Below are 115,343 nucleotides of genomic sequence, written 5' to 3' on the forward strand. Positions count from 1 at the left end.
TAAAGTGCCTCTTACCGGTTCTACCGGCACATCATATAAACCGTTTATATCAAGAATCCGTCTTGCCGTTTCCGCCCCGGTCCGCTGACTGGAAGCTTCCACGTCTGAGTATTTCTGAAAATTACTTTTCACTTTAAATTGTGCCCAAAACGACAATCCCAATGCAGCAATTGTTAAAAAGACAAACAGCATATTATCCTCTTCCTTTTTCTCTTATATCGTACGATCTGCTTATATATTATTTTAATGATTGCCCGCTTTCCTGTACAGAAATCCGCTTCTTTTTTCTGACAGGAATCAATCCTCCGAGCAAAATCAGAACACATCCGGCCATTGCGGTATAAAACGGAAACGTGCCGACAGTCCCTTTTGCGAAAGCGAGCCATGAAAAGCTGCCGGACATATGATCATATCCATTTAAATCGAAAATAAGCAATACGGCCGCTGAAGCGAGCAGCTGCGCTCCGGCCAGCGCCGCCAGCAGTTTTTGAATGACTGTCATCTGACTCACCCTTTTTCGGTCCGCTTTCTTTATCATATGAAAAAATGAAGGTGAATATGTTTTCGCTGATTTTTGAAAGACATCAAACGAACTGGGACATACTGTATAAAAAAGATACAGGTGTGATCCATCATGAAAGTGACAAATGGCGAAAAAGAAAAGCTGAGCAATGCGATAGACAGAATGAATGAGGGGCTTGACGCCTTCATCCAGCTCTATAATGAATCGGAAAACGACGAACCTCTCATTCAGTTTGAGGATGAGACGGCCGATTTAATCAGACAGGCGCGTGACTCATACGGGCAGGAACAGCTGAATGAAAAATTAAACACCATTATTAAGCAGATTTTGTCCATCTCTTTGTCGAAAGAGGAGCAGGCCGAATGAAATCAAACCGTATCTTTATTTCCTGGCTGAGATGGCCGTTATATATCCGGATCGGACTGATCATTATCGCCTTGATCTTATTGTTCGGCCAATTGATTTACATGCTTGAACCGAAGCAATTCACGTCTGTGTTTGAAGGGGTTTGGTGGGCGGTAATTACGGTAGCCACGGTCGGTTACGGCGATTATGTTCCGCAGACGCCGCTCGGGCAGATTGCCGCCATGGTGCTTGTATTAAGCGGAGCGAGTTTTGTGACCGCCTATTTCGCCACGCTTTCTTCAGCCGTGTTCAGCAAACAGCACCGTTATATCGAAGGGAAGGTCGCCTTTAAAGGCAAAGGGCACGTCATTCTTATCGGATGGAATGAGAAGTCGCATATGCTGCTGAAAGAACTGCAGCACATCGCACCGTCAAAAACTGTCGTCCTGATTGATGATTCATTAAGAGAAGGCCCGCTTATTGAAAATGTCCATTTCATCCGCGGACATGCCGCTGATGACAGCACGCTCAATAAAGCGAATATTACGGAAGCTGATACCGTCATTCTGACAGCAGACCAGCAGAAAAATGAATCCGAAGCTGATATGCTGTCGGTATTAACGCTTCTCGCCATCAAAGGGCTGCATCCGTCCGTTTATTGTATCGTGGAAATTTTAACGGAACGGTATGTCAAAAACGCCGAACGTGCAGGAGCCAATAAGATTCTGTGCACATCACGCCTGTCGAGCCGGGTGATGTTTGAGCATTACCGGGTCAAGATGCAGCTTGCCAAGCCGCAGACGCTGTCCGACCTGACGCTGGAGAAAAAGGTTCGCATCATTCCCGTCCCCGAGGAATTAAAGGGCTCCTCTTATCATGATTGTGCGCGCTATTATCTCAAACGGAATACAACGATTATCGGCATACAAAAAGAAGAGGGGCCGATGCTGACCCCTCCCCTGTCATACCAGGTGCTCAGTACTGATCTTTTTTTGGCGCTTTAATGCAGCAGGACATCTTCCAGCTCTTTCACGAGCGAGATGCCGATATCTATATATGAGCGGTCAATTGCCGCATCCCGGCGTTTCGGCTCGGAGAATTGGTTGAATAATGATTCAAAAACTCCGCCGCCTGCTGCATCATCCGTTTCCTGCTGATAGACGTGCCTCAGCAAAAAGGGTGTGCCGATTGTAACGGCCGTTCCCCGTTCATCAAGGCGTCCTTTATTTGCTTCAACAGGGATACGGAGAAACAAATAGCCGTCCTGATCGGAAATTTTGTAATCAAAGAATCCCCGGTCATATTCCCAGCCGCCTCCGATGGTATAACCGATCGGTTTCAGCACCTGTTCCAATTCGCGGAGTAAAAAAGACTGTCCTTCAAGTGAAGATGGTATGCTGATCATGTAAATACGCTCCTTTTAGTCTTTAGCGTCCCCGGTCTGCGATATCTTCATACGGCTTCCGCAAAGAATCAGGAGCAGCAGACAGACGCTGAAAAGAGGTAACGGCGCATTCAATCAGAACATACGTCACAATTGCGGAGAGAGCGGCATCCGGCGAAATGAGGAAAACGGCGGCATACAGACAGCACTTCGTAATGAGCGAATGCATCCGGCCCATCTTCAGTTTCAGCCGGACCATATCCGTAAACAAGCCGAGGGGAAGAGCGAAAAAAAAGATCGTTTGTAAGAGGGAAGCAGAGGACGGGTTCAGCGCAAAAAAGACAATAGCGGCGGAACAGAAGGAAATGACGGTATGCTTACATAAGAGCCGTGTCAATTCATCATCACACCTTTCACGGTTTAAAAAAGGCTGACCCGTCATGCGGGCCAGCCATTCTTTTTATTTCTCAAGGCGTTTTTCAAGCTCTGCTTTTTTCTCTTCAAAGCCCGGTTTGCCGAGAAGCGCGAACATGTTCACCTTGTAGGCTTCAACACCCGGCTGATCAAACGGGTTGACTCCGAGCAGATAACCGCTCATTGCCACCGCTTTTTCAAAGAAATAGACGAGATATCCAAATGTATATGCATTAAGCTCCGGAATGTTGACGATTAAGTTCGGCACTTTTCCGTCTGTATGAGCCAGCATCGTACCTTGGAACGCTTTTTTATTGACGAAATCGACCGTTTTGCCGGCTAAGTAGTTTAAGCCGTCGAGATCATTTTCCGCTTCTTCAATTGTCAGCTCATGCTTCGGTTTTTCTACATTTAATACAGTTTCAAACAGATCGCGTCTGCCTTCCTGCACGTATTGGCCGAGAGAGTGAAGGTCTGTTGAGAAGTTAGCGGAGGAAGGATAAATTCCTTTCTCGTCTTTTCCTTCACTTTCACCGAAGAGCTGCTTCCACCATTCTGCAAAGTACTGCAGGGCTGGCTCGTAGTTAATGAGCATTTCAATGGTTCTGCCTTTATTGTACAGAACGTTGCGGACGACGGCATATTGGTAAGCCGCATTCTCTTCTAATTCCGAGCTGGAAAAGTCTTTGCTTGCATCAAGCGCGCCCTTCATCATTTCGTCGATATCAGCCCCGCTTACCGCAATCGGCAGAAGACCCACCGCAGTCAGAACGGAGAAACGCCCGCCGACATCATCAGGAATAACGAATGATTCGAAGCCTTCTTCGTTAGAAAGCGTTTTTAGAGCGCCGCGCTCTTTGTCAGTCGTCGCGTAAATCCGCGCTTTCGCTTCTTCTTTTCCGTATTTTTCTTCAAGAAGTTTGCGGAAAATCCGGAAAGCGATGGCAGGTTCCGTCGTCGTTCCTGACTTAGAAATGACATTGATAGAGAAATCAGCGTCTTCCAAAAGATCCATAACGTCTTTCATATAAGTTGAGCTGATATTGTTGCCGATAAAGATGACTTGAGGGTTTTTGCGTTTATCTTTCGGCAGGACATTATAGAAAGAATGGTTGAGCGCTTCAATCGCCGCGCGGGCGCCTAAGTATGAACCGCCGATTCCGACGACGAGAAGCACGTCTGAATCTGATTTGATTTTTTCAGCGCTTTTTTTAATGCGCGCAAATTCTTCTTTATCGTAGTTTTCAGGGAGGTCCACCCAGCCTAAAAAGTCGCTTCCGGCGCCTGTTTTTTCATGGATATTATGGTGTGCCGTTTTTACGAAATCACGTGCGTATGTAAGTTCATGTTCATTGAAAAAAGGTAACGCTCTTGAGTAATCAAAGCGTACATGCGTCATTTGCTTGTCCCTCCATCACGGTGAATTGTTTTCTCTTCCACTTTATATGAACTCTACCTCTAAATCAAGTCATGAAGAAGGCCTGACGGGTACGGGATTTGCGCTAAAGACGCATTCATTTTTTCATACAATATCTCGGTTTTGAGATAGGTATTGTACAGAACGTTATATTTGAATGTATTGTGAGAAGGATCACTAATCAAATGACGAAAAAGGCAGTAAAGGTGAATACACGCACAATAAATCAAATACTTCCATTTTTAAAAATAGTGTCTATATTTGGGTTATCATGTTAAGATGAAAATAATTTTAAACCGGGAGGTGATTTTATGACTAAAACCATTGGTCTTATTTGTGGAAGTTTACGAAAAAACTCGTATAATCGAGCAATTGCTCAATCATTGATTGACTTGGATCATTCGGCGCAATTTCGTTGGATTGAAATAGACCGTCTTCCTTTTTTTAACGAAGATTTAGAAATGGCCGGAGCGCCTGAATCCGTAACATCCTTTAGAGCAGATATACAAGACGTTGACGGCGTCATCATTGTAAGTCCAGAGTACAATTCCGGAATGCCGGGGGTATTAAAAAATGCATTGGACTGGGCATCGAGACCTCGGACCTCTTCTGTGTTCAACAGAAAACCGGTTGGCTTAATCGGAGCAACCCCCGGAGGGTTCGGTACTGCCTTTAGCCAAATGCAAATGAGAGAAGTACTCGAAGCTATGCAAGTCAATGTGCTGCCCTTTCAAAAAATGCTGATTTCGCAAGTCCATAAGAAAATTGATTCCACTCAAAATATACTTACGGATGAACAAACAAACCGTTATCTTCAACGCTATTTACAACAGTTCATCCATTGGATTGATCATGCTCCGGTTCCCGTTCTAGATTAATAGAAGGATCATAACCCTCACTAAAAGTCACCTCAGAAGCTTTCTACATAATTTTTAGATGCCTTTGACAAACTTACTTAATGAATTTAAGGAGGATGATAAAATGTCTGATCTTTATTCCCGTCTTTCAAAAGATGATGCTGCTGTTCTTTTGGTGGATCATCAAACCGGCCTTATTTCCGGTCTAGTACGTGACTATGGTGTTGATGAATTTAAGAATAATGTATTGGCTCTTGGCGATACGGCTAAATTCTTTGATTTACCGGTTATTTTAACAACGAGTTTCGAAAATGGACCTAATGGCCCACTCATGCAGGAATTGACGGATCTCTTTCCTGATGCACCAAAAATAGCGCGTCCAGGACAAATTAATGCATGGGATAACGAAGATTTTGTGAAAGCCATTAAAGCGACTGGAAAAAAACAACTTATTATCGCAGGTGTAGTTACAGATGTCTGCGTTGCGTTCCCTGCACTTTCCGCAATCAAAGCAGGTTACGAAGTGTTTGTTGTGACAGATGCTTCGGGAACATTCAGTAAGCAAGTAGCAGATGCATCATTAACCCGTATGGCTCATGGGGGCGCACAGCTTATGAACTGGTTTAGTGTAGCATGCGAGTTACAACGTGATTGGCGCAACGATGTTGAAGGGTTTGGCGCATTAATTTCCAGTCATCTTCCTGGTTACCAAAACTTAATGGGGAGCTATATGGGGGCGCAGCGAGATCTTAGTACACAGAATGCATAAAAAAGAGCGCTGATTTAATCAGCGCTCTTTTTTATTCTTACTTTCCATAGTTGTTTCAGTGCAAGGAGTGTGTCACTTGCTCCTGATTCACTCATAGAAAATCCGGTAGATCTGCAGGATGGGATCTTACAGAGACGCCTTCAGGATGGCAAGCACGTCATCTTTGTTCAGTTTTTGGAAATTGCCGAATCCGCCGTGTTCCATTTCTTTTGCGGCGATATCTGCGATCAGCTCAAGCTTGTCTTCGCCGATGTCATAATCCGCAAGACGGGACGGCGCGCCGAGGCTTGACCAGAACGCTGATAACTTATCGATTCCTTCTAAAGCAATTTCTTTATCTGTTTTGCCTTCGGTATCAATGTCAAACATGTTGAGCATGAGGTTTTTAAAACGGTCTACATTTGTATCAAGCGTGTATCTCATCCAATTCGGGAACAGAATCGCAAGTCCTCCCGCGTGAGGGATGTCATAAACCGCTGATACGGCGTGCTCCATTGTGTGGGAAGCCCAATCGCCGAAATAGCCCATTTGCAGCGTGCCGTTTAAAGCGATCGTACCCGCGTATAAAATCGTTTCGCGATGCTTATAATTCCCAAGGTCTTCCAAAAGTTTCGGCGCTGTTTCAATCACCGTCTGAAGGACCGCAAAGCACATTCTGTCCTGAAGCGGCGTATTTTCAACATTGTGGAAGTATTGTTCGAATACGTGGCTCATCATATCCACCATGCCGTATACGGTTTGGTTTTCCGGAACGCTGAATGTATTCTCAGGGTCTAAAATAGAGAAACGCGGATGAGTGACATTGCTGCCCCATACGTATTTTTCATTCGTTTCCCAATTTGTGATAACGGAATCAGGGTTCATTTCAGAGCCTGTCGCCGCAAGCGTCAGCACCGTGCCGAACGGAAGCGCGTCCTGTGCCGTTACTTTTTTGCTGTAAATGTCCCATGCGTCTCCGTCATACTTCGCTCCGGCCGCAATCGCTTTTGTACAGTCGATGACACTTCCGCCGCCGACTGCGAGAAGAAAATCAATTTCATGCTGTCTGCACAGCTCAATTCCTTTATTCACCGTTGCCAGACGCGGGTTCGGTTCAACGCCCGCAAGCTCATGAACGGCTGCGCCTTCTTCTTTTAAGATGCCTGTTACTTGGTCATACAGGCCGTTTCGCTTAATGCTGCCGCCTCCGTATACAAGCAGCACGTTTTTCCCGTATTGTTTCAGCTCTTTTTTCAATTGGTCGATTTGACCTTTTCCGAAAATCAGTTTCGTCGGATTGTAGTACGTAAAGTTCTCCATTTATCATAACCTCCAAAAAAAATCGTAAGGGAATTACTATAACACAGAAAAAAAGGAGCTGCCAGTTCGGCCGCCCCCTTTATTCTATTACAATGATGCCTTCAGTATCGCAAGCACATCTTCTTTCTGCAGTGATTTGAACTGTCCGAATGCGCCGTTTGCCATCGCTTTATCTGCAATTGTATCCAGCTTTTCATCTGAAATATCATAATCAGCGAGTCTGTTCGGAGCGCCGAGGCTCGTCCAGAAAGCAGACAGCTTGCTGATCCCTTCAAGCGCGATCTCTTCATCTGATCTGCCTGCCTCGTCAATATCAAAAACACGGACGGCAAGCTGCTTAAAGCGGGCCGGATTTTCTTTGAGCACATGTCTCATCCAGTTCGGGAACAAGATCGCCAAACCTCCGGCGTGCGGGATATCGTACACCGCTGACACCGCATGCTCGATGTTGTGTGTGGCCCAATCCCCTCTTGCGCCCATTGACAGCATTCCGTTTAATGCGATGGTGCCTGTATATAAAATGGTTTCACGAAGCTCATAGTTCTCCAGATCATTGATCAGATTCGGCGCTGTTTCAATCACCGTGCGCAGAAGTGATTCACACATCCGGTCCTGATACGGCGTGTTTGACGTGTGGTGGAAATATTGTTCAAACACATGGCTCATCATATCGACCATGCCGTAAATGGTGTGGTCTTTCGGAACGGTAAATGTGTTTACCGGATCAAGAATAGAGAATTTAGGATAAACGAGCGGGCTTCCCCATCCGTATTTCTCCTGTGTCTCCCAGTTTGTGATCACTGATCCGGCGTTCATTTCCGAACCAGTCGCCGCAAGTGTCAGCACTGTTCCGAACGGCAGCGCTTCTTTCGGCTGGTGTTTTTTCGTGACGATATCCCACGCATCACCATCATATTTAGCGCCCGCGGCGATGGCTTTCGTGCAGTCAATGACACTTCCGCCGCCGACGGCCAATAAGAAATCGATGCTGTTTTCTTTACAGAGCGCAACACCTTTGTTCACCGTTGAGACACGCGGATTCGGCTCTACGCCTGCCAATTCATGCACCGTAACTCCGGCTTTTTTCAGCAGCTCAGTTACTTGATCATAAAGACCGCTGCGCTTAATGCTGCCGCCTCCGTATACGAGCAGCACGTTTTTTCCGTACGGCTTGATTTCTTCCGGAAGCTTTTCAACCTCTCCCTTTCCGAAAATCAATTTTGTCGGATTCCAATATGTAAAGTTTTGCATGACATCTCCTCCTTTGGATTTATATTATGCAGAAAGTTGACGTTCAATGTAAAGCAATCCGCTTTTTTGACGGCACATCACACGGTTTCATGACAGCGGGTTCACGGGAAAGGCACTGGTACAGCATGAGACAGGATGCGATTTTCACGCCGGAGAATGAAGCATGTATAGTTTCTTTGCTTTGTCACAATCTATAACTGTTTCACGAATTCATAGAGGAGGTTGTTTACATGAGTGTTATTCAGCGGATCTGTCTTGTTTTAACCATTATCGGCGCGATTAACTGGGGACTGATCGGATTTTTCCAATTTGATTTAGTAGCAGCCATCTTCGGCGGCCAAGGATCGGCTCTGTCGCGGATTATTTACGGCCTTGTCGGCATCGCCGGTCTCATCAATCTCGGCCTGCTGTTTAAGCCGAACGAAGAAACATCCCGCGAGGAAGCGGCAAATCCAGAAGTCAGATAAACATAAAAAAAGCACCGAACATACATATCCGGTGCTTTTTTTGATGCTTATTTTTTGATAAGGTCTTTACGGTTGGACTGTTCGATCCACTCTTCAAGCTTATCTTTCAGTGTGTTGAAACCTTGCGGAGCAGATGTTTCTTCAGAAACTTGAGCCGCTTTCGGTTTTCTTGGCTTGCTTTCTTTTCTTTCAGGCGCTGCTTGAGTCGCACGGATAGAAAGGCTGATTTTACCTTTTTCTTCGTCAACTGCAAGAACTTTTACTTGTACTTCGTCACCGATAGAAAGGTGCTCGTTAATGTCTTTTACGAAACCGTGAGTGACTTCAGAAATGTGAACAAGTCCTTGAGTTTCTTCATCTAATGCAACAAACGCACCATACGCTTGTAATCCTGTTACTTTACCAGTGTAAACACTGCCCACTTCAAATTTTGCTGCCATTCATAACAACTCCTAAGTTAAATTAAATACAGTTTATACGCAATTTAAAATTATATCATACAAGTTTGTTTTTCGCAAAGGGAACTTTTTTGTATGATGATGTTTAAGCACAGAAAAAGGTGGGTATACTATGATTACGAAGGCTTTCTAGTATTCCCCCCTTTTATTTGGATGCGAACCGGGTTCGTATCTTTTTTTATGCCCTTTTTTCAACAAACCGTTTGATTCTGACGAGCGCTTCCTGAATCTGCTCAATAGATGTTGCATAGGAGCATCTGATGTACCCTTCGCCGCTCGGGCCGAATACATTCCCCGGAACGACGGCTACTTTTTCTTCAAGAAGCAGCTGTTCCGCGAACTCTTCTGAACTCATGCCTGTCGATTGAATGGAAGGAAAAGCGTAAAACGCTCCGCCAGGATGGTGGCAGCCGAGTCCGATTTCGTTCAGTGTTTCCACAATCAGATTTCGGCGTCTCCGGTAGCTTTTTTTCATTCGTTCGACGTCTTCCTGACCGTTTTTCAAACCTTCAAGCGCGGCGTACTGCGCCATAGAAGGCGCACACATCATCGCGTGCTGATGAATTTTGAGCATGGCATCCCTGATTACGGGAGGCGCCGCCGTAAATCCGAGTCTCCATCCCGTCATGGCAAATGCTTTGGAGAACCCTGAAATCAGAATCGTCCGCTCCTTCATGCCGCGGATGGCACCCATGCTCGTGAATGGCTCATCATACGTCAGCTCGGCATAAATTTCATCGGAAAGCACGATCAAGTCATGTTTTTCAGCGAAAGCAGCGATGGATTCAAGTTCTTCTTTCGAATAGACGGAACCGGTCGGGTTTGACGGCGAGCAAAGAAGCAGCGCTTTCGTTTTGTCCGTCAGGGCCGCTTCAAAATCGGCCGGGGATGCTTTGAAACCTTTTGCAGCGACAGTCTGAATCGGCACCGGCTTCGCCCCCGTCAGCGTCACGAGTGATTCATATGCGACAAAACACGGTTCGGGAATTAACATTTCCTCTCCGGGATTCATAATGGCGCGGACAGCGAGATCAAGCGCCTGGCTTGCCCCTACCGTAACAATCAGTTCACTGTCAGGCGAATAATTCAGGCCGAACCGCTTATCTAAATAGCAGCTGATCTCTTCTCTCAGTTCATAAAGACCCGCATTTGCCGTATAAGCCGTGTAGCCCTGTTCTAAAGAAAGAATACTCGCTTCCCTCACGTTCCAAGCCGTCACAAAGTCAGGCTCTCCCACTCCCAGTGAAATGACACCTTCCATCGTAGCGGCCAGATCAAAGAATTTGCGGATGCCTGACGGTTTAATCTGCTGCACATAATCCGATAAATAAGAAGTCTTCGTTTCCATTTACGGAGACACCACGATTCTTTTGTCATCGTCTCCGCTTTCAAAGACTTTGCCGTCATGCTTATATTTTTTCAGGATGAAGTGCGTTGTCGTGGAAACGACAGACTCAAGGGTGGACAGTTTTTCAGAAACGAAGCTCGCCACGTCTGACATCGTATTGCCGCGGATGACGACAGATAAGTCATACACCCCTGACATCAGGTACACTGATTCGACTTCCTGGAATCTGTATATCCGTTCAGCAACTTCATCAAAGCCGACATTTCGTTTCGGAGTGACTTTTACGTCAATCATCGCCGTGACGCCTTCCAGCCCGTCAACTTTGCGCCAGTCGATCATCGCCGCATAATCAATGATGACTTTTTCCTTTTCAAGCTTTTCAATGATGCTTTTGACTTCATCGGCGGGAATGTTCGCCATTTTGGCGATCGTTTCCGCATCAACGCGGCTGTTTTCGTCTAAAATTTCTAATATTTCTGTTTCTTTTTCAGTCAGCTTCATACGTTTCACACCTTTGCTTTATCAAAAATCTTCATGACATTATATCACGATTTTCGACAAATGCTAAGAAAAACCCGCAAGAAACCAGAGTTAAAATCTGACAATTAAAAAGCCATTACACTACAACACAGAAAGGACGGAGAAGACGCTCATGGAAGCTGTTTCACCGATTAAACGGGCCGCGATACACGGAGTTGAGCTGTATTACGAGCATTATGAGAATCCCGGCAGACAGACGCTCGTCTGCGTACACGGTTTTTTATCTTCGGCATTCAGCTTCAGAAAACTGATTCCGCTGCTCAGAAACCATTATGATATTATCGCCGTTGACCTGCCTCCTTTCGGACAATCGGAAAAGTCACGGACGTTCGTATACACTTATGCAAACCTCGCCAAGCTTCTGATCGGACTTTTGGAAAAGCTCAATATCAGCCGGGCCGCGCTCGTCGGCCATTCGATGGGCGGCCAGATTTCCTTATCCGCGTCTCTGCTTAAACCCGAGCTTTTTACTAAAATCGTCCTGCTGTGCAGCTCAGGGTATTTAAAACGCTCGCATCCGTCGATTATAGTCGGAACGCATATCCCTTGTTTTGACCTGTATCTTAAGTATTGGCTTTCAAAAGACGGCGTGCTGAAAAACCTGTTAAATGTCGTGCACGACCGGACGCTTATCGACCAGGAAATGATTGACGGCTATGAAAAACCATTTACAGACCGCCAGATTTTCAAAGCGATGACAAGGTTCATCAGACACAGGGAGGGCGATTTGGACTCTGAGGATTTGAAGAAAATACAAAACCCCGCTCTTTTAATATGGGGGGAAGAAGACCGGGTCGTGCCGGTTTCAGTCGGAAAACGGCTTCATCACGACCTGCCGGATTCTATTTTATATTCGCTTAAAGATACGGGGCACCTCGTCCCCGAAGAGCGTCCTGAGTTTGTTTCGGAGCGGATTTTTGAATTTGTCCAATAAAAAAACCGGCGTTTCCGCCGGTTTTAAGGGGTGCAGGAGCTGCTTTCTTTTATGAGCAGAAGCTGCGCGGCGGCCTTTTGACAGTCTTCGATCGGAAGCTTTTGTTCAAATGAAACTTCAAAGATGTCCTGTATGGCTTCTGCCAGCTTGCCGGCGCTGTCTTCACGATATACGGCCTGAACGATATCGACAGCTTCTGTCTCATAAAATTCTTCTCCATATTTAAACGGGTCCCACTTGGCAATGATTTTCATCATTTCCATGACCGCTTGGCTTTCTTCCATTTTCATCACCGCTTATAATAAAGTTTGAAAATCTATTTTATCATAGATACGATGTGAAAAATAATGATACAACAGGAGTGACATACATGAACTTTGACCTTCGAGAAAACCGCTTTGGCACTCAATCGGTGAAATGGGACAAGGCGGAAGCGTTATTCGGCGTATCGGACGCACTTCCGATGTGGGTGGCCGATATGGATTTCCGCGCTCCCGAAGCAGTCACAGAGGCATTAAAAGCCCGTCTTGACCATGGCATATTCGGTTATACGTCTCCTGACGAAAACACAAAAAAAGCCGTCGCTTCATGGCTTGATACACGGCACGGCTACCGGCCAGATCCCGCAAGCATCACGTTCAGCCCCGGAGTTGTGACGGCGCTCAGCATGGCCGTCCAGGCCTTTACCGAACCGGGAGATGAGGTTTTGATCCAGTCACCGGTATATACGCCTTTTTATCAGATGATCGAAGAAAACAAACGGCAGGTTTTACATAATCCTTTACGGGAAGAAAACGGAATCTACCGCATGGATTTTGAGGACCTTGAGAAAAAGCTGAGCGATTCAGGAGTTAAGCTGATGATTCTCTGTAATCCGCACAATCCGTCCGGCAGAGCGTGGAGCCGGGATGAGCTTTTGAAGCTCGGATCACTGTGCGCCGCCCATAACGTCACCGTCGTTTCTGACGAGATTCACTCCGACTTGATGCTGTACGGAAAACCGCACACGCCTTTTGCTTCTCTGTCTGAGGATTTTGCGCGGATTTCCGTTACTTGTGTCGCGCCGAGCAAGACGTTTAATATTGCCGGCCTTCAGGCATCGGCCATTATCATTCCCGATCGGTATAAGCGGGCGAAATTCTCCGCGGCATTGCATCGGAACGGGATCTCCAATCTCAACACATTTGCGGTTGCAGCAATCGAAGCGGCTTATACAAAGGGAGGCCCTTGGCTTGACGCGCTGATTCCTTACATTGAGGGAAATATGAAATTAGCTGAGGACTTTTTTAAAAAAGAATTGCCGAAAGTCCGCATGATGAAGCCTGATGCTTCCTATTTGATCTGGATGGATTTCAGCGAATACGGATTTTCAGACGCCGAGCTCAAAGATAGAATGCTCAAAAAAGGGAAAATCATTTTAGAACCGGGAACGAAATACGGACCGGGCGGCGAAGGATTTATGAGACTCAATGTCGGCTGTTCGGCAGCAACTGTAAAAGAAGGGCTTGAGAGAATCAAAGCAGCGCTTGCTTCATAACGTAAAGGACGCCTTTATCAGAAGAGATAAGGGCGTTCTCTTTAGAGAAATATATACTTTTTTTTCCGGTAAAGATGTTATAATAGGTTCATATTTACATAAGAAAGGATTTCGCATAAATGGAGATTGTAAAGGATTATCTGCTTCACTTCTCTTTTCTTTTATTTCCTATTTTTCTCTATCAAGTCTTCTGGCTCAGCAAGCCCGATTTGCTTGTGCCGAGAGCGAACCGCCTGCTGGTCGCCGTATTTGCAGCGGCATCTTCATTATTATGTACGGCTTTTCCCATCCAGGAGCTTCATTCCGTCCGTTACGGATTGCAGCTGATTCCCATTATCGTCTGCCTGCTTTATTCCGGAACTGCCGCAGGACTTGCCGCAGGAGCAGCGTCTGTTTTGTTCCAGCTCATATGGTTTGAACCTTCCGCTCTTTTTTTCTTATCCTTAATTCCTTTTTTAATCATCATCTCTATCCAGCTCCAAACGAAATGGCCCTTTTTTTCAAAGCGGAAGAAACTGATTTTCGCTCTTCTCATCGGCTGTACTGAAGCCGCCTTATTAACCGCATCTGTCTTCATCTATTCCGTGACCAATATTTTCAACTTTCAAAATCTATCTTCCGTATATTATGAGGCGGGAGTATCCGTTTTTTTTCAGATCAGCGCTCTTGTGCTGTGCATTTATTTGATTGAAATCATTGATGAGAATGCGTCCATGCGGGCAAGGCTGATTCATTCAGAGAAAATGGCTGTCGTCAGCGAGCTTGCGGCAAGCGTCGCACACGAAGTCCGCAATCCGCTCACGGTCGTCAGAGGTTTCGTGCAGCTGCTGTTCAGCGGCGATCAGCTTCAGGAAAAATCACACGCCGGGTATCAGAAGCTTGTGCTGTCCGAACTTGACCGGGCTCAGACGATCATAACGAATTATCTGGATATGGCGAAGCAGGATGATTATGAAAAGGAAAGGTTTGATATTTCTCTGCTTGTGAAGGAAACAGGGTCCTTAATGGAGTCATACGCCAATTTTAAATCAGTGACCGTTACTGTTCGAAGCGAGCCGGATTTATATGTGTTCGGGGATGTGAAAAAACTGAAACAAGCCTTCATTAATCTGATTAAAAACAGTATTGAAGCCGTGCCTTCTGAAAACGGCCATATCGAGGTCTCCGTCCAAAAACAGGAACAGATGATTCTCATTCAGATTACGGATAATGGGATCGGCATGTCCGACGAAGAACTTCAAAAACTCGGCAAGCCGTATTATACGCTGAAGACTAACGGCACCGGACTTGGGCTTACTGTGACATTCTCCATTATTCAGCATCATGAAGGCTCCGTCTATTTCACCAGCGGAGAGCACTCGGGCACCACGGCCTCTGTCAGGCTTCCGGCAGCTGTTCTCTAGCCAATCGCGTTGATCTTATATAGAATAAACAGAGAGGTGAACGCAATGAATTCATTTGAAATCGGCACAATCGTAAAAGGGTTTTATAAAACAGGAGTATACATAGGGGAAGTGACAGACATCAGGCCCAATCACTATTTAGTAAAAATTAAAGCCGTTCTGACGCATCCCGCTCAAGGAGATCTTCATCATCCGAAGCAGGCCGATGTTCCGTTTTTTCATGAAAGAAGAGCGCTGGCATTCGGAGAACAGACAAACATACCGCATCATATGGTCAAACCGTTTGAAGGCGAAGTTCCTGATTATACGGCTTCCTTACAAGCGGCGGCTGCCCGGCTGAAAGATCAGCTCACAGCGGACGGCTCAGAATGGGCGAAACGTTCGCTCGCCAACTTGGCCGTGTTAGAGCGCGACTATTTTAAAAGACTATGACCCAGTCGGCATGATTGGGTTTTTTTATGTGGCCCGGCGAAACAGTTCAGTCAGATCGACGCGATCGCCGATCGTCGGAGGTTTCGGTTTTTCAAGGTATTGTTTATCCCGTTCGACAAGCTTGAATAATTTATAAGTCGTCTGCGCATCATCAAGCGCTTTATGATGTGTGCCCGTCCCTTTATCGCCATACTCTTCAGCCGCTTTCCAAAGCCCGGTCAGAGTTCTGTCTCCGAAGAAGTTTTTATATTCAAGGGACAAATCCCGGAGTTCTCCTTTAAATGGAAAGGGGATGTGGTTAAACATGCAATTTTGCTTTAACACTTTCATATCCATATTGCCCCAGGTGACGATCGTGCAGTTTTTATCAGGGTCAAGCTCATTTAATTTGCCGATGAATTCATTAAACGTGATTCCGCCGTCCACGTCTTTTTGAGTGATGTTCAGAAAGGTTTTGCATCGTTTTGTCAGCTTCGGAAATTTTTTCGGTTTGATATAACTCGAAAACGTTTCAGTCACTTCATCATTCACTGTCTTGACAATCCCCGCTTCAATAATTTCGGGAAAGAAATTTTGCGGGCTGTATTTTCCGTCAGGCATCGTAAATTCAAAATCAATAATGAGAAGACTGCGCTGATCCACTTTTTTACACCTGCCTTTCCTCCGATCAAAAATGATATTTTATGATAGTATATCAGTTTCCCCTCTGAAACTTTCTTCATTTTCTAAAAATAATGAATTTTCCTATATCCGCATCGAAAATACAAATACCGGATTCATTCCTATATACTTATAATTAGACACACGAAAAGTAAAGAAGGTGATGTTATTTCTGTCCGTAAGAAGAACTTCGTCGTCATTTGGATTACAAATTTCTTTATTTCCGCCAGCATGACTATGATTGTTCCGTTTCTTTCGTTATATATTGAAACGATCAGCCCCCATTCGGGCGGGTATGTGCAGAGATGGAGCGGTTATGTGTTCGGCGTCACGTTTTTAATGGCGTTTGTGATTTCCCCGTTTTGGGGAAGATTCGGCGATAACCGCGGCTACAAAAAAATTCTCTTGATTACAGGCACCGGCATTGCCGTCAGCATTTTATTGATGGGGTTTGTGACATCGGTTTATCAGCTGTTTGTCCTCCGGCTGCTTATGGGCCTTGTAACAGGCTTTGTTCCGACATCACTGGCGATGATTTCGGCGCAGACGCCGAAAGAGACTGCCGGGAAAACACTCGGCACGCTGCAGATGGGTCAAGTGTCAGGCACTTTATTCGGACCGATGCTGGGCGGGCTGCTTGCTGACAGCTTCGGGTTTACGTACACGTTTTTTATTACGTCTTTTGTCATTTTCGCATCTGTGCTTCTCGTTTTATTTCAGGTCAATGAGCAGCCGCTCGGCGAGAAACAAAGCAAGCGGAAAACCTACTCCAGAAAACAGGTGCTCTCTTATATTTTTCACCAGCCCGCGCTTTGGGCGATGATGGTGCTTACTATGATCGTGCAGACCGGCAATTTCAGTATTCAGCCGCTTCTCGCTTTATATGTTAATGAGCTGCACGGACCTGTTAATTTAGCCTTTTTCTCCGGAATGGCGTTTTCTGCGACCGGACTCGGAAGCTTGCTGCTGGCCCGGAAATGGGGAGACCTCGGCGACCGCTTCGGCCACAGCCGGATCTTAATCGTGCTTTTAATTGCCTCAGCGGTGTTTTTTATTCCCCAGGCGATCGCCTCCTCCCTTTCCATCCTTTTAGTCTTCAGATTTCTTTTCGGGATGGTCATGGGCGGGACGCTGCCTTGTATTACGGCAGCGATCCGCGTCAGGGCGCCGGGCAGCATTCAGGGGGAGGTGCTCGGCTATAACGTCAGCTTTCGTTTTCTCGGAAACGTAATCGGCCCTCTGCTCGGCGGTGCGGTGTCAAGCGGCTTTTCCATTTCGGCCGCTTTCTACGTCACCGCTTTTCTCTTTTTGGCAGGCGCGGGGCTTTTATGGCTGGCCGGACATTTGCAAAAAGATACAGCGTCTGATGCGGGCTGACCGATCAGCAATTACGATTTCTTCTAAATTTAACCTTCTCGTATTCTTAAAAGAATGATACGATATGGCTAGAAATCAGGAGAAAAGAGAGTGACCATGGTACGTAAAATAATCGGATGGATTTTGCTGCTCGGCATTATCCCGTTGTTTGCATTTACAGTTATTGCTTCCGGCAAAGAGGTAAAACAAATCAAGCCTTTTGATCAGGTGCTCGATAAACATATTGATTTAAAAGCGATCAACCTGGTTCAAAACAGTTACATGTATGACAGGGACGGAAGCCTTGTTTCTGAGATTGTCAGCGATCATGAGAACCGCGTGATCGTGCCCTTTAATAAAATACCGAATGAGGTAAAACAGCTGTTTTTAACCTCTGAAGACCGTCATTTTTATGAGCATAAAGGGTTTGACTTTATGGGGATGGTCAGAGCGGCCGCCTCCAATTTTAAAGATCATAAAATTGACCAGGGCGCCAGCACCATCACCCAGCAGCTGGCGAGAAATGTGTATTTAAGCCATGAACGCACCTTCAGCCGAAAACTGACGGAGCTGGCCTATTCCTATCAGCTTGAGAAAAAATACAGCAAAGATGAGATTTTGGAAGGCTACTTAAATACGATTTATTTTAATAACGGTGTATACGGTGTCGGTTCGGCGGCACAATTTTATTTCAGCAAGCCGCTGAAATCTCTCACCTTGGGAGAAATGGCCTTTATCTGCGCCATCCCTAATAACCCTACATTATATGATCCTCTCAAGCATTTTGACTATACGAAAAAACGACAAGTCAGATTGCTTAACGGATTAAAAAAAGCGGGTGTCATATCCGGAAAACAGCTGAAAAAAGCCGAAAAGGAAAAGATCAAGCTTGATATAAACGAAAAAACAAACAAATATCCTGACTATGTTTCCTATGTAAATGATGAATTCACACAGCTTGTTTCATCATCTGAAGGCTATGACAAACGCCTTGAAAAAGCTTCCGGAAAGGCGAAACAAAAAATACAGAGTGAGCTTTCCGATAGAGTCGGCACATTGTTAAAAGACGGTGTGAAGATTTATACGGCGCTGAATCCGTATATGCAAAATCAGGTCGTCGCCCAAGTGAATCAAAATCTGCCGTATGCAGGCGTTCAGGGCGGAGCGGCCGTGATTAATCATCAGACGCATCAGATTATCGCGCTTTCAGGCGGGAAAGATTATCATAAATATGATTTCAACCGCGCCTATCAGGCATACAGACAGCCCGGTTCATCCATTAAGCCGCTGCTTGATTACGGGCCTTACATTGAAAAGACCGGCGCAACGCCGCACAGCAAGATTGACGCAAGCAAATTCTGCAGTGCGGATTACTGCCCGCAGAACTATAATAACCGCACGTACGGGACGGTTACGCTGGAAACGGCGTTTAAATACTCGTACAATACACCGGCCATCAGAATCATGGACCGCGTGGGCGTCAATAAGGCGTTCAGCTATCTTGAACCGTTTCATTTCGCGAAGCTGGTCAGCGCGGATTACCGTCTGCCTGCGGCGCTTGGCGGTTTTACAAACGGCATGACGCCGCTTGAAATGACCAATGCGTACACCACGTTCGGAAACAACGGCGTTTATACGCCGAGTCACGCAATTACGAAAGTGACTGATTTAAAAGGAAAAACGATATTAAAGTGGAAAGATGAGCCGACGCAGGTATTCAGCGTGCGGACCAACATGCAGATCAAAGAAATGATGAAAGCCGTCGTGAAAAGCGGAACAGGGAAAAAAGCGAACTTTAAAGCTCCGTACGTCGGCGGAAAATCAGGGACGTCAAATGACTATCACGATATGTGGTTTGTCGGCCTGACGGATGCTTACACGATGGGGGTATGGGTCGGCAAGGATACACAGTCAAGCGTCGAATATCTGCATGACGCAAGCCCTCAGCTTTCGATCTGGAAAAACACGCTGCAGGCAGCTTATTAAAGATAATGGAGGGGATCCGACTTGAAACCAGCTCAGCTTCCGGACCGCGTGCTTTTGTTTGACGGCGTCTGCAACTTATGCAGCGGCGCCGTTCAATTCATCATTAAACGCGATCCGGCCGGCCTGATCTCATTTGCATCATTGCAATCAGATACCGCCCGGGAGCTTTTGGCATCAGAAGGACTTCCGACAGAACAATTTGACAGCATGATTTTTATCGAAAACGGGCGGATCTACAAAAAATCCGCAGCCGTATTAAAGGCTGCCCGGCATCTCTCCGGGGCCTGGCGGCTGTCAGCGGTTTTTTTCGCAGTGCCCCGCCCTCTCAGGGACAGAGCTTATTCTTTCATCGCCCGGCGCCGTTATAAATGGTTCGGAAAGAAGGAAGCATGCATGCTCCCCTCCCCTGAGATCAAAAACCGATTTCTATCCTAATAAAAATGGCTAGCTTACACAGGTAAGCTAGCCATTATGCTATTATAAAGCTTGATAAAGATGTACAAAATACCGATAACAAAAGTAAACCAAAACAGAATCTCAAGCAATATGAAACCGATCAGCGAAACGACCGAGAGCGTTGAATAGATTCTGTACACCATGAAGATCAAATAAACGAGTGTGACAACGGCAAAAAACGCCGCAATCCAGAAACCGTTCTGCACAAGCGCAAAGGAAAGAATTCCGCCGCCTACATAAATTAAAGAGCCTAATCTGATTTTTTTCAGGTTTTCCCCTTCAGGATCATTTGTGAAAAACAATAGAGACAGCTCTGTCACTGTGTTTGCAATCAGCTTCAAAGCCGAAAAAAGCATAAAATACACAAGGGCGAACGCTGCAAAAAGCGCCAGTCTGATCCCTTTCTCAGAGAAATAATCCAGCATTCCCTGATACATGCCGAGCGTCTGAAGCATCTTCATGACATAAAGCGAGGTAGAAATGGATAATGACGAACTAAAAAGCAGAATCGCAACGAGCGGAAAATAACCCGTCCAATAAGTATTTTTCATATAAAAAGTCCCTTTCTGTAATCTACTTCACTTATTATGGAGGACTTAAAACACATTGACAAGATAAAAAATTCCATTTTTCCTCACTTTTACGAAATAAGAGCCCGATCTTCACAAACCGGCTTTTTCGGAGTAAAGTAGAACGCGGGAATGATAAACGTAAGGAAGGCTGTCATGAAAAAAACATTAAAATTGCAAACCCGATTAACGATATTCGTCTGTATTGTCGTTCTTATCGCACTTTGTATCACCTTTTTCACTATCAGCGTCCAGACCGCAGACCGCGTGAAAGAAGAAGAGCGGACAACCGCCCTGCGAACCGCAAAGCTGGTCGCGGAAACACCGAGTGTCGCGCAGGCATTGCAAACAAGAAAAGGTCTGAAAGAGCTCCGGCACTATACACTGGATGTCCAGCATACGACAGGAACCGAATTTGTCGTGGTGATGGATATGAACAGCATCCGTCTCACCCACCCCGACGCAAATAAAATCGGTAAGAAATTCACCGGCGGAGACGAACAGCCGGCGATGCACGGCCATATCAAAACGAGCACATCAGCGGGAACGCTCGGGAAATCCATGAGAGCCTTCGTTCCGATCTACGGAAAAGATAAAAAACAAGTGGGCGTCGTTTCGGTCGGAATTTCGCTTAACAAAATACAGGATGTCGTCAGCCACAGTTTGAGACCGCTTTATTTCATTATCTGCGTAAGTATTTTTGTCGGCGTCATAGGAGCCGTCATTGTCGCCCGCACCGTTAAAAACATTATGTACGGTCTTGAGCCTTATGAAATTGCCACTTTGCTTGAAGAGCGGAGCGCCATGCTCGAATCCACGAAGGAAGGCATCCTCGCGGTTGACGCGCGGGGAAAAATTAAGCTCGCCAATGCCGAAGCGAAACGCCTCTTTATTAAAATGGGTATTCCGACTAATCCGGTCGATCAAGATGTGAACGATATTCTTCCGAAAAGCCGGCTGAAGCAGGTGATTGAAACGAAAAAACCGCTTCAAGACAGGGATATCCGCATTAACGGACTTGAGCTTGTTTTTAATGAGGTTCCGATTCATCTGAAAGGACAAACCGTCGGAGCGATCGCCACTTTCAGGGACAAAACGGAGGTCAAACATTTAGCAGAACAGCTGTCCGGTGTTAAAATGTATGCAAACGCATTAAGAGCACAGTCCCATGAATTCATGAATAAGCTTCATGTCATTTTAGGACTTGTCCAGTTAAAAGAATATGATGATCTCGGCACTTATATTAAGGATATCGCCATTCAGCAGAAGACGGAAACAAGCGAGATTATCAGCGATGTCAAAAGTCCGGTTCTTGCAGGGTTTCTGCTGGGAAAACAAAGCTATATACGCGAACAGGGCGCTGACCTGGACATTCAGCTCGGCAGCATGATTCCGAATGCGGCGGATCCCGCCGTCATCCATGAGCTCATTACGATTATCGGAAATCTGCTGAACAATGCGCTTGACGCGGTGGCACCGATGCCGAAAAAAAACATTACGTGTTCGATGCGGTTTCAAGATCGACTGCTTGATATAGAAATTACGGACACCGGAGCCGGAATGTCCGCCGAAGACCAAACCCGTATTTTTGAACAAGGCTATTCCACGAAAGGGACAAACCGGGGATTCGGTCTCTATTTTACCCAGCAGGCAACAGAAAATTTAAAAGGCCACATGATTGTGACAAGTGAAAAGAATGAAGGAACGACTTTCAGTCTTCGCATTCCGTATGAACCGAAGGAGGAAAATGATGATTAATGTACTCATAGTTGAAGACGACCCCATGGTGGGTGAATTAAATAAACGCTATCTCAGCCAGATTGAAGGCTTTCAGCTGAAAGGGATCGCTTCATCCTTTCAAAGCGCGCTGCACGTGTTAAGCGAGCATCATATCGACCTCATCCTCCTTGACATTTATATGCCGGGAAAAAACGGTCTTGAGCTTTTAACGGAAATCCGCAAACAAAATGAATCGGTCGATGTCATCGTCATTTCAGCCGCAAGCGAGCTGGATGTCATCAAAAAAACACTTCGGTACGGCGCCGTCGATTATTTAATCAAACCATTTGAGTTTGACCGCTTTCAAACCGCCCTTTCCGACTACAGACGCAAGCAGAAGGTTTATCAATCACACAGAAGCATGACACAGAAAGAATTAGATGCGGAGCTTTTTCAAAAGAAAGTAGCGGCGGAAAAGGTTCACCTTCCGAAAGGACTGACAAAAAGCACGCTTAAACTCATCTGGGCGAGCATCGAATCTTTCGGCGACAGCTCTTTTACTACGGAAGACCTCGCCAAGCATACTGAAATCTCGCAAGTCTCCATCCGGAAATACCTTAAATTTCTTGAAGACATTCAAGTGCTGAACGTAGAGATGGCGTACGGCACGATCGGCAGACCCGTCTTTCAATACCATATCAACACCGGCAATGTCAGCACCATAAAACAATATTTATAATGTCAAAAGCGCCGTTCCGCCGTGAACGGTGCTTTTTACTGTCATATCCCCTGACAAAAGGCTTGAGATTCCGTTTTGATATGCTATATAAGAATAATGACCCGACGGAGCCGCCTATGATTTATCCAAATGAGGAAACAGATTCATAATATTGATATTTTTTTAAAAATAAGCAAATTTCTATTTATTTATGCTGGGTAAAATGATAAATTATGATTGGTTAGCTGATCTTTTCAGATATGACATAAGTCCCGAACTAACACGAGACAGCCGCTCAAAGCGGGCAAAAGAGAGACGTCTCATCACTATTATCAGAAAGTTTTTTCGATTCTGTATCCTATCGGCGGCTCAAGTCTGAAAAAAACGGTATCAGCCATATTTTACAGGGGGGTTATATCTTTGAAAAAACGCAAAATCGGAATGGCGGTAGCGCTCATCGCGGCGGCCGGAACCCTATTAAGCGCATGCGGTTCGAGTGACAAAGCAAACGGCTCCGGCAGCAAAAACTTTACCGTCGGCATGGTCACGGATATCGGCGGAGTCGATGACAAATCATTTAACCAGTCCGCCTGGGAAGGCATTCAGGCATTCGGAAAAGACAAGGGGCTTACAAAAGGCAAAAGCGGGTTTGACTATCTCCAATCAAAATCAGATGCAGATTACACAACGAACTTAAATAAATTAGCACGGGAACACTTTGACCTGATTTATGGCGTCGGGTACCTGATGCAGGATTCCATCAGCGAAATCGCCGATCAGCGCAAAGACACAAATTTTGCGATTATTGACGCCGTTGTCAAAAAAGACAACGTGGCGAGCCTTACATTTAAAGAGCAGGAAGGTTCATTCCTCGCGGGAGTAGCAGCTGCGTTATCGAGCAAAACGGGAAAAGTCGGATTTGTGGGCGGCATGGAGTCTGAATTGATCAAAAAATTCGAAATCGGCTTCCGCGCCGGTGTACAAGCCGCAAATCCGAAAGCGGCCGTCGAAGTGAAATATGCGGGCGGATTCGACAAAGCCGATGTCGGCAAAGCCACAGCTGAAAGCATGTACAAATCAGGCGTTGACGTCATTTATCACGCGGCCGGCGCAACGGGTACGGGCGTCTTCACGGAAGCAAAAAACCTTAAAAAAGAAGATCCGAAACGCAACGTATGGGTCATCGGCGTTGATAAAGACCAGTATGCGGAAGGTCAAGTTGAAGGCACAAAAGACAATGTCACGCTCACATCAATGGTCAAAAAAGTGGATACAGCCGTGAAGGACTTAACGAAAAAAGCAAGTGACGGCAAATTCCCGGGCGGCAAAACATTAACTTACGGATTGGCACAGGATGCAGTCGGCATCTCGGATCACAAGGAAAACCTTTCTGACGATGTCATCAAAGCAACAGACGATTGGAAGAAGAAAATCGCGGACGGACTCGAGATCCCTTCAACTGAAAAAGAATTGAAATCCTTCAAGGCTGAGTAAGAAATCAGGGGATAAGGAGACTTTCGTGCTTATCCCCTCTCTTTTTTGGAAAGAGCGGCGAAGGAAAAGCTGCATCTTCTTGCAGCTTTTCTTTTGCCAAGCTTTTTCATCAAAGCATCTCTGAAAAGGAGCGTCAAATCGGTGGATTATATCATTGAAATGCTTAATATACGCAAAGAGTTTCCCGGAATCGTTGCCAATGATGACGTCACGCTTCAAGTGAAAAAAGGCGAAATACACGCCCTGCTCGGGGAAAACGGCGCGGGGAAGTCGACACTCATGAACGTTTTATTCGGCCTGTATCAGCCGGAAAAAGGCGAAATCCGGGTGCGGGGTGAACGTGTTCACATCAACAGCCCGAACAAAGCCAACGACCTCGGCATCGGAATGGTGCACCAGCATTTTATGCTTGTGGATACCTTTACCGTCTCAGAAAATATTATTCTCGGAAAAGAGCCGAAAAAATTAGGACGGATTGACAGACAGCGCGCCGACCGGGACGTACGCGATATTTCCGACCGTTACGGCCTGCAGATTGATCCTGAAGCTAAAGTTGCCGATATTTCTGTCGGTATGCAGCAGCGGGCGGAAATATTAAAGACCCTCTACCGGGGCGCGGACATTCTCATTTTTGACGAGCCGACCGCGGTTCTGACCCCGCACGAAATTCAAGAACTGATTCAGATTATGAAAAACCTGGTCAATGAAGGAAAATCCATTATCCTCATCACCCACAAATTAAAAGAAATCATGGAAGTCTGCGACCGTGTCACCATCATCCGGAAAGGAAAAGGCATTACAACACTCGATGTCGCACATACGGATCAGGATGAACTGGCAAGCCTTATGGTCGGACGCGCAGTTTCATTCAAGACGGATAAACAGCCGGCTGTACCGAAACAGGAAGTGCTTTCGCTTTCTGATGTAACGGTGAAAGACGCGCGCGGAGTTGAGGCGGTCAAACAGCTCTCCCTCTCTGTCAGAGCCGGTGAAATTGTCGGCATTGCGGGCGTTGACGGCAACGGCCAATCTGAATTAATCGAAGCCATTACAGGTCTCAGAAAAACACATGCCGGCACGATCACGTTAAACGGCAAACAGCTGCAAAACATGCCTCCGCGGAAAGTCACTGAAGCAGGAATCGGGCATATCCCCCAGGACAGGCATAAACATGGACTCGTTCTTGATTTTCCGATCGGAGAAAATATCGTGCTGCAAAGTTATTATCAAAAGCCCTACTCTTCTTTCGGCATATTAAATAAACTCGCGATTTATGACAAAGCGCGAAGCCTGATTGAAGAATACGACGTCAGAACGCCTGATGAATATACGCCCGCACGCGCTCTCTCGGGAGGAAATCAGCAAAAGGCCATTATCGGCCGTGAAGTGGACAGAAATCCCGATCTATTAATTGCCGCCCAGCCGACGCGCGGGCTCGATGTCGGCGCGATTGAATTCGTCCATAAAAAGCTCATTGAGCAGCGTGACGCCGGTAAAGCTGTGCTGCTGTTGTCTTTTGAGCTTGATGAAATCATGAATCTCAGCGATCGCATCGCCGTCATCTTTGAAGGCAGCATCATCGCAAACGTCAATCCGCCGGAAACAGACGAGCAGGAGCTTGGTCTTTTAATGGCGGGAAGTAAGCAAATGGAGGCAGGGAACATACATGATTAATCGACTTTCTCATCTGGCTGTGCCGCTGATTGCAATCATTCTTGGTCTGGCTGCGGGCGCGGTCATCATGCTTGCCAGCGGCTACAATGTCGCAAGCGGGTATTCGGCTCTTTGGAACGGCATTTTCGGTGAAATGTATTATCTCGGGGAAACGATCCGGCAGATTACGCCTTATATTTTATCCGGATTGGCCGTGGCGTTCGCATTTCGGACCGGCCTGTTCAATATCGGTGTTGAAGGACAGCTCCTTGTCGGCTGGACGGCCGCGGTTTGGGTCGGGACTTCCTTTGACGCTCCCGCTTACATCCACCTCCCGCTTTCGTTATTGGCGGCGGCTGCCGCGGGAGGCATTTGGGGGCTGATTCCCGGATTTTTAAAAGCCCGTTTTTTTGTTCACGAAGTGATTGTCACGATCATGATGAATTATATCGCTCTTCATTTAACCAATTACCTCATATCCGATGTCATGACGGACCACAGGGACAAAACAGACAAAATTCATGAAAGCGCGTCGCTCCGCTCGCCGTTTTTAGAGCAGCTGACAGACTACTCCCGCCTTCATTGGGGGATACTGATCGCTTTGTTTGCGGCAGTCTTCATGTGGTTTATCATTCATAAAACAAAAAGCGGATTCGAATTTCGGGCTGTTGGCTTTAATCAGCACGCGGCACAATACGCCGGAATGAGCGTCAGAAAAAATATGATGTATGCCATGATGATTTCCGGCGCCTTCGCGGGGCTTGCCGGGGCGATGGAAGGACTCGGAACCTTTCAATACGCGGCGGTTAAAGGCGCGTTTACCGGAGTCGGCTTCGACGGCATCGCGGTTGCGCTTCTAGGGGGCAGCACGGCAATCGGCGTGGTTCTTGCGGCCTGTCTTCTCGGCGGCCTTAAAGTCGGCGCCTTAAATATGCCGATTGAATCCGGTGTGCCTTCTGAAGTCGTTGACATCGTCATCGCCATTATTATTTTGTTTGTGGCATCAAGCTACGCCATCCGGCTCATCCTTGATAAATTGAAGAAAAAGGGGGCGAAGTAAGTGGACTTCCTGCAGATTTTATCCATAATTGTCCCGGCCACACTCGTTTATGCGGCTCCGCTTATTTTAACCGCTCTCGGCGGCGTGTTTTCTGAAAGATCGGGGGTTGTCAATATCGGTCTGGAAGGCCTGATGATTATCGGCGCCTTTACAAGCGTCATGTTCAACTTATTTTTCGGACGTGAGCTCGGCGCCGCTGCCCCGTGGCTCGCCCTGGCTGCGGCTATGATTGCCGGCGGGCTGTTCTCGCTGATTCACGCGGCTGCCGCGGTTTCTTTCCGCGCCGATCAGACGGTAACCGGGGTGGCGATCAATATGCTCGCGTTAGGAACGACGCTGTTTATCGTTAAGCTGATATACGGCAAGGCGCAGACTGATAAAATCCCGGAGCCCTTTTACAAAACGAACATTCCGGGGTTAAGCGACATTCCGATTTTAGGAAAAATCTTCTTTTCAGACGTATATTATACTTCGATTTTAGCCATCGTACTGGCCTTTGTTTCTTGGTTTATTTTATTCAAAACACCGTTCGGCCTCCGCATCCGTTCTGTCGGGGAACATCCGATGGCGGCAGATACGATGGGAATCAACGTGTTCGCCATGCGCTATATCGGCGTCATGATCAGCGGGCTGTTTGGCGGGCTCGGCGGCGGTGTGTATGCTTCTACAATCGCGCTTGATTTCACGCACTCCACCATTTCCGGACAAGGCTTTATCGCTCTTGCCGCGCTTGTTTTCGGCAAATGGCATCCGATCGGCGCGCTCGGGGCTGCGCTGTTTTTCGGATTTGCGCAGAGTTTAAGCATTATCGGCTCGCTTTTGCCCCTGTTCAAAGACATTCCGAATGTATACATGCTGATGGCTCCTTACATTCTGACCATTCTCGCGCTTGCCGGGTTCATCGGCCGCGCGGATGCGCCTAAAGCCAACGGCATCCCTTATATTAAAGGAAAACGCTGATCATCATACAAAAAGAGTTCCGCGCCCTGATGCCGGAACTCTTTTCATCTATAAACGATTCTGATATATTCACGCGGCTGAAACGGCTTTTTCATTGATTCAGCCGCACTCAGCTTGTCGTGCGCGTATTCTGTGCCGAGAAAAAAATACTCCCATTCATCTGCCTCCGTCTCCTGCCTCCCTTTGCAGAAATCGTCCGCTATGAATGTTCCTGCAATAATAGAACAAAATATTCCAATACAGGCTGCCGCCTTTCTTTTCATCTGACCAGCTCCTTTTGTAAAGCTTGATCTGAAAGCTAAATGTATATACAAAGATCCGGATATTTGATAAATTTATTTTAGGTTCAAAAGACCACAAAAACACAGAGAGGAATACATTATGCCATAGCAGGGTAAAAAAAAGTGCGATATAATTTGTACTGGGTCCTATGACCGTGAATTGATTTTTTCACTCTTACATAAAGCAGTTGCTTGATGAAAAACAAGCAAAGGAGGTCTTCTGTTGCAGCTGTTACATTTCGCGATTTTGGCGCCTTTTTTATTTGCATTTATCGTTCCCTTTCTTTATAAACGGGTAAAACAAATCCATACAGGCTGGTTTGTGCTGATATTGCCCGTTGTGCTGTTTGTTTACTTTATCAGCAAGCTCCCGCTGACAATGGCGGGAGAAACCGTCCGGTATGCGGCCGAATGGATTCCTTCCCTCGGCATTAACTATACCGTTTATATTGACGGGCTCGGGCTGTTATTCGCTTTATTGATTACGGGCATCGGCTCTCTGGTGACACTTTACAGTATTTTTTACTTATCGAAGGACAAAGAAAAGCTCGGCCCCTTTTACGTGTATCTGCTGATGTTTATGGGCGCGATGCTCGGTGTTGTGCTCGTCGATAACGTCATTGTGCTTTATATGTTCTGGGAGCTGACAAGCCTGTCATCCTTCTTATTAATCGGGTATTGGCATAAGCGGGAGAAATCACGCTACGGGGCGGAAAAATCACTGCTGATTACCGTCGGCGGCGGACTGTGCATGCTCGGCGGCTTTATCCTGCTGTATCTGATGACGGACTCATTCAGTATCAGGGAAATGGTCAACCAGGTGCATATTATCGCCGGCCATCCGTTCTTTATTCCGGCAATGGTTCTCCTGTTATTGGGGGCCTTTACGAAATCAGCGCAGTTTCCGTTTTACATCTGGCTTCCTGATGCCATGGAAGCCCCGACTCCTGTCAGCGCCTACCTGCACTCGGCAACAATGGTGAAAGCGGGCATTTATCTGATTGCCAGATTCAGTCCGGTTTTTGCATTTTCACCCGTCTGGTTTTGGACGGTTGCCTCAGTCGGTCTGATCACGATGGTATGGGCTTCCTTCAACGCGATTAAACAAACCGATTTAAAAGCGATTCTGGCTTTTTCCACAGTCAGCCAGCTCGGTATGATTGTATCGATGCTCGGCGCAGGAGCCGCCGCGCTTCATTATCAGCATTCGGAGTATTTCACGGCGGCTGTGACCGCGGCTGTGTTTCACTTAATTAACCATGCTACTTTTAAAGGAAGTTTATTTATGGCGGTCGGCATTATCGACCATGAAACGGGAACGAGGGATATCCGCAGGCTCGGCGGACTGATGGCGCTTATGCCGATAACGTTTACCGTTTCATTGATCGGAACGTTTTCCATGGCCGGCCTCCCTCCTTTTAACGGCTTCTTAAGTAAAGAAATGTTCTTTACAAGTATGCTGCGGATTGCTCATGCAGATATTTTCAGCCTGGATACGTGGGGCGTGCTGTTCCCCGTTCTGGCGTGGATCGGCAGCGTCTTCACGTTTATCTACAGCATGAAGCTGTTTTTCAGAACGTTCAGAGGCGCGCGCAAAACGGATCAGCTTGAAAAGACGCCGCATGAAGCTCCGCTCGGCATGCTGATTTCGCCGGTGATTCTTGCCGCTTGCGCCGTCAGTCTGTTTTTCGCACCGAATGTTTTGTCCTACAGCCTGATTGAACCGGCGATGAATTCCATTTATCCGGCTCTGTTAACCGGCGGAGATACATTCCATGTCCACATTTCCCAGTGGCACGGTGTGACGGCTGAAGTGCTGATGACCGTCGGCATTATCATTGTCGGCACGATCGGTTACGTGTCTCTGTCTAAATGGGAGCGGGTATACGGTCTGTTTCCGAAAAAACTGACGCTGAACCGGCTTTACAATGCGGTGACGGGCAGTATGGAAAAAAGATCTTACCAGCTGACGTCATCTTATATGACCGGATTTTTGCGGGATTATCTGCTGTATATTTTTGCGGCGTTTATCATTCTCATCGGAGCGGCGTTCGTGATGAAAGGCGGCTTTTCCATGACAACGAAAGGAATGGCTGAGATCGGTCTGTATGAAATCGTGCTGTCGCTCGTTATGGTGAGCGCAACGATTGCGACTGTGTTCGCCAAATCGCGGCTGACGGCCATTATCGCACTCGGAGTTGTCGGGTATACGCTCGCGCTGTTTTTCGTGATTTTCAGAGCGCCCGATCTGGCGCTCACGCAGCTTGTCATTGAGACGATATCCGTCGCCTTGTTTCTTCTTTGTTTTTATCATCTGCCGAAAATGCGGCGGAAAAAGAAGACCAGAACATTCCGGCTGACGAATTTTATCATTTCTCTCGGTGTCGGCGTCATCGTGACAATGCTCGGAATCGCGTCTTCCAGCGAAAAAACAAAAGACAGTATCGCCTCTTTTTTCACGGCTTACAGCCATAAGCTTGGCGGAGGCAATAATATCGTCAACGTCATCCTCGTTGATTTCAGGGGATTTGACACAATGTTTGAAATCACGGTGCTGTCGATTGCCGCACTCGGAATTTACGGCATGATCAGAACGAAAGTAAAAGAGGAGGGAGAAGAGCGTTGAGACAGCAAAAAACAAACGACATCATCCTTCAGACGGCAACGAAACTTGTATCTTTTATCATTCTGCTTTTCTCTTTCTATTTATTTTTATCGGGGCATAACGCTCCCGGCGGAGGATTTGTCGGCGGGCTGATTACATCTTCGGCCATTGTGCTTTTGCTTTTGGCCTTTGATTTAAAAACCGTCAAGTCGATTTTGCCCGTCAATTTTATTTATGTAGCGGGCGCGGGTCTGCTTATCGCGATTGCAACGGGTGCAGGTTCGTTCTTATTCGGAGCGCCCTTTCTCACCCATACATTCGGCCATTTTGATCTCCCGGTGCTCGGGAATACGGAGCTTGCGACGGCCACTTTGTTTGATTTAGGTGTGTATCTCGTTGTTGTCGGCGTGACGATGACCATTATTCAAACGATTGGAGAGGAAGAATAGTGGAAATCTTAATGTCTGTCATTGCCGGTATTTTGTTTATGGCAGCAACCTACCTGCTGCTTTCTAAAAGTCTGCTGCGCGTAATTATCGGCACCGCGCTTTTAAGCCACGGCGTCCATTTGCTGCTTCTGACCATGGGCGGACTGAAAAAAGGCGCCCCTCCCATACTGGGCGGAAAAAGCACATCGTTTGTCGATCCGCTGCCGCAGGCACTCATACTGACGGCGATCGTTATTTCGTTCGGCGTCACGTCCTTCCTGCTTGTGATGGCGTTTCGCGCCTATCAGGAACTGAAAACGGACGATATGGATCGAATGAGGGGAAATGATCAACATGAATAACTTTGTAATATTGCCTATTCTGGTGCCGCTGCTTTGCGCAGTGCTGCTGATTTTTATGAACAGGCACGTGATGCTGATGCGGATATTCAGCACTGCCGCTTCCTGTGTCTCCATCGCCATCAGCGCCGTTCTCGTTCAGACGGTTTTTACACACGGAATTCAGACGCTGACACTCGGCGGCTGGAAAGCGCCGTACGGCATTGTGCTCGCCGCTGATCAGCTCGCCGCACTGCTTGTTTTGACAACCGCCGTCATCGGGCTGCTCGTCATTTTGTACTCCTTCCGCTCTATCGGAGAAAAACGGGAGCGCGCTTTCTATTATTCAGGGGTGCAGTTTCTTCTGGCGGGTGTAAGCGGAGCGTTTTTGACGGGTGACCTGTTCAACATGTACGTCTTTTTTGAGCTTCTGCTTATCGCGTCTTACATGCTGATCGTGCTTGGCGGAACGAAAATTCAATTAAGAGAATCATTGAAGTATATCGTGTTTAACATTGTGTCATCCGCGTTTTTTGTCATCGGTGTCGGTTACTTATATGCGGTGACGGGGACGCTGAATATGGCTGATTTAAGCGTAAAAATCAGCGAATCGGGCCAGACCGGGCTGATAACTGTCATCGGCGTCCTGTTTCTCGTCGTTTTCGGTTTAAAGGGCGGGATATTCCCGCTGTATTTCTGGATGCCGGGCTCTTATTACGCCCCGCCGGCTGCGATTTCGGCCTTATTCGGATCTCTTTTGACGAAAGTCGGCCTGTACGCCATTTTGAGAGTATTCACCCTGATTTTCATTCACGATGCAGGCTTTACTCACCAATTGATGATGTGGCTTGCGATGCTGACGGTATTATTCGGCGTAATCGGGTCTATCGCCTTTTCGGATGTCATGAAAATCGTCATCTATAATATTATTACAGCCGTCGGCGTGATTTTGTTCGGCATCGCCATGAACACCCCGGCCTCCATTCAAGGAGCGGTTTATTACTTGATTCACGATATGCTGATAAAAGGAGCGCTGTTTATGCTGGCGGGAACGCTTATCACGCTGACCGGCACGGCGAGCCTGCATAAAATGAGCGGCCTGATCACCCGTTATCCCGTTTTGGGCTGGATGTTCTTTATCTCCGCCATATCTTTGGCCGGCATCCCGCCGTTCAGCGGATTTGTGGGTAAGCTGAAGATTGCTGAAGGCGGTTTTGATCAGGGGGAAACATTGTTCTCCGTATTGATTCTCTTGTCGAGCCTGCTTGTGCTGTATTCCGTGCTGAAGGTTTTTACGACGGCTTTTTGGGGAGAAGAAAAAGAAATCCCGGGCGCGGGCGGACGGTCCGCAAAAGGGCTTCTTTATCCGGCAGCCGCTTTTCTCCTTTTGTCGCTTCTGTTCGGGCTCGGAACCGAATGGGTTTCACCGTATGTCAATCAGACGGCTGAGAATCTGCTGAATCCGGAAAAATACATTGAAGCTGTTTTGAAGGAGTAGATGGCATGGCTTTGCAACTATTATTAAATGTTCTTCTCGCTGTTTGCTGGATGTTTCTTACAAACAGCCTCAGCGCGGCGGGATTTGTTACCGGATTTATCGCGGGCTTGGCGGCGCTGTTTTTTTTCCGGCGCTTCTTCTCGCGGCCGTTTTACATTTGGAAAATATGGTCGGTCATCAAACTGATGCTGATCTTTATAAAAGAATTATATCTGGCCAATGTCAGCGTGCTGAAAACCGTTATTTCGCCGAAGATGAACATCCGCCCGGGCATTTTCGCGTTTAAGACGGAACTGACGGAGGATTGGGAGATCACACTGCTCTCGCTGTTAATCACTCTGACACCGGGTACGCTTGTGATGGATATCTCCGATGACCGGTCGATTCTCTATATACACGCCATGGACATTGAGGATGCGGAGAAAGCGATTCATGACATCCGCGTCTCTTTTGAGAAAGCCATTCAGGAGGTGAGCCGCTGATGTTTACGTTTATTCTGCAATTATCACTCGGCATTATGGCGGTTTCGACTCTTCTGTACGTCATTCGAGTCATTAAAGGGCCTACGATACCGGACCGGGTCGTCGCGCTTGATGGGATCGGCATCAATCTGATTGCCATGACCGCGCTCGTATCCATCCTCTTAAGAACAACGGCCTTTTTGGACATCATTCTGCTGCTCGGCATTTTATCATTTATCGGCACGATTGCCTTCGCTAAGTTTTTGGAGAAAGGAGAGATTATCGAAAATGATCGAAATCGTTAAATGGGCCGTCGCCGTTTGTATTCTGATGGGATCGCTGATCTGTCTGGTCGCGTCTTTCGGCACACTCAGACTTCCTGACATGTATACACGCGCCCACGCCTCTTCAAAAGGCTCGACACTCGGCGTTAATTTGATATTGCTCGGGGTGTTAGGTTACTTGTGGATGCTGACCGGAGAAATTTCCGTAAAAATACTGCTCGGCATCATTTTTATCCTGCTGACGGCGCCGGTCGGGGCGCACCTCATATGCAGAGCCGCGTATAACTCAGGAACGGAGCTTGATAAACGAAGCGTTCAGGATGATTATAAAGGGATCAGAAACTTTGTGATCAAACGAAAAGAAGATTCATATTTGTAAAAACAAACAGCCGGACGATTCAGGGTTCCGGCTGTTTGTTTATTTTGTTATAACAGCCAGCGTGCAGCGGGACACACAGATCAGCCTTTCTCTTTCATCGAAAATGTTAATCCCGTACACAATGGTTGTCCTGCCCGTGTGAACGGGTTCCGCAATCGCCGTGACCGTACCGCCCTCTTTCACGGATTTTAAATGATTGGCATTAATCTCAAGCCCGACACAGGCCTGTTTCGACTGATCGATAAAATGCTGGGCACCGATGCTTGCAACAGTCTCCGCCAGCGCTACGGACGCGCCTCCGTGCAGATATCCGAAAGGCTGCACCGTCCTCTTATCCACCGGCATAACAGCGACGCATCTCTCCGCCGTGTTTTCAGTGATTTCAATGCCGAGTGCGCCGAGCAATGTATGATTCAGATTCATAGGTCATTCTCCTTTCAAGGTTTATAGTACATTATCCGACTTGGCGATCAGCACCGCTTCAGTGCGGGAGCCGACATTCAGCTTATTAAAAATGGATGTCAGGCTGTATTCAATCGACCGCTTGCTTAAGTGAAGCGCATCGGCGATTTCCTGATTGGTCAAACCTTTTTCGACCTCTTGGAGAATATGGCGCTCTCTCGAAGTTAACCGATCCTGCTCACTTTGAGGGGAAGAAGACGTTTTTGTTTTTTGCTGGGTCATCAGCTGTTTGAAATAGGAGAAATCAACTAAAATCTGTCCGTTGAGCACGTGATATATGTATTGCATGATTTTCTCTTTAGATTCGGTTTTGCTGATGGCGCCATGCAGACCCGCGCGGATGGATTCTTCAAAATAATCTTCAACTTCATAGCCTGTGTAGACAATGATTTTACAGAGAGGATTCTCTTTTAAGATTTTCTTGGAAAGCTCTATGCCGCTGAGGTCATCACCCAGATTTAAATCCATTAATATGAGATCGTAAGCTGAAAAATCATGCCGGAGAACGAACTGTTCACTGGCATCGGGACTGAGGCAATCGACAGAAAGATTCGTGTCCGTTTCCAGAATCGTCTTGGTGCCCTCCATGACAGCCGGATGATCATCAATCACTAGTATCTTTTTCATGGTTTCCTCCCTTTTACTCATTCATTTCCATTTTATTAAAAAGACTTGGCTTCTGCCAAGTCGATTTGGTGATAAATTGGTTACAATTCCATTTCAATATCCGCTTTAAAACCATTTCCTTCACTTGTGTCGATTTTCATCCGGCCGTCAAGCGCCCGGACGCGCTCCTTAATGCCCGAAAGCCCCATGCTCATCGACTGTCCGCTGCCTTCTTCCTGATTGCACCCGACCCCGTCATCTTCATAATGCAGAATCACTTTATTTTGAATGCTGATCAGCATAATCAGCACCTCATTGGCCTGTGAATGCTTCATGGCATTCGAAAGAAATTCCTGAATGATGCGGTACAAATTCAGCTGCGTATCCAAATCCAGCGCCGCCGTAAACCGGCCCGTATTCAGACGGATATGAAACGGCGCACGCTCCTGCTGCTGTGCGGCAAGCTTGGATACCGCCTTGACCAGACCCAAATCATACAGCAGCTGATGGCACGTCTCCCGGGTCATCAAAATAACATCCGACATCTGCTCATTCATCTGATGAAGCTTGTCCTGCACCTCTAACTGGCAAGGCTCTTCTCTTTTAAAATCAGCCAGAAACAGCTCACACTGGCGCTTCAAAGAAATCAAATCCTGCAGCACCGAATCATGCAGATCACGGGCCAGATCCGACCGCTGCTTTTCCTCGATCGTAAACATCAGCTTTTTGAGCCAGACCGGGTTTGAGCCTTGTTGTTTTAGGTCTTGTAAATGATTCATGAGTTCTTCGATCTGTATCACGTTTTCCATAGAGACACTCGTATAGAAAGACAATGTTTTCAGCCATGAAATCTCATCCCGTGTCAGTCTCGGTGTATTAATGGCGGACAAACAAAGCAAAACATAAGAACTTCCCCCGCGTTCTCCTATCTTGATTAAGAAACCGCGGTTTAGCTCAATGATTTTCCCAATCTCTGAAGTAACTTTCTTAAATTCTTTTGAATACATTTCCCAGTCAGGTTCGTTATCCTTTTTATCATGATATAATATGTCACCCTCAGAGGTAACTTCAAAGACATAAGCTTTACTGACGAGGAGAACATCCAGAATCGTCTTTTTTAGTTCTTTAAACATTTGTTTTAAAGATGTTATACTTCTGATAAACTGAGTATATTTAAAAATACTATCTTGATAATTATACTTTTCTGAAAAGCGTTTTAAACGAAATTTAAAATCTATTATTTCTTTAAAATAAAATACAGCAAACATTATAATAAAGATAAAAACAGTCTGTCGAATAGGATTCATTTGAAGCTCATCTGTTCCCTCCCAGACTGATAAAACTCCGACAATTACTAGTGTTGGGATTACAGCCAGTAAAGTATAATACCTCATTCTTCCTAATATAAATTCTATATCAAATATTTTATTTGCAACAAACTGATATACTAATCCAAATGGAATAAGGACAAGCAATGAGGCTGATGCCAGAGCTGGAAATATATAATCACCAGTTAAAATAATAGGTACGACATAAAAAAGTAAAAATGGAGCAAAAGAAAGTGTATTTGTCAGAATTAAAACTTTCAAAATATAAGCATGCTCTGAATATTTATATTTATATAAGTGATAGAATACGAGAACAAAACCTGAGAGAGTAACGAGAAAAAACGAGATAAGATTAAGATTTATAACGTCAAAAGGTAATTTCTTACGAAAAAGCTCCATAATAACATTAAAAATCGGAAATATATATAAGATATTGATTAGACGACTTGCAAACTTCTTTCCTAATTCCTCAAAATATTGCTGTATGAACTGAAGATAAAATATAGGAGAAGCTATAAATGTGAATAAATTTACATATCTGTTAAACGCATGTCCTCTAAATGGCCCTCCTGCACTTATATAAGCAATTGAAATATCTAACAAGAACAAAATTAAAATGTATCCTGCAAACGATTTTCTTGTTTGATTCACCTTTAGAATGTAAAATATACATACTATACTTAAAAAATAAAACACAAGTGGAAGAACGAATACAAAAAAGCTATAGGATTTATCTAAGTTGACAATATCAAAATCATCTAAATGAATTTGCTTTCCATTTCTGCTCACATCTAAACTTTTGATATGACTTAGATTATCTCCTTTTAAAAATTTAGCAGATGGTTTTTCTTTGTTGATTCTTAAAATGATGTCACCTGTTTCTAAACCTACGAATTTCCCGTAAGTTGTTTCTGACATCTCTATTATTTGAAATTGTTTGTTTTTATTTTCAATAACTTTTGTTCCGATTATAATCCCATTTATGTTTATATAAGAAACATAGCAAACATAAACAATGCTTAAGACAATGACTGAAATAGTGAATTGTTTAATAAAGTTTTTCACATATTACACCACCGAACACTCATCCTTTTTCCCATTGCTCTATTTTTCCATCGTTTTTCACAATAGAAGATTCTTCAAATGAATTGATTACTATTTGAGTAATACCTAAATCATAGCCTAATAAACACGCCTCATTGGCCTTTAACTTTTTTAATACTTCTGGATATTTCAATATATAATTGATTAAATCCTGCATAATACTTCATTCCCCTCTATTAACTACATATTTTTTCAATTTATCTATTTTATTGTTTTCAAGATTTAGTCCCTCTATGGCATTTTCACATTTTTGCTTAAACAATTGGTGTAAAACTGAAACATACTGGGTAACACCCGCATCAGTTAATGTCTGAATAAAAATGTTTTTATCGGATATAAACTTAAGGTGTGTTTCTCTATGCGAAAACATACGAACCAATTTTTCAGAAGGCTCGTTAAACTGCCTCTTAAGGTACAAGTTAATTAACGTATGTTTCTCTTTTAAAATATCACTGCGTCTAGTACTGAAAAGAGCCAGATAATCACTATATATCTGTTCAAACATTCCTTTGTAATACGAATATGTTTCAACAGTTTCATTATAGTTTCCAGTTGCTAACATAGTACCTGCCACATTGGAAAGAGCGAATAGACTCCCGCATTTTAATCTAATGACCTCTAAGCTTTCATCTTCTTTCTCTGCCTTATTGATTATATCATCGTGTTGCCCTTGCATAGCGTCTTGTGTATATTTCAGTATGTAAGTAAGAATTAAGGGATTCATGTTAATTGAATTAATCCCCTGCACCCCTGCTGTATATAATGAAAATGCTGAGCTCAAAGCTTCTGAATGATCTATCTTCATCCAAAGGGCTTGGTTGTTATCTTCATCTTCAAGATCATCAATAATATCGGCGGAAAGCGTAAGAATTTCAATTCCCGCCGCAAGTTTCTCGGCAGTCTTAAAATCCTTTCCGCCAAAAACTTCATAATGCAATAATGTAGATTCAGCAAAGGTTAAATATTTTCTGGATTCAACAAATTCAAAAAGAAGCTGCATTAGATGTTCATTAAATATGTTCTGCTCTATTATACTCTTCATTCTATTCTTGATTTGGTCGGCATCTAAACACATTTGCTCAATAATTGTCTTCACCCTCCCATTCTATTTTACTAAATGCAGGTGATGAAAGACAGCAGGTTTTTCGTTTTTTAACAATCGTATAATACTTTATCCATGAAATGGATAAAAAATGCACAAAAAAAAGACTTGTTTCCAAGTCTTTTTAAGAAATTTTCATTGCATATGAGAATTTATCGAGCTGATCAATGCTTTTGTTAATGTTTCGTAAAGAGTCGGTTGTTTCTCTGATATCATTTTCAAGTCGGAATAATAATTGCTTTACTTCTTCTAATTTCTTTTCCACCGTTTCCACACTCCTTTTTTTGAAAGATCAATGAATTGTGTATGGTGAACGAGTCCTAGGTATTTGATCTGTTACTAATAGTGTAAACGTTTTTGCGGGATTTTTCACCGAAAAGTATGTGTAAAAGTATCTGCGTGACACCGCAAACCTCGATAATCCTATAGTCCCGAATAGAGCATTTAACGAACAGGACTATATAACTACTATAAAGGCAGACGTTTAGGATGAAGCAGATCAATTTTGTGGTTCTGCTGTTTTTTTAACGGTTTTCCGACAAACCGACAAGGACTATAGTCCCCGTCGTCGCAATTTCAAAACAGAATGGGCGAACAGCGTCGCATATCCACCGACAAACACCGAAAAGACCGCAACCCCCGCATTGTGGTCTTTTTGCATGTCATAACTCGTTATCACGCGGCCTATACTCATATATAACGAATGTCATCTCAGGAAGGAGGCCGCCGCATGCATTATGTGTATCTATGCTGCCCTGTTTTCGCCGCGCCGTACCGCAATCCTGCGCCTGCTCCCCAGGCTTCCGCAAATATTTTGACAGCGTCCGCAAAAGACGCTGCGGGCATGCTGGAGGATGCCCGCCTGCTTCTTGCGCGGCTGTCGGCGTCAAAAGAGCTTGCGCGCCGCATCCTCACCGCAGCGGAATCATCTGACGCCGCAGCGGTCAAGCGGCTCATTAAGCAGACCGGCATCAAAAATGACTTTGACGTGACATTTAATCCCGACGGCATCCGCGTCAGTCTGATCAGGGAGCAAAGCCGGTTCATCATCGCCCTCAGGTGGTCAGCTTAAAGCATCAATCCACGATCAGCTGCCGGCACCATTCGATTGCCTGCAAGTAACATTCATACGCTGCTTCTTTGTCCAGTTCTTTTCCCCATTCGTCACAGTCCCAGTTGTTGCATTCAATGGCTTTGACGAGCCCCAGCATCTTATAATAATCGTTTTCATAACCGAGCAGCGCCTGTCCGACTTCATCAATTAAAGGCAGTTCTTTGACGATATCCTCCAGCTCCCTGTGGAGAAGCGTATCGATGAGTGAAAACATGCCGATCAGCATGTAGGAAGCGGGCTGCGGTCTTCCGGTCCTTTTCGCAAGCAGTTCGCACAGCTTAGCCCTGATTAAGGAAATCTTAATGATTTCTTTTTGGCTTGAGTGGCTTTTCGCCGTTAAATCTCTGAATGAAAGAATGTAAATCAAGCGCTTAATCTCATTCAGCCCAAGCATCATGATGGCCTGCCGGATGCTGTCTATCTTTTTTTTCAGCCTTGTCTGCGATCCGTTTAAAAAACGCAGAATCTGATACGATAATGTAACGTCCTGTTCTATGTATTCCGTCACGCGCTCTATATCGGGCTGGTCTTGGTTTAATTCGTTTAAAAGCTGGTAGTAAGAATGAAAATGAAACGTCAGATCATTCCCGCTGATGACACGCGGTTCACTGAAAAAATATCCTTGAAACAGGTGAAAGCCGTCTATGGCCGCCTGTTTGTAATCTTTTCTTGTCTCCACTTTTTCCGCTAAATAAATCAGACTTTTACAGCTGTACGTCTGAATGATTTTTTTGCGTTCCAGACGCGAGGATTGCAAAAAGTCGATTTTTAAAATATCAATATATTTCATCAGCTGTTCCAATAATTCTTCATTTGCCGGATTGATGGCGTAAAAATCATCAAGTGCTAATGTATATCCTAATTTCTTCAGCTGTCTGCATCTTGAGATCAGAGCCGGAGTGATCGGTATGTCCTCAAGAATTTCGATAATGAGCTGGTCAGGATCAAAGGAGGTAGGGAGATCTGAAAACATCAGGCTTTCTGTAAAATTCACAAAGCAGCGTTTTCCCTCAGTCAGTTTTTCGATTCCGATGTTGATAAAGCTGTTAATAATGAGATCAGTCGTAGCTTTATCTCCGTCTGCGGCCGAATAACGGTTCTCTTCGCTCTCCCGGTAAAGAAGTTCATAAGCAACAACCTGTTCATTCCTGTTGAAGATAGGCTGTCTGGCAACAAACACCTTCATTCATTTACCCCCTTAGATGCGGCCTTCGAACATAAGTATATCAAATAATTTGACGAATTTTGTCTAAATGTGAAAAATATTATCGCAAACAAAAAGCCTTTCCAGAGAAAGGAAAGGCTGCTTTGTCTTCTATTCAAGTTCCCGTTTCAGCTTGCTTTTGATCTCATGAATCCGCTGCATCTTGTTGCTCCAGCAGTCTTCGCTTAAATCAACCGGATATTCTTCCGGCTTGCTGATCCGTTTGTATTCCTCCCACAGAAGTTTGAGGTTATCCTGCACGTATTGCTGGATGTCGGTAATTTCGGGATTATCATAGCATAAAACCCCGTTTTCAAAAATCGGCTCATGCAGGTCTTTCGCATAGAAATCAGTGACGAATTTGCTGACGAACGTGTGAACGGGATGGAACATTTTTAACCGTTTCTGGTCATTTACCCGCTCGTCATAAAGAGCGATATAATCCCCTTCCGAGTGGTGGTTCAGCTTGTTGATAATCCGGTATACTTTCTTTCTTCCCGGCGTTGTCACTTTTTCAGGGTTCGACGAAATCTTGATGGTGTCGGTCAGTTTGCCGTCCTCTTCAATGGCGACAAGCTTGTAAACCGCGCCGAGGGCCGGCTGATCGTATGCGGTAATCAGCTTTGTGCCGACTCCCCATGTATCGATTTTCGCTCCCTGCGATTTCAGATTTAATATCGTGTGCTCATCAAGGTCGCTTGAAGCAATAACCTTCGCGTCTTTGAAACCCGCTTCATCAAGCATTTCTCGCGCTTTTTTTGACAGGTACGCCAAGTCCCCGCTGTCTAAGCGGATGCCGATGAAGTTGATCCGGTCGCCGAATTCTTTCGCGACTTTAATCGCATTCGGCATGCCTGAACGGATCGTATCGTAAGTATCGACGAGGAACACGCAGTCTCTGTGCGTCTCCGCATATTTCTTAAAAGCCGTGTACTCATCGCGGTACGCTTGTACGAGTGCATGAGCGTGCGTGCCGGATACCGGTATATTAAAACGCTTGCCGGCTCTTACATTACTCGTCGCGCTGAAGCCTCCGATCAGAGCCGCTCTCGCTCCCCACATAGCCGCATCCATTTCATGGGCGCGCCGCGTTCCGAATTCAAGGGCGTCTTCATCACCGACTACGCCTTTAATGCGGGCCGCTTTCGTGGCGATTAATGTTTGGTAATTCACAATGTTAAGCAGAGCCGTCTCAATCAGCTGCGCTTCAATGAGGGGCGCTTCGACCCGCATAATCGGTTCGTTGTTAAAGACGAGCTCTCCTTCTTTCATGCTGTAAAGAGATCCGGTAAATGACAGATCCCGCAAATAATCAATGAAATCATCAGCATAGTGCAATTCCGTTTTTAAATAGTTCAGATCGCTGTCAGTAAACTTGAAGTTCTCCAAGTATTCGATTGCTTTTTCTAAGCCCGCAAATACCGCATAGCCGTTTTCAAAAGGAAGCTTTCTGAAAAAAAGCTCAAAAATTGCTTTTTTCTCATGAATGCCGTCTCTCCAGTACGTTTCGGCCATATTAATTTGATAAAGATCTGTATGTAAAGACAAACTGTCGTCTTTAAAACCATGCTCCACCAAAATTGTTTTCCCCTTCCTTACTCTGCCACTTGCGCTCCGATGCTGTTCTTAAAATGGGACAGCGCCCATTCATGCCCTTCCGGATTAAAGCTTGCCACAGCGTTTTGATGAATGACGATCTGAAAGCCCTTGTTGTAGGCGTCAACCGCCGTGTGAAGAACGCAGATGTCGGTGCACAGGCCCGCAAGATGCAGTTCAGTGATCTGCCGTTCCCGCAGTTTCAGCTCTAAATCCGTTCCAGCAAAAGCAGAATATCTCGATTTTTCCATGTAGCTTACGTTTTTTGCGTGTTTATGTTTCTCATAAAGAGGCGAGAGCTTTCCGTACAGCTCTTTGCCCTCCGTGCCGTTGATATTATGCGGAGGAAACAGGCGTGTTTCCGGATGAAAGTCATCGTCTGCATCATGTGAATCTACCGCAAAGACAACGTAATCACCATTTTCTATAAATGCTTGCGTCAAACTGACAATCTTATCCTCAATTTGCCTTGCGGGTTCTCCGCAGGTTAATGCTCCGTTCTCTGCTGCAAAATCATTCGTATAATCAATGCAAATAAATGCTTTTTTCATAGCCGGCCTCCCCGCCATTCATATGAAAACCATTATATCCTATCTCCACTTGTAAGTGAATTGGCATTATAAAATGACACTTGCTCTTCTAAGATTTCAGGAGTGAGCGCTTGAAAATATCATCCTGAACGTAAATGCCGTCAAGGTTCACGGCATGATCGGCGGCAAATACCAAGCCGAGCGGCGTTTCGAATTGAAGATCCGAGATCACGGAGCTTCGGACACCTTCCAGTGCGGCAAGCTTCATATAGGGTGAATAAGCATGATACGGGAGCCTTCCGTTTATATAGAGCACCGCATCTTTTCGTTTTTTCAGCGCCTGTTTCACTTCTTCATACGGCTTCCTTTGCAGCACCTGCCCCTTCGTCAGGGCAATGATGACCCGTTCACGCAGCGAGCCTAAAAATAAATGCCGTTCATCCGGTTTCGTCTGCAGAGGGCCGTACATACCCTGCTGTAAATAAAGGTCAACCGTTTTGTCGCTCATCGGCCTTCCCTCCTCAGCTTGTTTTACAATTATCGCCCCGGACGGGACACGGTAAACCGCCTTCGTTACATTTCAGCCACCCAATGGGAGATCTTGCCTGCGAGCTCTCCGGCGGGCTCTTCATCCATCAGCTTGCTGAATGATTGTAATAGCCGCTGCGCCAGCGCCTTTTTCTCTTCCTCATAGGAAATGATCGTGCTCCACTCAAGTTCCGGAACGGCTACGAGTGTATGCTGTTCTTTTTTATTTTCATGCAGATACACGTCGCCGATCATTCCGGACTGAACGGTAATATTCGCTTTTCTGATTTTCATAAAAATCCCCTTTTATAAAAGACTGATTCTATTATACTACAAAAAAGCGACAGCCTCCTAAAGGAGGCTGTCACGCGTTAAACCAATCAGGTTCGTCAAACAGATCAATGTCTTCAAAGCGCGTTTTGCTGAATTTATTAGTGACTTTGACAAAATCTCCGGAATGAAACGCCCCTGACCCCGCGCCTGAGTGGTCAACGGCTTTGGGAGAAATGGCAAACACGTCACCGAAGCTCGCCGCAGCGTCTCCGGCTAAGCTCATGATATAAATCGGTCCCACAATTGCAGGCATACCCACACCTCCGCTTTTCTTTACAGCATTTTATGCGCTGCTGTTGGAGTTGTGCCCGTTTTTATTTCGGCTTGCGGCTGTCTTCGTGCTTCGATCGCTGACGAAGTTTGATAAGCCGGACGATATTTAAGACGAAGGCTTTTAAGACCGCGTAAACCGGCACGGCCAGAATCATTGCGAGAATGCCTCCGAAACTGCCCGCTCCGATAAGCAGAAGAATAATGGTGAGCGGGTGGGTATTGAGCCGCTTCCCGATAACAAGCGGAGAAAGCAGGTTTCCGTCAAGCTGCTGGACGACAACGACAACAATCACGGCAAACAGCGCCTTAGCCGGAGAATCCATAAACGCGATAATGACCGCCGGTGCCGCCCCGAGAAACGGTCCCAGGTACGGAATGATATTGGTGACGGCGATCACCATCCCGAGAATTAACGCATACGGCAGGCCGATGATCCAATAACCGATAAAGCATGCCGTTCCGACAAAGAGACAAATCAGCAGCTGGCCTTGGAAATATGCGGCCAATGTGACGTATAAGTCGTTAAATATTTTCCGGCCCTCCGCCCGGTAGGAAGAAGGCAGAATTTTGACCGCCAAAAGCGGAAAACGCCGGCCGTCCTTCAGCATATAAAACAAAATGAACGGAACGGTGATGACGACAAGCGTAATATTCGTAACGACGCCGAACACGGCCGACAGGCTTGCGGTAATATTTTGCGGAAGACTTTGTAAAAATCCCGTCAAAGACTGCCGGATTTTTTCTATCGACACATAATCCTGCGTCATCATCCACGTAAACCATTTGGAATGGGATAATTGTGTAATCAAGCTTTGAATCTGATTAATGTAATCAGGGAAATTGTTAATCAGCCCCGTGACCTGAGAAGCCACGATCGGCCCGATTGCGGTGAACATAAAGGCGATCAGGCCGATGAAAACGAGATAAATGAGCAGGATCGCCAATGTCCGGGGGATTTTTTTCTCAAGCAGGCGCACGATCGGATTAAAAATGAAAAACAAAATGCCCGAGATCAAAATCGGAAAAAACAGAGTGGTGATGAAACCGAAAAACGGCTGAAAAATAAACGAGACTTTCGTTGATACGTAAATAATGAGCAAAACGAGCAAAATTTGCAGCGTCCAAAAATGGACCTTTGATTTCAACAAGCGGTTTCCTCCTATTGTCATGTGAACTTGTACTGTGATTGTACCAAAAAAAGCCGCCGTACATCTATGTATCTCAAAAAAGAAGACGCACCGGGGTTCTGTAAGGGCCGCCTCCGGTCTGCGCCTTATATGGGCTGTTACACACGTTCGGTATAATCAGGCATGACAGAAACCACATGGCGGTTCCTGATATATAATACGCGGTCATGGGTTTCTTCAATGGCGATATGATCCGGAGCGGCATCAATCAGCCGTCCCCTGACAATCCGTCTGACGGTTTGAATGATAAACCTTGAGCCAATAAGCTTATGGATGGTCTGATAAACGTAAGGATCTACTAACGAGACGAGTTGCGGGCTTCCTTGATGGGCCATTTTCGCTGATCCCCTTTACTATGTTTTCCTTCATCATATGCAGCGGACAAAGGCTTTGACACAGTACGTCTATCGGAGCGGAAAAGGTGTTAGTGAGATGGCGGGGTTATGTAAAGCGGAAAAGGCCGCATGAGTGGCCTAGACTGAGCTTCTTATGGGATATTGGGCTTGGTCAATTAACTGATCAAGCTTTTGGATTTGTTTGAGCGCGGCCGCGTGATCCATTTGGCGGTAATGATGATGTCCGCCAGGTTCTTCATCGAGTTCGTCCGCTTGTTTCACGATTTGCTGGAGCGTATTCTTGTCCAGTTCACCTTCAGGCAGATAGGAATCGGTGTGAAGCAGAATCGCCAGCGCAATGTCTTTCGCCGCTTTCGGTTCTTCACCGAGACGGATGAGCAGCTTATGCGCCCGTTCCGCGCCTTTTATGGCATGGATATCGTTTCTTCTGTACTTTTCATAATCCCATTTGCCGTCTGTGTACCATTCGTAATGGCCGACATCATGCAGTAAAGCCGCTTTCGCTGCAAGATCGGGACTGACACCCGCTTTTACGGCAAGACGGTATGCATGAAACGCGCAGGCAATCGCATGGGCGACACCGGAGCGCTGTAAATACTTTTGTGCGATTGGATGGGTGAAGACATCCATTAACGTTACATTTCTCATGGAAACCCCTCCTTAATTATATTTTTAGAATCCTAACATAAATCGAGAAGAAACTCAATTCATCTGATACATTTCTTATACCCCTTACTTGGTGTTTCATTCATGATATGCCGCCGGGCGCCGAAATGATTGTACAAACAAAAAAAGAGCAGCGTAAAAGCTGCTCTACAAAAACTCTTTAATATCGTATATCCGTCCGTTTTCCGGCTCACCCGCGATCAGTGAGTGAATGACGCCGGCGATGTATTCCGGGCTTCTGAGGTTTTTCGTTTCTTTCAGATTGCGGAACCGCTCGATGTCATGGAAATCTTCTTTTGACGAAGAACGGATGACGGCCTGCATGTCTGTATCCATCACTCCCGGCGAGAATGATATCATGCGGACCGGCAGCTCTTCATCTTCCTGTTCGAATCCGAATGTTCTCGTAAACATATCAAGCCCCGCTTTTGAGCTGCAATACGCGCTCCATCCTTTATAGGGATTTTTCGCCGCGCCAGATGTGATGTTGACAATTGTTTTGCTGCCGCTGAACGCTTCGAAACGCTTTGTGAACATTTGGCTGAGCAAAACGGGCGCCGTCAGATTAAGGGTGTAGTGGCGGTTCAATTCTTCCGCGGAAGCCTCTTTCGCCCGCTTGATCGGCTCCACCATTCCGGCATTATTGATCAGTGTGACGGCGGAATACCGCTTCTTCTCAGCTTGATCAAGAATCGCCTTCATCTGCCGCTCTGTATCTGCCAGATCGGTTAAATCAACACTGTATTCTGTCAGTCCCTCACGCTTTTCCCCGCTTATCGTTCTTGAAAGCGCGGCGACTTCGGCTCCTTCTTGCAGCGCCTGTTCCGTCAGTGCCCGTCCCAATCCTTTTGACGCGCCTGTTATAAGAAAAAACTGCATGAAACTCCTCCTTTTTTTCTTATTTTACGGGCTGTCTTCCCGCAAACACAAGCGATCCGTTTACCGCTTTGCCTTTTCCTGCGCCGTGACCTTCGGAATCAGATAGATCATTGCGGCGATGCCGAGGAGGATCAAGACGGCATAAATGACAGGCAGCAGAAAGGAAGTCTTTTTCTCATCCGTTTCCATGTCTGCTGAGGTATGCCGCACCGCAGGCTCGGCAAAGGTGATACCCAGTTTTTTCGATTGCGCTTTGATCGTATTCGGCTCCGTTTCTGACGATGTAAACAAATTTGATATCAGTTTTTCATCCGGGTTTTCTGCCGGCTGATCGAACGTGATGTCCTTCTGCTCTTTCGGAAGCGCCGTTTTTTCCTCGGAATAGGCATCGTCATGAAGATAATCCGTACGAATTTCAATGTCTTTCTTTTCATATTCATTCGGCTTGACATCGGTATTGTCCTCATTCGCGGCTGCGGCTTGCGGGAGGAAAAGGAAAAAGGAGAGAGCAAGCAGCAAAACTCCTTTTTCCACGATTGTGTTACGCCTCATAAGACTGATCACTTTCCTCCGTTTTTTCCGCAAGCAGCCGAATGATGAGCGGAAGCGCCGCCGCAATCAGCGTAATGATCGCAAGAACCGTTATGCCCATCGCAAACAGATGGCCCGTTCCGTATTGAATATCGATATACACTTTCGATACCGGGCTGTCGAAGCTGAAGTTCGGCATAATCAGGTCGATCAAAGGCGCCACATAAAAGAGAATGAGCGCTGATGAAGCGATCCATCCGGTGATTGAGCCAAAGACAAAGGCTGCCCGGATGAAAGCTGAACTCGCCGCAAGCAGGAGAATCGTAAAGACTGACCATTTAATCGTCTGATCGTCCGGAAGTGAGTAGATATTCAGACCGAACAGACTGATCATCAGTCCGACCATTATGTTTAAAATCCCAAAGAGCGCGCCTTTGACAAGAAGCGGCGCCTGCTGATAATACGAGCTGAAATAGCCGATCAGAAGACTGCTGATCAGAACGATTACCAAAATGACGACCGGCGGAACATTCTGAACCCGGTCTTCCGGCACCTCTCCGCTGATTTTAAGCGGATTGGCGAGATAATCATAAACATATCCGTTTTCCTGTCCGTCAACGAGCGTGTTCCCTAAAATGCCGTACACGTCATTTCTGATCAATTTCGTGGAATCGACGTTTTTGCCCCAGTTGCTGTTCAGGGTGTCCGCTTTATGCTGGACGTCATTTACGCTTTGCTGCATATTGTCGGTATAGCTGATGATGCCGGACTGGCGTTCTGACAGATGGCCCATCGTGTCAGACATTTGCAGCACTTCGCGGCCGACGGTGTCCTGAGCGCCGAGCGCCATCGTTCCGGTTAATCCGTCTCCGCTGAATGCGGCCGCTTCCTGCACAGCGCCTTCTGCCAGCTGATCGGATGCTTTAGCCGCGCTGTCTGAAATGCTGGCGAGCTCATTGAGCACTCCGGCTTGTTCATCTCTGATATACGAGCTGTAGTTATCCGAGAATTCGGTCATGCCTTTAATGAAATTGCTGATGTCTTCATCTGTCTGCATCTTATTGTTTTTCAGGTTTTCCCAGCTTGCCGTTTCTTCCGGTTTGATGGCGAGAACGGTTTGGACTTCGCCTTGCTGGGCTTTCAGCACCCTGTTTTTCACATCAGGCAGCGAGCCTGCGTCAAGCGAGTGATAGAGTGTTGCCTCATACAAAGATAAATCATTATAGTAACTCATTAAATCGGATATCTCTTTTGTATTAATGTCAGCGGCAAACATCTGTTCAAGAGCAGATTTGCGGCCGCTATCCAATGACGGGTAGTTCAGAATGTTCTGTTCTGTCTTTACAATCATTCTGTAAATGGTATTGAAGTCTTGTTTTCTCTTTTCTTTTGATTCTTCCAGCTGTTCACGTAATTTGTCCGCTCGTTTTTTCGCTTCATCAATTCGGTCTTTAAGGCCTTGGATTTCTTCATCAAGATCATCGAGACGTTTTTTCAGTTCTTCATTATGAGTCTGCTGTTTCTCTTCCAGCTCTTTTTCAATTTGCTGAATGCGCTCTGCGGCTTGGTTCAGCCTTTCTTTCGCGTCAGAAACTCCCGTGCCGCCGTCTCCTTCAGAATCGTTTGAATCGTCCTCTGGCTCAACAGCAGGCGGAGTGACGTTTTTAGCGGCCGATGCGGTTTGGACGGTTTTTGGCTCTTCGCCGCCAGTGTTATCGGAATCAGGCTGCTGATCTTTTGTGCCGTCTTCCGTTTTTCCGTCTTCTCCGGGAGCCGTTCCGTTATTCGGATCGGTACCTCCGGGTTTTTCACCGTCATCGCCTTGGCCCGGTTTTTCAGGGTCAGGATTTTCTTTTTCCGGTTCTTTTAGTCCGTCTGAAATTTGATTGATTTCAGCGGAGATGCGTTTTAATTCATCACGCTGATCGTCAAGGTCAATTTTCAGATCACCGGGTTTTTCTTCTTCCGGTTTTTCTTCTTCTTTCGGTTCATCTGAGCCGTCATCCCCCGGATCATTTTCCGGAACGGTTAATGCCTGCCGATCCCTTTTTATCAGGGTTTGGATGCTGTTCAGTGTTTCAAATCTTGCTTGAGCTTTATATTGAGTCAAATAATTGTCCAGTAAATTGGATTGAATATTTGCCATCCCGCGTTCCTGATCAGGCACCTGCGCTTCTCTCACCTGCTGGGCGGCAAACAGAGCCGCTCCTGTCTGGTCAAGCTGTGTCTGCGCCTGGTTTATGCCTGCAGACAGCCCGTTCATCATGGCGCTGAACTGATTGGCGGCCTGCTGTGCTTTAATGGCGTTCAGGCCGGTTGTGATTTGCTTTTGATTTTGTTCCTGCGCGGCCATCAGCAGTTTTTTCTGATTTTCCTGATATTGTTTATAGCGCTCAACCGTATCGGCAAAGTCCTTGAGCGTGTTTTTGGCTTCATCTGCCGAAGTCAATTTTTCTTTGGCCGCGCCTTGTGCTTCATTCATTGATTTTTTCAGTTCGTCAATCAGGTCTTTTTGCCGTTTGATTTCACCCGCCAAGTCATTTGAGCTCGGCTTGTAAAAGTTGTACATGACGTTTTGAAATTCTGATTCTTTATTGACGATCTTGTCAAAATCGCCTCTGACATTGTTCACTTTTTGTGAGACGAAATTCCAATACAATGCCGACATTTTTTTATTCATTGATTTTTGGGCGTCTTCAAGCTCACGCTGCACTTTTTCTTTGTTGACGGCGTTCAGGCTGCTTTGAATATTGAATGTCAGCGTGGCTTTTTGCGGACGCTCTTTGTCATAGCTTAAAATGTCTTTTGAAAAATCGGATGGAATGTAAACGACGGCGTCATACTTCTTAGCCGCCAGACCGTTTTCAGCCGCGCTCCTGTTGACAACCGTCCAGGAATAATCCGGACGGCCGCCGAGAGCCGCCGCCACTTCTTTTCCGAAATGGACGGATTCCTGCCCCTCATTTTCATCTGTTTGTAAGCCCATGTCTTCATTCACGACTGCGATTTGGCGGGTGGCATTGATTTTTTGTTTTCCCGGGTCATCGCCGATAAATCGGAAAAACAGCACCGGCAGCACCAGAATGATAACGACCGCGGCTATTAATTTGATCAGGCTTTTTCGTTGTTCTGTCATCTGACGGCCTCCCTTTCCGCTGAACATAGAGGTATTTGGATTTTTTGCTCCTTCCCGTTTTCAACCAAATAGCCGAAGCCCGGCTGAATGTCCGGTTCCTGCCTTTGGTAAGGCAGCGGAATGACGTTTTGTTCGGATTTTTTCACAAGCAGCATCGCGTGGCGGATCTGTTTCATTTCCGTCGTTAAGGAATCATAGCCTTTTGAGAATTCGCTGTGATTGCCCGCCGGGATAAAACTGAAGCCGACATGCGCGTAAGATTTCATAAACATCGCCAGCTTGTCCTGAATGGCGGTGTCGATTGTCTGCTGGAATCTTGTAATGCCGTCGGCCATTAACACGATCGGAGAGAAACTGAGTCTGTGCATATCACCATTTTTAACGGCCTGTGCATACTGGGCTTCACGCTCCGTGAATAGGGCTTCAGCAGATTCGATCCACTGCTGTATGTCTTCTTTTGTGTCCAGATAACTGACCTTTGTTTCCTGCGCATATTGCGACAGTCCGCGGTCAATTGAGTCAAACAGTCCGATCTTTTCCGTTCCTTCACGCAGCAGGTGATTCAGCATGACTTTCAGGATGTTTGTTTTCCCCCGCTGTGTCTGTCCTAAAATGAGGCAATGTTTATATTTACCCAGATCAAAGTACACGGGGCTGACCTTTTCCTCATGCAGCCCGACAGGAATTCGGAACGGTTCCTGACCCGGTTCGAGACGGAGCGAAAATTCGCCGGCCGTCAGCATGTCCGGGAGCATCGGAATCGGTTTTGGACCGGCCGTTCCGGCATGGCGAACAGCTAAAGCTTTGACATCGTCTTTCAGCGCTTGGAACATCTCGAGGTCATTTTCCGCTTCTGCCGGAAGAAACATTTGTGCGAAATACAGTTCTTCTTTTTGGATCATGACGCGGCCCGGAATCGGTTCGAGACTGAACGGCGGACGCCCGTAAATAGAGTATCCTTCTGACTGATCCATTAAATAATGAACGACTTTCGTTTTTAAATTGTTTAACAGCGACTGGCGGACGGCGTTTACCCTCGTTGCGGTCAGCAGGAAGTAAATTCCTAAGCTTTGCCCGTCGCGTGAAATCTGGATGAACTCCGTTTCCAATTCATGCATTTCGTCTTTGACGATATCGAAATTATCAATTGTGATAAAAATGAATGGCAGCTCTTCTTCACTGAGCGAATTGTACATTTTTATATGGCTGACTTCTTTTTCTCTGAACAGCCGTTTCCGCCGCTCGATTTCTTCCTTGATGCGGATCATAAATTTTTCAATCTTTCTCATTTGATCCATTAAGAAATAATCTGCGGTGTGCGGAAGCTTTGCCAATGGCAGAAGCGTTCCGTTTCCGAAATCAAAGATATACATGTGAAGCTCTTGTGGCGTGTATCCTTCCGCGAAGTTCATCAGGAACGTGATGGCAGAAACCGACTTGCCGTAGCCCGATGAGCCGAAAATACCGATGTTGCCGTCATCCATCATCGTATAAGCGAGAGGCGCCTGTCTTTGCTGATCAGGCTCATCCACGCAGGCGATGAAGAAGCGGTCTTTTTCCTTCGCAGGATAAAGCGTGCGCGGAATACGTTCGGCAAGCGGCGGCAGCCAAGGGCTCGGCAGCTTTTCAATGCCCATTTCTTTTTGAATCCGCTCGATTTCTTCGACTACGGCCTCTATTTCTGCCGGGGCGTCTTTTTTCGCCGCATCATCCGCGTCGACCTCAGACAGCGGAATTAAGCCGGTATCGGTAACGATGGCAATGTCATCCTCGGAGCCGTATACATCTTCCATGTAAGGGGCGCCGCTCCAGGCAGACTGGAACTGCTCATACACTTCATTATTTCCGACTTGCAGATAGCCGCGTCCGGTGACGGTAATATTCGCCGCATCACTGTTTTTCAGGATTTCTTTACTGTCGCTTGCATCCTGCACTTTCAGGGCGACCTTAAAGCGTGAGTTGCTCCATATCTGGTCGTCAATGATGCCGCCCGGCTTTTGCGTGGCGAGGATTAAATGCACACCGAGGCTCCGTCCGATGCGCGCCGCGCTGACAAGCTCCCTGATAAAGTCAGGCTCTTCGCTTTTGAGCTCGGCGAATTCATCTGAAATCAAAAACAGGTGCGGCATCGGAATATCCGTTTCTCCCTGTTTATACAGCTTTGTATAGTCATTGATGTGATTGACGCGGTATTGATCAAACAGCCGCTGCCGTTTTTTCAGCTCGCTTTTGATGGAAGCAAGCGCCCTGATGCTGAAGTTTCTGCTTCCTTCGATGTTCGTGATGGTTCCGAGAAGGTGCGGCATCTTGCGGAACGGCTGCGCCATTCCTCCGCCCTTATAGTCAATCAGCAAAAACGCCGCTTCATGCGGGTGGAAATGAACGGCCAATGACAGAATATACGTTTGCAGAAATTCACTTTTCCCGGAGCCGGTCGTCCCCGCCAGCAATCCGTGCGGCCCGTGGGCTTTTTCATGCAGGTTTAAATGCACGATATCGTCTTTTCCCTTGTAGCCGATCGGAACAGCCAGCGATTTAGCAGACTCACTTGTCTCCCACTTCTGCCTGATGCCGATTTCTTTTACTTCCTTCGCATGAAACAGTTCCAAAAATGAGACCGTTTCAGGAATGGAATTCGTCATTCCGACCTGATGGTGCAATGTCCGAAGCGTCCGGGAAAACCGCTCGTTGTCTGTCCGTTCATGCCTGTCCAGCTTAAACGGGATCTGCACCGCTTTTTTCTTCTGAATGAGAATGTCGCCCTCATCCTCATTTATGTAGCGGACGAGGGTGTGAATATTTTCTGCCAGGCTTTCCTTCGTTTCCGCGGCGATGATCGCCGAGATGCCGAGATGCTCATGCCGGCCTTCGATATATTCTAAAATGACGTGCTCTGCAATCAGCTGCTGATTTGTGATGACAAAAACAAAATGCGGCTGAAAAATCTTTTTTTCTTTCTCGTCTTCCAAATCCCGCTCCCGCAGCAGCTCATAAATGGACGATAACAATTGATCGCGCGTCTGTTCATTGTATATAAACCCTTTCGCATACATATGAGGCAGCTGAAATTGCGGCAGCCACTTCATCCATTCCCAATCCTTATATTCCTCTTCATGAAAGATAAAGACAAACCGCAGGTCATGGTAGCTGTTGAAGAAAGCGAGCTGGCCGATGAGCTGATGAATTTCATTTTTGACGATCTGGGGTTTCCCGACGAGCCCCATCGGCCCTTCTTGTAAATCAACGGTCACGGGCGCATGGCGGATATCTTTATATACACGCTGCATATGCTGCGACTGCTCCATCAAGTCATCGACATCACGGTTCGCCAGGTCTCCGCCGCTCATCGAAATCTCGTAGCTTGCCGGAATCGTGCCCGTTCCGAGCCGGAGCATCAGGAAATCCCTGCTTTCCAGCGATTTCTCCCAAATGCGGCCGCTGATTTCAGAGGTTAAATATTTCATTTTTTCAAACGGGGGAAAGTGATGCGTCAGCACTTGCAATTGTTTTTCCGAAAGCGTCTGAAGCTCTTTCCGTTTGTTTTCTAAATACTGCTTGTACACACGCTCCCGCTTTTCCTCCCGTTTTTTCCGCTGCGTTTTTTCTCGGAAATACTGCACGGTGGACGTAATGAGAGTCATCATAAACATCGCCAAAGAGACGAGGATAAAAATGCCCCTCGGCTGTATAATGGCGACAACCCCCATTACAATCAGCATGACCACAGGAGGCAGAATGACGAGCCACAGCCCCCGGTTATTCTGTTCGCTTTCCTGCGAAGGGAAACTGAATGACACGCGGTCTTCGGGAAGATCGTAGACCATCCGCGGCGTTCTTCGATATTGCGGGTATTTCTTTTTCATTTCGGTGCTTGGCTTTATCGTTTTGATTAAGCTGCTTTGAAATGTTTCGTGATGAATGACTTCTAAAAGGTCGTCCTCGGTCAGCCTCACACGCAGAAAATTCCACAGCAGCTCATCTCCCGTCCGAAGCTTTTCAGGAGCTTTTGTGAGCTCTCCGTTCAGATAAACTTCCCGGCCGTCAGGAACAACAGACCAGCTTCCTCCCGCTTTTCGCAGATAAAAATCGCCTGTTTGAGCGGACGACGGCTCTTTGTATATATCCGCTTCCTCTGTTGCTGATGAGAAAACGATCTCGTCCTTCCCGCCGATAAAGTAAACGGAGGATTCTTCCTGATCAGGAGTGAGAAGAAGCCGCAGCGTCTCTTCTTCAATCCGGCAGGGCATTTCATTTCCTATTGTCAATTCGCCGGCACAGTTATTTCCCAGGAAAACTTCGTAATGATCTGTTTCCTTACGATAAAGGGTTGCGGCAGGCTGCCGTAACGGCAGTGTGCCGAACGTGATCGTATCCTTTATTTCCGGGCCGATCGTAATCGGCTGAGACGGCGGGAGTTCAGACAGCTGAATCTTTTGTACGTGCTCCCGGTAAAAGACCCATAACAGACTCATATGGCGAACCTCCTGACTGCCTGATCGTTATTTACGGCCAGTTGATATACGCTGTTATTTTTTTTCATCTTTTTTCTCATCTTTCTTGTCGCTCTCTTTGTTATCCTTTGCTTCGTCCTTTTTGCCGTCTTTATCCTGTCCTGCGGAAGCTTCAGCGGTGTTTTCGTCCGCTTCTTTGTTTTGCTCTTCCTGCTCTTTTTTCGCCTTCTCCAGCTCGCTTTCCACAGCGTCCAGTTCTTTCTGCTTTTCGTCGTCTTTCATACTGTCGTCCGCCAATAATTGCTGCTTATATTTTGTAAGCCCGAGCCATATATACGGGTTGTACTCAAGATTGCGGCCGATATTGATGGCTTCTTCATTTTCCCCTCGGCCGATATCAATCCAATATAGGAAGTGCTTCGGATCAGATTGCAGAGTGACCAGATTTCCGATGTTTTTCCGCTGTTCTTCGCTCAGTTTTTCTACTGCCACATAAGAAGAAGCAAGCTCGTACTGCACGGATTCAGGAAGGCTTTCTGCATCGTATTTGGCCAGTGTGTCAATGACTTTGCTGTACTGCTGATTTAAAAAATAGCGGTTGCTTTCGGTGATTGCCTCTTGCTTCGGCTGGGCGAAAAACAGTGCGTACAAGGAATACAGAAGTGCCGGCACAAGGAGGACGGCTAGCGCCAGTCCGGCGTATCTTTGGATTTTCCATTTCTTTTTCGGCAGTTTTATGTATGTTTTGTCCCTTGCTTCGAGGGAATCAATTACGGTTAGAATGGTTTCTTCCAGTTCTTCAAACGTTTCCGCTTCTAACACGCTTTTTACCTCGGGAGTGAATTGAAGCGTCTCCTTGTACTTCAAATATTCTTCGAAGGTGAAAGCCCCGTCAGCCGCAAGCGCCGCACATGCTTTGAGCTCTTTTAACACCCTTTCTCTGTCCTCCTCATAAGGCGGGAGGCTCTCCTTTACGCCGTAATGCAGAAAGTAAGGTGTCAGCGCTTTATCAAACACGATATTTTCCGGGGCGGCAATCAGATTGAGCCGTTTCAGCTTATGCTGTTTCACGGTTTGAACGAGACGGTAGGCAAATTGCCACCTGCTTTTTTTATCTTTTCCTTTTATATAGCGGAAAGCCTGGTAAGAAGAAGGGGGTCTGATCGTTATGGTTACTTCGTCTTCTGAGACTGAAACCTCTTTTTGAAAAAAAGGATCAGCCTCTTTAATCACGTTTGCTTCCAGCCCGTCAAGAAGCTTGACTTTTTCCCGCTGGAAGGTGAACGTGAAGCCTGATTCGGTTTCTTCCCGGACGGCGTCCAGTTCTGTTTCTAAATAAGATCTGTTATGACCTGTCATTCCACCATGTCCTCTCATAAAATTTCAAGGCGGTCTCCGTTCGTAATGCCGCAGTCAGATAATTTTTGCTCTCCGGAAAAAACCGTTTCTTTATTGACCACTCTGATCCAATAGCCTTCACGCGGCGGAACGGATACTTGCTGAGCCTGCCGGGCAATATCAATGACTTTTTTCACAGAATGGTAATCTGACAATCTGAGATCGAAGACGCTGCCGTTATAATGTGTTAAATCTATTGTAATATCGATATACATATTCATATCACCCTTACATAGAAAGAGCGCCGTCTTCTTGATTGAATCAGGCGCTCCGTTCTTCATTCATCTTATTATCCGCGAATTTGGTTAGCGATATCTTGGTCAGTAGACTCAAGCGTATTTGCCGTTTGATCGAGCTGATGATTCACATCTTGAAGCAATTCAGACATTTTAATAAATGAAGGTTTCAGCTGTTCATATTGATCCGCGAATGCTTCACTTGAAGCACCTTCCCACATGCCTTTCAAATCAGAAATCATGCGGTTCAGGCGGTCAACCTGATTCATGACTTCCTGACTTTCAACGCCATATTGCTTAGCCATCGCTCTTAGCTCTTCGGGTGTGACACGAATTAATCCAGACATATTCCTTATACCCTCCTGTGTCATCAGCCTAAATATGGGCTAATTCACTTATTTTTTGAACGTCATTATTATAAAAACAACAATTCGGCACAGTCAAACAAATCTGTTTTAATTTTACAAAATGAGTCTTATGATATATTGGATTTTTCGTTATATTTACACATTTTGTAAATATAATAGTATGATTATCTTATTCTTTTCCATTTTTTCAAATGATTCTATTTTCCTACTCCGTTTCCGTTCAAAGATGCCTTTCAGTCTGAAAAACAAGATGGTAAGATCAAGATATGAAGCTATGAAAAAGTAGGGATACAGATGACCAATCCAAAAGATCCATTTAAGTACAGTTTCGACAGGCTTGAAGATGTAGCCGACCATATCAGCGAGGTCCTTCAATGCCCCATTACAATAGAAGACGTTAATCATAAACTGCTTGCATACAGCACGCACAGCGATTGTACAGATCCGGCCCGGACGTCGACGATTATCGGGCGGAGGGTGCCTGAAAAAGTCATCAATAAACTGTGGAAAGACGGAACCATTCCGGCCCTTTTAAAAACGGACCAGCCGATCAAAGTGAAAGAAATTGACGAGGTGGGCCTGAGCAACCGCGTGGCGATTTCCATCTGGAAAAACAGTCAGGTTCTCGGATTTATTTGGGCGCTTGAGATCAAAAAAAAGCTCAACGACGAGGATCTGAAGACGCTTCAGCTGGCAGCCAAAGCGGTGCGGAACAAGCTTTTGCACCTGCAGATCCGCAAAACAAAAATCGAAGAGCGGGGCCAGGAGTTTTTTTGGAAAATGCTGACCGGCCATATTTATCAGGAAGCCGAGATGGCCGAAGGATTTCATAAGCTCGGAATGGCGCTGCCGTCCGTATTCAGCGTCATGATCATCCGTTTGCATGAGGAGCTGACTGAAAAGACAGAACAGCAGCTGCAATATTTGCAGGAAACGACACAGCAGATTCATGTCATGCTGGCGACTGTCGATTCAAATGAATTAATTCTATTAACCGCGCCGAAAACCGATCAGCCTTTTAAAGATTTAAAGCATTTCGCCCTCCATGTTCAAAAACAGCTGAAAGAACGATATAAAATTGAGGATGCGTCAATTGCTTTCGGCGGTATTTACGAATCGATTTCTTATGTTTACCGGTCTTACCAAGAAGCGCTCTCCGTATTAAAAGCGAAAGAACGGTTTGTGAGAGAAACCAAACACCTTTTCAGCTTTTCTGAACTCGGCATTTATCAGTACCTTGATGTGTTGGATGAAAAACGCAAGCACAGCGGCTATATGAACTATTCCCTGTCAAAGCTTGAGCAGTATGACAGGGAGCACCAAGCCGATATGGTAAAAACGCTCGAGCATTTCATTGATGCCGACAGCAACGTCAACACCGCCGCTAAAGCGCTTAACATTCATGTCAATACATTGAATTACAGGCTGAAGAGAATCAGCCAGATCGCAGAAATCGACTTAAAAAACGTGAATGAAAAGTTTACGATTTACCTTGATATCAAGCTTCGCAGCATGGGTTCGTGAAATTTCACAAATCCGTGTTTTTTTATTTTCTGTTTCAAACAAAGAATTTTCGCAAAAATCGCGCTACACTTGAAGCATCACACAAACATTGGGGGAAACAGACATGATTATCGGGGTTCCAAAAGAAATCAAAAACAATGAAAATCGAGTGGCATTAACACCTGGAGGCGTTTCACAGCTTATCGGAAACGGCCATCGGGTTCTTGTGGAATCCGGAGCGGGACTCGGAAGCGGTTTTACTAATGAAGATTATGTATCTGCAGGCGCGGAAATTCTGGAGGACAGACAGCAAGTATGGGATGCGGAAATGGTCATGAAGGTAAAAGAACCGCTGGCTGAGGAGTATGCGTATTTCCGTCAGGGCCTGATCTTATTCACTTACCTTCATTTAGCTGCAGAGCCGGAATTAGCTAAAGCGCTTACAGAAAAAGGCGTGACAGCTATTGCGTATGAAACGGTAACGGACGGACGTTCACTTCCGCTGCTAACGCCGATGTCTGAAGTGGCCGGAAGAATGGCCGCTCAGATCGGTGCTCAGTTCCTTGAAAAACCAAAGGGCGGAAAAGGAATTTTATTAGCCGGCGTACCGGGTGTATCCCGCGGGAAAGTCACGATCATCGGAGGGGGCGGCGTCGGAACAAATGCCGCGAAAATGGCTGTCGGACTCGGTGCCGATGTGACAATGATCGATTTAAACGCAGACCGCCTGCGTCAGCTTGATGATATTTTCGGGCATCAGATTAAAACACTGATCTCAAACCCTGTAAATATTGCAGACTCTGTCGCGGAAGCGGATCTTCTGATCTGCGCCGTACTCATCCCGGGAGCCAAAGCGCCGACTCTCGTTACCGAAGAAATGGTCAAACAGATGAAACCGGGTTCCGTCATTGTTGATGTTGCCATTGATCAGGGCGGCATTGTGGAAACCGTTGATCATATTACAACACACGATAATCCGACTTACGAAAAACACGGCGTCGTTCATTACGCTGTCGCCAATATGCCGGGCGCCGTACCGCGTACATCTACGCTCGCATTAACGAATGTGACCGTTCCTTATGCGCTTGAAATCGCCAATAAAGGCGCGGCGAAAGCCATTGCCGAGAGCCCGGCGCTTAAAGCGGGGCTGAATACGGCTAACGGACATGTCACGTATGAAGCGGTAGCCAAAGACTTAGGCTATGACTACGTGCCTGCTGAAAAAGCGATGCAAGGTTCAGCTGCAAAAGCTTAATAGATATGAAGAGGACAGCCTGATCAGCGGGCTGTCCTTTTTTCTTTCTCATAAAAGGAAAAACGGACACCTGTCTCGAATATCAATTCATATCCCGGAAGAAAAAGGAGGATTCATATGGCTGTTCAGCACTATGGTGTATTAAAAGGCACTGTGTTAGATATGAGAAGGGAAACAGATGATGATTCTCCGCATTTTCAAGTCGAGGTGTTAGGCGAGCCTGATACGCACTATCGCTGTGCGATCAATGTCATGTCAAGTTCAAAAGAATCAGAGGTTCTGTATGCGGCGCGCGATCATTTTGACGCAAGCGCGATCACCCTGCTGCCGAACATACCGTATGGGTACACCCCAATTGATGAAACGAGCCGTGAGCTGGCGCTGGATTATGTCCGCGGCGGATTGTTTGATCCCCGGAACATGGCGCCGCTCCCGCATGAAGTCACCGGGCCTGATAATGACTTAAATGATTTTATTGAGACGTATATGCAAAAAGCCAAATCGGAAAAAGCCGCAGTCTATATTTACGGCTCTAAATTCGGACCGGAGCCGGGCGCTGATAAGATTTTCGGATTCAAACCGACAAACGGCATGCATAATATTCATATGAATCAGGGAAATCCAATTGACACACGCTGGAAGAAGGATAACGGAACGTGGCACGACGGCGGTATTTTAATCCAGTTTGCAGACCAGTGGGCCGCGGTCTTTTTGGCTTTTCTGTCTCAGTCATGGTGCACGAATGAAGAAGGACACCCTTATACATTTTGTGATCATACACAGCTTAACAGCTGATATCCGTATAAAAAGCCTGCCGAAATAGCGGCAGGCTTTAATTTATTACATCTTAGCGGCTTCGGCCTGTTTCAGGCTTTCCGGCCTCATATCACGCCAGTTTGTTTCAATATATTCGAGACAAACGGAGCGGTTTTCATTCGTCAGGCGGGTTTCCCAGCCGTCCGGCACATCAAGATAGGCCGGCCACAATGAGTACTGGCCTTCAGCATTGACCAGGACATGATATAAGCTGTCTTCCCGTTCAAATGGATTTGTCATAGCAGATTGATCCTTTCTTTACCGGACTGTACGCCGTCCGTTTAATTTCTCTGCCAGAATCGCGCCGATGTCGGCAAGCGGTCCCGGCTGGCACATATCCTTATGGCGGCAGTCTAAATCATACCGCTCGATTTTTCCCGTAATATACGGTTTCCAAGTATCCGGCTCAATCGGGTCAAACCACTCCGGAATAATCGCGGATCTGAAGAACAGTACATCTCCGTGGAACGGCTTCGGCTTGTATGTTCCTAACAGCCCGACAGAATTAATGTACGTGTCTTTCAGGTTCATCATCACCGACTCGTCCAGACTGGCTAATGCGCTTCCCTCACGGCGGAGAATGGTCAGCGCGGTGTCAAAATCAAGCGGCTGATCCCCGAGGCTGTCCGGATCGTACCCTCCCAGGGCAAGCAGCGCAATGACGGCTTCCTCGTCATCAGGCGCATTTTTTATCGGCAGAAAATGATTCGGGTACGCGTCAAGCATCACCAAAAGCGAAACCTCTTCGCCCCGGCTCTGTAATTGTGTCGCCATGGCCTGAATGACATTTCCCCCGAGAGACCAGCCGAGCAGACGGTACGGCCCTTTCGGCTGCACGGTGCGGATCTTTTCAATATAATCCGCCGCCATGTCATCAAGGCTTTCGGGAAGCGGTTCTTTTTTTCCGATGCCTCTCGCCTGTAAACCGTATATTGGATAATCGGCTTCTAAAGAAGACATCAGCCCGGCATAACACCAGCTGAGACCGCCGGCAGGATGGACACAAAACAGCGGTGTTTCTTCTCCGGCTGTTCTGAGCGGCAGAAGCACATCAAGCGCGCTTGTCCCTGTGCCCGTCTCAAGCCTTTCAGCAAGACTTGCCACCGTAGGAGCTTCGAATAATGTTCCGATACTGAGCTCGGCTCCCATCGCTTCCCGAATACGGCTCATTAAATGAACCGCAAGCAAAGAATGGCCGCCTAAATCAAAGAATCTGTCATCAATACCGACACGCGGCAGGTGCAGCACCTCTGCGAACAGCTCACACAGCATTTCTTCCTGAGGTGTTCTCGGTCCCCGGCCGGAGACCTCCATTTGGAAGTCAGGCGCAGGGAGCGCTTTTCGGTCAAGCTTTCCATTCGGTGTCAGCGGCAGTTCATCCATTTGGACAAAAGCAGACGGAACCATATAATCCGGCAGGCTTTCTCCGGCAAACCGGCGAATCTCTCCCGTATCTAAGCTGCTGCTGTCAGAGCGGACAAGGTAAGCGGCGATCCGTTTGTCTCCCGGCCGGTCTTCACGGACGACTGCAGCCGCGTCCTCAACTCCCGGATGTTTGACGAGAACCGCCTCGATTTCTCCCAGTTCAATCCGGAATCCGCGGATTTTTATCTGGTGATCCGCCCTTCCCATATAATCAAGAGAACCGTCCGTCCGCAGGCGGGCTAAGTCTCCCGTCCGGTACATTCTCGTTCCCGGCGGGCCGTACGGATCAGCCACAAAGCGTTCCGCGGTCAGGCTTTGCCGCCCTAAGTAACCGCGTGCCACACCTTCCCCTGCAACATACATTTCGCCTGTGATGCCCGGAGGCACAGGCTCAAGCCGGTCATCAAGCACATAGACGTTCAGATCAGGAATGCCGCAGCCGATGAGGCTGTTTGCCTTAAGTTCCGCAATGTTTTTGTCTAATTCAAGATAACTGACGTGCACCGTCGTTTCCGTAATGCCGTACATATTTATGAGCACCGGCTTATCGTCCGGATGGCGGCTGTACCAATCTTCAAGCCGGCCCAGCTCAAGCGCCTCGCCGCCGAAGATGATATATCTGAGTGCGAGCTGCCGCCCCAGTTCTTCGTTTTCTTTTTCCGCATGCATCAGCTGGTAAAACGCTGACGGCGTTTGGTTAAGCACGGTCACCCGCTCTTTCACAAGAAGATCCAGAAACGCTTCCGGCGATCTGCTGATGTCATGCGGCACGACGACGAGACGTCCGCCATGAAGCAAAGGCCCCCACATTTCCCAGACAGAGAAATCGAATGCGTAAGAGTGAAACATCGTCCATACATCATCAGAATTAAAACGATACCAGTGCTGTGTCGACTCAAACAGCCGGATGACATTGCTGTGCGGGATGATGACTCCTTTGGGCACACCTGTTGATCCCGACGTGTAAATGACATAAGCCGGATGAAGCGGTGACAGCGGACAAATCCTGTCTGCGTCAGTCGGGTTCGTGACGGCATATTGCTCAAGTGTTTCTTTTTTCTGCGGGTCATCCAAAATGAAGGACGGCATACCGCTTTCGGCAGGAAACTTACTTGCGCCTTCACGATCGGTAAGCATAAATACAGGCTTGGCATCATGTAACATAAAAGCGATGCGGTCCGACGGATAATCGGGATCAAGCGGCAAATACGCAGCTCCCGTTTTCAGGACGGCTAACAGCCCGACAATCGTATCTAAAGAGCGCGGCAGGGCCAGCGCGACAAACTGCTCCGGGCCGATGCCGCGGGCGATCATCAAATGTGCGAGCTGATTGGCTTTTTGATTCAGCTCTTTATAAGTGAGCCGGCTCTCTTTATATACGGCCGCCGTTTCATCCGGTTTTTCGGCGGCCTGTCTTTCAAACAGTTCAGGCAATGTCTTTCGAGGCTGAGTGTGCTGTTTATTCCGTTTAACCGGCAATAGCTTTCGGCGCTCTTCATCAGAAAGAATCGTTAAGCTTCCGATCGGCTTTTCCGGATGCGATGCGGCATCTTCGAGCAGAAGAAGCAGACGTCCCGCAAGTGCTTCAGCCGTTTCTTTTTTGAATAGGTCCGTGCTGAATTCCAAAAGACCTTCAATACCGGCAGGCGTGCCGTCGTCATGGCGCTGTTCAGCCAATTCCAGCGTCAAATCAAATTTGGACGCTCCGACGCTGCTGATTTGCAGGCTTGTTTCCATGTCCGGAAGGCTGAGTACAGGATCAGGCGTATTTTGGAATGCGAGCATCACTTGGAACAGCGGATGTCTTGACCGGGAACGAACCGGGTTCAATTCCTCCACGAGACGTTCAAACGGCACGTCCTGATGTTCATATGCGGCGAGATTTATCGTCCGGACCCTTTCAAGAAGCTCACAAAAGCTTGGATCTCCTGAGGTATCGGTTCTCAGCACGAGAGTATTAATGAACATGCCCACAAGGTCGCCCAATGCGTCATCACTGCGGCCGGCTATCGGGCTGCCGATCGGAATATCGGTTCCGGCCCCAAGCCGGGTCAGCAGTGCGGAAAGCCCTGACTGAAGCACCATAAACAGGCTTACGCGCTGATTTCTGGCAAGTGAGAGAAGACGGGTATGAAGCTCTTGGCCGATTTTGACCGGAATGACGCCGCCTCTGTAGCTTGATTCGGCGGGTCGCGGAAAATCAGACGGCAGCTCCAGCTGATCCGGTACATTTTCAAGTGTTTTCTTCCAGAAATTCAGCTGGCGCGCTATTAAGCTCTCAGAATCAGATGCGCTGCCTAAAAGCTGCTGCTGCCAAAGCGCATAATCCGCATATTGAACCGCTAGCGGCGGCCATTCAGCTTTTTTGCCTGTTTGGCGGGCGATATAGGCTGCGGATAAGTCACGCATGAGCGGATTCAAGGACCAGCCGTCACCTGCGATGTGATGCAGAAGAACCATCAGCGCATATTCGCCGTCGCCAAGATCAAACAGCTCAGCCCGTACGGCCGGCTCTTTTGCGAGATCAAACCGGTAGCGTGCCGCAGCGGCAAGCATGTCTTGAAGTTCGTTTTCGTCTGCATGTGTCACTGTAAACACGGGACAGGCTTCTTCAGCAGGCAAAATAAGCTGATGAGACGAGCCCTTATTTTCCGGAAAAACGGTGCGCAGGCTTTCATGGCGGCTGACAACATCGTAAAAGGCGTGTTTCAGCGCTGTTTTGTTAAGCTTTCCTGACATACGGACAATCACCGGAATGTTGTAAGTCGGGCTCGGACCTTCAAGGCAGTAGAGAAACCACAGACGCAGCTGCGCGAATGACAGCGGGATATGCTGCGGACGGGCAAACGGCTTAAGCTTTGGCCGCGCGTTCTTTGCAGTGTCCAGCTGTGCGGCGAGCCCGGCAACCGTCGGTGTATCAAACAGACGGCCGATGCCTAGCTCTGCGCCCATCGTCTCCCGGATCCGGCTCATCAGGCGTCCCGCTAAGAGTGAATGGCCGCCCAGTTCAAAGAATCCGTCATCAATTCCGACCCGTGCAAGACCGAGAACCTCGGCAAACAGCTCGCATAATATTTCTTCCTGCGGCGTCCGCGGCCCCCTGTCACTCAGGACAGCGGAAAAATCAGGGGCAGGCAGAGCATTGCGATCGAGCTTCTTATTCGGTGTCAGCGGCAGTTCCTCCAGCTGTACAAATGCGCCCGGCACCATATAATCCGGCAGGCTTTCGCCCATATATGCACGAAGGCCGCCGATATCAAGGGGGTGATCCGCGACAGCATAAGCCGCCAGCCGCTTGTCTCCCGGCTGATCTTCACGGACAATGACAGCGGCCTGCAAAATACCCGGATAGTTCGACAGCACCGTCTCAATTTCCCCTAATTCTATCCTGAATCCGCGGATTTTAATTTGATGATCGGCTCTGCTGATATAATCAAGTGAACCGTCCTCACGCCAGCGCACGAGATCGCCCGTCCGGTACATTCTCGCACCTGCGGGGCCGTACGGGTCGGCAATGAATCTTTCCGCTGTTAAATCAGGCCTGTTAAAATAGCCTCTGGCAAGCCCCTCGCCCGCGATATAAAGCTCACCCGCAACTCCCGGCGGGACGGGCTGCAATGCGGCATCCAGCACATATACCCGCGTGTTCCAAATCGGCTTTCCGATCGGGGGCGCCCCTGTATAGTCTTTTGCAAGCGGCTGTGCGGCCGACCAGATTGTTGTTTCAGTCGGCCCGTACAGATTCGTCACCGTACAGCCTAATTCAAGCAGGGCATGCATTAACGCTTTCGGGAGCGCCTCACCTCCGACAAGCACCTGAAGCGACCGAAGTGAATCCGGTTCATTTGTGACTAATGAATGCCATAATGTTGGCGTTGCCTGCATGATTGAAATACCGTATGAGTGAATCATGTGCGCAAGCGCCTGCGGCTCCTGAATCGTCTCTTTTCGGGCAATGACGCACCCCGCCCCGCTGATGAGCGGAAGGAAGAGCTCAAGTCCTGAAATATCAAACGCCGCAGTCGTAACGGCGAGCAGGCGGTCTTGTCCGCCAAGCGGGAACCTTTCCCGCATGGATAAGAGAAAATTGCTTACGCTTTTTAATGTGACGACAACGCCTTTCGGTCTGCCCGTTGAGCCCGAAGTATAAATGATATAAGCAGGGTTTAAAGGTGAACATTCCGCCTGAGCAGGACCGTCAGCATTTTGACCGGCAATGATTTTTACCGTATCCGGGTCATCAAGAATAATCCTTTTTGCATTGCTGTCTTCCGGCATGCGGCCCGATAATTCCATCGTTGTAATCAGACATGCAGGCTGTGCATCTTTGAGCATGTATGTGATCCGCTCAGAAGGAAAATCAGGATCAAGCGGCAGGTACGCGGCTCCCGTTTTCAAAACAGCCAGCATGCTCACGGCTAAATCCTGTGACCGCGGTAGCAGTAAAGCGGCAAATTGTTCCGGCCCGAGCCCTTTTTGCTTTAACATGCCGGCAAGCTGGTTCGCGCGCCTGTTCAATTCGGCATAGGTGAGCTCTTCGTTTTCCGTGATGATTGCCGGGCGGTGCGGTGTTTTTACGGCCTGGTCGTAAAACAGCTCCGGAAGACTTTTCTGCCTTTCAGGTTTGCACGTGTCATTCCAGCTTTTCAGCACGCGGAGACGTTCGCTTTCAAGCAGAAGATTGAGTGTGCCGATTTTTTGTGTCTGGTCTTTCACAGCTGATTCCAGCAGCAGCAGGAAGCGTTTTTGATGGTTTTCAATATCTTCGGCGCTGTACACTTCCGGATTCGCATCAAAGTCCACACGCAATCCGCTGCCGTCGGCTCTGTCGTAAACGTTAATTGACAAATCATCAACAGGCCCTGCTGATAAGTTATGAACGGTTCCCCGCGCTCCGGCGAAATCAAGCGCGTAATCAAACGGCATCACATTGACTTGCGGACCGAACAGCCTGCGGTTTTCTCCTAATAATTTAAGATCGCGGCGCAGGTCTTCATGGCGATATTTCTGATGACGCCGGATGCTTCGGATTTCTTTTGCCACTTGGCTGACCGTCTCGTGAAAACTCATATCCGGGCGGAGAGAAAGCCGCAAAGGCAGCAGATTCATCACCATACTCGGAATATTCAGTGAAATCGAGCCGATCCGTCCCATCATCGGCAAACCGAGCACGATATCCCCGGCACTTGTCATCCGATGAACATATACAGCTACCGCAGCCGTGACCGCCTCATGCCAGTTCGGAATCGCTTTTACATGCTGTACAGCCGTTTCAGAAAGATAAGCCGTGCTCCTGTGAAAGCTTGTTGACGTTCTCGGCGCTCTTTCCGCCAAGCTGACGACATCAGGTTCATCGGCAAATTTCTCCATCCAAAATTCCCGATCTTTCAGGAATTGATCAGACGCGCGGTACTCTTGATCTTCTTTTACCAGATCCTCCAAAGAGCCGAAGGAGCGCCCGTTATCCGGACGTCCCTCCCGTATTGCGGTGTACATTTGCGCCGTACGCCGTGCCAGCAGTGAAAAACCGTAGCCGTCTATCGCGATGTGGTGAATGCGCTGATACCAGAAAAAGCGTTCCGGTCCGGCTTGGAATAAAATGTCGCGGTACAAGGGCCCGGCCGCCATATCAACGGGCTCAGCCAAATCAGTCTGCATGATTCTGAGTGCAGCCTGCTTCGGATCAGCCGCTGCGCTCACATCTATGACATCAATCGCGGCCTCACAAGAAGGAGCGATCGTCTGTCTCGGTCCGTCTGTTCCCTCTGTGAAGCGGGCGTGTAATGATGCGGCTTCGGTCAGCACACGTTCAAGAGCCGTTTTAAATATGTTCACATCGAGCGCGCCATTTATCTCAACATACTCGCCTGTATTGTAAATCGGATTATCAGGATCAAGCTGCTGCGCAAACCAGATACCGGCCTGTGCGCCTGTCAGAGGCAGCTGTTGTGTATCATGCATTCTATTCTCTCCCTTATAAATAATCTGCATTCGGCAAGACTTTTTGAGATCGGGAAGAAAGCAGTCTCCACCACTCTTCAAGCGTCGGATTCTCCGCCAGTTCCACAAACGTCACTTCAGCTCCGTCACGGCGCCATTGTTCGACAAGGCTCATGATTCTGACGGAGTCAAGGCCTCTGTCCAGCAGGTCTTCCTGATCCGGAATATCGGACGGAGATTCTTGAAGAATCGCCGCAATTTGCTCCCGAACCCGTTCTTTTGTCAATGCGGCGGGTGTCTTCTCTTTTCCGCCAGAAACCGGCGAGCCGCCCAGCACTTCCAGCACTTCGTTTGTCAAAGCCGTGTAAGCGCAGCGCTGGGACGCATATTCGATGGCCATCTTATGTTTTTCTGAAGAAAAGTCAGCTACGGCGTCTCCGATAAAGAAGCTTTGAATATCATCCATAAAAGCTTCACAGGCTGTGACGAGGCAGCCGATGTGTGCGTAAATTCCCGTAATAATGAGCTGATCTCTGCCCTTTTCACGCATGATATCAAGGAGATTCGTCCGTTTAAACGCGCTGTATCTCCACTTTGTGAGGACAATGTCCTGATCTTCGGGGGCAAGCTCCGGAATGACCTTTTCTTCATAAGGACCGCTTTTAAGTCCCGGCCCCCAAAAATCCGTCAGCAGGGCGCGGTCTGCCGGGTCTTGGCTGCCCGGCTGCGCGGTGTACACCACCGGAATGCCGAGCGCTTTGCATTGCTCTTTTATTTTCTTGATATTCTGAGCCGCCTCCGTGATCGGAGCCTTCCCTTTCTCAAAAGCATCGACGAAATAATTCTGCATGTCATGGATTAAAAGCACCGCACGTTTCGGGTTCAGCGTCCACGATACTTTATTTTCAGGCATATCTGACGCTGTCGGCAGCGCATATGCGGGAATAGCCGGTATAGCCAATATAAACACTTCCTTTTTATGATTGTTTGATTTCAGCAGGCTTCAATTTTTGGGCGATTGTTTCGCGAAGGTCCTTTTTGCTGACCTTGCCGACGCCGGTTTTTGGGAAAGAAGCGATAAATTCAACCCGGTCGGGAATTTTATATGCCGCCAGCCCTCGCTCCCGTAAAAACGCTTTCAGCTCTCCCGGTTTCGGCGCTTCTCCTTTCGGAATGACGAACACACAGGACCGCTCTCCGAGAAAATCATCCGGCATTGAAACCATGGCCGCATCATGAACGGCAGGATGAGCCAGAAGGTGATTTTCCACCTCTTCAGCGGCAATCTTTTCGCCGCCCCGGTTGATTTGATCTTTCGCGCGTCCTTCGACGATGATATAACCGTCCGCCGTCAGTTTGACGAGATCGCCGGTCTGATAAAAGCCGTCGTCTGTGAATGATCTTTTATTATGTTCAGGCGCTTTATAATATCCGCGAATCGTGTAAGGGCCGCGTGTGAACAAATGTCCGGTTTCCCCGGGAGCCACGTCCCGTCCGTCATCATCTAAAACCCGCACTTCATCAAATGGTGACATCGGTCTGCCTTGCGTATTGACAATGATCTCCTCGGGATCATCCAGTCTCGTATAATTCACCAATCCTTCCGCCATTCCGAAAACCTGCTGAAGAGTGCATCCGAAAGCGCTTTTCACACGGCGGGCCGCTTCCGCGCTGAATTTGGCGCCTCCAACCTGAAGCACTTGAAGGCTTGATAAATCATCACGTCGCGAAGCGGATGCTTCCATCCACACCATTGCAAGCGGCGGGACGAGCGCTGTAATCGTGACACGTTCTTTTTCAATTAACGGGAAGCAGTCATCCGGACTCGGCGCAGGTGACAGAACAACCCGTCCCCCAGCATATAAAGTTCCCAGCACACCGGGTGAGCTGAGCGGATAATTATGCGCTGTCGGCAAAGCGGCTAAATAAACGCTGTGATGATCCAAGCCGCATATTTCCGCACTGAGGCGCAGACTGTATATGTAATCATCGTGTGTCCTCGGAATCAGCTTGGACAGCCCCGTACTGCCTCCTGAAAGCTGTAAAAAGGCGACTTCCGCCGGGCTGACGTCTTCCAGCTGGACGGGCTCTCTATGCAGGCTGCTCAGTTCCTGAAATTCCTCAGCCTCGCCGGCCACAATGACATGCGCCAAAGCCGGAAGTTTGTCTTTCACCTGTCTGGCAAGCGTTCTGTAATCAAAGCCTGAATGCGTATCAGGAATGATGTATGCTTTCGCCTCCGCAAACTCGCAGAAATACGTAATCTCACTGCTTCTGTGAGAAGGCAGCGCGAAGACGGGCAGCGCCCCGAGCCGGAACAGCGCAAAAATCACTTCAAAAAACTCAGCGATATTCGGCAGCTGAACGACAACGCGGTCTTCCTTTTGAATTCCGAGCTTGTGCAGTCCCGCAGCCAAACGGTCGGCCCTTTCATCCAATTCTTTGTAGGTCCAATGTACACCTTTACACGTCACGGCAGTTTGATCTCCGTATAAAGCCGCGCGCTCTTTCAGCATCCCTCCGAAAGTTTCACCCTTCCAGCAGCCGTCTTTGCGGTATTTGTCAGCCCATTCTTCCGGCCATGGCGTAAATCCAGTCAGCACGATCTGTTTCCTCCTTTTTTACATCTCATCTTGATAAAGCCCCATCGCCCGGAGCATGGTGCGGAATTTCGCCGATGTCTCGTCCAGTTCGTCCTGCGGCTTTGATCCGGCGACAATCCCGGCACCCGCAAAGAGCCGGAGAGACCTTGTTTCCGCTTCGGCGCAGCGGAGTGCGATAATCCATTCTCCGTCACCTTCAGCATCACACCAGCCCGCCATTCCCGTGTAGAAATTGCGGTCAAACGGCTCAATATTTTGAATCGCTTCTCTCGCCGCATCCGTCGGCGTTCCGCATACAGCGGGCGTCGGATGAAGAGCGATGGCCAGCTCAAGCGATGTCGTTGACGGGTCACTAAGCTCTCCCTTCACCTCGGTGGACAAGTGCCACATCGCCTCAGTTTTAATGAGTGACGGTTTTTCCGGCACATCAAGCACACGGCAGAACGGTTTAAGTGCGGCGGCAACTGCGGCAACGACTACGGCATGTTCATGCAGGTCTTTAGCTGATTGCAGAAGTTCCTCCGCTCTTCTCTGATCCTCAGCGGGATCTGTGCTTCGCGGTCTGGAACCTGCCAGCGGATTGGACAAAATGGATGTTCCGTTTTTCGACAGAAGCAGTTCAGGACTCGCGCCGAAAAGCGTTTTTCTTGTTTCTGAGGTCCCCGTCACATCTGCAGCGAATGTATAGCCGCGCGGGTTGTGCTGCGCCAAATGCTTGACGGCCTGGGGAATGTCGATATCTCTTTCAGCGGTCAGATGCAGCGTCCTTGACAGTACAATCTTGCTGAGCGGACCGTCCGTAATGTTTAAAACGCCTTGTACCACACCGCTCATAAAGTCCTCAGGGTCAGGAACGGGCCGGATGTCATATGTATTCGCTTGGGGTTTTTCTGCGGAAGCTTCCGTAAACGAAAGCGGCCCTGCCGTTAGGACGGCTTTCGGTACAAAAAGCCGCGAAGCTTTTCTCCCGTCAAACGGAATGGCGCCGGCCGCAATCGGATGTTTGATGCCGGCTTGCTTTGCCTCAAGAAGCGTCTGTCTCACACGTTCAGGCAGTGAGTCCAGCTGATTCTCCGCGTCTGCATCCGGCACTTTTGCAAACACACCTTCTGCAAGGAGCGTACTTTTCGGGGAAGCTAAAAAGAACGCTCCGGGCTTGTAAGCGTCCAGCACCTCTTTTGCAGACACTTCCGTCAATAAATGTTGATTTGTCATGATTGTCCCTCCTTCTCGTTACATCAAATGCCTAAAGTAGCGCCGCCATCCACGCATAAATCATGCATCGTGATATGGCTTGCCTGTTCAGAGGCCAGAAACAAAACGGCATTTGCAATATCAGAAGGCTTTGCCAGCTTTTGAAGCGGAATTCCCGTTTTATATGTATCAAGCGAACCTCTGATAACGTCCTGTGCTCCGTTTTCATCCCGCCACAGCGCACGCTGCATGTCGGTTTCCGTTGAGCCGGGAGATACGATGTTGCAGCGGATATGATAGGCCGCAAGCTCCAGCCCGAGGCATTTCGTAAACATGACGGCTGCCGCTTTCGACGCCGCATAAGCCGCCATGGAAGCACGCGGAACTCCGGCTGCATTTGAACCGACCGTTACGATGGCGCCTTTTTTCCGCTCCATCATGTATCGGCTGACAGCCCGTGACACATGAAATACACCGGTCGTATTAACTGAAAATGTTTGATCCCACTCTTCATCACTGAGGGAATGCACCGGCCCTGGCCGCAGCACGCCCGCAACGTTCGCCAATATTTCAATAGGACCCATGTCGCGTTCAACGGCGGCGATGATATCATTGACAGCCGCACTGTCTGATACATCTGCTGCGAAAGCCTGCGCCTGCACGCCTTTTTCCCGGAGTCTGTCAGTAAGCCCCCGAAGCAGGCCTTCATTCTTATCTATAGCAGCCACATTTACGCCTTGTTCAGCAAGGGCAAGCGCTGTTGCTTCTCCAATGCCTTGAGCGGCGCCGGTGACAACCGCCGTTTTCCCTCTCATTCCCAATGCGTCCATATTATCATTCCCTTCCTATATTGATAATGATTATCATTATCAATTATGATTCAAGACAATCATATCCAAATCAAAACACTCCGTCAATTAGAAAATTAGAATCAGCCGTATTTAGTTCGAAGGGCCTGTTTTTCTCAGGCAGGAGAATACGGGGTATGCGGCCCTCCCGGATTCAGGCAGAAACGCAGGGCTCTGCTGATTAAAACGGGCAGGACAGAGATATGGCCCTCTCCTTCAAACTCGCGGTATTCAGCGCGTACTCCGCCACCTTCAAACTCAGATAGTACAGAATACAGCGCCTCTGCGTGCTGCGGAATTCTGCTTTTATGTGTCTTTTCAATTTCTCCCGCTGCCAGCAGTACGCTGACTTGAAGATTGTCCTCAGAGAGCCGGTCTGACAAACGCTCCGCTTCTTCCTGAATGAAACGTTTGTTCCAGTGAATTGACGGACTCCCGGCAACATAGGTCTGGAACATGTCCGGTCTCGTCAAAAGCACTTGCAGCACAAAAAGACCGCCCAGCGAATGGCCGAAAATCGTCTGCCTGTCTCTGTCGATCGGATAATCCCACTCCACCGCGGGCTTTACTGCTTCTTCTATAAATGCCAGAAACGCTTCCGCTCCACCCTGTTCGGGCCACGCCGCGCCGCGCGGATGCACCGGCAGTTCTGATTCAGAGAGCGGCATCGTAAAATCACTGTGGCGTTCGGCGGAAAACGGCTGATCAGTCGGGTAGCCGATTCCGACAATCACCGCCGGGACAACGCCTGTTTTTTCCGGCCGGCGGCTTTGCATCCGCAACGCTTCGGCCATTGTACCGAACACGGAATTCGCATCAAGCAGATAGATGACGGGAAAGCCGGATGGAGGCGGTTCTTCCTGAGGAAAAGAGACGAAGATACGATACGTACGGCCTCCTTTTGAACGCATTTCTCTTACTTCTGTACCCGGAATCGCGTATCGTCCGGCCTGCGCGAAACCCCGCTTTGTTTGTTTTCCGTCCATTATGAGTTCATCCCCTCTATGACATTCGCTCCGCTTATTGATAATGATTTTCAATATCAAAAGACACCTCAAATAATAGGTTTTTTGCCAAACAAAGTCAATGGATTTTGGATATAAAAAAAGCACCTTATTTCAATAAGGTACCTAAGAACTATATGATGATATGTGTTTAATCCCATGTAAAGCGCTGATTTTTCCATGGATCTCCCCTCATATGGTAGCCGTTTTTCTCCCAAAAGCCGGGGTGGTTTTCCTTTGTGAACTGAATGCCGCGCAGCCATTTGGCGCTTTTCCAAAAATAAAGATGGGGGAAAACGCCTCTGAGCGGATAGCCGTGCTCGGGCGTTAACGGCTCGCCGTTATGCGCATATGCAAGCAGGGATGTCTCCCGCGTAAAATCAGAAAGCGGCAGATTGGCCGTCCAGCCCTCTTCAGCGTGCAAAATGACGAAACCGGCTTCTTTGTGCACACCCGCTTTCTCAGCGATGTCTTTCGCGCGTATGCCCTGCCAGACGTTATCAAGACGGGACCAGCCCGTAACGCAATGAATATCATTTTTCAATTCGGCTTTCGGAAAGGCTTTAATATCTTCAAAGCTTAACAGCATAGGACGGTCGACAAGCCCGTACACCTGCAGGTTCCATTTTGACATATCTTCATAATAAGGAACATTTCCGGCGTGAAGCACGGGAAACTTCGTTGTGACATTTTGGTTTGGCGGAATCCGATCCGACTGTCCTGTTTGTTTCGTTTTCCCGAAAAACATAGGGCTCCCTCCATTTAGTAAACCTATATAAAATTCGTGTTGACAATTAATTATCCTTCGATTACGCTAATCAGGTACAAGTGTAAGGGGGAAAAACAAATGAAACAACGCAACCTTCGCGCGGGCGATATGGCGCTTATCGGCATGTTTGCCGCACTGATGGCCATCGGCGCCAACATTACATCAATGGCTCCCTTTTTGCAAGTTGCGGGAATTCCGCTCTCGCTGCAGCCTTTCTTTTGCCTGTTAGCCGCGATGCTTCTCGGCGCAAGACGGGCCGCCATTGCAATGACGGTATACGCATTGGCCGGACTCGCGGGGGCTCCCATCTTCGCCCAATTCTCAGCAGGCTTTGCGCCGTTTATCGGAAAGAGCGGGGGATTTATTCTCGCTTACATCCCGGCGGCATTTGCAGCAGGCTGGCTGCTGGAAAAGACAAAAGAACCCGGCCGTCTGCATTATGCATGGGCCTCTTTGATCGGTACCGCGGTCATTTATCTCATTGGCACGACCTATACGTATATTGCGCTGAAATTATGGCTTCATGCCCCGATCAGCTACGGAATGGCCTGGTTTTATATGATTTGGTTTTTCATAAAAGATATCATTTTAGCACTGTTATTGGCATCTGTCGCGCCTGCCATTTACAGGTCCATTCATAAAGCGACGGGCTTCAATCGAAATCCGGCGTAAGTTTTTTCAGCATTCAAAAAGGCTCCCCTTTCCGGGAGCCTTTTTTTACAGGACAACTGCGGCAATCCAGCCGAATATGACAAGCGGAATGTTATAGAAAATAAATGTCGGGACGCACGTATCCCAAATGTGGTGGTGCTGTCCGTCGGCGCTGAGGCCTGACGTCGGCCCGAGCGTACTGTCACTTGCAGGAGAACCCGCATCACCGACCGCGGCGGCCGCTCCGATTACGGCGATCGTCGCCATCGGGCTGAATCCGAGCTGAGCGCACAGCGGAACAAATATAGTCGTAATGACCGGGACGGTTGCAAATGACGATCCGATTCCCATTGTGATTAATAAACCGACGATCAGCATCAGGAGCGCGCCTAACGATTGGCTGTGGCCGATAAAGCCTGTTGATGCTTTGACCAAGGAAGCCACATCCCCCGTTTTGTTCAATACATTTGAAAAACCGGCCGCAACGAGCATAACAAAACCGATAAAGGCCATCAGAATCATACCGTCTGTGATCAGCTTATCCGCTTCATTGCGCTTCATGACTCCGCTGATAAACAGCGTAAACAAGCCGGCGAGCGCGCCCATGATCATGCCTTCCACTCCGAGCACCTGTGACAGGTAGAGCTGAACGGCAAGCGACACGGCAATGGAGAACAGAGCGATCGCAATGCTTTTTTTCGTATAAGGAGAAGACGATAATCCGGCAATCTCCTTCGTCTCATATTTCTTCGGTTTCCGGAAGACGATGACGGATAAAATTAAACCGACTACCATCCCCGCTGTCGGGATGATTAAAGCATACGGGATATCACTGAGCGGCACCTTTAAACCGGCTGATGCCATATTATCTCTCAGCATCCCCTGGAAAATCTGTCCGAAACCGACAGGCAGAACGATGTACGGCGCAGTCAGTCCGAATGTCATCACACACGCGACCAGCCTGCGGTCCATTTCAAGTTCGTTAAATATTTTTAAAAGCGGCGGAATTAATACCGGAATAAACGCAATGTGAACGGGCACCACGTTTTGCGAGAAACAGGATATGATTAAAATAATCAGCACGATTAACACTTTAGACAGTGCTTTTTTCCGCGAATCTTCCTTTTTACCGATTAGTTTGACAGACGCTTCGACCATTGCATCGGGAAGCCCCGTCTTTGTCAGCGCCGCGGCAAATGCTCCGAGCAGCGCGTAGCTGACCGCGACGGTTGCATTTCCGCCGAGACCGTCCGTAAAAGCCTTCACCGTCTCTCCGAGGCCTAAGCCCCCTGTCAGTCCGCCGGCAAGCGCTCCGATCATTAAAGCTATAATAATATTGACACGCAGCAGGCTTAAGACGAGCATAAGCAATACTGCGACAACAACAGCATTCATTGATGAGTCCCTCCAAAAATCCTTTAGTTTGCTAATGTAGTAGATAATTAAAGTTAACATACATTCCGCGCTTTAGTCAACTAAAGATTTTGGAAATCAAAAAACCCGCTGCATCAAGGCAGCGGGTGCTGTTATCTTTCAGGCGTAAACCGCTCAGTCAAAACGGCCAGCGTCCTTGCCATGACGCCTGTTGCGCCGGCAGGGCCGAAGCATGTCGCTTTATTCGCCGTCGCGGTTCCCGCAATGTCGAGATGAACCCACGGGGTGTTTTCCGCGAATTCACCAATGAATGTGCCCGCCATAATCGCGTGGCCTTCTCTACCCGGCGAATTGTTCAAATCAGCCATCTGACTGTTTCTCACGCGTTTTTTATCTTTTTCTGTAATCGGAAGCTGCCAGATCGGCTCTCCGGATTCCTTCGCCGATTCTGCCACCTGCTTATAAAATCCGGCGTGATTGGTCATGGCGCCCGTCATTTCGTTTCCTAAGGCGACAATGACACCGCCCGTTAACGTTGCGACGTCTACGAGGACAGAAGCTCCATGCTGCTTGGCATATGTGATGCCGTCGGCAAGCACGAGGCGGCCTTCCGCATCGGTGTTCAGAATCTCAATGGTTTTTCCGCTGAGCGAGACGATGACGTCATCCGGCTTCATGGCATCAGACGAGATCATGTTGTCCGTAGACGGAATGACGGCTAGCACGTTTTGTTCAGGCCGCAGTTCGCCGATAATTTCCATTGCGCCCAATACCGAAGCGGCCCCTCCCATATCGCTTTTCATGCCGACGATGCCGGTTTTCGGCTTAATTGAATATCCGCCGGTATCAAAGGTAATTCCTTTTCCGACCAGGCCGATGACATCTTCCCAATAATCTTTGCCCTGATACTTCAGAACGATCATTTTCGGCGGTTCGGATGAGCCTTTGTTAACGGCTAGCAGCCCGCCCATTCCGAGCTCTTCCATTTCTTCTTTTTCTAAAATTTCACACTCAAAATCATATTTTGCCGCAAGCTCAGCTGCATATGACGCCAAATCGGTGGCCGTCAGCATATTTCCCGGCATGTTCACAAGCGTGCGGGCTGAATTCGTCCCTTGGCCGTATGCCGCGCCGACGTTCAGGCCGGCCTGCACTTCCCTCAAGTCTTCTTCGGTCACGGCGCAGACGGAAGTCAGTTCCTGATCCGGCTCATTCGATTTATGTTTATAATCCTGCACCTCATAAACCGCAAGCAGACAGCTTTCCGAAAGCGCATGAGCGGCATCGGCGGCAGGCACTTCACCGGAGACGAACGTATCAAGCAGAACGGATACTTCTTGTTTTTTATCTTGGTGAATCTGCTGAAACACGCGTGCGAAGCATTCTTTCGCATCTTCAAACGAATAATCCGCTTCCCTTCCCAAGCCGATAAAGTAAATACGTTTCATACCCGTCGCAGCCGGAGGGTATACTTTTGATACACGATTGCGTTTGGCAGACACATCACCGTCCTTTAACAGCTGTGTCAAATGTCCGTCCAGTTTATCATCCAATTCCTTCGTAAATCCGCTCAGCATGCTTTTTTGAAAAAGACCGATGACAAGGGTTTCGGGATGCCGCAATTGATCAGATGCATAAAACATGAGTACACACTCCTTATGTGGGTATTTGTTATGTAAAGTGGTATAATGAAAAAACATTTTTCCATTGATTTTATTTTACCAAACTAAGGGCGTTTTCTGCAGTTTTTCGATATGATCGGACTTTCGCAGATACAGAAAGGATGTCGCATATGGATGTATTTATGAATTTTCCTTTACTGGCGAGTTTTGCTGCCATTATTTTTGCCCAAGTTGTAAAAGTGCCTATTCAATTTATCGTATCCAAAAAACTTGACTGGTCTCTTGTGACGAGCACCGGCGGCATGCCGAGCTCCCATTCCGCCGCCGTCACCGCGCTGTCAACCGGAGTCGCTTTAGAACAGGGACTGGACTCGCCTCTGTTTGCAGTCGCCGCGATTTTCGCCGTCATCACGATGTTTGACGCTACCGGTGTCAGGCGGCATGCGGGTGAACAGGCGACGGTCATTAATAAACTGGTCATCGACTTTAATCGGTTTGTCAGCGAAGCGAAGGACTTTCAGAAAGCGGAAGAGAAAGAAAAACAGAAGAAACTGAAAGAACTGCTCGGCCATCAGCCGATCGAAGTGTTCTTCGGCGGCGTCACCGGCATTGTACTGACACTGATTTTAAATTATTTCTTTATGTAAAAAACGCTTCAGCGGATGCTGAAGCGTTTTTATTCTTTTACCGTTTTGTATTGATTTCTGAAGACTTGAAGTGACTTTGTTTCGTTCAGCTTTACAAGTTCGTCCTCGGTCACTTTGCCGTTCCCTTTTTTAACAATGTAGACATCAAGTGTTTTTTTGCCCCAGTTGTTATAGACGTCCTTTACGGTGTCAAAGTAGAGATCCAGACGGCTGCCTTTAATTTTCGAGCCGGTATCGGCGACAACCCCGTATCCATAATTCGGTATAAACAGAATCGTCCCGATCGGGAAAACAGACGGATCGGCAGCCACAGTTGAATATAAATCGCGTTTGACCTTCACGCCTGAATATGTAATTCCATACTGCGGATGGCCCGGAGATTTCCCCGTAGATTCCGCTCCTGCGGTATAACCGGTGGCCGTCACCTTTTTTGACGGATAGCGTTCCCAGTCAAAAGCTTCTTCCAGCGGTTTTACCTTGCCTGATGCCTGCTTTTCCGGCTGATTCTGTAAGGACTGAAACGGAGTGCCGATGTTTTTCAAAACAGCGCCGCGATGTTCCGTCATCCAATTTGTCAGATCCTTTGCTTCAACACCCGTTATGGAAAAGTATGTCGCATGGCATGCGCCCAAAAAAAGCGCGATCATGAATACGCGTCTGATTATCGTCAATCTGAAATCACTCTCCTCCGAGTCAGTGTTCCCAACCCGGTGAGGTGCTATACAAAAAGCGCCGAGGCACAAAAAAAGCTTTCTTTGAATAAGAAAGCGGCTTAAAACATTTGATATCCTCTTTTTCTCAGCGCCTTTATGGCAATGCCTGACATGATCGCTCCCGCCAGTCCGCCTGCCAAAATCACGACATCCGCAGCCGCTAATGACATGATCCGCTGAAACAGGCTTTGAAATGATTCCCCCGGCGCCTGCACGTAACTGATCATCTTTTTATTACTGATAATGAAAAGGCATACAATCGGATAGACAACAGCCATAATCCACGACATTCTCAGCAGCATGTTCAACAGAAAGCCAATGCCGAAAAACAGTACGAAAAATAGTACGATTGAGATCAGAACCACCGGCAAACTAATCACAAACATCCACCCCCTACAGCACTTTCAGTGTACCTCGGGGGCGGTAAAAAAGTCAACGTATGGAAAATTCAGCGTCTCTCTTTGCCGCTTCCCTGGCAGGAGGGACATGTTTCGGAGCCGCCAAGAAGCAATTGAAAATACCCTTTACCTGAGCAGAACGGACACGCCGCCGTGCTTTTTGCTGTCGTTTTCATGCGGATCACCCTTTTTCTTAATTTTCTGATAATATATCATATTTACTTGTCAAGCACCAAGTCAGAATATGTAACGAATCATTTCATGTAAGCGGAAACATTCGTTTTTTTCTCTTACATGCTTTATATAACGCTCTTTTTTGAAAGAAGAAAAAACCCGCTCCTGCGGGTTTTTCAGAAGAATTTAAACTTCCCTTTTTTCAGTGTCAGGCCGAGTCCGCCGATCATAAATAACGAACGGTTGTCAATGACCTTTTTCATAAAGGACGCCGGCGTGCCTTTGAGCTTCCTGCCGTATACGACACCGACCGCGTTATGCTCACCGAGGGAGGCGACGGTTCCTTTAATGTCCGGCTTGAACTCTTCAAGCTGGCCTCCTTTAATCAGACGGCCCAGGTTTTTGGCCACGGTTTCTCCTTGCTGCATCGCGATCTGAGCAGTCGGCGGGTACGGCCGTTCCGTCTCTTCATTAATAAAGAGCGAGCTGTCGCCGAGAATAAAAACGTTATCATGGCCGGGCGCCCGAAGATCGGGATTGACTTTGACGCGGCCGCGCATATTTTCAAAACCCGCTTCCTCCACGATCGGATGTCCGCGTACGCCTGCGGCCCAGACAACGGTCTGCGATTTGATTTCTTCAGGCTCTTCATCCTTCTTGCCGACTGTGACACCGTCCGCGCGGCATTCTTGAACCGCCGTGCCGATTTTAAACTCAACACCCTTGCTCTCAAGGTATTGAACGGCGTAATCGACAAGCTCCGGGTCAAATCCCGGCAGAACCGTCGGAGCGGCTTCGACGCAGACGATCCGGACGAGACTTTCATCTATATCATAATTTCTGCATAACTCCGGCTTGCGGTTCGCAAGTTCGCCGAGAAATTCAATTCCCGTAAAGCCCGCTCCGCCGACGACGATGGTTAAGCGGTCGGGGCGTTTTTCGGCCTCCGTATTGTATGTCGCAAATTGGAGCTCAATATGCTCTTTCAGCTGACGTGACGTATTAATATTAGCGATCGGAAAGGCGAACTCTTTTAAGCCTTTAATCCCGAATGTTTCAGGGACGGCGCCCAGCCCGATAACGAGATAATCATAAGGGATGTCCCCTTGTGAAAGCGTCACCTTTTTATTTTGCACATCTATTGCTTTTACGGTATCCTGCACAAATTTGACCCGTGAATCATTAATTACATCTTTCACTTGATATCTGCAGCGGTCATGGTGGAGCGTTCCTGCGCTCGCTTCATGCATCCATGTCGTTTCATAATGATAATTGTGTTTATTGACCAAAGTGATTTCGGCGTCATTTGCCCCGATATGCTTCGGAAGCCTTGTTACTGTCATTAATCCACCATAACCTGCACCTAAAACCACGATTTTGGGTTTATTCAATGCCATCACATCCACCTTCTTTTTTTTGCTGTTAGACGCATAATCAAATCAACATTTGTATTAGCTTCAGCTTATTGGCGGGATTTTATGAAATGAATTATAAATTTTTTAGAAAACCGCACATGTCTGCATATCACCATACTATCCGGAAGCATCGGAAAACATTCAGGAAAAAACAGATTGGAATTTGTCCCCATATTAGCGGCAGGCGCAATTTTTTTCAAGAATGAAGCGGCCGGGCGGTTTTCGGCACTCGTCATCCTTTCAAATTCTATGTTATAATTAATAACAATTTTCAATTAGGAGGCAATTTGGTATGCAAGAGGATTCAAAGGTTTATGATATTACGGTCATCGGCGGCGGCCCGGTCGGCCTGTTTACCGCTTTTTACGGGGGGATGAGACAGGCGAGCGTCAAAATCATTGAGAGCCTGCCTCAGCTTGGCGGCCAGCTCAGCGCGCTGTACCCTGAAAAATATATTTATGATGTAGCCGGATTCCCGAAAATCCGCGCCCAAGAACTTGTGAACAACTTAAAAGAGCAAATGGCAAAGTTCGATCAGACCATCTGCTTAGAGCAGGCCGTTGAATCTGTTGAAAAACAGGCTGACGGTGTGTTTAAGCTTGTCACGAATTCAGAAACGCATTATTCAAAAACGGTCATTATCACCGCGGGAAACGGCGCGTTTAAGCCGAGAAAGCTTGAGCTGGAATCAGCGGAGCAATATGAAGGCAAAAACCTGCACTACTTCATTGACGACCTCAATCAATTCGCAGGCAGACGCGTTGCCGTTCTGGGCGGCGGCGATTCCGCTGTTGACTGGGCGCTCATGCTTGAGCCGATCGCCAAAGAAGTCAGCATCATCCACCGCCGTGATAAATTCCGCGCGCATGAGCACAGTGTCGAAAACCTGCACAATTCTAAAGTCAACGTGCTGACACCGTTTGTTCCGGCTGAACTTGTCGGTGAAGACCGGATCGAACAGCTCGTTCTCGAAGAAGTGAAAGGCGACCGCAAAGAAATCATTGAAATTGATGACCTGATCGTAAACTACGGCTTTGTTTCTTCCCTCGGCCCGATTAAAAACTGGGGTCTTGAAATCGAGAAAAACTCCATCGTCGTCAAAAGCACGATGGAAACCAATATCGAAGGCTTCTTTGCCGCCGGAGATATCTGCACATATGAAGGCAAAGTCAAGCTGATCGCGAGCGGTTTCGGCGAAGCTCCGACAGCCGTGAACAACGCGAAGGCTTACATGGACCCGAAAGCGCGCGTCCAGCCTCTGCATTCTACAAGCATGTTTGAAAAATAATAAAAAAAGAGTCTGTGTCCTGCCGGCACAGACTCTTTTTTATTTAAAGATCCACATATAATTCATGACGGTTCCGACAACGAGCGCAATCACAAGCGCCGACACGACCCAAATCGTGCCTAAAATAATCCGGTCCTGAATTTTCTGGGCTTTCGGGCTGTGCCCGGGCTGTTTTTGTTCCACACCGGCCCCTCCCTTCTTTGCAAATCTATCTATCGTAACAAATGTCTTACAACACACAATACTACTATGATAACCAAACTGCAAAAAGATGACAAGCTGACGGCGTATGAGGCAGCATGAAATCATTTGACATTCCTGACAAAACAAAGTACATTATAAAAAGACGAACATTTTATTTAATTATAATTTTATCATTCGCTTTTAGGGGTGTTATTTATGGAAAATGTATTTGATTACGAAGATATTCAGCTGATTCCTGCAAAATGCATTGTGGACAGCCGATCTGAATGTGATACATCAGTTACATTGGGCGGACACACATTTAAACTTCCGGTCGTACCGGCCAACATGCAGACGATTATAGATGAAAACATCGCGGCCTGGCTCGCTGAAAACGGGTATTTTTATATCATGCACCGCTTCGAGCCGGAAAAACGCCTGGCCTTTGTCCAGGATATGAAAGCACGCGGACTGATTTCCTCGATCAGCGTCGGCGTGAAAGACAACGATTATGAATTCATCCGCGAGCTGAAAGCACAGGAGCTTGTACCGGATTATATTACTATTGATATCGCGCACGGCCATTCCAATGCCGTGATCAGCATGATTCAATTTATTAAAGAACATGTGCCGGAAAGCTTTGTCATTGCAGGGAATGTCGGGACGCCTGAAGCTGTACGGGAACTGGAACGCGCGGGCGCTGACGCAACAAAAGTGGGGATCGGGCCCGGGAAAGTATGCATCACAAAAATTAAAACCGGCTTCGGAACCGGCGGATGGCAATTAGCCGCGCTTCGCTGGTGTGCAAAAGCGGCAAGCAAACCGATCATTGCTGACGGCGGCATCCGCACGCACGGCGATATTGCGAAGTCCATCCGTTTCGGCGCGTCTATGGTCATGATCGGATCATTATTCGCCGGCCACGAAGAATCACCGGGGCAAACAATCGAAATCGACGGCAAGCTGTACAAAGAATATTTCGGCTCCGCTTCCGAATTTCAAAAAGGCGAAAAGAAAAACGTCGAGGGCAAAAAAATGCATGTTGAGCATAAAGGATCTCTGCAGGATACGCTGATTGAAATGGAGCAGGATCTGCAGTCTTCCATCTCTTACGCCGGGGGCAATAAACTCGAAGCCATCCGCAATGTCGACTACGTGATCGTAAAAAACTCAATTTTCAACGGCGACAGATTTTAACACACAGCAGAGCCGCTCGAAAATAAAAAAATGACATTCAACATGAATGTCATTTTTTTATTAAATACCAAAATAAAGAGCCGCACTGGCCAACAGATTAATCACAAAAATAAACAAAAAGATGTAACGGATGAATTTATTTTGCACCGGAGCAAATATAAAGAGATACAGTCCTGCCACTCCAAAAGTAAGAACAGGAAACAGCCACTCAAAGGATAAAGAAATGATATAACCGATAATCATAACAATCGGCACACCGATTAATGATAATTTACTTCTCATATGATTTCTGCCCCTTTTACTTAAAAATTGGTGTGATGTAAGCTTCAATAATGGCAGCGGCGATCAGCAGACAAATAATAAGCAGCACCAATATTCCGATATGCCTGAACATTGAAGCCATTATCTTTTTTTCCTTAGAAAAACACAGCCTGATGACCAAATCAACGCCTTTAAAACCAATGGCGCCACTCAATAATAACGCAGGAACTTCAAATATACCATGAGGAATTAGCAGTAAAAAAATCTGATAAAAAGGAACCCCGCTATGCAGATTTTCGAGAATAGAGCCGCTTAAAATAAACCCGTTGGTGAATAAATAAAAGATTGAGGTCAACCCAAAAGTAAAAAAACCTGCCGCTAAAAACAGACAAGCGATTGCATTATTCTTTAACAATTCAACTGCGCCTGACGAGCCATTATAAGACGCTGATGATACAAAGTGATCGGTAAAAACCGCAGCGATTGCACCGCCTGAAAAAAACAGCAATGACGCGGTTAACGGAATGGCGGACGTTCTGATTGCCGGCAAAATGCGGTTCATCATGTATAGATACGCTCAGCCATTTCTTCGATTTCTTCTAATGAATGCTCGGATGACTGATACTCTGCCGCAAAAACGCCGTCATGGATAATACCGATCGTATCGCACAACGAATGCGCCAGTTCCAGCAGGTGAGTCGATAACAGGACCGTATTCCCCTGTTTGACGTACTCCTTCAATAACGTCCGTATCGTTTTGCCGCTGATTAAATCAATGCCCGTCAGCGGCTCGTCAAGGATTAAGATCTTAGGCTGATGAATGAGCGCGGCAGCGATTGATAATTTTTGTTTCATTCCGTGTGAATAGGTTTTAATCAGCTGATTTCCGTCTTGTGAAAGCTTCAGCGTCTCTAACATATTCTTTATATAATCATTTGTCCGCTGAGACGGCACTTGAAACATCTCCGCTGTAAAACGCAAGTATTCGACTCCCGTTAAATAATCATATAAAAAGGCATGGTCGGGCACAAAACCGATATCAGCCGATATTTGCCCTCCCTCTTCTGAATCTATTTCTTTACCGTCAATCACGACGCAGCCTGACGTCGGTTTAAGCAGGCCCGAAATGATTTTCAAAGTCGTTGTTTTCCCGACTCCATTGGTCCCGAGCAAAGCGTAGATTGAGCCTTTTTTCACCTCAAAGGAAATATCCTTTAACACCTGTTTTTCACTATAGTTTTTTTGTATATTCACTAATTTAATCATTGTTCGCAAACCTTTCCGCCATATTAATTCTGCGAAGAAACAGAAACATGACTCCATAGTTTAATAGTGTGAACAGGACAAATATACCTGATGCAGAATGAATAAGCAGCGTTTCAAGTTCCGGCTTTTTATAAATAAAATATGACGTGATCGCAGCAATTTGAAGCGACACAATGAAAATCAAAGAACCGTATAAGTTGTTGTACGTCTTTGCTTTCCCGGCTTCTCCGATTTCGTACAGATGCTCCCAGTTTTTTTTAGGGTACAAGGCGGTGCTTGAAATCTGGACAAGACTGTATAAAAAACCCGAACATAAAAATACAATAAACAGGTAGACCGTCAGCGCAGCGGAGGACGGAAAAAACACCGTAATCAAAATGGTCATGATGAATGAATAGATAAGAGCCGCAAGATTATAAATACATACTTTCGGAAACACGAGCTGCCACGCATGTTTGATATTCCGGTGAAACAGATGCTGATTTTTCATTTCTCCGTCAACGGATAATACGGTTTTGAGCGCGTCCCCGACGAGCTGATACGAAAAGTTCGCAATGATAACCGCGGCGGACACGATGGCGGCTGCCGAATACCCGGTAAAATGATGAGAAAGCAGCGGAACACAAAAACCTAAAAACAGCATGAACAAATAAAGCATACTGCCGAAATTCCTGATAAAAAACCCGTCAATTCTCGTTAGAAACAGAAGGTCCTTTTGAAAAACGGCATGAAATATTTTGTTATTCCTATATAATTTAAGCTTTGGTGCAAAAGCCGCGTTTGTCAAAAACATATAAGGAATAAGATCCATTTTCTTCAGGGTAGCCGCCCAGAGCTTAAACAGTCCAGCCGTAAAAAGGACGGCGGCTGCAAATACTGCTGCGAAAACGAGCACAGAATCTGAGCGGAATACCAGCCATACATACGGTGTATTCATGAGGATGTTCCGGAAAGCCGGCGACTCCGTAAATCCGGAAATGTCCTTTACCGTATACTCCCCAAACACGAGAAGATAAACGGCATACCCCACTGCCAGCGGCACCAGCAGGCTGACGCTGAATAAAATGCCCTTCATGATTTTCAAGTAAAACCATTTGCTCCACATATTCGTAAGAAGATAAACAACGTAAGAAAACAGCATAGATAAAAATAAATTGAGAAGAAAATAAACGAAGCCCAAGAAAAATACGATGACCGCTGCAGATCCAGCCATGCCTGCGCCGGTTAAAAACAAAAAGACCGGAAAAACAAAAAGATACCATACGAAAATGGTTTTTTTGATCGCCTGGCCGGTAAAAACTGAAAACAGCTGTAAAAAACGAACCTTTTTTAATTGATGAATGACCTTGCGCGTATCCAGCAGAAAAGCATTTTGATGTTCTTTAAAGAAGCCGGCAGCCCAAAAAAGCTGCTCCAATGAAACGGCGATTAAAACAAATTGCCCCCACGCGCTGATAGGAAGCTGAATCAGTTTTGTCCCGAATACAACGCCGCATCCCAGTAAAATAAGATAAACACATAACAGAGAAATAATAATGGCAGACAGCAGTTTGCCGTTGAGTTGAGGAATTCCCCAATCTTCCTTTTTTTTGCGGAACGACGACAGGGTATTATATTTGATAAGAGCTGTAATTTGTCTGACTATCATACTTTCAATCCTTACATATGTATTTGGGAGAGAGGCTCTTTTTGCAGCTTGTACAAAAAGAGCAATTATTTATCGATCGATTTTACCAAGCAGCTGCGTATTTTTTGCCGTATTTCTTAATCATTGTTTTTGCTGTTGCAACGATTGCATAAGAAATCGCGCCTGCGCCTGTAACGATACCGATGAGAGAAATGATAGAAGCAATTGTTGAAGCCGCATCAATGATATCAATTGCTTTTTTAGCTGCTGCTGTAGAGATACCGAGAGTCGAAGCTAATTCAGCATTGGCTGAGAATGCATGAGCCGCCGCCACATTTAATTCAGTGCCAGTTAATAAAAGTGCATAAACCAACGTCGCTGCAGCAAGAGCCGCGCCAAACAAAATAAAAGATTTTTTATTAGATTTTACTAAGTTCATCTTAACATCCCCCTGCTCTGTTTTTAATATATAATAAAATTCAGCTTAATTGACTCTCTCCCGAGCTAAATTTTATCCGCCATAAAATAATTAAAGAAGATAGTGAAGAGTTTTAATAAAACAAAACATCCAGTTAAAATAATTCTCTTTCCTTTGCTGAGATCGGTAAGTTTTCCTGCGGCAGCATAAAGAGCCGCGATTGACAGAAGCAGAAATGGATCCAGCAGCTGTAAACTCAGTTTGGTGCCGCCGGCAGAATATATAAGTGAGGAATCAGCCGTTAAGTAGTTAACAACTGACAGAATCAGCATTTTAAATGCCGAGATTAAAGAAGTCAGCGTATATAGAAGCAAATATATTTTTTTCGGTTTTTTTGTACCGAGAATAAAAGCGGCAACGAATAACAGAAACCCGCCTATCAGGATTTCCACAAAAGTGGTGAAGATCATAAACCCTTGCAGAAACATGACAATCGTACGAACACTTTTCTCCCCGATATCGTAGGTATTTTCTCCGACAGAAGAGTAATAAGACTGCAGCACTTTATCTGAAATACTGAATTGGAAGAGTAATGAACAGATCAAAATGATGAAAAAAGAACTTAAAAATATTTTTTTATTGCTCAATTGACCTATCATATTATCATCCTTTTCTTACAAAATAAACGAACTATTCTATACTTTTACAATTTAGTTTATTCCTATCAAAAAATCAATATCCTTTCGAAAAATATGACTTTAGAACGTGTTGACAAAGAGCATATTTTTCATAGTTTTTGATGCTATATACCCTTTATTTTTTTCTTAATTTGCAAATAGTACGATTTAGACAATGGATTTGAGATATTTGAGAGAATGACCTGCGTAATGAGACGCAGGATCCAAAAAAGGAGGATATCGTTATGTATCCTCCGGATGTATGATCGCCAGCACCTGATGATCTTCCCATTTTCCATTTATTTTTACATTTTTTCTCGCAATGCCTTCTTTATGAAACCCAGCTTTTTCGAGCACACGGATTGACGCCTTATTGTGCGGCATGACTCCGGCTTCTATCCGATGCAGGTTCAGCTCATTGAATGCATAATCGGCTGCCAGCTTGACAGCCTTCGTCGCATAGCCTTTTCCATTATGTTTGCCATCTAAAAAGCAACCGATGAAAGCGCTTTGGATGTCGCCCCGAACCACCTGAAAAGGCTGATCGTACCAATCAGGGCCTGATCCTGAAGAAAAATGCCGAAGCTGTATTCTGTGTCATTTTCCGCATTCTTCAGTGATTGTTCAATTCGTTTTTTCCGGCCTTCCAGCGTATAAAAATCCTCTTGTCTCGACATGGCAAACCGTTCAAAAAACATGCGGTTTTCCGTCTGCAAAACCAGTTCCTGCTCTGCATCATTCAGGCTGAGCGGCCTGATATCAACGCTGTTTCCTTCCTGCATATGCATCGCCGTCCTTTTGTTTTAATCAGAAACGTTTTTAATTGCCTTTTTCCCATGTTGTACGGTACGCTTTATCGCATCAATAAAGATCCCACAATTGGAACGGAAAAGGTTCTTTTGTTGACTTAAACCGCACTTTAAGCCGTATCATCATATTGTGACAAGGAAAGAATAGTTTTGGCGGGTTTCCCGATGATCCCAAAAAATATATTGATCGGATTGCAGCTGAAATGTTATCAAAGAAATGTAAAACAATTGGAAAAGAGGAGTTCATATGAAACTGACGGGAAATACAATACTGATTACAGGCGGAAATGCCGGAATAGGATTGGCTTTCGCAGAACGATTTTTAAAAGCGGGAAATAAAGTCATCGTGACCGGACGGCGTGAACATGCTCTTCAAAAAGCAAAGGAAACATTTCCGGATCTTATTACCTATGTCAGTGATTTGAGCATTCCATCTGAACGTGTATCACTGTTTGATTGGGTGACAGAGAACTATCCGGAAGTGAATGTGTTAGTCAATAACGCGGGGATTCAACAACGTTTTCATGTGCTGAAAGCGGATGCGAAGGACAATTGGGACTATTTCAATAAAGAAATCACAACGAACATTGAAGCTCCCTTCCACCTGTCCATGCTGTTCGCTCCGTTTTTTGCCGGAAAAGAAGATGCGGCTGTCATTAACGTCTCTTCGGGATTGGCTTTTACACCGCTTGCCATTGCACCGATCTATTCAGCAACGAAAGCGGCGCTTCATTCATTTACAATGAGTCTGAGACACCAGCTTTCTGATTCAGCTGTAGAAGTGATTGAAGTTGCGCCTCCGGCAGTCAATACAGATTTAGGCGGAGCAGGACTGCATACGCAAGGAGAACCGCTGGATGAATTCGCTGATGGGATTTTTAAAGGACTTAAAGAGGGCAAACTTGAAATCGGATATGGTTCTTCTGTGGAACGGCTGCGCATGTCCCGGGATAAAGCCGATGAACACACGGCAAATATGTACAATGCAATGAAACATACAATTGAATAACATCTTTGAAAAAGCAAAACCCGCTTCTGTTGAGCGGGTTTTACTTTTATTAAACAAGCGCTATCGAAAAGAAAGACGTCATATTTTTTTCATCCTAAGAATGGCAGGTTGAGCCCTAGCACTCTTCCGGCGTACCGGCGTTTTTGGCCGTGCGGAAAGAAGATCCGCAGCCGCAGGAAGCGATGGCATTCGGGTTGTCAATGGTGAAGCCGCCGCCCATCATGGACTGTTTGAAGTCGATGATCGTGCCGGTCATAATATCGAGGCTGTCGCTGTCGACCAAAACGGTGATTCCGTGCTGTTCAAACATGCTGTCTTTTTCGCCTTTTTCATGCTCAAATCCCATTCCGTAAGACAGGCCGCTGCAGCCGCCGCCTTTTACGCCCACACGGAGGAACGCGTTTTCTTCTTCATGCTCTTTCATCATATCTTTTATATGCAAAGCTGCTGCTTCAGTGATGGTTACTGGAACACTCATAGGTAGACCTCCTTTTTAAAAAACGAATACTAATATCTATTATAAACCTTGAGAAGCGTATTTCTCAAACGAGCTGTTTACAAATAATAGACGCCGCTGCATACGGTTTCGGCGGGACCTGTCATCAGCACGTGCCCATTGTCCTGCCAATTAATCACAAGGTCGCCTCCCGCCAAATGAACAGTGATATCCCGGTTCCGTTCAGAAACACCGTTCAATACGGATGCGACAGCCGCCGCACAGGCGCCTGTTCCGCAAGCCTGTGTAATGCCGGAGCCGCGTTCCCATACACGGAAATGAAGTTCATCCGCGCTGACGGTTTCCACAAACTCGACATTGACGCCTTCCGGGAATCTCGGGTCTTTTTCAATGACGGGGCCGAGCGTTGTAAGAGGTGCTTGACTGATATCTTCAACCGGAAAGACAATATGGGGGTTTCCCATTGATACGGCAGTTCCTGAAAGCTCCGTCTCTCCGAAGACAAAGGTCTCATCGATCGTCCGTTCATCTTCATTGCCGAGCATCGGCAGCTCTTTTTTGGTCAGGCGGGGTTCACCCATATCAACGGCGACTTCACGCACTATCCCGTTGTCCTCCGTAATGTCTGCTTTCACAAGACCTGAGAGCGTTTCAATGAAAAAGGACGTTTCTTCTGTCAGCTTATGTTCGTATGCATACTTTGCCACACAGCGAAGGCCGTTGCCGCAATTTTTTCCTTCTGAACCGTCATTATTAAAAATCCGCATTTTGACGGGCGCTTTTTCTGACGGACAGATGAGGATCATGCCGTCAGAACCGATGCCCGTATGAATGCTGGACACTTTAACGGCAATCTCAGCCAGCCGTTCTTCCGGCAGCTTTTCTTCGAATTGATTTACATATATATAACTGTTTCCAAGACCGTGCATCTTGGTAAAACGGAATGAATTCATATCGGCCTCCAACTTTTTTTCTTTTACTTAGTATAAAAGCTCTTCCCCTCGGACACAATACAAATATCCCCCGTTTTTCATACATAAAAGCTCCCTGCATATGCAGGGAGCTTTTATCGTTTACTAAATAAACATGCCGGCAATCGCCGCGCTGAGAAGGTTAGCGAGTGTTCCCGCAATAACCGCTCTTAACCCGAGGCGCGCGATGTCCGAACGGCGGCTTGGGGCCAAACCGCCCAATGTGCCGAGCATGATCGCAATGGAAGAGAAGTTGGCGAATCCGCACAGCGCAAAGCTGATAATCGTAGACGTTTTTTTAGAAAAGTCCGCAATATGGGGACCGAAGTTGGAATAAGCGACAAACTCATTCAGCACAAGCTTTTGTCCGATATAGCTTCCCGCTCCCAGCGCTTCATGCCAAGGAACTCCGATAACAAATGCGATCGGTGAAAACACGTAACCGAGAATGGATTCTAATGTAATATGTTTGAAACCGAACCAGCCGCCGATTCCGCCGAGAATTCCGTTCACTACGGCGATGAGCGCGACAAACGCAAGCAGCATGGCGCCGACGTTTAGCGCAATTTGAAGGCCGGTGGACGCGCCTTTTGCCGCGGCATCAATCACATTAGCGGCGCCTTCGCCTTCTTCGTCCATATTAAAGTCACCTTTAACCGTCTGCGTTTTTTCTGTTTCCGGTATTAATATTTTTCCGAACACGAGACCGGCAGGAGCCGCCATGAAGCTGGCCGCCAGCAAGTACTCGATCGGAATGCCTAACAAGGCGTATCCGAAAAGCGTCGAACCCGCTACAGCCGAAAGGCCGCTCGTCATAATCGTAAACAGCTCGGAACGGGTCAATCCCGCAATCAGCGGTTTAATGGCAAGCGGTGATTCAGACTGTCCGACAAAAATATTCGCAGCCGCCGCAAGCGATTCTGTTCTGCTTGTCCCAAGAAGCTTTGACAGTCCGCCTCCGATGACGCGAAAAATAAGCTGCATGATTTTCAGGTGATACAAAACGGCAATCAGCGCTGAGAAAAAGATAATGACCGGCAGAACACTCAGCGCGAAAGCCGGGCTGCTGCCCACTTTTAACAGCGGGCCAAAAATAAAGCTGATGCCTTCGTTCGCATAATCAATGAGAAGCTGCACACGGCTTGAGAACCATAAAAATACGGCCCGGCCGGCGTCCCACTTTAATACGATGAATCCGAAGGCCATTTGTAAACATAAACCGACAATGACGGTTCGCAGTTTAATTTTGCTTTTCTTCTCTGATAACAAAAAAGCAATGGCTAATATAGCAACTGCCCCGAGCAGCCCCCAAACGATATTCAATGAATCCACCTCTAAAATTTTATTTAAAAAAAGTCTTTATTAAGATAACAATATTTATTTTTGCTGTCTACAAATTTTTTATTTTGCCAAATCCCGGGGCGCATAAAAAAAGAGGCCCGTTCGGAGCCTCTGATTAAAACATCGGATTTTCTTCTATGAATGTATATATGTTGTCAACCAATTCAGCAGGCGTGCCTCCCGTGACCACTTCGCCGTTAACCAAGGCAAACAGGGACTCCATGCATTTCCCGCAATAGCTTAAACAGCCGTATTCAAGCACGTCCAAGTTCGGATCCTTCTCTAAGATCTCTAGTGCTTCCTGGGAACCGCGCGCTAAATTGCTGACACAGAATTCAATCATCGGATTCATGCGGTTTCACCTCACATATGTACCTTATCCTAACGGAATTTCCTCTATTCGTCAAAGATCCGGTTTCACGCTCAACGTTATCGTAACATATTAATTCAGGTTAAAGGTTTTACTATTACGCGTTTTCTGGTCAATTTGTAGGTTATTTTAAAACTATTATTGTGGTTTTAGATCAAATTCGATATAATTCTAGATGTTATTTTACATAGTTCGTTATTTTGTAACAACATTGACTACCATATTTTTCGGGCAAAAGGGGAATCATTATGAAAAAATTGGTCTTGATCGGCGGGGGTTACGGAAACATGCGGGTGCTGCACCGCTTATTGCCGAACCAGCTTCCGTCAGATACATCCATCACGCTGATTGACAGAAACCCGTATCACTGCTTAAAAACAGAATATTATGCGCTCGCCGCCGGCACGATTTCTGATCATCATATCAGAGTGTCCTTTCCAGAGCATCCGAATCTGGATGTTCAATACGGTGAGGTGGCTTCCATCGACACGAAAAACAAACAAGTTCTGTTTCATGACCGCGAACCGATTTCTTACGATGACGCGGTGATCGGACTGGGCTGCGAGGATAAGTATCATAACGTGCCCGGCGCGCCGGAACATACTTACAGCATTCAAACCATTGACCAGTCACGCGAAGCCTATCAAAAGCTGAACAACCTCGGCGCCAATGCATCTGTCGCTATCGTCGGAGCGGGATTAAGCGGTGTGGAGCTTGCCAGTGAATTAAGAGAAAGCCGTGACGATCTGAAGATTATGTTATTTGACCGGGGCGATCTGATTTTATCAAGCTTTCCGAAAAGGCTCAGCAAATACGTTCAAAAATGGTTTGAAGAGCACGGCGTCACCATTATCAATAATGCGAATATTACAAAAGTGGAAGACGGCATTGTTTATAATCATGATGAAGGAATACCGGCCGATGCCATCGTGTGGACGGCGGGAATTCAGCCGAATAGAGCCGTCAGAGAACTGGACGCTGAAAAAGATCCGCAAGGCCGCATCGTTTTGACACCGCACCATAACCTTCCGGGCGATGAGCATGTTTACGTCGTCGGTGATTGCGCGTCCCTTCCGCATGCGCCGAGCGCCCAGCTTGCTGAAGCGCAGGCGGAGCAAATTGTGCAGGTTCTTTTGAAACGCTGGAACAATGAAGAGCTGCCGGAAACAATGCCGCAATTTAAGCTGAAAGGTGTCCTCGGCTCGCTCGGAAAAAAAGCGGGTTTCGGTCTTGTCAACGACCGTCCGCTGATCGGGCGTGTGCCGCGCCTGTTAAAATCAGGCCTTTTATGGATGTACAAGCATCATAACGGCTGATAATGGAAAAGCCGCTGATTGCGATCAGCGGCCGTTTTTATGAGCCCGCCACATAGCCGCGCTTTTCCATTTCTTCATATATATCTTTTAAATGCGGATTCCCTTCTCCTACAATGACATCTTCCACCAGCACAAGCGGATAGAAAAATTCATCGTTTCTGATTCGCTCCGCAAGCTCTTTTGTCTCTTTTTGCTGAGGCGGTGTGTCAATATCAATATACTGCATGTTAAAAGGCTGCTCCGGATATTTCCGTTTCAGCGCCGCCTCCAGCCATTCAAACGTATCTTTGGCGCTCGGCATATTTACGCAGCTTGCGCAGAGCGTTTCAGCGCCGTAAACACTGAGCGTCACCGGCTTTGTCATGTTTATCATCCCCTTTCCACCAGTATACAAAGGACGGGGCAGCTTTTGTATAAAAAACGGTTTTTATGTTCAAGTTTAAATATGCTATAATGAAGAAAGCAACATTGCAAACCAAACATTAGATTTTTACCGTTACTGTGAATATAATGGTTTTATGCATATGAAAGGAGCGAATCTCATGACTGAGGTTGAAATGAAAGAGCAAGTACAGGAAGTATTGGATAAATTACGCCCGTTTCTGCTTCGTGACGGCGGTGACTGTGAGCTTGTCGACGTTGACGAAGGCATTGTAAAGCTTCGTCTCCTTGGCGCATGCGGCAGCTGCCCAAGTTCAACGATTACGCTGAAAGCCGGAATCGAACGCGCCCTTCTTGAAGAAGTGCCGGGTGTCGTTGAAGTAGAACAAGTATTTTAATAACAAAACCAGGCTGATGACAGCCTGGTTTTTTATTTTATTTTTGGAGATAGTCATTAAACCATGAATAAATATAACGGATGCGCTTGATCCGCTGTTCCGGATGGCCGCTTCTCGACAGCTCATGTGTGGCCTTCGGAAATCGGATGAACGCCGTCGCTTTGTTCAGCTTCTTCAATGCGATAAAGAGCTGCTCAGCCTGTTCTATCGGACAGCGGTCATCACGCTCGCCGTGCAGGATGAGAAGCGGCGTTGAAACGCGGGACGCATATTTTACAGGTGAACGGTCCCAAAGCTTATCCGCTTCCTCAAACAGATCATGGCCAAGCTGCCAGTCGGTAAAAAAGAAGCCGATATCGCTGACACCGTGGAAACTGAACCAATTTGAAATGGAGCGCTGCGTGACGGCTGCTTTAAAACGGCCGGTCTGCCCGACAATCCAATTTGTCATAAACCCTCCGTAGCTTCCGCCCGTCACGCCGAGACGGCTGCTGTCAATAAACGGATACGCCTGAATGGCTTCATCCACCGCCTGCATGACATCACGGTAATCTCCGCCTCCGTAATCGCCTCTGACACGATTGACGAAATCCTGTCCATAGCCGTGGCTTCCCCTCGGATTGACATAGACGACAGCATATCCTTGCGCGGCCAGCACTTGGAATTCATGAAAATACGTATGCCCGTACATCATGTGAGGCCCGCCGTGTATGTATAGAATGAGGGGATAAGTTTGATCTTCTTCAAAAGCCGCGGGCTTTAAAAACCAGCCGTGCACCGTCAGTCCGTCTTTCGTTTCATATTGCAGCTTCTCCGGCACGGATATGATGCGTTCCTCTGTAAAACAATCATTGTTGTTTGTCAATTGCTTCTCTTTACCGTTTTCAAATGAAATGCTGTAAAGCTCAGAAGGCCGCGCGGGTTTGGCAATTACGGCGATACAGCTTTTCTGATCGGGATGAAAAGCAAAACCGTTCACATACTCTTCTTCTAATCGGATCGGATAGACGAGGCCGTCAATCGAGATATAATAAATACCGGTGCTTCCCTGCTCGCTCCCGAGGACGTAAAATCCCTGCCCGTCATTTGTCCAGACCGGCCGGGGCGTCACTCCTCCTATGAGTGAATCGGCAATAAGCGCATCGCTCAAATGAACATCCAGCATGTCGGTTAAGCAGGACAGCCGCTCATTTTTCACATCGTACAGCCACGCTTTTTCTAAGGTTGCGTTGCGAAATTCATTCTCATGGCCCAGCATCGCGATATAAGAACCATCCGGTGAAAACACGCAGGAGCCGAAAGAACCGCTGTGCGGGGTAATCTGTTTGAGATCGCCGTCTGCCAGATTCATCAGGTAGACATCGCTCGGCTTTCCGGCGTCACCGGGATCACATAAATTGGCGGTAAACGCAATCTGCTTGCCATCCGGTGAAAATGCCGCGTCATCATGATCCGCTTCATGGTCTGTCAGCTGCTGAATCTCCCCCGTTTCAAGATGAATCAGCACAAGCTGTGTCCAGCTGCCGTTGAGCAGGCCCTTTCCGTCACGTTTATATGTTAATGACTGAATGTCAATTGGCTCATATTCGTCATACTTCTTTTTTTCTTTCTCATCGGCGCGCTCCGCTGATGTCAGACTGACGGACACAAGCACGGATCTGCCGTCGGGAGCCCATATCGGATCTGACACGCCCCAAGGGATATCAGACGCCTTTTCCGCCTCTCCCCCGGCAGTGTCTATGATGTACAGCTGAGGGACGCCATCCTCCCTGTCAGAAACAAAAGCAAGGCGCCGTCCGTCAGGCGACCACCGCGGGCTTGTATTTTTACCGCTTCCGAATGTCCACGGTTTGGAGGTGCCGGATTCTGTGTCGTACACCATAATGGCTGAGGAATAAGAGTCCCGTTTATCATTAACTGTTGTCCTGACGTATGCGGCCCGTCTGCCGTCAGGGGCGTATTGGGGATCTGTTACGGATACGAGAGACGCAATGTCCTCCTCGGTTATAAGTTTTTTCAATCGTTTCTCCTCCTTTTCTCTTTTATTTCGCTTCCCTAAATAAAAATCCTTCTCCAGAAAAAGAAAGCGTCCTTCTCTGATGGGAAGAACGCTTTTTACCATTATACACTTTTCATTTGTTTTAAAGGGTTCCGTTCGATTACGCTTCCTTCTGACGGGACGGTAAGTGACGCAATCTCACAGTGCGGAAAATGCTGAGAAAGGTGGCTTCTCATCTCTTCTCCTTTTCCTTTTGCAGTGAGGACAAGAATCGTCGGGCCCGCTCCGCTCAGCGCCGTCCCATAAGCGCCTTTCATTTCTGCCGCATGCTCCACCTTCGAAAGCTCAGGAACAAGCATGGCGCGGTACGGCTGATGCAGCATGTCTTTTCTCATCATTTTCCCCGCGAGCGCCCAGTCATTTGACATGATCGCAGCAACAAGAAGGTTGCTGACGGCGCTTGCTTTAACGGCGCCGCGGTACGGCAGTTCTTTCGGGAGGACGTCTCTTGCGTCCCTGGTCAGAACTTCGTAAAACGGAATAACCGCAACAACGTCGATATCCGCTTCGGCTGTACGCACGATATGTGTTTCATCTTCTTCATGAAGGCCGATCACAAGCCCTCCTGCGAGAGAAGCGGCGGCATTATCAGGGTGCCCCTCTTCAAGACTGGCTAAGTGCAGCTTGTCGCTTTCCGGCAGCTGCAGGCCGCATAACTCATCCGCAAGCTCAATGGCGGCGACGATAGCGGCTGCGCTGCTGCCGAGACCCCGCGCAAGAGGGATGTCGCTCCACACCTTGACATGCGCGGGCGGCAGCTCTTTCTGATAACGGTCAGCCGTCCGTTTGGCGACTTGATAGATGAGGTTGTCCGTTCCTTGAGGGATGCCCGCGACAGTTTCCGTCTCCGCCGAAAACGTCCATTCATCATTTCGGAAAACCGAAAGCTTCAAATATCTGCTGAGCGCCATCCCGACGGAATCAAAGCCCGGTCCTAAGTTGGCGGTGCTTCCCGGAACCGTAATGGAAAACAGCATCTCCGCCTCATTCATACACGCGCCGCTCCATTTAAGTATTCGAGAATACTGTCTTCATCTGTCGGCAGCGTGATCGGTTTTATCTCAGATACGTCTACAGCCGTGTTCGGATCTTTCAGGCCGTTTCCGGTCAAGACTGCGACAACCTTGCTTCCTTTTGGAATTTCACCGGATTTCACCTGTTTTAAAACGCCGGCGATGGATGCACAGGAGCCCGGCTCGGCAAATACGCCTTCTTCACGGGCAATCAGCTGATAAGCGTGAAGGATTTCTCCATCTGTGACCTCATCAATTTTTCCGGCTGACTCTTCCGCTGCAAGCACGGCTTTGTCCCAGCTGGCAGGGTTCCCGATCCGGATTGCCGTCGCAACGGTTTCGGGATTTTTAATGACCTCGCCGCGAACGATGGCCGCAGAACCTTCCGCCTCAAAACCGCGCATCTTCGGAAGGCCGGTGCCGTTTTTCTCATGGTATTCTTTGAACCCTTTCCAGTAGGCCGTAATATTCCCGGCGTTTCCTACCGGGATCGCCAGAATGTCCGGCGCTCCGCCGAGCTGTTCGCATACTTCAAAGGCCGCTGTTTTCTGCCCTTCAATCCGGTAAGGGTTTACCGAATTCACTAATGCAATCGGAGATTTTTCACAAATCGACCGGACGATGGCCAGCGCGTCGTCAAAGTTTCCGTCAATCGCGATGATTTCCGCTCCGTACATGACGGCCTGCGCAAGCTTTCCGAAGGCGATTTTTCCGTCCGGAATGATGACAATGCATTTCATGCCTGCTCTCGCCGCGTATGCCGCAGCCGCCGCGGATGTGTTGCCTGTTGAAGCGCACATGATCGTATCATTGCCTTCTTCTTTCGCTTTGGCGACCGCCATGACCATGCCGCGATCTTTAAAAGATCCCGTCGGATTAATGCCCTCCGTTTTCACATGCAGCTCAATTCCGAGCTTTTCGGAAAGCTTCGGAAGATGAATCAGCGGCGTATTTCCTTCATGCAATGTCAGGGCCGGCGTTTGTTCCGTCACCGGCAGAAATTCTTTATATTGATGGATGAGTCCTTTCCACATTAGCTCCAACCGTTCCCTTCTACGCGATATGTGCTTTTTACTTCCTGTACGACTTCGAGATCATTTAAGTTTTGCAGAATGTCGCTGAAATCTTCTTCTGATGCATGATGCGTGACAATCACGATTTCCGCAAGATCATCGCGGCCTTTGATCGGCAGCTGCAGAATTTTTTCAAAGCTTACGCCGCGCTCTGAGAAAGCGGATGTGATTATTGAAAAAGAGCCGACCTGGTCTTTGACGTGAATTCTTAAAAACTGCTGGGCGTAGATATCTGACGGCTGCTTCAGATTTCTTTCATACTGCGGGGCGACAAAGCTGTTTCCGTTTACGCCGAGACGCATGTTTTTCATAACCGCGACCAGATCGGAAACTACTGATGTCGCAGTCGGCATGCTTCCGGCGCCGGGGCCGTAAAACATCGTTTCTCCGACAGCTTCTCCGTATACGTAAACGGCATTAAACTCGTTATGCACCGCAGCGAGCGGATGATGATCAGGGAGCAGTGTCGGCTGAACGCTGACCTCGATTTTATTGTCATCACGCTGGGCGATGCCGATCAGCTTCATTGTGTAGCCGAGCCGTTTGCTGAAGCTGATGTCTTCATCCGTAATGCGGGAAATCCCTTTTACTTTGACATCGTCCAAGTCGACATTCATAGAGAAACCGAGACGGGCTAAAATCGCCATCTTGCGTGCGGCATCGAGTCCTTCTACATCGGCGGTCGGGTCCGCTTCCGCGAATCCGAGATCCTGCGCTTCCTTCAGCACTTCTTCATACGGGCTTTTTTCTTTAATCATTTTCGTTAGGATGAAGTTCGTCGTTCCGTTGACGATTCCCATCATTTTTGTGATCCGGTCAGAGGAAAGCCCGTCTTCTAGTGTACGTAAAATCGGAATTCCTCCGGCGACACTCGCTTCATAATACAAGTCACAGCCATTTTCCTTTGCGGCGGCTAAAAGCTCTGAGCCGTACACAGCGATCAAATCTTTATTTGCTGTCACGACATGTTTTTTCGCTTTCAAGGCGTCGAGCAGGTATTGCTTCGTCTGTTCGACACCGCCGATGACTTCAATAATCACATCGACCTCGGGGTCATCGATCACATCATAGACTTCCGTCGTCAGCACTTCTTTCGGCAGGTCTGCGTCTCGTTTTTTATCAATATCTTTAACTAGCACTTTTTTGATCGTCACCGGACAGCCGACCTGGTGCATAAGCTTATCCTGATGATCTTGTATAATTTTGACGACACCGCTTCCCACGGTTCCCAGTCCTAACAGTCCAATACGAATTGCTTCCAAAGAGAAACTCCACCTTTCTTCCTTTTGTCCACTTGAAAAGGACAATTGTTAACCCTTCACAGACATTTAAGTTACAAATATTATATAAGCCCGCTTTTGTTTTGACAAGCGGCTGAATATTGATTTCGCGGTCATGAAAACGCTTAACACACTGATATGACAAGATTCCCTATTTTCTAAATATTTTTGCGTTATATTTTCTTACGAAATGCTTCCTTTTCCGAGCCAGGCGACAGGCGGGACAAAAACCTGCGCCGCTCTGACATTCAGCATGTCGTGACATGTCTGCAAAAACTGTTCATAACGGGTGCAGTCGGCAAGAATGTAGTCCAGCTGCTCTTCGTAAAAATGCTTTTCAGATTCATGAGAGATGTAATAGCTCTCCACCGTCTCGAAAAAATGGAGCGGAAACAGCAGGCGGCTGTAAAACAGGCGTTTGGAAAAGGAGGATAACGGCGTAACTTGCTCATACTCCTGTAAAAACAAAAACCCGTCATTGAGCAAGTCGTCACGATGATACAAATATGTGCTGCGCATATATTCCGCAATATCACGGGCGGCATGGTCGAATACCCAATCGCCCGGAATGCGGATCAATGATTCCTCCGACCAGGTATCCCGCTCCATCCGCTGATGGCAGATCGTCCCAGAGTCTTCCGCGCCGGGATTGTCATCCAGCTCCGTATCCACTAAATATTGAATGGCATTTTCCGCTAAGCCTGAATAATAAGGAAATGCTTCGATCATTTTCTTTTCGAACGGTTCAAGCGGAGACATATGAATTTTCTGCATCCAAAATGATTCCAGCTGATCCACCCGTTTTCCCCATAAGTCCTTCCATTGGCCGATTCTGCCCGCTTCTTTCACTTCATAAGGAAAACCCCGCCCTTTTCTGTGGAATTCAGCAAGCTCCCCTCCGACAGAAAATGACCGGTTTGAGACGGGAATCGGCGCTTTTAAGAGCGCATATGTTTTGCCTTCGTCCTCAAAGGTCAGTTCTCCTTCCTTCGTAAAGATAAACACTGAAACGTATGGGTCACTTTGTTCTTGTAAATACTGACTCATGTAATAAAGCTCCGTCAGCTCTGATTGCGAAAATCCGGAGACGGGAATAATAAGAAAGAAGGAATTAGGCGTCTGGAAGCATTGGTATTTCTGATAAACGGAAAGCTGTCTGACATGGATGCCGTATTTTTCTTTAATGATGCTTTTCATCATAATCACCTGCCTGAAAAATTAGAGCTATTCACATCGTAGTCATACGCCGGCGGAATTATGAATACATATTGTATTCCTTTGAATGAAGAGGAGAAACATCGTACACATCGGAAGGATGCTGTATAAACTAGTAAAAAAAGATTGGGTGAAGCAAATGTCAGAAAAGGAACAACTGAATCAGGTGGAAGCTGTCGCCAGAGCGCGTTTACAAGAACGGGGAGTTGAGACGGATGATATTGCCGAGCTTGTGTATTTCCTTCAGAAAAAATATCATCCTGATTTGACGATAGAAGTATGCAGGCTCAATGTGGACCGCGTCATCGCGAAACGCGAGGTGCAAAACGCGATTTTAACGGGAATAGAATTAGATGTGCTCGCCGAACAAAAAAAGCTGTCTGAACCGCTTCAGACCATTTTGGCGATTGATGAAAGCCTGTATGGGGTTGACGAGGTGCTCGCCTTCTCTATCGTGAATATATACGGCTCGATCGGCTTTACGAATTACGGTTATATTGACAAAGAAAAACCCGGCATTCTCGGGCGGTTAAATGATAAATCAACGGGCGAATGCCATACGTTTCTTGATGATATCGTCGGCGCAATCGCAGCAGCGGCTTCAAGCCGGCTTGCCCACAGCGCCAGAAATACAGAATAAGGACGGCCGTCATGGCCGTCCCTTTTTTATAGATGTTCAATCCATTCAGTTAAAGAGTCAATCGCATATGTCGGCTTCTGATCGTAACCGGCCATATGCTCACGCTTTGTCACTCCGGTATGAACGAGCAGCGTATCCATGCCCGCATTGATGCCGGCCATAATATCCGTTGCATAGTTATCGCCGACCATGAGTGTTTCGGAAATATCCGTTCCGAGCACACGCATCGCCTGTTCCATAATAATGGATTCCGGCTTGCCGATAAAGACAGGCTCGGCGCCCGTGGACACCGTCAAAACGGATGTCAGTGAGCCGTTCCCCGGCAAAAGCCCTCTTTCAGTCGGAATGGCGACGTCTCCGTTTGTTGAAATAAACCGGGCGCCGTTTCTGATCGCCAGACATCCCGTAGCCAATTTTTCATATGTAATGCCGCGGTCGATTCCCACAACGACAAAGTCCGCGTTTTCTTCTCCGAAGCTCAGCCCGTTTTCTTCGATAGCCTGGCGGATGCCTTCTTCGCCGATCACATATACCGACGCATCTTTTTTCTGCTGGGCGATATGCTGCGCAGTCGCCATGCTAGTTGTGAAAACCTGTTCTTCAGAGGCCGGAATGTCAAAGCTCATCAGCTTGTCCGCCACCTGCTTCGGCGTCCGGGAGGAATTGTTCGTCACGAATAAATACGGAATGCCGCGCGCTTTAAGCGTTCTCACGAATTCACACGCTTCTTCGATTTTTTCCGTCCCGTTGTACATTGTGCCGTCCAAATCAATCAAATATCCTTTATAATCCTTCATACTCAACACTCCTGTGGATTTTCTCACTTGTTGTTATTTAAATGCGGAAACAGGGCCTAACTCTGTTTCAAGGTAGGTTCTTACGCGGGCCGGAAAGGCTTTCAGCACGTCTCTGTTTGACGAGATCAGTGTAAACAGCTCCTGATGATCGGCGTGCTGATATTCCTGAACAAGCTGCTTTCTGGAAGAGATCAATTGCTTCAGCTTATTTCCTTCTTCCTCAGCTACCACCTTTTCGTCCGTCAGAATATCCATGATGTCGTCATAACTTCCCGGATCGCGCATGATAAAGCCGTCAATCATATCATTTCCGACATCGAGAATGCATTCGATCATAAGATGGCTGATCCGCTCAAGCGCTCTTTTTTCGATCTCGCTCTGCCAAGCCGGCGTGCTGTCAAACAGCGCCAGCTGATTCTCAAAAAAACGGAGTGTTTGTTCGATATTATTTCTGTCAACAAAATACACGTGACAGCATCCCCTTCTGCATCAATTATTTTCTGATTCGTTTAAGAACAAAATACGCGCAGCCGAAATTGCAGTATTCGTAAATGTATTCGTCCAATGTGCTGATTTTCGTTTCAAAGGTTGCTTTTTGATTCTGGTCATCAAAGAAGCCTTTGAGCCGCAGCTGACTGTATCCCCAGTCCCCCACAATGTAATCATATTTATTTAATATGTCCGAATAGCGGGCTTTGAACGCTTCTTCATTAAAGCCGTTTTTAAAATCATGTACGAGTTCAAACTCGGCATTTTGAATAAGAATCATGTCTTCACCTCTTTTATCACTCTTTACTATCATAATTCATTGACTTCTGTGCATCAATTGCAAAATGAGACGCTTCGGATTGCGGAGAAGATTTTTCCCTTTTATATCCAGTTTAGCGGTTCAGACGGTCCTTATTCAAGAATGACTTTTTTTCGGCTGAAACGGCTCCATCACAAAAAACCCAAAACCTGCGGCGTTTTGGGTTTTTTCGGCTTATATTATGCTTGGGCCTGGCGCTTTTTAGATGCTTCGTTTACTTGTTCATCCGCATGATAGGAAGAACGGACAAGCGGGCCTGCTTCACAGTGGCTGAAGCCTTTTTGCATCGCGATTTCTTTCAGTTCGGCAAATTCGTCCGGATGATAATATTTTTGAACTTTTAAATGTTTTTTGGATGGCTGTAAGTATTGGCCGATCGCCATGATGTCGACATTGTTCGCAAGCAGGTCGTCCATCACTTCAATAATTTCTTCCTTCGTTTCGCCGAGACCGATCATAATGCTTGATTTCGTCGGAATGTCAGGCTGCATTTCTTTCGCACGGCGCAAGAATTCTAAAGAACGGTCATATGTTGCACGGGCGCGGACTCTCGGTGTCAGGCGGCGCACGGTTTCAATGTTGTGGTTCAGAATATCAGGACGGGTATCCATTAATGTTTTCAGGTTGTCGTAATTTCCGCCCATATCGGATGGCAGCACTTCAATCGTCGTGAACGGGCTTTTTCTGCGGATCGCCCGGACCGTTTCCGCAAAGACGCCTGCTCCGCCGTCTTTCTGATCATCACGCGCCACGGCGGTGATGACGGCGTGCTTTAAGTTCATCAGCGCAACCGAATCAGCTACGCGTTCCGGCTCCTGCAGATCCAGCTCAGTCGGCAGACCCGTTTTGACAGCGCAGAAGCGGCATGCTCTCGTACAGACGGAACCGAGAATCATGAATGTCGCCGTACGTCTGACAGCCCAGCATTCATGGATGTTCGGGCATTTTGCTTCTTCACATACGGTATGCAGATTATTTTCACGCATTAATTTTTTGAGACCCGTATAGTTTTCATTCGTGTTCAGCTTTATTTTGAGCCATTCCGGCTTTCTCAGATGCTCGTCTTTCTTTGCCATTTCCCCATCATCTCCATTATCCCTTTATTCATGTTTATGTGCGAAAAATTTCTCTTTCACGATGGATATAAAACTCGCGGATTTCTATTCATAAGTCACTTTAACATAGGAAAAATTTCTCGACAAGGGAAGAGAATTACTTACATTTTCTCGGATTGTTGCCGCAAACTATTTGTATTCAATCCTGAAAGGAGATCATGTTGTGAAAGTTCTGTTATCTGCTCTTCTCCTTTTATCCGTTTTCTGTCCGGCTGCAAGCGGAAAAGAACGATCGGCTTCTGTCTACGACGGACGGATGCAATTGTACCGCAAAGCCGAGGCGGTCACACAGATTCCTTGGTATGTGCTTGCAGCGGTTGATCAATATGAAGAAAATGTCCGCTCGAACCGAAAGGATCTGCCTGAAAAAGCGGGAATCATCAGCATTTATATTCCGGATCATTTGTGGAGCGGGCCTGAAAATCCAAATCCTAAGGACGATGCGCCCCTCAGTATTAAAGTATTTGACGGCATCGGCCTGGACGGCGACGGTGACGGAAAAGCCGAGGTAAGCAATGATGAGGATATCCTTTATACATTTGCACAGTACTTAGCGGGATTCGGAACGGATCTTGACCATATCCGCATCGGCCTCTGGAATTATTACCGCCGTGATCAGACGGTCGGCATTATCACCGAATTCATGACACTGTTCAAGACATTCGGCCGCCTTGACCTCGGAGAGCACGCCTTTCCGCTTCCCGTAAAGACGGATTACAGCTACCGCAGCACTTGGGGAGCTGCGAGGGGGTTCGGCGGGCGCCGGATTCACGAAGGAACGGATCTGTTCGCTCGTTACGGGCTCCCAGTCAGATCGACCTGCTACGGGATTGTCGAAATGAAAGGCTGGAACCGCTTCGGCGGCTGGAGAATCGGCATAAGGGATATCAATAACACGTATCACTACTTCGCTCACCTGAACGGCTTTGCCAAAGGCATTCATAAAGGCCAGATCGTCAAACCCGGTGAGGTGATCGGTTCTGTCGGAAGCTCCGGCTACGGCCCGCCCGGCACCGCGGGAAAATTTCCGCCGCATCTTCACTACGGGATGTATAAAGATAACGGCAGAGCGGAATGGTCTTTTGACCCGTATCCTCATTTAAGGGCATGGGAACGGAAAGAAATCCGCAGGAAAAAGTAAACACACAGCCGCCAGAAGAGAATGCGGCTGTGTGTCTTTATTTGTCTTTCTCCTTTTTTTCATTCGGCAGCTGAACGGAAGGCGTCACACCTGATCCGCCGCTTCCGTTATAAAACTGCGGCACTTCTCCTTGAATGGCTTTAATGGAGACCGGAATATTATTTGTCACGACTGATGTTTTGCTGGCAAACGGGATAATCACCTTCACTTTAATCTCCACGAAAATACTGATATCAATCAGGGCATTGTTGATGCCGTACGGCTTTATTTTTGTTTTCACGTCAGTTAACGCATCGCCGATCAAGTTAAAGCGCACGGGGATTTTCGGCCCGAGATTCCCAAGAATGCTGTTTCCCGTGACCTGCCCTAAAGGGATGTTAATCATAATTGCATCGGCCGTTTTGGCGCCTTTTTCTGTTTCATGCTGCTTATTGTTCGACTCCGCTTCCTTCAGATGAGCCTGAAGCTGCTTTGTCACTTTCGCCTTCATGCTGTTGACCACTTGTGTATTAAAATCCATCGTTGTGACTTTTCCGTTTTCATCCGTTTTCATATCGACCATATCTTTCACATTGTCGCTGTGAGACATGTATTCTTCAATGGATTCTGTAATGACCTCTGTCGCCACCCGTTTTGTTTCCATTTCTCCGATGTTCATCAGCACCGGTTTAATTGAGGAGTTGATCATCCAAAGGCTGATGACCGTCGATATGATAAAAAAAGCAAACGACAGAAGAAGCACATACCGAAAAGGCAAAGGCCCTCTCTTGCGAAGAGTGCTCCGGTATCTAGGCAAGAAAAATCCCCCCTTACATATCACAATGTATGCTTGTAAGAGGGGACATAGTAATTTATTTTTGCTCTTAAAAAGTCACGCTTTCCTTCATTCAAGTGCCCGCGGCAGAAATGAGCCGACGAACGAACACCCTGACATTACGGCTGCTGCGCAAGCTTCCAGGCGAGCAGATCTCTTAAAAACTCCGGCATAAAGTATTGTTTTTCTTTCGAATCACGGATCTCAGGGAACAGCTTGCCGAGTGTGAACATGTCGAGAACGGCAACCGAGTATATCCGGTCCGGATCAAGCTCTTCTCCGTTCACTTTCACATTGATGAGGTGCGTCACCCCGTCTTCAAGGATGTCAGTCTCCACCTCTGCTCCGGCATATACCATCCTGCCCATGACTTCTCCGCGGAAGCCGAGGCCTTTAATCCGCAACTGCTCCATTTTTTCAGAGGCAGCCTGGCTGATTGTTTCTTGAAGTTCCCTGCCTGAAAGACGCACGGCGACCGGATTGATCGGATGCGGGCAGATGCGGTGCAGATCAAGCTTTGTGACAGGCCCCTTTCTTAAAGGCCCCAAAATGACACCTGAATTCACCATGCTGACTTCACAGCCGCACCAGCTTTTCAGCGCTTCGGCTAAAAGAAGCGGAAGGGGCGATTCTTCAAACCACTTCACGCCGGCTTCTTCATTCAGATCGGCGACTTGCACGGAGAGCAGGTTTTCCGCTTCCCGTTCTTTCTCTTTCAGATAAGCCGCCGTATCTTCAGATTCACCGTGCCAATCAGCCATTTTCTGCACAGATGCCTGTTTGCTGACGATGGTTCTTGATTCGCTTTCGATCGTCAGCTCGACACAGCCGACATAGTTCCCGTATTTCTCCGCACAGGCAAGCAATACGCCGTTTATGTCCTGGCCGTCCTCAAGAAGGTGGTGCGTATGCGATTCAAGAATGACATCAATATCGGGGAATTTTTCCGCTGCGGCCCGGTCATCGATCAAGCCTAAATGCGAAAGCAGAATGATGATATCCGCTTTGCCCTTGATATCGTCAAGCGATTCTTGAATGCTTTTTTCCGCATCCGTCACCGTCCAGCCAAGCTTTTGATAGACGGGATAATACGGCACCGTGACGCCGAGTATGCCTGCGGTCATCCCGTTTTTCAGCGTTTTGATCACGTATGGCTCGGCCCATTCCGGCCGCTGTCCGTCCGCATCAAACAGGTTGGACACTATGACGGGAAACGCGGCATGATTATATAAATCCGCCAGTTCATCATGAGGCAGCGTAATTCCTTCATTATTCCCGACGGCGGCCGCATCAATCTCAAGACGGTTTAACAAGTCGACATTCGCTTTGCCGAAGGTCGCTTCCGTTATCATTTGAAATCGGTCCATATGGTCGCCGATGTCGAAAACGAGTGTTTCCTCCCCGTCTTTTTCATGCTCATGTTTCTTCTGCTCAATATAATGTACGATTTTCGGCCAATTTTCGAAATGGCTGTGCAAATCATTCGTATGATATAAACGGAGCTTTTCTAACATACCATCTCTCCTACCTTTTAGCTGAATATCCCTTGATAAATCAATTCACAGCCGATCAAAATCAAGACGATCCGCATGAAAAGCACGATCGTTTTCGTCTGCACCCGCTTGTTGACCCACGCGCCCATTTTACCGCCGAACCAAGCGCCCGGAATAAGACACAGCGCATACAGCCAATTGACATGGCCTTCTGCGATATGTGACACGGAACCCGTCACGGAGGATAAGAAAATAATGAGCATTGACGTCGCCACAGCCACTTTCGGCGGGAACAAAAATAACAGCATCATGGCCGGAACCATAAGAGAGCCGCCGCCAATGCCGAAAAGACCGCCCAATAAGCCGACGAAAAAGGCAATCGCGATACCGGTAAACATACGGTACGAATATGTATAAAGCTCACCCGATTCATCCTCAAATGTCCGGATCATGCCTTTATGCGCTTTATTGACCGGTTTTGCTTTCGCCTTCAGCATTAATGTAATGGAAATCAAGATCATAAAAAGTCCGAACCAGACGGAAAACGTATGCGCATTAAAGAGTTTAGACAAATACGCGCCGATGATACTTCCCGGGCCGGAACCGATAAAAAAGAGCAGCCCGCTTTTGTAATCAACGGTTTTATATTTCATATAGGCCAGAGTTGATGACAGACCCGTAAATATAATCACCAAAAGGGACGTGCCGATGGCAGTCTGCGGTGTTACGTCATGGAAAAACGGAGTCATCGTGCTTAAATAGAGCATTGCGGGCACAATAATAATTCCTCCCCCAAGCCCGATCAGGCTGCCGACCGTTCCCGCGATAAATCCTAATATTATTAAAATAAGATAAGACATGTGTCTTGAAACCTCTTTTCTAGCTGAATAGGTCAAGCTGCTTCGGAGCAAGCCCGGTATATTGTATATCTAGCATTTCAAGCATCTCAAGGCCGTTGTCGGCGGCGTCTCCGCCTGAGTTATTATTGAAGAGCACGTACAGATTGCGCGACTGCTTTTTCAGCTCCTGAAGATTGTTTTTCCAATCTTTGAGTTCCTGTTTATTATAGCGGTATAAATATCTGACCTCACGCCAGTTTTGCCCGCCGTCAGGTTTGACCCAGCCCTGCTTGTTCCGTCCGTGAAAACGGACAAGCGTTTTTTCTTTATCCGTTGTTTTCAGGACGGTCGGAATGCTGCCCTCGCCGATTTGCGGCTCGTCACATATGGTGTGAATCCAGCCTTCCGACTTCATAAAGGAAAGCGTCTGCTCGTAAAATGGCGGGGAAAACCATGACCTGTTGCGGAATTCAAGCGCACACGGGATATCACCCATCTGCTGCCTGCACCATCTTAAATATGCGACGTTTTCTTTCTTGCAGTCAAACCACGGCGGGAATTGGAACAGCACCATGGCAAGCTTTCCATGCTCTATATACGGCGTCAATGACAGCTTAAACGCTTCAAACATCTCTTCCTTCGTTTCAAAAGGAATATCGCCGCGCTGATGGCCCGTCATCCCTTGATATGCTTTGATGATAAATTGAAAAGTTTCCGGCGTCTCTTTGACCCACCTCTCGTTATTACGGGCGGGCTGTATCGCGTAAAAGCTCGCGTCCAGCTCAACGATGGGAAAATGAGAGGAATACGCCTGCAGTTTTTGCGGGCCCGCCGTTTTAGGCGGATAGATGCTTTCATGATCCCCCCAACCCGTCAGTCCGATATAAATCACATTCCTTCACCTCTCACTCTAGTTTATCACAGGTGTTTTTCTCTTTCCGTCTCCATGTTTTGTCTGAATGCAGTTTTCAGATACCGGTATTGATGTTCATTGGTGTCCGAAAATGCTTCACTTCTGGTAGAAGGGATATGCTGATAGACGACCGGCTCCGAAAACTGTCCCCTCGTGAAATCATATATCTCCCCTTCTATTCGGTTATAAAAATGCCAGCTTGTGCCGGTTTTTGTTTTGAGAATGTCACCGCCGTAAACATCTTGGATGACTAAAGCCGTCACGCCGCACTGGCCTTTGGCCGGGCATTCTTCCGTCCATTTTGTACTGGACTGCCGCGACCAGGATGCCGTTAATATGTTCAAGATTTGATCATACAATGTGTTTTACTCCTTTTTATAAAAAGATACCACGTTGATGAAATTTTAAAAACAAGCAGGGCGGAAATCAAAAAAACCCGGCGGTAAAATCCGCCGGGCTTACGAAGGAACGACCAGCGCTCCGTCAATGCCTTCTTCTGCTTTCTTCCCGTCACTGTACACGCACCGGCCTTTGCTGTATGTAGCCGAAATGCGGGAGGGAAATGTATGTCCTTCGTAAAGGCTTAGCTTATGCTTTGCAAACATCGATTCTCTTGTGACAGTGTACGGCTCCATGCTGACGAGCACAAAATCCGCATCACACCCTGCTTCCAGCCGCCCTTTTTTCTGAAGGCCGAATCGCCGCGCAGGTGCCGCTGCTGTCCATTCAGCGATGGTTTCAAACGGAATCTGATGCTCAAGGGCGAGTTCCAGCATCCCTAATAAAGTAAACTGCCCGCCGCTGATTCCGCCCCATGATAAAAACAGATTATCCTCCCGCTTTAAGGATGGACGGCAAGGAGAATGGTCTGAGGAAACCATGTCAATGTGCCCCGCAATGAGCGCCTCGATCAGCGCTTCCTGCGACTCCCGCGGCCGGAGCGGAGGCGCGCATTTTGCGACAGAGCCCTTTTCCCGTAAATCGTCATGGCTGAACAAGACATAATGCGGGCATGTTTCGACCGAAACATCGAGCCCTTCCCGTTTCGCCTCTCTGATCAGCCGAACCGCTTTCGCCGTGCTGATATGAACAAAATGCACCGGACACCCTGTCACCCTCGCATACTGAATGGTGCGATATACCGCTTCAGCTTCAGCTTCGTCCGGGCGGGAGGCGGCGTACGCATCCGCATCCACCTTTCCTTCATTGGCCAAAACCATCTGCAAATAACTAGTGATCGCGTCGCTTTCCGCGTGAAGAGCGAGGATTTTCCCTGTTGCCGCGATTTCCGTCATGCCTTTGAGCAATGTCCGTTCATCAACAGATCGGAACTCGTCTGTGCCTGATCTTGATAAAAATGCTTTAAATCCGATCGCTCCCGCTTCAGCCATCGGGCGGATGTCCTCGATATGGCCTGGCACCAGGCCGCCCCATAGCGCAAAATCCACGGCTGATTTTTGTCTGCCGAGTTCAGCTTTTGCGTGTAGATGCTCTGCCGTCACGGTTGACGGGATGCAATTGAGCGGCATATCAAAATAGGTGGTGCAGCCGCCTGCCGCCATCATTTGAGAGCCTGTTTCAATCCCCTCCCAGTCCTCTCTGCCCGGTTCATTGAAATGAACATGGCAGTCTATCGCACCGGGAAACACGTACTTTCCGTCTGCTTGGATGATTTCTGCCCCGCTTGTTTCAATGACAGAACCCACCTCGGCAATGATACCGTTTTGAACTGCGATATCAACTTCCTTCACACCATCTGGCGTAACTGCCTTCGCACCTTTTATCACCATATCGTAAGCCATACCGATCCCCCCATGTCAGGTTGACGATTTTTCATGTCAGTTTATGTAACACAATCCATTCTATTTTCAACAGTTTACTGCTACTATAATCGTATTACATCAGCAAAACCGCTAGAATTCCTATTGAAAATTATTCATCTTAACCAATCTTTTTATAGAAAAGGAGAATACGCTATGAATATTTTTGATGTGATGAGAATACCGGCTTTTGAAAACGCCCATTTAATCGCTGGAAAAGCAGGAGGGGAAAGAGAGGTTCAGCATGTCAATATGATGGACGCACCGGATATCGCAGACTTCCTGCACAAGAATGAATTGCTCGTCACCACCGCGTATCACCTGAAGGATCACCCGGACCAGTTATCTGAATTGATTCGGCAAATGGCAAAACGCGGCTGCGCGGGTCTCGGCATTAAAACAAAGCGCTACTTGGAGGATATCCCGAAAGAAATCATCGAACTGGCCGATTCATACGCGTTTCCGATCATTGAGCTTCCGGAACACATCCGTCTCGGCGATATTGTAAATGCAACACTCAGCCGTATTCTCGATATGCGTTCCAGCGAGCTTCAGCAAGCCATTTACGCGCACAAAAAATTCACAAACCACATTATGAGCGGAAAAGGGCTGCAATCTCTCCTCAAAAAGGTCTCAGACCTGCTTCAGATACCCGTGCTGCTTCTGGACCAGCATGCCAAAATGCTGTCTGCGTCCCATCAGATCTCAATTGAGACCGAAAAGCTAAAAAGAGTCCTGAACACCGTATCCGGGCCGTTTTTCACTTGTTTTTCCGCAATCTCCGATCAGAAAACATATTCCGTCCTTCCTATTTATAATCATGAAAAAAACTGCGGCTTCCTGCTGATACCGGACATGGTGCATGCCGGCGACAAAGGATTGATTCTCACCATTGAGCAAGCGGCCAACGTAATATCCTTTGAACTGCTGAAGGAAAATGCGCTGAAGCAATTCAGCCGGCGTGCGCGCAATGAGTTTTTCAGCAATTTTATTGAGCGCACATTTTCTTCAGACGATGAAATCAAAAACCGGGCGAAGGAATTCAAGCTGCGCTGGGATCAAAAATACATGTGCATCGCCGGCAAACTCGACCGGAATAACGATTCGATCAGCTTCACAGAAAATCAGCTCGCCTCCGACGGTGTCTTCGACTTTCTTGAAGGTGAATTATCAGCCTTCCCGTTTCCGCCCCACCTTTTTATAAAAGGAAATGTCGGCATTATTCTGATAGAAGCGACAGACAGCTGGAATGAAATGCACGCCTCGGTGATCAGCTTTTTAGAGCAGTTCCAAACACAGGTCAGAGCTCAATTTAAGCGGACGGTGTCCTTTGGCATCAGCAATATATGCCAAAAGCTCATTGACGTCCCCGACGCTTTCACAGAGGCTTCTGATGCTCTGCACTCTGGGCATTTGTCAAGAAGTACGGAGTTTATCCAGGTGTATCACGCGAAAGATGTGCCCGAGCTTCTCCGCCTGCTTCCGGTTGAGGATTTGAAGAAGTTTTACAGCTCCACGCTTCAAAGCCTCGCTGAAAAACAGCAGGAGGATCAAAGCCTGCTTCATACGCTGTCCGTCTATTTAGAAACACACTGCCAAATCTCCGAGACGGCAAAGCGTCTGTACGTTCATCGCAATACGGTCATCTACCGCCTTGAAAAATGTGAGGATCTGCTGGGCAAAAGCTTAAAAGATCCTGAAACGACGATGCGTTTGCGGCTGGCCTTACGGATGCAGCGGCTGATCAGCTAGCATCCGTCACATAATCTTACAAACTAAACCGTTTTTCGTCACTTCCAGCAATAATGCCTGTCTTTTTCAGCTACTGTACCCAATGACACCCAAAAATCAGCACGCTATCATGTTACTAAAGTTTACATACAAGGAGGGACTATGTTGAAACAAAGATCGTTTGCGGTGTTTTCTCTTGGCCTTCAGCATGTGCTGGCCATGTATGCAGGTGCGATTTTAGTGCCCCTGCTTGTCGGCAGGGCGCTGAATGTAACCTCTGAACAGCTGTCTTACCTGTTAGCGATTGACCTGTTAACGTGCGGCGTCGCGACGCTTTTGCAAACCTTGCGCGGCGCACACATCGGGATCGGGCTTCCCGTCATGCTGGGCAGTTCCTTTGTGGCCGTCACCCCGATGATCGCAATCGGCGCCAATTACGGCATTCACGCGGTTTACGGTTCCATCATTACAGCCGGTGTGTTCATCTTTTTGTTTGCGCGTTTTTTCGGCAAGCTGACCGTGTTATTCCCTCCTGTCGTAACAGGAACCGTCGTAACCTTAATCGGCCTATCACTTGTTCCGGCAGGTGTGAAAAATATGG

Annotated in this window: 117 protein-coding genes and 1 pseudogene (2 of these 118 cut by a window edge); 40 read left to right on the forward strand and 78 right to left on the reverse strand. The window is 47.2% G+C overall.

Features of this window, described 5'->3' with window-relative positions; all coding sequences use genetic code 11:
- Positions 1-192, reverse strand: partial view of a zinc metallopeptidase gene (locus AD710_RS03155; protein WP_007408641.1) — the 5' portion only. It extends 486 nt beyond the left edge of the window; only the first 192 of its 678 coding nucleotides appear in the window; it begins with the start codon at positions 190-192; its stop codon lies beyond the left edge, outside the window.
- 46 nt (positions 193-238) lie between these two features.
- Positions 239-502, reverse strand: coding sequence for a YuzI family membrane protein (locus AD710_RS03160; protein WP_045925825.1), 264 nt, complete (start codon positions 500-502; stop codon positions 239-241).
- Positions 503-634: 132 nt separating this feature from the next.
- On the opposite strand from AD710_RS03160, the gene AD710_RS03165 reads away from it, so the two are divergent.
- Together AD710_RS03165 and AD710_RS03170 are read left to right on the forward strand one after the other, a co-directional pair.
- A complete protein-coding gene (locus AD710_RS03165; RefSeq protein ID WP_016938151.1) occupies positions 635-889 on the forward strand; it encodes a protein mistic in 255 nt (84 codons plus the stop codon).
- Positions 886-1,872 (forward strand): potassium channel family protein, encoded by a 987-nt coding sequence (locus tag AD710_RS03170; RefSeq protein ID WP_047477012.1) that lies wholly within the window; start codon positions 886-888, stop codon positions 1,870-1,872. The genes AD710_RS03165 and AD710_RS03170 overlap by 4 nt, the downstream gene beginning before the upstream one ends.
- On the opposite strand, the gene AD710_RS03175 is transcribed toward AD710_RS03170, so the two are convergent.
- Genes AD710_RS03175 through AD710_RS03185 form a run of 3 tightly spaced genes read right to left on the reverse strand, consistent with a single transcriptional unit; the run spans position 1,869 to position 4,065 of the window.
- Entirely contained in the window at positions 1,869-2,273 is a 405-nt protein-coding gene (locus AD710_RS03175) for a YugN-like family protein (protein WP_016938149.1), read from the reverse strand. The genes AD710_RS03170 and AD710_RS03175 overlap by 4 nt on opposite strands.
- Before the next feature lie 22 nt (positions 2,274-2,295).
- On the reverse strand, positions 2,296-2,694 hold the full coding sequence (locus AD710_RS03180) for a hypothetical protein (protein WP_049627250.1): 399 nt from the start codon (positions 2,692-2,694) through the stop codon (positions 2,296-2,298).
- An 18-nt stretch (positions 2,695-2,712) separates the two neighbouring features.
- On the reverse strand, positions 2,713-4,065 hold the full coding sequence (locus tag AD710_RS03185) for a glucose-6-phosphate isomerase (protein WP_014472188.1): 1,353 nt from the start codon (positions 4,063-4,065) through the stop codon (positions 2,713-2,715).
- A gap of 329 nt (positions 4,066-4,394) precedes the next feature.
- Here AD710_RS03185 and AD710_RS03190 point away from each other — a divergent pair, with 329 nt between their 5' ends.
- Positions 4,395-4,961 carry an NADPH-dependent FMN reductase gene (locus AD710_RS03190; protein WP_049627251.1) on the forward strand — a complete coding sequence of 189 codons (567 nt, stop codon included), beginning with the start codon at positions 4,395-4,397 and terminating at the stop codon, positions 4,959-4,961.
- Between the two features lie 103 nt (positions 4,962-5,064).
- Complete coding sequence (ycaC, locus tag AD710_RS03195; protein ID WP_045925828.1) at positions 5,065-5,709, forward strand: isochorismate family cysteine hydrolase YcaC; 645 nt, start codon at positions 5,065-5,067, stop codon at positions 5,707-5,709.
- Positions 5,710-5,835: 126 nt separating this feature from the next.
- Here the strand turns inward: ycaC and AD710_RS03200 are convergent, their stop codons facing one another.
- Positions 5,836-7,008, reverse strand: coding sequence for an iron-containing alcohol dehydrogenase (locus AD710_RS03200; RefSeq protein WP_045925829.1), 1,173 nt, complete (start codon positions 7,006-7,008; stop codon positions 5,836-5,838).
- 87 nt (positions 7,009-7,095) lie between these two features.
- Positions 7,096-8,259 (reverse strand): iron-containing alcohol dehydrogenase, encoded by a 1,164-nt coding sequence (locus AD710_RS03205; RefSeq protein WP_049627252.1) that lies wholly within the window; start codon positions 8,257-8,259, stop codon positions 7,096-7,098.
- Positions 8,260-8,489: 230 nt separating this feature from the next.
- Between AD710_RS03205 and AD710_RS03210 the strand changes: the two genes are divergently transcribed.
- Complete coding sequence (locus AD710_RS03210) at positions 8,490-8,726, forward strand: DUF378 domain-containing protein (protein ID WP_003152104.1); 237 nt, start codon at positions 8,490-8,492, stop codon at positions 8,724-8,726.
- A gap of 47 nt (positions 8,727-8,773) precedes the next feature.
- On the opposite strand, the gene yugI is transcribed toward AD710_RS03210, so the two are convergent.
- The 3 genes from yugI to AD710_RS03225 form a co-directional block, all read right to left on the reverse strand.
- The gene (yugI, locus tag AD710_RS03215) at positions 8,774-9,166 is read right to left on the reverse strand and encodes a S1 domain-containing post-transcriptional regulator GSP13 (protein ID WP_003152102.1); all 393 of its coding nucleotides are present in this window, start codon (positions 9,164-9,166) and stop codon (positions 8,774-8,776) included.
- 196 nt (positions 9,167-9,362) lie between these two features.
- On the reverse strand, positions 9,363-10,532 hold the full coding sequence (locus AD710_RS03220; protein ID WP_049627253.1) for an aminotransferase: 1,170 nt from the start codon (positions 10,530-10,532) through the stop codon (positions 9,363-9,365).
- Positions 10,533-11,033, reverse strand: coding sequence for an Lrp/AsnC family transcriptional regulator (locus tag AD710_RS03225; protein WP_016938141.1), 501 nt, complete (start codon positions 11,031-11,033; stop codon positions 10,533-10,535).
- Between the two features lie 151 nt (positions 11,034-11,184).
- Here AD710_RS03225 and AD710_RS03230 point away from each other — a divergent pair, with 151 nt between their 5' ends.
- A complete protein-coding gene (locus tag AD710_RS03230) occupies positions 11,185-12,006 on the forward strand; it encodes an alpha/beta fold hydrolase (protein WP_045925832.1) in 822 nt (273 codons plus the stop codon).
- Positions 12,007-12,029: 23 nt separating this feature from the next.
- On the opposite strand, the gene AD710_RS03235 is transcribed toward AD710_RS03230, so the two are convergent.
- Positions 12,030-12,290, reverse strand: a complete 261-nt coding sequence (locus AD710_RS03235) for a DUF1871 family protein (RefSeq protein WP_045925833.1) — start codon at positions 12,288-12,290, stop codon at positions 12,030-12,032.
- Positions 12,291-12,376: 86 nt separating this feature from the next.
- Here AD710_RS03235 and AD710_RS03240 point away from each other — a divergent pair, with 86 nt between their 5' ends.
- From AD710_RS03240 to AD710_RS03250, 3 genes are all read left to right on the forward strand, one after another.
- A complete protein-coding gene (locus AD710_RS03240; protein ID WP_049627254.1) occupies positions 12,377-13,543 on the forward strand; it encodes a MalY/PatB family protein in 1,167 nt (388 codons plus the stop codon).
- 119 nt (positions 13,544-13,662) lie between these two features.
- On the forward strand, positions 13,663-14,946 hold the full coding sequence (locus tag AD710_RS03245; RefSeq protein WP_049627255.1) for a sensor histidine kinase: 1,284 nt from the start codon (positions 13,663-13,665) through the stop codon (positions 14,944-14,946).
- Between the two features lie 45 nt (positions 14,947-14,991).
- Positions 14,992-15,378 (forward strand): kinase-associated lipoprotein KapB, encoded by a 387-nt coding sequence (locus AD710_RS03250; RefSeq protein ID WP_045925836.1) that lies wholly within the window; start codon positions 14,992-14,994, stop codon positions 15,376-15,378.
- Between the two features lie 24 nt (positions 15,379-15,402).
- On the opposite strand, the gene kapD is transcribed toward AD710_RS03250, so the two are convergent.
- Complete coding sequence (kapD, locus tag AD710_RS03255) at positions 15,403-16,020, reverse strand: 3'-5' exonuclease KapD (protein ID WP_045925837.1); 618 nt, start codon at positions 16,018-16,020, stop codon at positions 15,403-15,405.
- A 150-nt stretch (positions 16,021-16,170) separates the two neighbouring features.
- Between kapD and AD710_RS03260 the strand changes: the two genes are divergently transcribed.
- The 3 genes from AD710_RS03260 (at position 16,171) to AD710_RS03270 (ending at position 19,815) form a co-directional block, all read left to right on the forward strand.
- The gene (locus AD710_RS03260; protein WP_082197856.1) at positions 16,171-17,415 is read left to right on the forward strand and encodes a multidrug efflux MFS transporter; all 1,245 of its coding nucleotides are present in this window, start codon (positions 16,171-16,173) and stop codon (positions 17,413-17,415) included.
- A 90-nt stretch (positions 17,416-17,505) separates the two neighbouring features.
- Complete coding sequence (locus AD710_RS03265) at positions 17,506-19,380, forward strand: transglycosylase domain-containing protein (protein ID WP_156187150.1); 1,875 nt, start codon at positions 17,506-17,508, stop codon at positions 19,378-19,380.
- A 21-nt stretch (positions 19,381-19,401) separates the two neighbouring features.
- Entirely contained in the window at positions 19,402-19,815 is a 414-nt protein-coding gene (locus AD710_RS03270; RefSeq protein WP_016938133.1) for a thiol-disulfide oxidoreductase DCC family protein, read from the forward strand.
- 14 nt (positions 19,816-19,829) lie between these two features.
- Here the strand turns inward: AD710_RS03270 and AD710_RS03275 are convergent, their stop codons facing one another.
- The gene (locus tag AD710_RS03275) at positions 19,830-20,387 is read right to left on the reverse strand and encodes a YufK family protein (protein ID WP_045925838.1); all 558 of its coding nucleotides are present in this window, start codon (positions 20,385-20,387) and stop codon (positions 19,830-19,832) included.
- A gap of 174 nt (positions 20,388-20,561) precedes the next feature.
- Here AD710_RS03275 and malK point away from each other — a divergent pair, with 174 nt between their 5' ends.
- The 6 genes from malK to AD710_RS03305 all read left to right on the forward strand — a co-directional run bounded on the left by malK (position 20,562) and on the right by AD710_RS03305 (position 28,009).
- The gene (malK, locus tag AD710_RS03280; RefSeq protein WP_049627256.1) at positions 20,562-22,163 is read left to right on the forward strand and encodes a malate sensor histidine kinase MalK; all 1,602 of its coding nucleotides are present in this window, start codon (positions 20,562-20,564) and stop codon (positions 22,161-22,163) included.
- Entirely contained in the window at positions 22,156-22,863 is a 708-nt protein-coding gene (locus AD710_RS03285) for a response regulator (RefSeq protein ID WP_016938130.1), read from the forward strand. Before malK ends, AD710_RS03285 begins: the two co-directional genes overlap by 8 nt.
- A gap of 399 nt (positions 22,864-23,262) precedes the next feature.
- Positions 23,263-24,336, forward strand: a complete 1,074-nt coding sequence (locus AD710_RS03290; RefSeq protein ID WP_016938129.1) for a BMP family lipoprotein — start codon at positions 23,263-23,265, stop codon at positions 24,334-24,336.
- 141 nt (positions 24,337-24,477) lie between these two features.
- Positions 24,478-26,010 (forward strand): ABC transporter ATP-binding protein, encoded by a 1,533-nt coding sequence (locus AD710_RS03295; protein ID WP_049628756.1) that lies wholly within the window; start codon positions 24,478-24,480, stop codon positions 26,008-26,010.
- A complete protein-coding gene (locus AD710_RS03300) occupies positions 26,003-27,049 on the forward strand; it encodes an ABC transporter permease (RefSeq protein WP_047476991.1) in 1,047 nt (348 codons plus the stop codon). The genes AD710_RS03295 and AD710_RS03300 overlap by 8 nt, the downstream gene beginning before the upstream one ends.
- On the forward strand, positions 27,050-28,009 hold the full coding sequence (locus tag AD710_RS03305) for an ABC transporter permease (protein ID WP_049627257.1): 960 nt from the start codon (positions 27,050-27,052) through the stop codon (positions 28,007-28,009). It begins immediately after the preceding gene.
- Between the two features lie 44 nt (positions 28,010-28,053).
- Here the strand turns inward: AD710_RS03305 and AD710_RS03310 are convergent, their stop codons facing one another.
- On the reverse strand, positions 28,054-28,272 hold the full coding sequence (locus AD710_RS03310) for a hypothetical protein (RefSeq protein WP_049627258.1): 219 nt from the start codon (positions 28,270-28,272) through the stop codon (positions 28,054-28,056).
- A 241-nt stretch (positions 28,273-28,513) separates the two neighbouring features.
- Here AD710_RS03310 and AD710_RS03315 point away from each other — a divergent pair, with 241 nt between their 5' ends.
- The 7 genes from AD710_RS03315 to mnhG are packed head-to-tail and all read left to right on the forward strand — an operon-like array spanning position 28,514 to position 34,283.
- Positions 28,514-30,916 carry a Na+/H+ antiporter subunit A gene (locus tag AD710_RS03315; protein ID WP_049627259.1) on the forward strand — a complete coding sequence of 801 codons (2,403 nt, stop codon included), beginning with the start codon at positions 28,514-28,516 and terminating at the stop codon, positions 30,914-30,916.
- A complete protein-coding gene (locus AD710_RS03320; protein WP_049627260.1) occupies positions 30,913-31,344 on the forward strand; it encodes a Na(+)/H(+) antiporter subunit B in 432 nt (143 codons plus the stop codon). Before AD710_RS03315 ends, AD710_RS03320 begins: the two co-directional genes overlap by 4 nt.
- Complete coding sequence (locus AD710_RS03325; protein ID WP_003152063.1) at positions 31,344-31,685, forward strand: Na(+)/H(+) antiporter subunit C; 342 nt, start codon at positions 31,344-31,346, stop codon at positions 31,683-31,685. Before AD710_RS03320 ends, AD710_RS03325 begins: the two co-directional genes overlap by 1 nt.
- Complete coding sequence (locus AD710_RS03330; protein ID WP_049627261.1) at positions 31,678-33,159, forward strand: Na+/H+ antiporter subunit D; 1,482 nt, start codon at positions 31,678-31,680, stop codon at positions 33,157-33,159. Before AD710_RS03325 ends, AD710_RS03330 begins: the two co-directional genes overlap by 8 nt.
- A gap of 5 nt (positions 33,160-33,164) precedes the next feature.
- Complete coding sequence (locus AD710_RS03335) at positions 33,165-33,641, forward strand: Na+/H+ antiporter subunit E (RefSeq protein WP_016938121.1); 477 nt, start codon at positions 33,165-33,167, stop codon at positions 33,639-33,641.
- On the forward strand, positions 33,641-33,925 hold the full coding sequence (locus tag AD710_RS03340; protein WP_016938120.1) for a Na(+)/H(+) antiporter subunit F1: 285 nt from the start codon (positions 33,641-33,643) through the stop codon (positions 33,923-33,925). The genes AD710_RS03335 and AD710_RS03340 overlap by 1 nt, the downstream gene beginning before the upstream one ends.
- Positions 33,909-34,283 carry a monovalent cation/H(+) antiporter subunit G gene (mnhG, locus tag AD710_RS03345; RefSeq protein ID WP_049627262.1) on the forward strand — a complete coding sequence of 125 codons (375 nt, stop codon included), beginning with the start codon at positions 33,909-33,911 and terminating at the stop codon, positions 34,281-34,283. Before AD710_RS03340 ends, mnhG begins: the two co-directional genes overlap by 17 nt.
- Before the next feature lie 39 nt (positions 34,284-34,322).
- On the opposite strand, the gene AD710_RS03350 is transcribed toward mnhG, so the two are convergent.
- The 6 genes from AD710_RS03350 to degQ all read right to left on the reverse strand — a co-directional run bounded on the left by AD710_RS03350 (position 34,323) and on the right by degQ (position 39,150).
- Positions 34,323-34,706: a hotdog fold thioesterase gene (locus AD710_RS03350; RefSeq protein ID WP_049627263.1), complete on the reverse strand. Its 384-nt coding sequence runs from the start codon at positions 34,704-34,706 to the stop codon at positions 34,323-34,325.
- A 21-nt stretch (positions 34,707-34,727) separates the two neighbouring features.
- Complete coding sequence (locus tag AD710_RS03355; RefSeq protein WP_049627264.1) at positions 34,728-35,372, reverse strand: two-component system response regulator ComA; 645 nt, start codon at positions 35,370-35,372, stop codon at positions 34,728-34,730.
- A gap of 80 nt (positions 35,373-35,452) precedes the next feature.
- Positions 35,453-37,744, reverse strand: coding sequence for a sensor histidine kinase (locus AD710_RS03360; protein ID WP_049627265.1), 2,292 nt, complete (start codon positions 37,742-37,744; stop codon positions 35,453-35,455).
- 19 nt (positions 37,745-37,763) lie between these two features.
- Positions 37,764-37,940, reverse strand: coding sequence for a competence pheromone ComX (locus AD710_RS03365; RefSeq protein WP_049627266.1), 177 nt, complete (start codon positions 37,938-37,940; stop codon positions 37,764-37,766).
- A gap of 6 nt (positions 37,941-37,946) precedes the next feature.
- A complete protein-coding gene (locus tag AD710_RS03370) occupies positions 37,947-38,879 on the reverse strand; it encodes a polyprenyl synthetase family protein (RefSeq protein WP_269430478.1) in 933 nt (310 codons plus the stop codon).
- Positions 38,880-39,009: 130 nt separating this feature from the next.
- Positions 39,010-39,150 (reverse strand): degradation enzyme regulation protein DegQ, encoded by a 141-nt coding sequence (gene degQ, locus AD710_RS03375; RefSeq protein WP_013353398.1) that lies wholly within the window; start codon positions 39,148-39,150, stop codon positions 39,010-39,012.
- A gap of 465 nt (positions 39,151-39,615) precedes the next feature.
- Between degQ and AD710_RS03380 the strand changes: the two genes are divergently transcribed.
- Positions 39,616-39,957 carry a YuzC family spore coat inner layer protein gene (locus tag AD710_RS03380; RefSeq protein WP_049627267.1) on the forward strand — a complete coding sequence of 114 codons (342 nt, stop codon included), beginning with the start codon at positions 39,616-39,618 and terminating at the stop codon, positions 39,955-39,957.
- A 4-nt stretch (positions 39,958-39,961) separates the two neighbouring features.
- Here the strand turns inward: AD710_RS03380 and AD710_RS03385 are convergent, their stop codons facing one another.
- The 16 genes from AD710_RS03385 to AD710_RS03460 all read right to left on the reverse strand — a co-directional run bounded on the left by AD710_RS03385 (position 39,962) and on the right by AD710_RS03460 (position 57,650).
- Positions 39,962-41,185 carry an EAL and HDOD domain-containing protein gene (locus AD710_RS03385; RefSeq protein ID WP_016938113.1) on the reverse strand — a complete coding sequence of 408 codons (1,224 nt, stop codon included), beginning with the start codon at positions 41,183-41,185 and terminating at the stop codon, positions 39,962-39,964.
- Between the two features lie 129 nt (positions 41,186-41,314).
- The gene (locus AD710_RS03390) at positions 41,315-42,781 is read right to left on the reverse strand and encodes a nicotinate phosphoribosyltransferase (protein ID WP_095241408.1); all 1,467 of its coding nucleotides are present in this window, start codon (positions 42,779-42,781) and stop codon (positions 41,315-41,317) included.
- Between the two features lie 17 nt (positions 42,782-42,798).
- Positions 42,799-43,350 carry a cysteine hydrolase family protein gene (locus AD710_RS03395; RefSeq protein ID WP_016938111.1) on the reverse strand — a complete coding sequence of 184 codons (552 nt, stop codon included), beginning with the start codon at positions 43,348-43,350 and terminating at the stop codon, positions 42,799-42,801.
- An 88-nt stretch (positions 43,351-43,438) separates the two neighbouring features.
- A complete protein-coding gene (locus AD710_RS03400; RefSeq protein ID WP_049627268.1) occupies positions 43,439-43,837 on the reverse strand; it encodes a YueI family protein in 399 nt (132 codons plus the stop codon).
- A gap of 65 nt (positions 43,838-43,902) precedes the next feature.
- Positions 43,903-44,151, reverse strand: coding sequence for a YueH family protein (locus AD710_RS03405; RefSeq protein ID WP_049627269.1), 249 nt, complete (start codon positions 44,149-44,151; stop codon positions 43,903-43,905).
- Positions 44,152-44,221: 70 nt separating this feature from the next.
- Positions 44,222-44,443, reverse strand: a complete 222-nt coding sequence (locus AD710_RS03410) for a spore germination protein (protein WP_016938109.1) — start codon at positions 44,441-44,443, stop codon at positions 44,222-44,224.
- A 61-nt stretch (positions 44,444-44,504) separates the two neighbouring features.
- A complete protein-coding gene (locus AD710_RS03415; RefSeq protein ID WP_045925850.1) occupies positions 44,505-45,611 on the reverse strand; it encodes an AI-2E family transporter in 1,107 nt (368 codons plus the stop codon).
- Between the two features lie 137 nt (positions 45,612-45,748).
- Positions 45,749-45,985 (reverse strand): DUF2642 domain-containing protein, encoded by a 237-nt coding sequence (locus AD710_RS03420; protein ID WP_016938107.1) that lies wholly within the window; start codon positions 45,983-45,985, stop codon positions 45,749-45,751.
- Positions 45,986-46,123: 138 nt separating this feature from the next.
- A complete protein-coding gene (locus AD710_RS03425; RefSeq protein WP_045925851.1) occupies positions 46,124-46,654 on the reverse strand; it encodes an HD domain-containing protein in 531 nt (176 codons plus the stop codon).
- Between the two features lie 165 nt (positions 46,655-46,819).
- On the reverse strand, positions 46,820-47,551 hold the full coding sequence (locus AD710_RS03430) for a (S)-benzoin forming benzil reductase (protein ID WP_015418111.1): 732 nt from the start codon (positions 47,549-47,551) through the stop codon (positions 46,820-46,822).
- 60 nt (positions 47,552-47,611) lie between these two features.
- The gene (gene essA, locus AD710_RS03435; RefSeq protein WP_082197894.1) at positions 47,612-48,085 is read right to left on the reverse strand and encodes a type VII secretion protein EssA; all 474 of its coding nucleotides are present in this window, start codon (positions 48,083-48,085) and stop codon (positions 47,612-47,614) included.
- Positions 48,086-48,092: 7 nt separating this feature from the next.
- Complete coding sequence (esaA, locus tag AD710_RS03440) at positions 48,093-51,218, reverse strand: type VII secretion protein EsaA (protein WP_049627271.1); 3,126 nt, start codon at positions 51,216-51,218, stop codon at positions 48,093-48,095.
- Complete coding sequence (essC, locus tag AD710_RS03445) at positions 51,215-55,690, reverse strand: type VII secretion protein EssC (protein WP_049627272.1); 4,476 nt, start codon at positions 55,688-55,690, stop codon at positions 51,215-51,217. Before essC ends, esaA begins: the two co-directional genes overlap by 4 nt.
- Positions 55,691-55,744: 54 nt before the next feature.
- On the reverse strand, positions 55,745-57,028 hold the full coding sequence (essB, locus tag AD710_RS03450; RefSeq protein ID WP_049627273.1) for a type VII secretion protein EssB: 1,284 nt from the start codon (positions 57,026-57,028) through the stop codon (positions 55,745-55,747).
- 14 nt (positions 57,029-57,042) lie between these two features.
- Positions 57,043-57,282 carry an ESX secretion system protein YukD gene (locus AD710_RS03455; RefSeq protein WP_016938101.1) on the reverse strand — a complete coding sequence of 80 codons (240 nt, stop codon included), beginning with the start codon at positions 57,280-57,282 and terminating at the stop codon, positions 57,043-57,045.
- A 74-nt stretch (positions 57,283-57,356) separates the two neighbouring features.
- Positions 57,357-57,650 carry a WXG100 family type VII secretion target gene (locus tag AD710_RS03460; protein WP_003152013.1) on the reverse strand — a complete coding sequence of 98 codons (294 nt, stop codon included), beginning with the start codon at positions 57,648-57,650 and terminating at the stop codon, positions 57,357-57,359.
- 315 nt (positions 57,651-57,965) lie between these two features.
- On the opposite strand from AD710_RS03460, the gene AD710_RS03465 reads away from it, so the two are divergent.
- The 3 genes from AD710_RS03465 (at position 57,966) to AD710_RS03475 (ending at position 61,224) form a co-directional block, all read left to right on the forward strand.
- Entirely contained in the window at positions 57,966-59,195 is a 1,230-nt protein-coding gene (locus AD710_RS03465; protein ID WP_049627274.1) for a sporulation transcriptional activator AdeR, read from the forward strand.
- Between the two features lie 103 nt (positions 59,196-59,298).
- Positions 59,299-60,429, forward strand: a complete 1,131-nt coding sequence (gene ald, locus AD710_RS03470; protein WP_049627275.1) for an alanine dehydrogenase — start codon at positions 59,299-59,301, stop codon at positions 60,427-60,429.
- 117 nt (positions 60,430-60,546) lie between these two features.
- Positions 60,547-61,224, forward strand: a complete 678-nt coding sequence (locus AD710_RS03475; protein ID WP_049627276.1) for a YukJ family protein — start codon at positions 60,547-60,549, stop codon at positions 61,222-61,224.
- A 45-nt stretch (positions 61,225-61,269) separates the two neighbouring features.
- Here the strand turns inward: AD710_RS03475 and AD710_RS03480 are convergent, their stop codons facing one another.
- The 8 genes from AD710_RS03480 to AD710_RS03515 all read right to left on the reverse strand — a co-directional run bounded on the left by AD710_RS03480 (position 61,270) and on the right by AD710_RS03515 (position 75,007).
- Positions 61,270-61,485 (reverse strand): MbtH family protein, encoded by a 216-nt coding sequence (locus tag AD710_RS03480; protein ID WP_045925859.1) that lies wholly within the window; start codon positions 61,483-61,485, stop codon positions 61,270-61,272.
- 18 nt (positions 61,486-61,503) lie between these two features.
- On the reverse strand, positions 61,504-68,631 hold the full coding sequence (locus AD710_RS03485) for an amino acid adenylation domain-containing protein (protein WP_049627277.1): 7,128 nt from the start codon (positions 68,629-68,631) through the stop codon (positions 61,504-61,506).
- A gap of 13 nt (positions 68,632-68,644) precedes the next feature.
- Positions 68,645-69,571, reverse strand: coding sequence for an isochorismatase (locus AD710_RS03490; RefSeq protein ID WP_049627278.1), 927 nt, complete (start codon positions 69,569-69,571; stop codon positions 68,645-68,647).
- Positions 69,572-69,587: 16 nt separating this feature from the next.
- A complete protein-coding gene (locus AD710_RS03495) occupies positions 69,588-71,213 on the reverse strand; it encodes a (2,3-dihydroxybenzoyl)adenylate synthase (protein WP_049627279.1) in 1,626 nt (541 codons plus the stop codon).
- Between the two features lie 18 nt (positions 71,214-71,231).
- Positions 71,232-72,428 (reverse strand): isochorismate synthase DhbC, encoded by a 1,197-nt coding sequence (gene dhbC, locus AD710_RS03500; protein ID WP_049627280.1) that lies wholly within the window; start codon positions 72,426-72,428, stop codon positions 71,232-71,234.
- Between the two features lie 23 nt (positions 72,429-72,451).
- Positions 72,452-73,237, reverse strand: a complete 786-nt coding sequence (locus AD710_RS03505; protein ID WP_049627281.1) for a 2,3-dihydro-2,3-dihydroxybenzoate dehydrogenase — start codon at positions 73,235-73,237, stop codon at positions 72,452-72,454.
- A 134-nt stretch (positions 73,238-73,371) separates the two neighbouring features.
- Positions 73,372-74,241 carry an alpha/beta hydrolase gene (locus tag AD710_RS03510; protein ID WP_049627282.1) on the reverse strand — a complete coding sequence of 290 codons (870 nt, stop codon included), beginning with the start codon at positions 74,239-74,241 and terminating at the stop codon, positions 73,372-73,374.
- Between the two features lie 169 nt (positions 74,242-74,410).
- A complete protein-coding gene (locus AD710_RS03515; RefSeq protein ID WP_049627283.1) occupies positions 74,411-75,007 on the reverse strand; it encodes a sulfite oxidase-like oxidoreductase in 597 nt (198 codons plus the stop codon).
- Between the two features lie 99 nt (positions 75,008-75,106).
- Between AD710_RS03515 and AD710_RS03520 the strand changes: the two genes are divergently transcribed.
- On the forward strand, positions 75,107-75,700 hold the full coding sequence (locus AD710_RS03520) for a biotin transporter BioY (RefSeq protein WP_049627284.1): 594 nt from the start codon (positions 75,107-75,109) through the stop codon (positions 75,698-75,700).
- Positions 75,701-75,745: 45 nt separating this feature from the next.
- Here AD710_RS03520 and AD710_RS03525 read toward each other — a convergent pair whose 3' ends face one another.
- Positions 75,746-77,074 carry a Na+/H+ antiporter NhaC family protein gene (locus tag AD710_RS03525; RefSeq protein ID WP_049627285.1) on the reverse strand — a complete coding sequence of 443 codons (1,329 nt, stop codon included), beginning with the start codon at positions 77,072-77,074 and terminating at the stop codon, positions 75,746-75,748.
- A 131-nt stretch (positions 77,075-77,205) separates the two neighbouring features.
- Entirely contained in the window at positions 77,206-78,696 is a 1,491-nt protein-coding gene (locus AD710_RS03530; protein ID WP_016938087.1) for a leucyl aminopeptidase, read from the reverse strand.
- Positions 78,697-78,845: 149 nt separating this feature from the next.
- Between AD710_RS03530 and AD710_RS03535 the strand changes: the two genes are divergently transcribed.
- On the forward strand, positions 78,846-79,322 hold the full coding sequence (locus AD710_RS03535) for a divergent PAP2 family protein (protein WP_016938086.1): 477 nt from the start codon (positions 78,846-78,848) through the stop codon (positions 79,320-79,322).
- Positions 79,323-79,351: 29 nt separating this feature from the next.
- Here the strand turns inward: AD710_RS03535 and AD710_RS03540 are convergent, their stop codons facing one another.
- The 4 genes from AD710_RS03540 to AD710_RS03550 all read right to left on the reverse strand — a co-directional run bounded on the left by AD710_RS03540 (position 79,352) and on the right by AD710_RS03550 (position 82,004).
- Positions 79,352-79,993 (reverse strand): 3D domain-containing protein, encoded by a 642-nt coding sequence (locus AD710_RS03540; RefSeq protein ID WP_016938085.1) that lies wholly within the window; start codon positions 79,991-79,993, stop codon positions 79,352-79,354.
- A 101-nt stretch (positions 79,994-80,094) separates the two neighbouring features.
- On the reverse strand, positions 80,095-80,415 hold the full coding sequence (locus tag AD710_RS03545) for a YuiB family protein (protein ID WP_029575317.1): 321 nt from the start codon (positions 80,413-80,415) through the stop codon (positions 80,095-80,097).
- A gap of 68 nt (positions 80,416-80,483) precedes the next feature.
- Positions 80,484-80,609: a YuiA family protein gene (locus AD710_RS19475; protein ID WP_007408708.1), complete on the reverse strand. Its 126-nt coding sequence runs from the start codon at positions 80,607-80,609 to the stop codon at positions 80,484-80,486.
- 174 nt (positions 80,610-80,783) lie between these two features.
- On the reverse strand, positions 80,784-82,004 hold the full coding sequence (locus AD710_RS03550) for an NAD(P)/FAD-dependent oxidoreductase (protein ID WP_047476951.1): 1,221 nt from the start codon (positions 82,002-82,004) through the stop codon (positions 80,784-80,786).
- Positions 82,005-82,314: 310 nt separating this feature from the next.
- Here AD710_RS03550 and yumC point away from each other — a divergent pair, with 310 nt between their 5' ends.
- Entirely contained in the window at positions 82,315-83,310 is a 996-nt protein-coding gene (yumC, locus tag AD710_RS03560; protein ID WP_007613496.1) for a ferredoxin--NADP reductase 2, read from the forward strand.
- Between the two features lie 39 nt (positions 83,311-83,349).
- Here yumC and AD710_RS19755 read toward each other — a convergent pair whose 3' ends face one another.
- Positions 83,350-83,493, reverse strand: coding sequence for a hypothetical protein (locus AD710_RS19755; RefSeq protein WP_016938080.1), 144 nt, complete (start codon positions 83,491-83,493; stop codon positions 83,350-83,352).
- Positions 83,494-83,709: 216 nt separating this feature from the next.
- On the opposite strand from AD710_RS19755, the gene guaC reads away from it, so the two are divergent.
- Complete coding sequence (gene guaC / locus AD710_RS03565) at positions 83,710-84,690, forward strand: GMP reductase (RefSeq protein ID WP_049627286.1); 981 nt, start codon at positions 83,710-83,712, stop codon at positions 84,688-84,690.
- Positions 84,691-84,750: 60 nt separating this feature from the next.
- Here guaC and AD710_RS03570 read toward each other — a convergent pair whose 3' ends face one another.
- The 7 genes and pseudogenes from AD710_RS03570 to AD710_RS03600 form a co-directional block, all read right to left on the reverse strand.
- A complete protein-coding gene (locus AD710_RS03570; RefSeq protein WP_003151978.1) occupies positions 84,751-84,972 on the reverse strand; it encodes a DUF5970 family protein in 222 nt (73 codons plus the stop codon).
- Between the two features lie 16 nt (positions 84,973-84,988).
- The gene (locus AD710_RS03575; RefSeq protein WP_049627287.1) at positions 84,989-85,516 is read right to left on the reverse strand and encodes a stage II sporulation protein M; all 528 of its coding nucleotides are present in this window, start codon (positions 85,514-85,516) and stop codon (positions 84,989-84,991) included.
- On the reverse strand, positions 85,513-86,217 hold the full coding sequence (locus AD710_RS03580) for an ABC transporter ATP-binding protein (protein ID WP_016938077.1): 705 nt from the start codon (positions 86,215-86,217) through the stop codon (positions 85,513-85,515). The genes AD710_RS03575 and AD710_RS03580 overlap by 4 nt, the downstream gene beginning before the upstream one ends.
- A complete protein-coding gene (locus AD710_RS03585; RefSeq protein WP_049627288.1) occupies positions 86,210-87,865 on the reverse strand; it encodes a hypothetical protein in 1,656 nt (551 codons plus the stop codon). The genes AD710_RS03580 and AD710_RS03585 overlap by 8 nt, the downstream gene beginning before the upstream one ends.
- Positions 87,866-87,947: 82 nt before the next feature.
- Positions 87,948-88,283, reverse strand: a complete 336-nt coding sequence (locus tag AD710_RS03590) for an uberolysin/carnocyclin family circular bacteriocin (protein WP_003151973.1) — start codon at positions 88,281-88,283, stop codon at positions 87,948-87,950.
- A gap of 65 nt (positions 88,284-88,348) precedes the next feature.
- Positions 88,349-88,921, reverse strand: coding sequence for a hypothetical protein (locus AD710_RS03595; protein WP_016938075.1), 573 nt, complete (start codon positions 88,919-88,921; stop codon positions 88,349-88,351).
- A 261-nt stretch (positions 88,922-89,182) separates the two neighbouring features.
- Positions 89,183-89,721 (reverse strand): annotated as a pseudogene (locus AD710_RS03600) (GNAT family N-acetyltransferase).
- A gap of 274 nt (positions 89,722-89,995) precedes the next feature.
- Here AD710_RS03600 and AD710_RS03605 point away from each other — a divergent pair.
- On the forward strand, positions 89,996-90,757 hold the full coding sequence (locus tag AD710_RS03605) for an SDR family oxidoreductase (protein ID WP_016938073.1): 762 nt from the start codon (positions 89,996-89,998) through the stop codon (positions 90,755-90,757).
- A 115-nt stretch (positions 90,758-90,872) separates the two neighbouring features.
- On the opposite strand, the gene AD710_RS03610 is transcribed toward AD710_RS03605, so the two are convergent.
- From AD710_RS03610 to AD710_RS03625, 4 genes are all read right to left on the reverse strand, one after another.
- Positions 90,873-91,235, reverse strand: coding sequence for a HesB/IscA family protein (locus tag AD710_RS03610; RefSeq protein ID WP_016938072.1), 363 nt, complete (start codon positions 91,233-91,235; stop codon positions 90,873-90,875).
- A 77-nt stretch (positions 91,236-91,312) separates the two neighbouring features.
- The gene (gene dapF / locus AD710_RS03615) at positions 91,313-92,167 is read right to left on the reverse strand and encodes a diaminopimelate epimerase (RefSeq protein WP_049627289.1); all 855 of its coding nucleotides are present in this window, start codon (positions 92,165-92,167) and stop codon (positions 91,313-91,315) included.
- Between the two features lie 123 nt (positions 92,168-92,290).
- Positions 92,291-93,508 (reverse strand): NupC/NupG family nucleoside CNT transporter, encoded by a 1,218-nt coding sequence (locus AD710_RS03620; protein ID WP_016938070.1) that lies wholly within the window; start codon positions 93,506-93,508, stop codon positions 92,291-92,293.
- 133 nt (positions 93,509-93,641) lie between these two features.
- A complete protein-coding gene (locus AD710_RS03625) occupies positions 93,642-93,878 on the reverse strand; it encodes a YuzB family protein (protein WP_007408721.1) in 237 nt (78 codons plus the stop codon).
- Positions 93,879-94,144: 266 nt separating this feature from the next.
- On the opposite strand from AD710_RS03625, the gene AD710_RS03630 reads away from it, so the two are divergent.
- Positions 94,145-95,212, forward strand: coding sequence for an NAD(P)/FAD-dependent oxidoreductase (locus AD710_RS03630; protein WP_049627290.1), 1,068 nt, complete (start codon positions 94,145-94,147; stop codon positions 95,210-95,212).
- Positions 95,213-95,249: 37 nt separating this feature from the next.
- Here the strand turns inward: AD710_RS03630 and AD710_RS03635 are convergent, their stop codons facing one another.
- Positions 95,250-95,576: a YuzD family protein gene (locus AD710_RS03635; RefSeq protein ID WP_045926049.1), complete on the reverse strand. Its 327-nt coding sequence runs from the start codon at positions 95,574-95,576 to the stop codon at positions 95,250-95,252.
- Between the two features lie 79 nt (positions 95,577-95,655).
- On the opposite strand from AD710_RS03635, the gene AD710_RS03640 reads away from it, so the two are divergent.
- Positions 95,656-95,991, forward strand: a complete 336-nt coding sequence (locus AD710_RS03640) for a NifU family protein (protein ID WP_197083942.1) — start codon at positions 95,656-95,658, stop codon at positions 95,989-95,991.
- A 37-nt stretch (positions 95,992-96,028) separates the two neighbouring features.
- Here AD710_RS03640 and AD710_RS03645 read toward each other — a convergent pair whose 3' ends face one another.
- The 5 genes from AD710_RS03645 to yutH form a co-directional block, all read right to left on the reverse strand.
- Positions 96,029-98,011: a S9 family peptidase gene (locus AD710_RS03645; RefSeq protein WP_049628759.1), complete on the reverse strand. Its 1,983-nt coding sequence runs from the start codon at positions 98,009-98,011 to the stop codon at positions 96,029-96,031.
- 101 nt (positions 98,012-98,112) lie between these two features.
- Complete coding sequence (thrB, locus tag AD710_RS03650; RefSeq protein WP_016938067.1) at positions 98,113-99,042, reverse strand: homoserine kinase; 930 nt, start codon at positions 99,040-99,042, stop codon at positions 98,113-98,115.
- Positions 99,039-100,097: a threonine synthase gene (thrC, locus tag AD710_RS03655; RefSeq protein ID WP_045926048.1), complete on the reverse strand. Its 1,059-nt coding sequence runs from the start codon at positions 100,095-100,097 to the stop codon at positions 99,039-99,041. Before thrC ends, thrB begins: the two co-directional genes overlap by 4 nt.
- Positions 100,097-101,398: a homoserine dehydrogenase gene (locus tag AD710_RS03660; RefSeq protein WP_049627291.1), complete on the reverse strand. Its 1,302-nt coding sequence runs from the start codon at positions 101,396-101,398 to the stop codon at positions 100,097-100,099. The genes thrC and AD710_RS03660 overlap by 1 nt, the downstream gene beginning before the upstream one ends.
- A 201-nt stretch (positions 101,399-101,599) precedes the next feature.
- On the reverse strand, positions 101,600-102,616 hold the full coding sequence (gene yutH / locus AD710_RS03665) for a spore coat-associated protein CotNH (RefSeq protein ID WP_156187151.1): 1,017 nt from the start codon (positions 102,614-102,616) through the stop codon (positions 101,600-101,602).
- 154 nt (positions 102,617-102,770) lie between these two features.
- Here yutH and AD710_RS03670 point away from each other — a divergent pair, with 154 nt between their 5' ends.
- On the forward strand, positions 102,771-103,271 hold the full coding sequence (locus AD710_RS03670; protein ID WP_045926073.1) for a phosphatidylglycerophosphatase A family protein: 501 nt from the start codon (positions 102,771-102,773) through the stop codon (positions 103,269-103,271).
- Positions 103,272-103,297: 26 nt separating this feature from the next.
- Here the strand turns inward: AD710_RS03670 and AD710_RS03675 are convergent, their stop codons facing one another.
- The 4 genes from AD710_RS03675 to lipA all read right to left on the reverse strand — a co-directional run bounded on the left by AD710_RS03675 (position 103,298) and on the right by lipA (position 105,952).
- Positions 103,298-104,068 (reverse strand): TIGR01457 family HAD-type hydrolase, encoded by a 771-nt coding sequence (locus AD710_RS03675; protein ID WP_049627293.1) that lies wholly within the window; start codon positions 104,066-104,068, stop codon positions 103,298-103,300.
- Between the two features lie 33 nt (positions 104,069-104,101).
- Positions 104,102-104,536 carry a DUF86 domain-containing protein gene (locus AD710_RS03680; protein ID WP_045926045.1) on the reverse strand — a complete coding sequence of 145 codons (435 nt, stop codon included), beginning with the start codon at positions 104,534-104,536 and terminating at the stop codon, positions 104,102-104,104.
- Between the two features lie 25 nt (positions 104,537-104,561).
- The gene (locus AD710_RS03685) at positions 104,562-104,837 is read right to left on the reverse strand and encodes a YutD family protein (RefSeq protein WP_003151928.1); all 276 of its coding nucleotides are present in this window, start codon (positions 104,835-104,837) and stop codon (positions 104,562-104,564) included.
- A gap of 218 nt (positions 104,838-105,055) precedes the next feature.
- Entirely contained in the window at positions 105,056-105,952 is an 897-nt protein-coding gene (gene lipA / locus AD710_RS03690) for a lipoyl synthase (RefSeq protein ID WP_003151923.1), read from the reverse strand.
- Positions 105,953-106,154: 202 nt separating this feature from the next.
- Between lipA and lytH the strand changes: the two genes are divergently transcribed.
- The gene (gene lytH / locus AD710_RS03695) at positions 106,155-107,132 is read left to right on the forward strand and encodes an L-Ala--D-Glu endopeptidase (RefSeq protein WP_049627294.1); all 978 of its coding nucleotides are present in this window, start codon (positions 106,155-106,157) and stop codon (positions 107,130-107,132) included.
- Between the two features lie 37 nt (positions 107,133-107,169).
- On the opposite strand, the gene yunB is transcribed toward lytH, so the two are convergent.
- From yunB to AD710_RS03725, 6 genes are all read right to left on the reverse strand, one after another.
- The gene (gene yunB, locus AD710_RS03700) at positions 107,170-107,928 is read right to left on the reverse strand and encodes a sporulation protein YunB (RefSeq protein WP_076982791.1); all 759 of its coding nucleotides are present in this window, start codon (positions 107,926-107,928) and stop codon (positions 107,170-107,172) included.
- A gap of 137 nt (positions 107,929-108,065) precedes the next feature.
- Positions 108,066-109,460: a bifunctional metallophosphatase/5'-nucleotidase gene (locus AD710_RS03705; RefSeq protein ID WP_049627296.1), complete on the reverse strand. Its 1,395-nt coding sequence runs from the start codon at positions 109,458-109,460 to the stop codon at positions 108,066-108,068.
- Between the two features lie 17 nt (positions 109,461-109,477).
- Positions 109,478-110,299, reverse strand: a complete 822-nt coding sequence (locus AD710_RS03710; RefSeq protein WP_049627297.1) for a sulfite exporter TauE/SafE family protein — start codon at positions 110,297-110,299, stop codon at positions 109,478-109,480.
- Positions 110,300-110,318: 19 nt separating this feature from the next.
- The gene (locus AD710_RS03715; RefSeq protein ID WP_049627298.1) at positions 110,319-111,170 is read right to left on the reverse strand and encodes a DUF72 domain-containing protein; all 852 of its coding nucleotides are present in this window, start codon (positions 111,168-111,170) and stop codon (positions 110,319-110,321) included.
- Between the two features lie 26 nt (positions 111,171-111,196).
- A complete protein-coding gene (locus tag AD710_RS03720) occupies positions 111,197-111,550 on the reverse strand; it encodes a YunG family protein (RefSeq protein ID WP_049627299.1) in 354 nt (117 codons plus the stop codon).
- A 99-nt stretch (positions 111,551-111,649) separates the two neighbouring features.
- Positions 111,650-112,993 carry an allantoinase gene (locus AD710_RS03725; RefSeq protein ID WP_049627300.1) on the reverse strand — a complete coding sequence of 448 codons (1,344 nt, stop codon included), beginning with the start codon at positions 112,991-112,993 and terminating at the stop codon, positions 111,650-111,652.
- Between the two features lie 174 nt (positions 112,994-113,167).
- On the opposite strand from AD710_RS03725, the gene pucR reads away from it, so the two are divergent.
- Together pucR and AD710_RS03735 are read left to right on the forward strand one after the other, a co-directional pair.
- Positions 113,168-114,763: a purine catabolism transcriptional regulator PucR gene (gene pucR / locus AD710_RS03730; RefSeq protein WP_047477704.1), complete on the forward strand. Its 1,596-nt coding sequence runs from the start codon at positions 113,168-113,170 to the stop codon at positions 114,761-114,763.
- Between the two features lie 144 nt (positions 114,764-114,907).
- Positions 114,908-115,343, forward strand: the 5' end (the start) of a protein-coding gene (locus AD710_RS03735) for a nucleobase:cation symporter-2 family protein (protein ID WP_049627301.1). The gene runs 914 nt beyond the window's last position; only the first 436 of its 1,350 coding nucleotides appear in the window; it begins with the start codon at positions 114,908-114,910; the stop codon falls past the right edge of the window.

The organism is Bacillus sp. JFL15 (genome assembly GCF_001184225.1).
GTDB lineage: Bacteria > Bacillota > Bacilli > Bacillales > Bacillaceae > Bacillus > Bacillus siamensis.

Bases quoted from the DNA above. Each gene is read 5' to 3' on its own strand.
- AD710_RS03535 (WP_016938086.1), top strand. From the start codon at position 78,846: ATGGATGTATTTATGAATTTTCCTTTACTGGCGAGTTTTGCTGCCATT.
- malK (WP_049627256.1), top strand. From the start codon at position 20,562: ATGAAAAAAACATTAAAATTGCAAACCCGATTAACGATATTCGTCTGT.
- AD710_RS03455 (WP_016938101.1), bottom strand. From the start codon at position 57,282: ATGTATATCGATATTACAATAGATTTAACACATTATAACGGCAGCGTC.
- AD710_RS03480 (WP_045925859.1), bottom strand. From the start codon at position 61,485: ATGACAAATCCATTTGAACGGGAAGACAGCTTATATCATGTCCTGGTC.
- AD710_RS03515 (WP_049627283.1), bottom strand. From the start codon at position 75,007: ATGTTTTTCGGGAAAACGAAACAAACAGGACAGTCGGATCGGATTCCG.
- AD710_RS03685 (WP_003151928.1), bottom strand. From the start codon at position 104,837: ATGATTCTTATTCAAAATGCCGAGTTTGAACTCGTACATGATTTTAAA.
- ycaC (WP_045925828.1), top strand. From the start codon at position 5,065: ATGTCTGATCTTTATTCCCGTCTTTCAAAAGATGATGCTGCTGTTCTT.
- AD710_RS03365 (WP_049627266.1), bottom strand. From the start codon at position 37,940: ATGCAGGATTTAATCAATTATATATTGAAATATCCAGAAGTATTAAAA.
- essC (WP_049627272.1), bottom strand. From the start codon at position 55,690: ATGAGTCTGTTATGGGTCTTTTACCGGGAGCACGTACAAAAGATTCAG.
- AD710_RS03340 (WP_016938120.1), top strand. From the start codon at position 33,641: ATGTTTACGTTTATTCTGCAATTATCACTCGGCATTATGGCGGTTTCG.
- AD710_RS03465 (WP_049627274.1), top strand. From the start codon at position 57,966: ATGACCAATCCAAAAGATCCATTTAAGTACAGTTTCGACAGGCTTGAA.
- AD710_RS03285 (WP_016938130.1), top strand. From the start codon at position 22,156: ATGATTAATGTACTCATAGTTGAAGACGACCCCATGGTGGGTGAATTA.
- mnhG (WP_049627262.1), top strand. From the start codon at position 33,909: ATGATCGAAATCGTTAAATGGGCCGTCGCCGTTTGTATTCTGATGGGA.
- AD710_RS19475 (WP_007408708.1), bottom strand. From the start codon at position 80,609: ATGAAAACGACAGCAAAAAGCACGGCGGCGTGTCCGTTCTGCTCAGGT.
- esaA (WP_049627271.1), bottom strand. From the start codon at position 51,218: ATGACAGAACAACGAAAAAGCCTGATCAAATTAATAGCCGCGGTCGTT.
- AD710_RS03245 (WP_049627255.1), top strand. From the start codon at position 13,663: ATGGAGATTGTAAAGGATTATCTGCTTCACTTCTCTTTTCTTTTATTT.
- yugI (WP_003152102.1), bottom strand. From the start codon at position 9,166: ATGGCAGCAAAATTTGAAGTGGGCAGTGTTTACACTGGTAAAGTAACA.
- AD710_RS03570 (WP_003151978.1), bottom strand. From the start codon at position 84,972: ATGAGAAGTAAATTATCATTAATCGGTGTGCCGATTGTTATGATTATC.
- AD710_RS03625 (WP_007408721.1), bottom strand. From the start codon at position 93,878: ATGAATCCGATGATTGAATTCTGTGTCAGCAATTTAGCGCGCGGTTCC.
- AD710_RS03225 (WP_016938141.1), bottom strand. From the start codon at position 11,033: ATGAAGCTGACTGAAAAAGAAACAGAAATATTAGAAATTTTAGACGAA.
- AD710_RS03525 (WP_049627285.1), bottom strand. From the start codon at position 77,074: ATGAATGCTGTTGTTGTCGCAGTATTGCTTATGCTCGTCTTAAGCCTG.
- AD710_RS03235 (WP_045925833.1), bottom strand. From the start codon at position 12,290: ATGGAAGAAAGCCAAGCGGTCATGGAAATGATGAAAATCATTGCCAAG.
- AD710_RS03330 (WP_049627261.1), top strand. From the start codon at position 31,678: ATGAATAACTTTGTAATATTGCCTATTCTGGTGCCGCTGCTTTGCGCA.
- AD710_RS03585 (WP_049627288.1), bottom strand. From the start codon at position 87,865: ATGATAGTCAGACAAATTACAGCTCTTATCAAATATAATACCCTGTCG.
- AD710_RS03250 (WP_045925836.1), top strand. From the start codon at position 14,992: ATGAATTCATTTGAAATCGGCACAATCGTAAAAGGGTTTTATAAAACA.
- AD710_RS03165 (WP_016938151.1), top strand. From the start codon at position 635: ATGAAAGTGACAAATGGCGAAAAAGAAAAGCTGAGCAATGCGATAGAC.
- AD710_RS03430 (WP_015418111.1), bottom strand. From the start codon at position 47,551: ATGCAGTTTTTTCTTATAACAGGCGCGTCAAAAGGATTGGGACGGGCA.
- AD710_RS03220 (WP_049627253.1), bottom strand. From the start codon at position 10,532: ATGGAAACGAAGACTTCTTATTTATCGGATTATGTGCAGCAGATTAAA.
- dhbC (WP_049627280.1), bottom strand. From the start codon at position 72,428: ATGACAAATCAACATTTATTGACGGAAGTGTCTGCAAAAGAGGTGCTG.
- AD710_RS03180 (WP_049627250.1), bottom strand. From the start codon at position 2,694: ATGACGGGTCAGCCTTTTTTAAACCGTGAAAGGTGTGATGATGAATTG.
- AD710_RS03210 (WP_003152104.1), top strand. From the start codon at position 8,490: ATGAGTGTTATTCAGCGGATCTGTCTTGTTTTAACCATTATCGGCGCG.
- thrC (WP_045926048.1), bottom strand. From the start codon at position 100,097: ATGTGGAAAGGACTCATCCATCAATATAAAGAATTTCTGCCGGTGACG.
- AD710_RS03205 (WP_049627252.1), bottom strand. From the start codon at position 8,259: ATGCAAAACTTTACATATTGGAATCCGACAAAATTGATTTTCGGAAAG.
- dapF (WP_049627289.1), bottom strand. From the start codon at position 92,167: ATGAATTCATTCCGTTTTACCAAGATGCACGGTCTTGGAAACAGTTAT.
- AD710_RS03335 (WP_016938121.1), top strand. From the start codon at position 33,165: ATGGCTTTGCAACTATTATTAAATGTTCTTCTCGCTGTTTGCTGGATG.
- AD710_RS03635 (WP_045926049.1), bottom strand. From the start codon at position 95,576: ATGACAAAGCCGGTGACGCTCAGTGTTTACGGCGCTGAAACGCTCTGC.
- AD710_RS03190 (WP_049627251.1), top strand. From the start codon at position 4,395: ATGACTAAAACCATTGGTCTTATTTGTGGAAGTTTACGAAAAAACTCG.
- AD710_RS03425 (WP_045925851.1), bottom strand. From the start codon at position 46,654: ATGAGAAATGTAACGTTAATGGATGTCTTCACCCATCCAATCGCACAA.
- AD710_RS03185 (WP_014472188.1), bottom strand. From the start codon at position 4,065: ATGACGCATGTACGCTTTGATTACTCAAGAGCGTTACCTTTTTTCAAT.
- AD710_RS03170 (WP_047477012.1), top strand. From the start codon at position 886: ATGAAATCAAACCGTATCTTTATTTCCTGGCTGAGATGGCCGTTATAT.
- AD710_RS03575 (WP_049627287.1), bottom strand. From the start codon at position 85,516: ATGATGAACCGCATTTTGCCGGCAATCAGAACGTCCGCCATTCCGTTA.
- AD710_RS03400 (WP_049627268.1), bottom strand. From the start codon at position 43,837: ATGAGCGACAAAACGGTTGACCTTTATTTACAGCAGGGTATGTACGGC.
- AD710_RS03630 (WP_049627290.1), top strand. From the start codon at position 94,145: ATGAAAAAATTGGTCTTGATCGGCGGGGGTTACGGAAACATGCGGGTG.
- AD710_RS03240 (WP_049627254.1), top strand. From the start codon at position 12,377: ATGAACTTTGACCTTCGAGAAAACCGCTTTGGCACTCAATCGGTGAAA.
- AD710_RS03385 (WP_016938113.1), bottom strand. From the start codon at position 41,185: ATGAAGGTGTTTGTTGCCAGACAGCCTATCTTCAACAGGAATGAACAG.
- AD710_RS03505 (WP_049627281.1), bottom strand. From the start codon at position 73,237: ATGGACGCATTGGGAATGAGAGGGAAAACGGCGGTTGTCACCGGCGCC.
- AD710_RS03710 (WP_049627297.1), bottom strand. From the start codon at position 110,299: ATGTCTTATCTTATTTTAATAATATTAGGATTTATCGCGGGAACGGTC.
- yutH (WP_156187151.1), bottom strand. From the start codon at position 102,616: ATGATGAAAAGCATCATTAAAGAAAAATACGGCATCCATGTCAGACAG.
- AD710_RS03405 (WP_049627269.1), bottom strand. From the start codon at position 44,151: ATGAAAATCAGAAAAGCGAATATTACCGTTCAGTCCGGAATGATCGGC.
- thrB (WP_016938067.1), bottom strand. From the start codon at position 99,042: ATGAATGAGGCGGAGATGCTGTTTTCCATTACGGTTCCGGGAAGCACC.
- AD710_RS03605 (WP_016938073.1), top strand. From the start codon at position 89,996: ATGAAACTGACGGGAAATACAATACTGATTACAGGCGGAAATGCCGGA.
- AD710_RS03590 (WP_003151973.1), bottom strand. From the start codon at position 88,283: ATGAACTTAGTAAAATCTAATAAAAAATCTTTTATTTTGTTTGGCGCG.
- AD710_RS03705 (WP_049627296.1), bottom strand. From the start codon at position 109,460: ATGTTAGAAAAGCTCCGTTTATATCATACGAATGATTTGCACAGCCAT.
- ald (WP_049627275.1), top strand. From the start codon at position 59,299: ATGATTATCGGGGTTCCAAAAGAAATCAAAAACAATGAAAATCGAGTG.
- AD710_RS03395 (WP_016938111.1), bottom strand. From the start codon at position 43,350: ATGAAAAAAGCATTTATTTGCATTGATTATACGAATGATTTTGCAGCA.
- pucR (WP_047477704.1), top strand. From the start codon at position 113,168: ATGAATATTTTTGATGTGATGAGAATACCGGCTTTTGAAAACGCCCAT.
- AD710_RS03275 (WP_045925838.1), bottom strand. From the start codon at position 20,387: ATGAAAAATACTTATTGGACGGGTTATTTTCCGCTCGTTGCGATTCTG.
- AD710_RS03610 (WP_016938072.1), bottom strand. From the start codon at position 91,235: ATGAGTGTTCCAGTAACCATCACTGAAGCAGCAGCTTTGCATATAAAA.
- lipA (WP_003151923.1), bottom strand. From the start codon at position 105,952: ATGGCAAAGAAAGACGAGCATCTGAGAAAGCCGGAATGGCTCAAAATA.
- AD710_RS03550 (WP_047476951.1), bottom strand. From the start codon at position 82,004: ATGGCATTGAATAAACCCAAAATCGTGGTTTTAGGTGCAGGTTATGGT.
- AD710_RS03580 (WP_016938077.1), bottom strand. From the start codon at position 86,217: ATGATTAAATTAGTGAATATACAAAAAAACTATAGTGAAAAACAGGTG.
- AD710_RS03380 (WP_049627267.1), top strand. From the start codon at position 39,616: ATGCATTATGTGTATCTATGCTGCCCTGTTTTCGCCGCGCCGTACCGC.
- AD710_RS03300 (WP_047476991.1), top strand. From the start codon at position 26,003: ATGATTAATCGACTTTCTCATCTGGCTGTGCCGCTGATTGCAATCATT.
- AD710_RS03725 (WP_049627300.1), bottom strand. From the start codon at position 112,993: ATGGCTTACGATATGGTGATAAAAGGTGCGAAGGCAGTTACGCCAGAT.
- AD710_RS03350 (WP_049627263.1), bottom strand. From the start codon at position 34,706: ATGAATCTGAATCATACATTGCTCGGCGCACTCGGCATTGAAATCACT.
- AD710_RS03520 (WP_049627284.1), top strand. From the start codon at position 75,107: ATGAAACAACGCAACCTTCGCGCGGGCGATATGGCGCTTATCGGCATG.
- AD710_RS03230 (WP_045925832.1), top strand. From the start codon at position 11,185: ATGGAAGCTGTTTCACCGATTAAACGGGCCGCGATACACGGAGTTGAG.
- guaC (WP_049627286.1), top strand. From the start codon at position 83,710: ATGGAAAATGTATTTGATTACGAAGATATTCAGCTGATTCCTGCAAAA.
- AD710_RS03410 (WP_016938109.1), bottom strand. From the start codon at position 44,443: ATGCCTGCAATTGTGGGACCGATTTATATCATGAGCTTAGCCGGAGAC.
- AD710_RS03595 (WP_016938075.1), bottom strand. From the start codon at position 88,921: ATGATAGGTCAATTGAGCAATAAAAAAATATTTTTAAGTTCTTTTTTC.
- AD710_RS03485 (WP_049627277.1), bottom strand. From the start codon at position 68,631: ATGCATGATACACAACAGCTGCCTCTGACAGGCGCACAGGCCGGTATC.
- essB (WP_049627273.1), bottom strand. From the start codon at position 57,028: ATGACAGGTCATAACAGATCTTATTTAGAAACAGAACTGGACGCCGTC.
- AD710_RS03475 (WP_049627276.1), top strand. From the start codon at position 60,547: ATGGCTGTTCAGCACTATGGTGTATTAAAAGGCACTGTGTTAGATATG.
- AD710_RS03670 (WP_045926073.1), top strand. From the start codon at position 102,771: ATGTCAGAAAAGGAACAACTGAATCAGGTGGAAGCTGTCGCCAGAGCG.
- AD710_RS03160 (WP_045925825.1), bottom strand. From the start codon at position 502: ATGACAGTCATTCAAAAACTGCTGGCGGCGCTGGCCGGAGCGCAGCTG.
- yumC (WP_007613496.1), top strand. From the start codon at position 82,315: ATGCAAGAGGATTCAAAGGTTTATGATATTACGGTCATCGGCGGCGGC.
- AD710_RS03175 (WP_016938149.1), bottom strand. From the start codon at position 2,273: ATGATCAGCATACCATCTTCACTTGAAGGACAGTCTTTTTTACTCCGC.
- AD710_RS03420 (WP_016938107.1), bottom strand. From the start codon at position 45,985: ATGGCCCATCAAGGAAGCCCGCAACTCGTCTCGTTAGTAGATCCTTAC.
- AD710_RS03675 (WP_049627293.1), bottom strand. From the start codon at position 104,068: ATGAAGGATTATAAAGGATATTTGATTGATTTGGACGGCACAATGTAC.
- AD710_RS03510 (WP_049627282.1), bottom strand. From the start codon at position 74,241: ATGGACGGAAAACAAACAAAGCGGGGTTTCGCGCAGGCCGGACGATAC.
- AD710_RS03200 (WP_045925829.1), bottom strand. From the start codon at position 7,008: ATGGAGAACTTTACGTACTACAATCCGACGAAACTGATTTTCGGAAAA.
- AD710_RS03310 (WP_049627258.1), bottom strand. From the start codon at position 28,272: ATGAAAAGAAAGGCGGCAGCCTGTATTGGAATATTTTGTTCTATTATT.
- AD710_RS03355 (WP_049627264.1), bottom strand. From the start codon at position 35,372: ATGAAAAAGATACTAGTGATTGATGATCATCCGGCTGTCATGGAGGGC.
- AD710_RS03460 (WP_003152013.1), bottom strand. From the start codon at position 57,650: ATGTCTGGATTAATTCGTGTCACACCCGAAGAGCTAAGAGCGATGGCT.
- AD710_RS03530 (WP_016938087.1), bottom strand. From the start codon at position 78,696: ATGTTTTATGCATCTGATCAATTGCGGCATCCCGAAACCCTTGTCATC.